The following is a 114,491-nucleotide window of genomic DNA, read 5'->3' as shown; positions in this document are numbered from 1 at the left end:
GATGCACGGGATCTCGATCATCGAGGCCCACCATTCGGCGAGCGCAAGGTTCTTGGGATGCGCCTCCGGCTTGATGTCGCCGCCGATCTTGCCGAAGAAGACGTAATCGGGCTGCACCTCGCCGACCTCCAGCGCCTTGTGGCGGTCGGTCGCGTTGCCGCCGCCGACGATGAGCTTGGGCGTGAACTTCTCCACCGCCTCGGCAAGCTCTTCCAGCCCGCCCGTCACATGGATGCCGTCGGCCTTGGCGCGGCCGGCAACGCGCGTGTCGCCGGCAACGAGCGCCGCCGCGCCCGCCTGCTGCACGATCGCCACTAGCGCCTCGGCATGTTTCTGGAACTGGCCGTCGTCGAGCCCGTATTGCGGCAGGATCACCGAGGCGACGTCCCCGCCCCTGAGCGCTCCTTCCAGCATCGCCGCGCGCGCGGCAAGGTCCTCGCCCTCGGGAAGGATCAGCACCAGGCGGCAGCGTTTCTCGGCATCGGACATGGATGGGTACTTCCCTCGGATTGCAAATGTTCAGGGCTCGTCATAACAGATCAAAGCGGATAGACGGAAGGACGAACAGGATCAACCGCCTTCCATGTCCATCGACCCCTCCGTCTACTATGCCGCCATCCCCGCCGTCCTCCTCGTCGGGCTGACGAAGGGCGGCATGGGGGAAGCCCTCGCCCTCATGGGCGTGCCGCTGCTGGCCATGGCCGTGCCGCCCGTGCAGGCGGCCGCCATCCTGCTGCCGATCCTCGTCGTGATGGACGGCGTCGCGCTCTGGACCTGGCGCCACCACAACGACCGCACGCTCCTGAAGATGCTGCTGCCCGGCGCCCTCGCCGGCATCGCCATCGGCTGGGCGACCTCGGCCTCCGTGCCGCGCGATGCGCTGCGGCTCATCATCGGCGTCATCACCGTGCTGTTCGCATTGCGCTATTTCTACATCGGCTGGCGGGCGCGCCACGGCCATGTGCTGCAGGCCAAGACCCACCGGCTGCTGCCGGCCGCCCTCTTCGGCACGCTTTCGGGCTACGGCAGCTTCGTCGCCCATGCCGGGGGCGCGCCCTTCCAGGTCTACGCCCTGCCGCTGGCGCTGCCGCCGCGCGAGTATACCGGCGCGGCCGTGCGCTTCTTCGCGATCCTCAATTTCATCAAGCTCGGCCCCTATTTCGCCCTCGGCCAGCTCGATACGGAAAACCTCGCGATCTCCGCCACGCTCATGCCGCTCGCCATTGCCGCCACGGCCTTCGGCGGCTTCGCCGTCAAGCGCATGAAGCCGGATGTCTTCTATCCCTTCATGTATGCCATGGCCTTCATCGCCGGCCTCAAGCTCGCCTGGGACGGCGCGCTCGCCTTCTTCTGACGGCCTCTTCGCACCCGCACAAAAGGCTTGCCGCAACCGCGGGTTTGTCCTAGCGTCCGGCCATGGCGCACCCGGACCCCTTCGCTGCGATTGCCGATCCCAACCGCAGGTTCCTGCTGGAGGAGCTGCGCCGCGCCCCGCGCACCGTGAACGAGCTTTCGCAGGGCCTGCCGATCAGCCGCCCGGCCGTCTCGCAGCACCTGAAGGCGCTGCTCGATTCCAATCTCGTGAGCGTGAAGGCGGAAGGCACGAAGCGCGTCTACGCGATCAACGCGCGCGGCTTCGACCGGCTCAATCTCTGGCTCGACCAGTTCTGGTCGTAGGCCCCGCCTGTCCCATCCTGAAACACAGCGCCCCGGCATGCTGATCGAGCAGGCCGGGGCGGACGGAAATTATGATTTCGTATCAAGGGGCGGTTTCGCCAGACGGGCTCCTAACCCTGCGCTCCCATACGGAGCTGCCATTCCTGCGACCGTCTTCCCTTTCGAAAATCCTTGGAAAAATCCCTGTCTTTTCAGTGAGCCGTCGAGCGAAGGCGCTCGATCTCATCCTTGATGCGCAGCTTGCGACGCTTGAGATCCGCAATCGACTGGTCCTCCGCGGAGGGGCGGTTCATTGCGGCATGCAGCTCTTCTTCCAGAGCGAAATGCTTCTTTTCGAGCGTTGCCAGATGGGCCTCAATCGACATGTGACAGTTCCTTCCTTTTGCTTGCACCCGGTCACTTGCGTGCCGGGTGGTCCAGGTTGCAACAGTACGAGTGTGCCATGTCATTTTTCATTTGTCGAAGGCGAAAACGTGGCGAGGGATAACTTCCCGTTACCGGGGCTTTCGTGGTAGGAGCAGCCTTCATGGAGGCTGCGGGGCGGCGAACCGGCCCGCAACCGGGAAGACGGGGAACGAATAGCATGGCAGACCAGGATCAGGCTGAATTGCGGCTTGCCGTTGCACGGCTGCGCCAGGAGCACGAAGACTACGACACCGCGATCAACGCCATGATCCAGACCGGCTGCGAAGCCCTCAGAATCCAGCGCATGAAGAAGAAGAAGCTGATCTTGAAGGACAAGATCTCCAAGCTGGAAGACCAGATCATTCCCGACATCATCGCCTGAAACGGACGAGACGCCTTGGACACGACAGAAACGCCCCCCGTCGCCATCATCATGGGAAGCCAGTCCGACTGGGAGACGATGAAGAACGCTGCCGATACGCTCGATGCGCTCGGCGTCGACTACGAGGCGCGCATCATCTCGGCCCACCGCACGCCGGACCGGCTCTACAGCTTCGCGCGCGGCGCCAAGGCGGAGGGCTTCAAGGTGATCGTCGCCGGCGCGGGCGGGGCGGCGCACCTTCCCGGCATGGCCGCGGCCATGACGCCGCTGCCGGTCTTCGGCGTTCCCGTCCAGTCCAAGGCGCTGTCCGGGCAGGACAGCCTGCTTTCCATCGTGCAGATGCCGGCCGGCATTCCCGTCGGCACGCTCGCCATCGGCCGGGCGGGCGCGGTCAACGCCGCGCTGCTTGCCGCCGCCGTCCTTGCCCTCGGCGATCCCGAGCTTGCCCACCGCCTCGACGAATGGCGCGAGCAGCAGTCGAATGCCGTCGCCGAATACCCCGTGGACGGCCCCCTATGAGCGCGAAGACGATCGGCATCATCGGCGGCGGCCAGCTCGGCCGCATGCTGGCCATGGCGGCCGCCCGGCTGAATTTCCGCACCGTCGTCCTGGAACCGCAGGCCGACTGCCCGGCCGCGCAGGTCGCCAACGCCCAGATCGTCGCGGCCTATGACGACGCCGAGGCGCTTGCCGAGCTTGCCCGCCTTTCGGACGTCGTGACCTACGAATTCGAGAACGTGCCCGTTTCCGCCGCCGCGATGCTGGCGCAGTCCGTTCCGGTCTATCCGCCGCCGCGCGCGCTGGAAGTCTCGCAGGACCGCCTCGTCGAAAAGAGCTTCATCCGCGACTGCGCCATCCCGACCGCCGATTTCGCCGCCGTGGACAGCCAGGCCGACCTCGAGGCCGCACTCGACCGCTTCGGCGGCGTCGGCGTCCTGAAGACCCGCCGGCTCGGCTATGACGGCAAGGGCCAGCGCCTGTTCCGCTCGCCGGCCGAAAGCCGCGAGGGCGCCTTCGAGGCACTCGGCGGCGTGCCGCTCATCCTGGAAAGCCTCGTGCCCTTCGAGCGGGAAATCTCCATCATCGCCGCGCGTGACGCGAACGGCACCATCGCCTGCTACGATCCCGCCGAGAACGTCCACCGCAACGGCATCCTGCACACCTCGACGCTCCCCGCCCGCATCGGCGAGGCGACGGCGGACCAGGCCCGCAGGGCGGCGCGCGCGATCCTCGACAGCCTTTCCTATGTCGGCGTCATCGGCGTCGAGTTCTTCGTGCTGCCGGACGGCGGGCTCGTCGCCAACGAGATCGCCCCGCGCGTGCACAATTCCGGCCACTGGACGGAGGCGGCCTGCATCGTCTCGCAGTTCGAGCAGCATATCCGCGCGGTTTCCGGCCACCCGCTCGGCGACCCGCGCCGCCATTCGGACTGCGTGATGCAGAACCTCATCGGCGACGACATCGACGACGTTCCCGCCTGGCTCGAAACGCCGGACGTGCTCGTCCATCTCTACGGCAAGACCGAGGCCCGCCCCGGCCGCAAGATGGGCCACGTCACGCGGCTCACCGGCTGAAACAGGCCGTGGAAGGCTGGAAAACCTGCCGCCCACGGTTGACAGCCCGGATATCACGCGGTACATGCCTGCCAACCTGAAAGCGCGCCCGAAACGGCGCGTTTTTGATTGAGGAAATCCGGCGAACTCGAGTCGCCCTGCAATACGCGGATCAGAAAAATGAAGATCAAGAATTCGCTCAAGTCGCTCAAGGCCCGCCACCGCGAGAACCGCCTTGTTCGCCGCAAGGGCCGTGTCTACATCATCAACAAGCAGAACCCGCGCTTCAAGGCTCGTCAGGGCTGATTGGGCGTAGGGGTCGCCTTTCCGCATGGGCGGGAAGTGATGATCGAAAATACCAGTTTGACGTTCGGCGCAGGCGCTCTACCATGAGCGCCATGCGTTTTTTCGTGTTTCTCACGCTCTGCCTTTGCCTTGCCGGCGCCCTGCCGGCCCCTGTCCTCGCGCAATCGGCGCAGACCGCTTCCGCCGAGGCCGGGGCCTTCCCCACGCAGGCCCAGCGTCTCGACTCGCTCTTCACCGAATTGAAGCACGAACGCGACACGGACGCCGCCAAGGGCATCGCGGACCGGATCCGCCGGGAATGGCAGGATTCCGGCAGCGCCACCGTCAACCTCCTCATCCAGTGGGCCGACAAGGCGATGAGCGAGGACAACAATGCCGCCGCGCTCGATTTCCTCGACGAGGCGATTCGCCTGAAGCCCGACTATGTCGAGGGCTGGAACCAGCGCGCCACGCTGCATTTCAAGATGGGCAACTACCGCAAGTCCATGTCGGACATCAACCAGGTGCTGCGGATCGAGCCCCGCCACTTCGGCGCGCTCGCGGGCGTCGCCGCCATCATGACCCAGACCGGCCGCGACGAGATGGCCCTGAAAGCCTGGGAACGCTTCCTCGACGTCTACCCCACCGAGCGGCAGGCGCAGAAGGAATACGGCGATCTCGCCGAGAAGCTGACCGGCCAGCGGACGTAGAGTCTCTCCCGCAAGGGCGGCATATGCAGTCTTGCCCCTCACCCTAACCCTCTCCCCGCAAGCGGGGAGAGGGGACGTGCCCCATGAACGGGCATTGCTTGAGGAAAACGGTGCGCCCTACCCCTTCGCCCCGCTTGCGGGGAGAAGGTGCCGGCAGGCGGATGAGGGGCATTCCCGATGCGCTGGAATCAAAAAGGCGGGCCGGAGCCCGCCTTCGATAGATTGCCGGAAATCGCCCGCTCAGACGCCGCTGACGCCGTCGGCGGCGATGTAGGCGATGCGCAGCATGTTCGTCGCGCCGGGCGTGCCGAGCGGAACGCCGGCCGAGATGATGATGCGGTCGCCGGGCTTGCCGAACTCCTCGCTGACGACGATGCGGCAGGCGCGGTTGACCATGTCGTCGAGATCCGTCGCATCGCCCGTGACGACGCAGTGCAGGCCCCAGACAACCGACAGGCGCCGCGCCGTCTCGATGACCGGCGAAAGCGCCAGCACCGGCACTTCCGGCCGCTCGCGCGCCGCGCGCAGGCCCGTCGTGCCCGAGGAGGTGTAACAGACGATGGCCGACAGCTTCAGCGTCTCGGCGATCTGCCGGGCAGCGAGCGAGATGGCGTCGGCGCCGGTCGCTTCGGGCGTCGAGCGCTGGGCATAGATGATACCCGGATAATGCGGGTCGCGCTCGACCTTGCTGGCGATGGAGGCCATGGTGGAGACGGCTTCGACCGGATAGTCGCCGGAGGCCGACTCGGCCGACAGCATGACGGCGTCCGCGCCTTCGAAGACAGCGGTCGCGACGTCGGAGACCTCGGCGCGGGTCGGCACCGGCGCGGAGATCATCGATTCCAGCATCTGGGTTGCGACGACGACCGGCTTGCCTTGGCGGCGGCAGGCGCGGATGAGCTGCTTCTGGATGCCCGGAACGGCTTCCAGCGGCATTTCCACGCCAAGGTCGCCACGCGCCACCATGAGAGCGTCGGAAAGCTCGATGATCTCCTCGATGCGCTCGACGGCCTGGGGCTTTTCGATCTTCGACATCAGGCCGACGCGGCCGCGCGCGATCTTGCGCACTTCGGCCAGGTCTTCGGGCCGCTGGACGAAGGAAAGGGCCACCCAGTCGACGCTGCCGGTCGCGAGCACCGCATCGAGGTCGACACGGTCCTTCTCGGTCAGCACGCCGACGCCGAGCAGCGTGTCGGGCAGGCTCACGCCCTTGCGGTCGGAGATCTTCGTGCCGGAAATGACGGTGCAGACGATGGACTTGCCGTCGGCGCTCTCGGCGCGAAGGTGCAGCTTGCCGTCGTCGATCAGGAGGCGATGGCCGGGCTTGACCGCTTCGAGGATTTCCGGATGGGGCAGGAAGACGCGGGTGTTGTCGCCGGGCACGTCCTTGTTGTCGAGCGTGAAGGTCTGGCCGGGCTTCAGCTCTTCCGAGCCGTTGGCGAACTTGCCGACGCGCAGCTTCGGGCCCTGGAGGTCGGCGAGGATGCCGATCGGCCGGCCGCAGCGGGCCTCGACGGCGCGGATGCGGCTGATCAGCGTGCGCATCACGTCGTGGCTGGCATGGCTCATGTTGATGCGGAACAGGTCTGCTCCCGCCTCATGCAGCTTCTGGATCATCTGCTCGTCAGACGATGCCGGTCCGAGCGTGGCGAGGATTTTGACTTTTCTGTTCCGTCTCATCAGTTCTGGCTTTCCTGCGTCCCTGGCGTGTCTGAAAGCTGTACCATCCAGCTTCCCTGCCGCCCCGTGTCATATTCCTTGAAGCCCATGCGCTGGAAACCGCGCGCGAAGCAGTCCTTCACGCCGGTGATCTTGAACTCGTTCTCGGCGACGCACATGTTGACGTCACCGGTCCAGCGGCCGCCGCGGGCGGCGTCCTCGGCATAGAGATAGTAGTAGCGCGACTGCAGCTCGCCCTCGATCAGGGTGGCGCAGGTCGTGGCGGGCACCTGCCACCAGCCTTCGGTGATCCAGCCTTCCTTGGCGCGGTAGCCGATGGCGACGCCGACGAGGTTCTGCGTGCCGTTGCAGACGCGGAATTCGGCCCTGGCCTCACCGGGCACGGAAAGGGCGAAGAAACCCGCAAGGAGGAAGAGGCCGGCCTGGAAAAGGCTGCCGGCTTTCGGGAAGAACGGGCTGGTGCTCTTGGTTCTCACGGCTTCCGATGGAACTCCGTTGATTTGAATATGCGCTTTCTTGCGACGGCGGGGCATGAATGTCAACGCAACACTAATCGATTACATTTTCACGACAACGAGGGGAATCAATCCTGCAACCGCAGGCCTTGCGCCTTGCAGGCAAGCTCGCCCCGTGCGATCACGGAAAGGACACGGGCGCACAATCGGCGAAAGCATGCAGGACCATTCCCCCTTCGAGATCATCGACGGCGACCTCACCCTCGGGCTCGTCATCCTGGCGGACCATGCCACCAATCTCCTCCCCGAACGCTACGGCCGCCTCGGCCTGCCGGAAAGCGCCTTCGGGCGCCACATCGCCTACGATATCGGCGTCGAGGGCGTGGTGCGCGGCCTCAATGCCCGGCTGAACGCGCCGGTGGTCATGAGCCGCTTTTCCCGCCTCCTGATCGACCCCAACCGCGGCGAGGACGACCCGACGCTCGTCATGCGCATTTCCGACGGCGCGATCGTTCCAGGCAATCATCCGATCACGCCCGAAGAATGGCAATACCGGCTCGATACCTTCCACCGCCCCTATCACGATGCTGTGTCCGCAACGATAAGCGCGGTCGCCGCGAAGACCGGCAAGGCGCCGCTCGTCCTCTCCATGCATTCCTTCACGCCGGCCTGGAAGGGCGTGCCGCGCCCCTGGCATGTGACGGTGCTGTGGGACAGCGATCCCCGCGCCGTCCGCCCGCTGCTCGCCGAACTGGAAGCGCCCGGCGACGTCGTGGTCGGCGACAACGAGCCCTATGACGGGGCGCTGCGCGGCGACACCATGTTCCGCCACTGCATGAAGCCCGGCATTGCCCACGCGCTCATCGAGATCCGCCAGGACGAGATCGGCGACGAAGCCGGCATCGCTCGCTGGGTCGATCGCCTCGCGCCGGTCTTCGCGCGGTTGAATGCGGACCCGGCCCTGCACACATACGAGATATTCCCCTCCCGCACCGGACCCTATTGAGACAGACGCGATGACCGAGCTTACCAAGGAACAGCAGACCGAATTCGAGGCCGCCGCCTTCCGCCGCCTCGTGCGGCACCTGCGCGAGCGCACGGACGTGCAGAACATCGACCTGATGAACCTTGCCGGCTTCTGCCGCAATTGCCTGTCCAACTGGTATCGCGAGGCTGCGAACGAGGCGGGCGTGCTGCTCGACAAGGAAGCCTCGCGCGACATCATCTACGGCATGCCCTACGAGGAGTGGCGCGCGCTGCACCAGCGCGAGGCGAGCGACGTGCAGAAGGCCGCCTTCGAGGTCAACCGCCCGAAGGAATGAGCCCCGCTCCCACGGGAAAATCCCGAAGCTACGCATGATAGGCCTTGATCTTGCCGGAAGTTCGCGGCAAGTCACGGCACCTTTCGAATTTCTAGCCCATCCAAGGAGAAGACCATGTCGGATGCCCACGGCGTCGCACGCGACCAGCTTCGCGCGTTCATCGAGCGGATCGAGCGTCTCGAGGAAGAAAAGAAAACCATCGCCGATGACATCAAGGACGTCTACGGCGAAGCCAAGGGAACCGGCTTCGACACCAAGATCCTGCGCAAGGTCATCCAGATCCGCAAGCAGGACAAGGACGAGCGCATGGAACAGGAAGCCATCCTCGACACCTACCTCCAGGCCCTCGGCATGATCGAGCTGCCGCCGGACGCCGAATAAGGGACTTTCCATACAAGGCGCCTGCGCGCCTCCCCTCCTCTCCACCGTCATCCTCGGCCTTGAGCCGAGGATCCACCGGCGCCCCGAAGCATGGATGCTCGGGTCAAGCCCGAGCATGACGACGGAGAGGATGGAGAGAGAGGCAACAATACCGATAAACGAAAACCCGCCGGATCGCTCCGGCGGGTTTTTTGTCTGGAGAAAACGGTGCGGCTCAGTTCTCGGCGCGCTCGAACTTGCGCACTTCCATGAAGTTCACGGCGGTGCCGCTGAAGCGGCCTGCGTCGATCGATTTCGTCTCGGGCTGGAAGCCGGCCATGTAGACCGTGGTGGGCGCAGCGCGCAGCGTGCGGCTGACGAAGCGCGGCGCCTTGACCGGCTTGGAGAGCGTCGCCATGCGGCCCTGGTCGAGCGCCCATTGCGAGAGGATCTTCTGCGTCAGCTTCGGCTCGGTGCGGATCGCGCCGCGGCTTGCGGCGTCGGCGTCCTTCTTCTTCGGGCGGCTGCCCTTGGCCGGCACCTCTTCCGCCGTCTTCGCCGAGAAGGCGTCCGTACCGCCGAGCGAGCGGGTGGCGCCGCCCTCCGGCTCGAGCGCGGCCATCTCGACCGGCACGCCTTCGTCGAGGTCCCTTGCCGGATCGGCGAGCGCGGCAAGGCCGGAACGGTCGGCTGACGCCGGCAGGGCCACGTCGGCCTCCGCCGCGGCCATCAGCGCCGTGCTCGAACCGCCAAGCTCGACCTGCGGACGCAGGCCCGGAACCGGAACGACGCCCAGCACCTCGCCGTCTTCCTCGACGGCGGCAGCGGCCATCACTGTCGGCTGGGCATCGCCCGCCTCGGTGCGCGCGCCGAGCATGACCGGCAGCGGGATCTTGTAGGCGGAAAGGTCCGCGAATTCAGGCTTGTCCTCGCCCGTCGTCGCCGCTTCCAGTGCCGCGGCCGCGCCGCTCGTCGCCGGGGCGACAAGCGCAAGCTCGGTCGTTTCCTCGGCCGCCTTGAAGGCCGGACGGCTGCCGGGCACGGGGGCGGTGAAGGCAAGCTCCGTCTCGGTTTCGGCGGCCGCGACGGGCGTGGTGTCCTGCGCCGCCTTCGCCTTGCCGCCGCCCGCGTCGAAATCGTCGGCGATGGCGACGTTGCTGGCGATCATTTCGGGCTCTTCATCCTCGTCGCCGCCTCCGCCGAAGAGACTGGCAAGGAAGCCCTTGCTGCGCTTGGATGCGGACGGGTTCGATCCGCCGCCGGCAACCTGGATGGCATCCGCACCGACGCGGCGCTTGTAGTCGGCGACGGCCTGCTGGTAGCCCGGCAGCGGCTTGCCGTCGGTCGGGACATGCATGGTCTTGCCGTCCGGGAAGAGGCTGACGAGCTCCTGCCGGCTCATGCGCGGCCAGGCGCGCACGCTGCCGACGTCGAGATGCACGAAGGGCGAGCCGGAGGTCGGGTAGAAACCGACGCCGCCCACCTGGAATTTCATGGCGGTGGCGCGCAGCGTCGCCAGCTTCACGCCGGGAATGAAGAAGTCCATCGCCTTGCCGAGCATGTGCTGGCTCTTCTTGGCGACACCCTTTGTGCGCGAGCGCAGCATGGAGTTCGTGGCCGGCGAGCGATAGGCGGAAACGACGTTGATGTAACCCGTAGCGCCGACCTTCTGGTAGACTTCCCAGACGAGGTCGAAGAGGCGCGGGTCCATCTTCGTCGGCTCGTTGCGGCGCCAGTCGCGCAGGAACTGGTTGAGCTGCTTGAGGCCGCGCGGATCATAGCGCCCGTTGCGCTTGAAGGTGATCTCGGCCTTTTCGCGCGTATGGAGGAAATAGAGCTTGAGCGTGCGGTTGCCGCTCTCGGCCTGGACGGTCGCGGGAATGGTTGCCGGCAGGATGAGGGCAGCAGAGAGCACAGCCGTGGTAAGAACCTTGGGCAGCTTGTGCAACACTGTCTTGCAGAGGCTGCCCAGGGAGGCTCCCGGGCGCTTCATCGATGCGAACAAATTTGCCAACTCTTTCCCCGTCCGGAGGACAACGAACGTCCGCTGTCCCAGATGACTGCCAATTGCGGTGAGAGCATGGCAAATCCGCCACACTTCCCGCCGCGAGCCCCTTATAGTGAACAATCCACTAACAGGGAATAAACGGCAATCGAGAAATCCCGGAAGACCGGGATTTACGGGGGTTTTACGCAGCTTCCTTCAACGGATCGTCCGGATCGATGCCGTAATCCTTCAGTTTGCGGTAGAGCGTCGAGCGGCCGATGCCCAGCTTGCGGGCCACCTGGCTCATCTGGCCGTGGTAGAATTTCAGCGCGAAGCGGATCAGCTCCTCCTCGACATCGGCGAGCTTGCGCACATGGCCGCCCTTGTCGACGCTGGAAATGGCGTTCTCCGGCCCGTGCGCTGCGTCGGCCGATTCGCTCGGCTTGAAATCGGGATAGACGCTCGGCAGGCGCGTCTCGGAGGCGGGCTCCGGGGTGTGCAGGCTGGCCGCCTCCCAGGTGACCGCGCCGTCCTCGGCAAGGCCGTAGCCCGGCACCTGCGCGGCGATCTGCGGGAAATCGGCCGCGCGCAGCTCGTCGCCTTCCGCCAGCACCACGGCGCGGAAGATGGCGTTCTCGAGCTGGCGGATGTTGCCCGGCCAGTCATAGGCCGTCAGCAGCGCCATGGCGCCGGCCGAGACGGCGAGCGGGCGGGCAAGCTTCTGCTCGCCGGCAAAGCGCTGCACGAAGGCGCGCACGAGGACGGGGATGTCCTCCTTGCGCTTGCGCAGCGCCGGGATGGTGATCGGGAAGACGTTGAGGCGGTAGTAGAGGTCCTCGCGGAAACGGCCCTCGCGCACCTCGTTGATGAGGTCGCGGTTGGTCGCCGAGATGAGGCGGACATTGACCTTCTGGGGAAAACGCGCGCCGATCGTCTCGATCTCGCCCTGCTGCACGGCGCGCAGGAGCTTCACCTGCACCTCGAGCGGCAGGTCGCCGATCTCGTCGAGGAACAGCGTGCCGCCGTCGGCCTCCATGAACTTGCCGGTATGGCGCTCGCTCGCCCCGGTGAAGGCGCCCTTCTCGTGGCCGAAGAGGATGCTTTCCACGAGATTGTGCGGGATCGCCCCGCAATTGACGGTCACGAAAGGCTTGCCGGCCCGCTCGCTTCCCGCCTGGATGGCGCGGGCGACCATTTCCTTGCCGACGCCGGATTCGCCCTCCAGCACGACGGGGATGTTCGACTGGGCGGCACGCCGGCCGAGCTCGATGACGCGCAGCATTTCCGGGCTCGCCGAAACGATGTCGTCGAAATGCACGGTCTCGGACCTGTTGCGGCGGCCGGTGCGGCTGCGGCCCTCCCGCTGGTCCATCTTCAGGGCGTTGCCGACCGCGACGTTGAGCCGCTCGGGCGAGACGGGCTTGACCACGAAATCGAAGGCGCCGGCGCGCATGGCCGAGACCACCGTCTCGATGCCGCCCTGCCCCGTCTGCACGATGACGGGAATGGTGTTCTCGCGCTCGGCGAGCGCTTCCAGGAAGGCCGAGCCGTTCATCTCCGGCATCATCAGGTCCAGCAGGATCACGTTGATGAGGCCTCCCTTGCGATCGAGCAGGTCGAGGCCCGCACGGCCGTTTTCCGCCATGTGGGCGACATGGCCGGAGCGCTCGATCATGTTCTTGAGAAGCCTGCGCTGGACAGGATCGTCGTCGATGACAAGAATATGGGCCGTCACTGGAACCTCCTTGCCTGAAGGCGCGCGTCATGCACGCCCAAGGGAACTGGACACTGGCGGACCATGGCAGAAAGGGTTGAACATGCCGTTTTGAGAAAGGCTTGCATTTTAACCATTGCCGACGCAAGCAAGGGGCCGTTCCGCCCGCCTGAAAGAGAGATGACGATGAACCGCATTTTCCCCGCCCCCTCGATCGCCCTCGCGCCGGCAGAGGCCGCAGCCAGCGCCGCGCTCGGCGACCTTCCCGGCTGGAACCTCGCCGATCTCTACCCCGCGCCCGATTCTGCCGAATTCAAGGCGGACATGAAGAAGGCCGAGGCCGACACGCTCACCTTCGAGGCGAAGTGGAAGGGCAAGCTGGACGCGGCGACCGAAAAGACGGGCGACGAGGGCATCGGCGCAGCCGTGAAGGAATTCGAGGCGCTGGAGGACGTGATGGGCCGCATCGTCTCCTATGCCGGCCTCACCTATTTCACCAACACGACCGATCCGGCGAACGGCAAGTTCTACGGCGACGTGCAGGCCAGCCTCACCGACCTCGGCGCGCATCTCCTGTTTTTCTCCCTTGAACTCAACAGGATAGCGGACGAGCGCATCGCGGCCGCCTTGAAGAGCGACGCGCTTGCAGCGCACTACGCCCCCTGGATCGAGGACCTGCGCAAGGACAAGCCCTACCAGCTCGACGACAGGACCGAGCAGCTCTTCCTTGAAAAATCGATGACCGGCGCGGCCGCCTGGAACCGCCTCTTCGACGAGACCATGGCCTCGCTCCGCTACACGATCGACGGCGAGGAGGTGCCGCTGGAGATCGCCCTCAACCAGCTCCAGTCGCCGGACGGCGAGGCCCGCCGCAAGGCCGCCGAGGCGCTGGCCGCGACCTTCCGGGAGAACATCCGCACCTTCACGCTGATCACCAACACGCTCGCCAAGGACAAGGAGATCTCCGACCGCTGGCGGGGCTTTGCCGACATCGCCGACAGCCGCCACCTTGCCAACCGCGTCGAGCCGGAAGTGGTCGCCGCGCTGGCGGAAGCCGTGCGCGAAGCCTATCCGCGCCTTTCCCACCGCTACTATGCGATGAAGGCGAAGTGGCTCGGAATGGAGCAGATGGACTATTGGGACCGCAATGCGCCCCTTCCCGAGACACCCGATGCGACGATCCCGTGGAGCGAGGCGCGCGACACCGTGCTTGCCGCCTACGGCGCCTTCGCCCCCGAAATGGCCGCCATCGCGAAGGACTTCTTCGACAAGGGCTGGATCGACGCGCCGGTGCGCCCCGGCAAGGCGCCGGGTGCCTTCGCCCATCCGACGGTGCCCTCGGCGCATCCCTACGTGCTCGTCAACTACATGGGCAAGCCGCGCGACGTGATGACGCTCGCCCATGAGCTCGGCCATGGTGTGCATCAGGTGCTGGCCGGCGGCCAGGGCGCGCTGATGGCTTCGACGCCGCTGACGCTCGCCGAGACCGCCTCCGTCTTCGGCGAGATGCTGACCTTCCGCAGCCTTCTCGACAAGACGAAGGACAAGCGCGAGCGCAAAGCCATGCTCGCCCAGAAGGTCGAGGACATGATCAACACGGTCGTGCGCCAGATCGCCTTCTACGAATTCGAGCGCAAGGTCCACACCGCGCGCAAGGAAGGCGAGCTCACCTCCGACCAGATCGGCGAGCTCTGGCTCTCCGTGCAGGAGGAAAGCCTCGGGCCGGCAATCCGCATTTCCGAGGGCTACGAAACCTACTGGGCCTATATCCCCCACTTCATCCATTCGCCCTTCTACGTCTATGCCTATGCCTTCGGCGATTGCCTGGTGAACTCGCTCTATGCCGTCTACCAACAGGCCGAGACCGGCTTCCAGGAGAAGTATTTCGACCTCCTCAAGGCCGGCGGCACCAAGCATCACACCGAGCTGCTGAAGCCCTTCGGCCTCGACGCCAGCGATCCGTCGTTCTGGAGCAAGGGACTGTCGATGATCGAGGGGCTGATCGACGAACTGGAAGCGCTTGATAAGGCCTGACCTCGAACGCCGGACACAAGCATGACCGACCGCGAACGCTTTGTGCTCCTCAGGGACGACCGCGAGGACCGGACGGTGGTTTTCGCCGATCCGGTCGCGGTCGTCACCGTGCGCGAGCGCGCCGGCTTCGAGCCGGCCTTCGCGGCCCTGCAGGCGGCGCATGAAAAGGGCCACTGGATCGCCGGCTTCATGAGCTACGAGGCCGGCCATCTCTTCGAAAGGAAGCTGGCGCCGCTCGCGGAGGAAAACCGCCCGACCCCGCTGATGAGCTTCGGCATCTTCGAGAAGCCGGCGGAAAATCATCCGCTCGCAAGGCCGCGTCACCGCGTCGAGAACGAACCCTTCCTCAGCGAGCCCAAGGCGCACTGGGATTTCGACACCTACCGCAGCCGCTTCGAGCGCCTGCACCGGCATCTGCGGCAGGGCGACTGCTACCAGGCGAACCTCACCATGCCGATCCGCGCCCGCTGGACCGGCGATCCGCTCGCCGCCTTCTGGTCGCTGATCGAGCGCCAGCCGGTTCGCTACGGCGCCTTCGTCTCGCTCGACGGGCCGCTTCTCCTCTCCCGCTCGCCGGAGCTCTTCTTCGACGTCGACAAGGACGGCTGGATCGAGACGCATCCGATGAAGGGCACCGCGGCACGGGGAAAAAATGCGGCGGAGGACGCGGAAATCGTCGCCGCGATGCAGGCGGACGTGAAGACGCAGGCGGAGAACCGCATGATCGTCGACCTCCTGCGCAACGACATCTCGCGCATCACCGAGGTCGGCACGCTCGACGTGCCGAAGCTCTTCGCCGTCGAGACCTACCCGACCGTGCACCAGATGGTGAGCCATGTGCGGGCGAAACTCCTGCCCGGCCTCGCGATCCGCGACATCTTCGCCGCCCTCTTCCCCTGCGGCTCGATCACCGGCGCGCCGAAGATGCGCGCCATGGAGATCCTGCACGACCTGGAGGACGGCCCGCGCGACGCCTATTGCGGCGCCATCGGCGTCATCGCCCCGGACGGCACCATGCGCTTCAACGTCGCCATCCGCACCATCTCGCTCTTCGAGGGCGGCAACGCCGTCTTCAACGTCGGCGGCGGCATCGTCTTCGATTCCACCGCCGAGGCCGAATACGAGGAATGCCTGCTGAAGGCGCGCTTCGCCGTGGGGGACCAATGGATTTCTCGCTGATCGAGACATTGCGGTGGGAGCGGGGCGGCGGCTTCGTGCGGCTGGAGCGGCATCTGGCGCGGCTGGCGCGCTCGGCCGCAGCGCTGGGGTTGGCGGGGGCGGAGAAAGCGGAAAGCGCATTATATGAGGCTCTACCCCCCTCTGCCCTGCCGGGCATCTCCCCCACAGGGGGGGAGATTGGCAAGAGGCAAGGTCATCTCTCAACCGCGGCCACTGAAATGGGCAAGGCGTCCCCCCACCCAATCTCCCCCCCTGTGGGGGAGATGCCCGGCAGGGCAGAGGGGGGTGTGCCACAACCGACACCTCTCCGCATCCGTCTCGAACTCTTCCCCGACGGCCGCATCGAGGTGCAGACGGCACCCTTCGCGCCCCTTGCCGAAAACACGGTCTGGCGCCTCCGGATCGCGACTACCCGCCTCTCCTCCACCGATCCGCTGCTGCGCCACAAGACCTCCCGCCGCACCCTCTACGCCGCCGCGCGCGCCGAGTTTCCCGCAACGGAGGCCGACGAGGTGCTGCTTCTCAACGAGCGCGGCGAGGTCTGCGAAGGCACCATCACCTCGCTCTTCCTCGACGACGGTTCCGGCATCCTCAAGACGCCACCGCTCGCTTCGGGCCTTCTGGCCGGCGTGCTGCGGGAAGAGCTGCTGGAAACCGGCCGGGCCGTCGAAGCGAGGCTGCTGCCGGAAGACCTTAAGAGCGGCACGATCTTTGCCGGCAATTCGCTGCGCGGACTGATCCGCTGCGTTCTCACGTAAGGCATCGAGGCCGGATTAAACATAATCCCCGGCCGCTCTTTATTGTGACAGAAATCTGTGCTCTAGCGCTGCCATACTATGCTAAGGGGCTCGGAAGGCCCTGATTTTCAGCGCAAAGCGGCCGTCCGCAGGAGAACCAAATGGCAGACAGCACCTATCCGGTATATGGCGAAATCACCGGCCCGATCGTGATGATCGGCTTCGGCTCCATCGGGCGCGGCACGCTGCCGCTGATCGAGCGTCATTTCAAGTACGACCGGAACCGGCTGATCGTCATCGAGCCGCGCGAGGATGCCGCCGACGCGGAGATCTACGCCCGCCACGGCGTGCGCCACGTCAAGGCCCATGTCACCAAGGACAACTACAAGGACCTCCTGAAGCCCCTTCTCAAGGAAGGCGAAGGTCAGGCCTTCTGCGTCAACCTTTCCGTCGACACCGGCTCGCTCGACCTCATCAAGTTCTGCCGCAAGCTGGACGTGCTCTATATCGATACGGTCGTCGAGCCCTGGCTCGGCTTCTATTTCGACAAGAACATGAAGAACGCCGACCGCACGAACTATGCGCTGCGCGAGACCGTGCGCCGCGAGAAGGAGAAGAATCCGGGCGGCACGACGGCCGTTTCCACCTGCGGCGCAAACCCCGGCATGGTCTCCTGGTTCGTCAAGCAGGCGCTGGTCAACCTTGCGAAGGACCTCGAGATCAAGTTCGAGGAACCCGATCAGCACGACCGCGAAGGCTGGGCGAAGCTGATGAAGAAGGTCGGCGTCAAGGGCGTGCACATCGCCGAGCGCGACACCCAGCGCACCAAGAACCCCAAGCCCTTCAACACCTTCTGGAACACCTGGTCCGTCGAGGGCTTCATCTCGGAAGGCCTGCAGCCGGCCGAGCTCGGCTGGGGCACCCATGAGAAGTGGATGCCGAAGAACGCCAGGAAGCAGAAGAAGGGTTGCAAGGCCGCCATCTACCTGGAGCAGCCCGGCGCCAACACGCGCGTCCGCTCCTGGTGCCCGACGCCCGGCCCGCAATACGGCTTCCTCGTCACCCACAACGAGTCCATCTCGATCGCCGACTATTTCACGGTGCGCGACAAGCACGGCGACGTCGACTACCGCCCGACCTGCCACTATGCCTACCACCCCTGCAACGACGCCGTGCTGTCGCTGCACGAGATGTTCGGCAACGGCGGCAATCAGCAGCCGGTGCTGCATGTCCTCGACGAGAACGAACTGGTGGACGGCGTCGACGAACTGGGCGTGCTGCTCTACGGCCACGACAAGAACGCCTACTGGTACGGCTCGCGCCTGTCGCTGGAGGAAACCCGCCGCATCGCTCCCTACCAGAACGCGACCGGCCTGCAGGTGACCTCGGCCGTTCTCGCCGGCATGGTCTGGGCGCTGGAGAACCCGAAAGCCGGCATCGTGGAGGCCGACGAGGTCGACTACAAGCGCTGCCTCGAAGTGCAGACGCCCTATCTCGGCCCGGTCGAAGGCCACTATACCGACTGGACCCCGCTCGAAGGCCGCCCGGGCCTCTTCCCGGAAGACCTCGACACGAAGGACCCGTGGCAGTTCAGGAACGTCCTCGTCCGCTGAGCGGACGGCGCAGACGCAAAACCGGAACGCCCGCGCGAAAGCCGCGGGCGTCTTCGCTTTCAATGGGATAATGCCCGCCGCGTCTTGCTTTCGACGATTCTTCACGGCATGTTCGCCGGACCTGCCGGGCGGTTCGCGCCGCCATGACCCTGGGAGACTTGAGATGAAGCCGATTGCAATCGTGAGCCTGCTCACCGCCGCCGTAGCGCTCTCCGCCTGCATGTCGGACCGTTCGCCGCGCGGCCTGCCGGTGGCCCAGGCCCCCGTGCCGCAGGGCGTGGAAGGCTCGTGGGTCGATCCGAACGGCATCGTCTCCAGCTTCACCGCCGGCACGTTCACGACGCGCACGACCGACACGAACCAGCTCCTGGCATCGGGCACCTACATCAACACCTCGCCGACGCTGGTGGAGATCAACATGACCTCGCTGGTGCGCAACACCCAGTCCAAGGTCAATTGCGCGCTGGTCAGCCAGAGCCAGCTCAACTGCACCACCGCAGAGGGTGCACAGTTCTCGCTCACCCGGCGCCTGTAAGCGCCGCCGATACCGGAACGGAGGGCCGCAAGGCCCTTTTTTCGTTTCGGGAGGCCGCCGTCTTTTCGCTTGAAGTTGCCCTGAAGCGGTGAAAACATCGCGCAGCCCCTCCCGCGCATCGCCGCGGGCAAACGAGGAGACGAGAACCATGACGTTTTTCCGATCCGGCCTCTTGGCCGCTTCCATCATCGTGCTCTCCAGCGGTTCGGCCTTCGCGGATTACGAACTGAACATCCTGCACATCAACGACCTGCATTCGCGCATCGAATCGATCAACAAGTTCGATTCGACCTGCTCGGCCGAGGAGGAGAGCAAGAACGAGTGCTTCGGCGGCGTCGCGCGGCTGAAGACCGCCATCGACGCCGAGCGCCAGAAGCTTGCCGGCAAGAACGTGCTGCTGCTCAATGCGGGCGACAATTTCCAGGGCTCGCTCTTCTACACGACCTACAAGGGCGCGGCGGAGGCCGAGTTCCTCAACCTCATGAAGTTCGACGCCATGACCGTCGGCAACCATGAATTCGACGACAGCGAGGACGGGCTCGCCACCTTCCTCGACAAGGTCCAGTTCCCGGTCGTCACCGCGAATGTCGCCGCCAGCGCAAGCTCGAAGATCGGCGACCGCATCAAGTCCTATATCGTCCTCGACAAGGGCGGCCAGAAGATCGGCATCGTCGGGGCCGTCGCCAACGACACGCCGGAGCTTTCCTCGCCCGGCCCGAACGTGCTGATCGGCAACGACGTCGCCGACATCACCGCCGCCGTCGCCGAATTGAAGAAACAGGGCGTCGACAAGATCATCGCCCTCACCCATGTCGGCTATCCGCGCGACCTTGCGGCCATCGCCAAGATCCCCGACGTCGACGTCGTGGTCGGCGGCCACAGTCACTCCTTCCTCTCCAGCACGGACCCCAAGGCGGAAGGCCCCTATCCGACGATGGTGGACAATCCCGGCGGCTACAAGGTGCCCGTCGTGCAGGCCGGCTCCTATTCGAAATATCTCGGCGACCTGAAGGTCGTCTTCGACGACGCGGGTATCGTCAAGGAAGCCTCCGGCGCGCCCATCGCCATCGATTCAACGATCAAGCCGGACGAGGCGGTGCTTGCCCGCATCAAGGAACTCGCCGCCCCCATCGAGGAGCTGAAGAGCAAGATCGTCGCCGAAAGCGCCGGGCCCATCGACGGCTCGCGCGAGACCTGCCGCTCGGCCGAATGCGAGATGGGCGACCTCGTCGCCGACGCGCTGCTCGACCGCACGAAGAGCCAGGGCATGACCATCGCCATCACCAATGGCGGGGGGCTGCGCTCCTCCATCGACGCCGGCCCGGTCTCCATGGGCGAGGTGCTGTCGGTCCTGCCCTTCCAGAACACGGTCGCCACCTTCCAGCTCAAGGGCTCCGACCTTCTCGCCGCGCTGGAAAACGGCCTCAGCCAGATCGAGGAAGGCGCCGGCCGCTTCCCGCAGGTCTCCGGCATGAAATATTCCTTCGACCGCTCGAAGCCGGCCGGCAGCCGCATCGTCTCGGTCGAGGTGAAGGAGGGCGACGCCTTCGTGCCGCTCGATCCGGAGAAGACCTACGGCATCGTCTCCAACAACTACATGCGCGCGGGCGGCGACGGCTATGCCGTCTTCGCGAAATCCGCCGTGAACCCCTACGACTTCGGCCCGAACCTCGAACTGGTTGTCGCCGACTACCTCGCCGCCCACCGGCCCTACAAGCCGGCGACGGACGGCCGCATCACCGAAGTTAAGGCCGCCGCCCCGGCAACGGCCGAAACCGCGACCGATACGAATGAAACGGCCGCGAAATCGACCGAGGGCGCCGCAACGACGGGCGAAACCGCGTCCGGCACGGCGGAAACCACCCCGGCAGCCGGTTCGGAAACGGCGACCGCCGCATCCGGATCCGCCGCGTCCGCCGGCGGCAAGCATGTGATCGCCCGCGGCGACACGCTCTGGGACATCGCCAAGGCCGCCTATGGCGACGGCACGCTGTGGCACAGGATCGCCGAAGCCAACGGCAATCCGCGCCCGCGCGCGCTGCATATCGGCACGGAGCTCTCGATCCCCGCGAAATAAGACAATTTGTCTCCGCTATTTCCGCCGGTCCGGGCTTTTCCGGGCCGGCATTTCTTTTTAGAACGATTCTGACGGCCGGCCTCCGCCGCGCAACAAGAAGAACCAGGGCACGACAGCCCGCCCGTTGAGGACCGCACCATGCAGGACATCGCCGAAAAACCCGCCGCCCATCCCCCCGCCAAGCACGGCAAGGTCGGCGTCCTGCTCGTCAATCTCGGCACGCCGGACGGCACGGACTATGCCTCCATGCGCCGCTACCTCAAGGAATTCCTCACCGACAAGCGCGTCATCGAGTGGCCGAAGATCGCCTGGTATCCGATCCTCTTCGGCATCGTGCTCAACACGCGCCCCGGCAAGGTCGGCAAGGCCTACGAGACGATCTGGAACAAGGAGCGCAACGAGAGCTTCCTGCGCACCTATACGCGCAGCCAGGCCGAGCTGATGGGCAAGGCTCTCACCGACCATCCGCATGTCGTCGTCGACTGGGCCATGCGCTACGGCCAGCCCTCCATCGCCTCGCGCATGGAATACCTCCAGAAAGAGGGCTGCGAACGCATCCTCGTCTTCCCGCTCTATCCGCAATATGCGGCGGCGACGACCGCGACGGTCAACGACAAGGCCTTCGAGACGCTGTTGAAGATGCGCTGGCAGCCGGCGCTGCGCACCGTGCCGCCCTATCACGACGACCCGGCCTATATCGACGCGCTCGCCGTCTCCATCGAAAAGCACCTCGCCACGCTCGACTGGGAGCCGGAACGGGTGCTCGCCTCCTTCCACGGCATTCCGAAGAGCTATTTCGAGAAGGGCGACCCCTATTATTGCCAGTGCCAGAAGACGGCACGCCTTCTGCGCGACCGGCTCGGCTGGGCGGACGGCAAGCTGATGGTCACCTTCCAGTCCCGCTTCGGGCCGGAGGAATGGCTGCAGCCCTATACGGACAAGACCGTGGAGAAGCTGGCGCAGGAGGGCGTGAAGCGCATCGCCGTCCTCAATCCCGGCTTCGTCTCCGACTGCCTTGAGACGCTGGAGGAGATCGCCGAACAGGCGGCAGAGAGCTTCGTGCACAATGGCGGCGAGAAGTTCGCGCACATTCCCTGTCTCAACGACACGCCCGAGGGCATGGCGGTCCTCGAAAAGGTCGTGCGCCGCGAGCTTTCCGGCTGGGTCTGAGCCCCACGATAAATCACGCGCCGGCCAAATAGACTGGCCTTGCGGCCCGTATTGCTTACAGTGGCGCCGCGCCGCAACGTCTGACGGAGAGAAGCATCATGGATTTGGCCGGACTGGATATCGTCGTCATCGCCCTCGTGGTCCTCGTCATCCTGATCCTCTTCGCCGGGATCAAGACCATTCCGCAGGGCTACCAGTACACGGTGGAGCGCTTCGGCCGCTACACGCGCACGCTGGAGCCCGGCCTCAACCTCATCATCCCCTTCATCGACCGCATCGGCTCGAAGATGAACGTGATGGAGCAGGTGCTGGACATCCCGACGCAGGAGGTCATCACCCGCGACAATGCCAGCGTGTCGGCCGACGCCGTCGCCTTCTACCAGGTGCTGAACACCGCGCAGGCCGCCTACCAGGTCGCCCATCTCGAACACGCCATCATCAACCTCACCATGACCAATATCCGCTCGGTCATGGGCTCGATGGACCTCGACGAACTGCTCTCCAACCGCGACAAGATCAACGACCAGCTCCTGCGCGTCGTCGACGAGGCGGCCAATCCCTGGGGCCTGAAGATCACCCGCATCGAGATCAAGGACATCGCGCCGCCGAAGGACCTCGTCGACGCCATGGCGCGACAGATGAAGGCCGAGCGCGAGAAGCGCGCGCAGGTGCTGGAGGCCGAGGGCTCGCGCAATGCGCAGATCCTGCGCGCCGAGGGCGCCAAGCAATCCGCCATCCTGGAGGCCGAGGGCCAGCGGGAAGCCGCCTTCCGTGACGCCGAGGCCCGCGAACGCCTTGCCGAGGCCGAGGCCAAGGCGACGAAGATGGTCTCCGAGGCCATCGCCGCCGGCAATGTGCAGGCGATCAACTACTTCGTCGCGCAGAGATATACGGAGGCCATGGCCGCGATCGGCAAGGCGCCGAACGCCAAGGTCGTGCTGATGCCGATGGAAGCCTCCTCGCTCATCGGCTCGCTCGGCGGCATCGGCGCCATCGCAAGGGAGGTCTTCGGCGACGGCTCGACGCCCGCCGGCGCCCCGCAGCGCACGCGCCAGTCGACGCCGTCGACCGCCTCGCGCAACCCCTTCGACACGCCGCCGCAGGGAACGGGCGCATGATCCAGCGCATCGTCACCGAGCTCGGCCCCTGGGCCTGGTGGGTCCTCGGCATCGTGCTCCTGATCCTCGAAGTGCTGCTGCCCGGCGTCTTCCTCGTCTGGATCGGCATCGCCGCCATCGTCACGGGCGTGCTGTCCCTTCTCCTGTGGCAGGAGGCCTACTGGGTCTGGCAGGCGCAATGGGTGGTCTTCGCCGTGCTGTCGCTCGCCTCCGCCCTCATCGGCCGGCGCCTTGTCTACAGCCACGGCCGCGGCAGCGACCAGCCGCATCTCAACCAGCGCGGCCAGAGCCTCATCGGCCGCACCGCCGTGCTGGAGCAGCCGATCGCCGAAGGGCGCGGGCGCATCCGCCTCGACGATACGATGTGGAGCGTACAGGGGCCGGACCTTCCGGTCGGCGCGCGCGTGCGCGTGACCTCCAGCAACGGCCGGGACCTCACGGTCGAGGAGGCGTAAACCCTCAGGCGACGCCGATCCGCAGGAGATCGTGGAAATGCACGATGCCGACGGGCCGGAAGGTCTCGTCGGTGACGATGAGCGCGGTGATGTTGTGCTGGTTGAGGAGGCCGAGCGCGGCGGTTGCCAGCGTCGTCGGCCGCACCGTCTTGGGCGTGCGCGTCATCACGTCGTCGACCGTCAGTTCGGCAAGATTGCGCGAAAGGTTGCGCGCGATGTCGCCGTCCGTGACGATGCCGACCAGAATGCCCTCGCCGTTGACGACGCCCACGCAGCCGTAGCGCTTCTGCGCCAGCATGTGCACGGCCTCCGGCATCGACGTGCCGAGCCCGACGAGCGGCATGTTCTCGCCGCTGTGCATGATGTCGCCGATATGGGAAAGGCTCGCGCCGAGCTTGCCGCCCGGATGGAAGGTCTTGAAATCCGTCGCCGTGAAGCCGCGCGCTTCCAGCAGCGCAACGGCGATCGCATCGCCGAGCGCAAGCTGCATCAGCGTCGAGGTGGTGGGGGCGAGCCCATGCGGGCAGGCTTCCTGAGCCTTCGGCAGCAGCAGCACGGCATCGGCCGCACGCGCCAGAGCCGAGCGCTCGCCCGAGGTCATGGCGATGAGCGGAATGGAAAAGCGGCGGGAATAGGAGACGATCCCCTGCAGTTCGGCCGTCTCCCCGCTCCAGGAAAGCGCGAGGATGACGTCGTCGCGGCCGATCATGCCGAGGTCGCCGTGGGTCGCCTCCACCGGATGGACGAAGAAGGAGGGCGTGCCGGTCGAAGCGAGCGTCGCGGCGATCTTCACGCCGATATGGCCCGACTTGCCGATGCCCGTCACGATGACGCGGCCGGCGCTGCCCCCCATGAGCTGCACGGCCTGGCAGAAGGCATCGTTGAGGTCGCCGGCAAGCGCCGCCGAGAGCGCAAGAAGCCCGGCCTTTTCCGTCTCGACGGTGCGGATTGCAGACGCAACGGCGTCGGCGCCGTCGACTTTGGCCTGTCGTGTGATCATGCGCCTCGTTACCGCTTTTGCCGGAACCTGTCCACGGGGAACCGCACCCGCCCCTCTGCAACCAAGCGTTAACCATGGCGGTTTACGTTCGCTTAGGAAATTCGCGAATCGCAGGCCGGAAGCATGGGCAAGGCAAAGGAAACGGACCGTAGGGCGCTTTCGCCTTGCCTCACACGGCGTCTGGCCGGGCTTCTGCTCGCCGGCACGGTCCTTGCCGCCCCGGCCGCCATGGCCCAGGAGAAAGCCTCCGTCACTCCCACCTTCCAGAATCCGCTGGCCGTCACCGGCACGGCGGCGGCGGACGGTGCCACGGATACGGCGGCGAGCGGCACGAAAGCCCTGCCGGACCCGACGACGACGGCCTCGACGCCGGGCGACCTCGCCATCGCGGCGGAAGACGAGACGGTGCCCGCCGAGATCGGCGAGGACGGCGCGTATCTGAGCACCAGCCGGCGCACCGAACGGCTGAACCCGCGCGAAACCAACCTCGACCATGTGAGCAGCAAGTTCGGCGATCCCTACGAGCCGACCGGCATCCGCCTCGGCACCTTCGTGCTCAAGCCCTCGATCTCGCAGGGCATCGGCTACGAGAAGACGAAGTCGGGGGATACCTCCTCCAGCCGCACCTTTTCCCAGACGGGGCTGAAGGGCACGCTCACCTCCGACTGGTCGCGCCATCAGCTTACCGTCGAAGGCGAGGGCATCTACCAGCGCAACATCAGCGGCACCGGCGAGACGGAACCCAAGGTCGACATCAACGCCGACCTCAGGCTCGACCTCAGCGACGACACGATCGCCGACATCACCGGCGGCTACAATTTCGAGCGCGAGAGCTCCAGCGATCCCAATGCCGTCAACGGCGCGTCGGTGCAGTCGGGCGTGCACACCTTCAGCGCGGGCGCGAAGGTCAAGCGCGACTTCGGCCTGATCCGCGGCACCCTCGGCGCCGCGCTGGAGCGCGAGGTCTACGGCTCGGCGGAACTCGGCAACGGCGCCGAGCTCGACCTTTCGGACCGCAACAACACGGAAGGCACCCTGACGGGCCGCGTCGGCTTCGAGCTTTCGCCGGCCCTCATCCCCTATCTCGAAGCCTCCGTCGGGCGCTCCTACTACGACAACAAGCAGGATTCGCTCGGCTACGAGCGCTCCGCCTCGACGCTCGGCGGACGGGCGGGCGTGGAAGTCGACCTCGGCGAGAAGCTGCGCGGCGACCTCGGCCTCGGCTACAAGCGGGCGACCTTCGACGACAGCCGCCTTGCCGCGCTGGAGGGCATCACCGTCGACGGCGCGGTCTTCTGGTCGCCGCAGCGCGGCACCGACCTCCGGCTCGGCCTCGTCACGAACCTCCAGCCCTCCACCGCGGCCGGCCAGAGCGGCTATCTCGAATATATCGCGACGGCGGACCTCACGCACGAGCTGCGCGACAATCTCGTCGCCCGGCTGAGCGGCGCCTATACCTGGCGTGACTTCTCCGCCTCCGCCGGCCTGCCCGACCAGGACGTCTATCTCGCCGGGGCCGGGCTGACGTGGAACATCACCCGCTGGCTGGCGATGACCGGCGACGTTTCCTACGAGCTGACGCGCCAGTCGGGCGCGTCCGATACCGGCGTCACGCGCGCCGGCATCGGCCTTGTCCTGCGCCGATGAGCCTTATTTCAGGCCGGCGACCAGCGCCCTGAGCGGCCCCTCGACCGAGGGGCGGATATCGCCGCGGGCAAGGGCGAAGGCGATGTTGGCGAGGATGAAGCCGTCTTTCGCGCCGCAGTCGTAGGTCTCGCCCTTGAAGTGGTAGGCGGCGAATTTCTGGCTGTCGGCGAGCTTCACCATGGCGTCCGTCAACTGGATCTCGTTGCCGGCGCCGCGCTCCTGCGTGGAGAGGATCGGGAAGATTTCCGGCTGGAGGATGTAGCGGCCGTTGATGAAGAAGTTGGAGGGCGCGGTGCCCGGCGCCGGCTTCTCGACCATCTTGGTGATGGCGAAGCCCTCGCCGATCGCCTCGCCGACGCCGACGATGCCGTATTTGTGCGCCTGGTCGGGCGCGCATTCCTCGACGGCGACGACATTGGCGCCGCTCTGCTCGAAGAGCTCCACCATGCCCTTCATGCAGCCCTTCTCGGCCTTCATGATCATGTCGGGCAGGAGCAGCGCGAAGGGCTCGGGGCCGACCAGCTCACGGGCGCACCAGACGGCATGGCCGAGGCCGAGCGGCTCCTGCTGGCGGGTGAAGCTCGTCGAGCCGGCGACCGGCAGGATGCTGTCGAGCAGCGTGAGTTCCGCCGTCTTGTTGCGCTGGCGCAGCGTCTGCTCCAGCTCGACCTGGATGTCGAAATAGTCCTCGATGACCGCCTTGGAGCGACCGGTGACGAAGATCAGGTGCTCGATGCCGGCATCCAGCGCTTCATCCACCACATACTGGATGACCGGCTTGTCCACGACGGTCAGCATTTCCTTCGGAACGGCCTTCGTGGCCGGAAGGAAGCGGGTGCCGAGACCGGCCACCGGGAAAACTGCTTTGCGAACCTTGCGTGTCTGCGACATTATTCACCTCGTTGCGCCCGCGCCTCATGGCGGACATAGGACTGCTCGAATAGATTCCAATTCCTATCTTTTTGCAAAGGAAGACGGGGCAAAAGTTTGATGGTAAAGAATTTGTTGACTTCGTTTTTATAAGTTTTGCGTTCAGCCGGTGGTTTGGCGCCATCGTACCGAAATTTTGGAAACGGACACGACAGCCGATGACACAGAATCTGAAAACCGTTCTGCGCCGATCTGCGCTCACCCTCTTCCTGTCGGCAGGCCTTCTCGCGCAGGCCTCCGCCGCCCGTGCGGATACGCGCTTCCAGAAATGGATCGCCGATTTCTACCAGACGGCGGCCGAGGCCGGCATCAGCAAGGCGACCTATCGAGCGGCGTTTTCCGGCGTCAAGACACCCGATCCGGAGGTCCTGGACAAGGCCGCCTACCAGCCGGAATTCACCCACAAGATCTGGGACTACCTCGATTCGCGCGTGAACCCCTACACGGTGCGCATCGGCCGCGAGATGGCCGCCAAGCATGCCCGCACGCTTACCGCGCTGGAGCGCCATTTCGGCGTCGACCGCAACGTGCTTCTCGCCATCTGGTCGATGGAATCCAACTACGGCGCCGTCCTGAAGAAGGACGAGCGGCTGCATTACGTGCCGCGCGCGCTCGCGACGCTCGCCTATGCCGACAAGAAGCGTGCGAAATATGCCCGCACGCAGCTCATCGCCGCCCTCAAGATCATCCAGCGCGGCGATATCGACGCCGGCGACATGACGGGCTCCTGGGCGGGCGCGATGGGCCATACCCAGTTCATTCCCTCCAGCTACCTCCTCTATGCGGTCGATGCGGACGGCAACGGCCACCGCGACATCTGGAACTCCGTGCCGGACGCGCTGGCGACGGCCGCCAACCTGCTCGCCAAGAACGGCTGGCAGGCGGGCAAGACCTGGGGTTACGAGATCGTCGTGCCCCGCGGTGGCGAGAAATATTCCGGCCAGACGAAGACGCTTGCCCAATGGGCCAAGCTCGGCTTCACGCGTCCGAGCGGCAACGGCTTCAAGAACGGCTCCGACCGCGCCGAACTGAAGCTGCCGGCCAACGGCGGCCCCGGCTTCCTGATGACGAAGAACTTCTTCGTCATCAAGCGCTACAACGCCTCCGATTCCTATGCGATGGGCGTCGGCATGCTGGCGGACCAGATCGCCGGCTACGGCGGCGTCAAGCAGCGCTGGCCGCGGCCCGACGGCGCGCTCGACATCACGGAGAAGTTCGAGCTGCAGACGCGCCTCAAGGAGCTCGGCTACTACGACGGCGAGGTCGACGGCAATTTCGGCTCCGGCTCCAAGGCCGCCATCCAGGCCTTCCAGAGCCGCATGGGCCTTTCGGCCGACGGCGAGCCGAGCCAGACGCTCCTCAAGGCGCTGCGCCGCTGACCGCGGCCGGGCGCGCATGACAGGGGCGCTCCGGCGCCCCTTTTTGCCGGCCGGCGCTTTCGCTTGCCGCCCGCATTTGCCATCATGCCGCCACCGAACGCCTGCAGGATGACGGGAAAGGCGGGGAGCCATCGCATGAGCATGAGTATCCGGACCTTCTGCCTGGGGCTTGCCCTTGCCGTCGCGGCAAGCCTTGCCGCCGCGCCGGCCGGCGCGCAGGAGCGCGTCCAGCGCAAGTCGATCCTCGAACTCCTCTTCGGCTCTCCCAAGCGCAAGGTCGAGGAGCCCCAGCCGACGATCCGCAAGCCGAGCGCGACCGTGCGCAAGAAGAAGCCGGCAAGGACGGTCGTGGCCGCGCCGGAGCCTGCCGCCGTCGAGAAATTGCCCGATGCGAAGGTGGTGCTCGTCGTCGGCGACTTCATCGGCGGCAGCCTCGGCGACGGCCTCATCACCGCCTTCGAGGCGACGCCCGGCATTCGCGTCGAGCGCCGCACCAACGGCTCCTCCGGCATCGTGCGCGACGACTACTACGACTGGCCCGCCGCCCTGCCCGGCCTGATCGCCGAGACCAGGCCCACCCTCGTCGTCGTCAGCATGGGCGCCAACGACCGCCAGCAGATGACCGTTGCGGGCAACAGCGAGAAATTCCGCTCCGAGGCCTGGACGAAGGAATACGAGGCGCGCGTCGCCCGCATCGCCGCGCTCGCCCGCGAAGGCGGCCGGCCGCTCTTGTGGATGGGCATGCCGCCCTTTCAGTCCTCCGCGCTGACGGCGGACATGACGACGCTCAACACGCTCTACCGCGCCGGCGTCGAGAAGGCGGGCGGCGAATTCGTCGACATCTGGGACGGGTTCGTCGACGAGGACGGCAAGTTCGTGATCTCCGGCTCGGATATCAACGGCCAGCAGGTGCGCTTGCGCGGCTCGGATGGCATCAACTTCACCAAGGCCGGCAAGCGCAAGCTCGCCTTCTACGTGGAAAAAGAAATCCGCCGCCTGCTCGGCGACGCCGCCGCCGGCCCGGGCCTGCAGAGCGACCTCAAGGACCTCGTCGTCACGGCGCCCCCGGCGGAAGACGCCGAGATCACCAAGACGCAGCCCATCAGCCTCGCCGACCCCGCGCTCGACGGCGGCACCGCCCTCCTCGGCGGCTCGGCCCTCAAGGGCAACGGCAAGAGCCTGCGCGACAAGCTGGTGGAAAAAGGCGAGACCGCCAACGCCCCGCTGGGGCGGGTGGACGATTTCCGGCTGGAGAAGACGGCAACGCCGTAAGCGGGAGCACCCGATAGGCTTCGCTCCCCGCCCTCTCACCTCTCCGCCGTCATCCTCGGGCCTGACCCGAGGATCCACCGCCATCTCCGCAAGCGCGGCATGGATGGTCGGGTCAAGCCCGACCATGACGATAGAGGCTTTGGTGAACAAAGCGCGCCGCAACCGGCGCGCTATTCCATTTTATCGCGGCAGCGTGGTCGAGCCCATCAGCGCCTCGTCGATCGCGCGGGCGGCCTGACGGCCTTCGCGGATCGCCCAGACGACGAGCGACTGGCCGCGGCGCACGTCCCCGGCCGTCCAGAGCTTGTCCACCGAGGTCTTGTAGTCGCGTTCGTTGGCGACGACGTTGGAGGAGCCGCGCTTGTCGGTGTTGATCGTCAGGCGCTCGCCGAGGTCCTTCAGGACGCCGTCGGTGAAGGGACCGCGGAAGCCGATGGCGATGAAGGCGAGATCCGCCTTGATGATGAACTCCGTGCCGGGGATCGGCTTGCGGCGGTCGTCCACCTGGCAGCACTTCACGCCCGTCAGGACGCCGTCCTCGTCGCCGACGAATTCGAGCGTGCCGACCTGGAACTCGCGCACGGCGCCTTCGGCCTGCGAGGAGGAGGTGCGCATCTTCGTCGCCCAGAAGGGCCAGACGGCGAGCTTGTCTTCCTTTTCGGGCGGCTGCGGGCGGATGTCGAGCTGGGTGACCTTCACCGCGCCCTGGCGGAAGGCGGTGCCGACGCAGTCCGACGCCGTATCGCCGCCGCCGACGACGACGATGTGCTTGCCGCCGGCAAGGATCGGCTCGGACGGCCAGCCGACGCTGTCGATGTTCTCGCGCCCGACGCGGCGGTTCTGCTGCACGAGATAGGGCATGGCATCGTGCACGCCGATGAAATCGCCGCCGGGGATGCCGGCATCGCGCGGGGTTTCCGAGCCGCCGCAGTAGAGCACGGCGTCATGCTCGGCGAGCATCTCGTCCATCGTCTTGTCGACACCGACATTGACGCCGTAGTGGAACGTCACGCCCTCGCCGCGCATCTGGTCGACGCGGCGGTCGATGAAGTTCTTCTCCAGCTTGAAGTCCGGGATGCCGTAGCGCAGCAGGCCGCCGGCCTTGGATTCGCGCTCGTAGACATGCACTTCATGGCCGGCGCGGGCGAGCTGCTGGGCGGCGGCCATGCCGGCGGGGCCGGAACCGATGACCGCGACCTTCTTGCACGTCTTCACCGTCGCCGGCTGCGGGACGATATAGCCCATCTCGTAGGCCTTGTCGGCAAGCGCCTGCTCGACGGTCTTGATGGCGACCGGCATGTCCTCGAGGTTCAGCGTGCAGGCCTCCTCGCAGGGCGCGGGGCAGATGCGGCCGGTGAATTCCGGGAAGTTGTTGGTCGAATGCAGGTTGCGGATCGCCTCTTCCCAGTTGCCGCTGTAGACGAGGTCGTTCCAGTCGGGGATCTGGTTGTGGACCGGACACCCGGTCGGCCCGTGGCAGTAGGGAACGCCGCAATCCATGCAGCGCGCCGCCTGCTTCTGGACCTCCTGGTCCGACATCGGGATGGTGAATTCACGGAAATGGCGGATGCGGTCGGATGCCGGCTGATACTTCATGACCTGCCGGTCGATCTCCAGAAAACCTGTAACCTTGCCCATCGTATTGTCCTGAAACCTTAAGTGTTTTCAACGAGCGCCTTTCGGACGCAAAGGATAGCCCCTCATCCCGCTGCCGCGACCTTCTCCCCGCAAGCGGGGAGAAGGAAGATGCCGCACCGCCTTGCCTCTTGTCCCTTCTCCCCGTTTACGGGGAGAAGGTGCCGGCAGGCGGATGAGGGGCCGTTGCAGCCTGTTACTCAGCCGCTTCCGCCATTTTCATGCGTTCCATGTCTTCCAGCGCACGGCGATACTCGACCGGCATGACCTTGCGGAACTTCGGGCGATAATCGGCCCAATGGTCGAGGATCTCCTTGGCCCGCGGCGAAGCCGTATAGTGCAGGTGGTTGGAGATGAGCTGATAGAGCCGCTCCTCGTCGTGGCGCGTCATGTCGCCGGAAACGTCCACCATGCCCTTGTGCATGATGTCGCCGCCGTGATGGTGCAGCTTCTCCAGCATGTCGTCCTCTTCCGGAACCGGCTGGAGCTCGACCATCGCCATGTTGCAGCGGCGGGCGAAATCGCCCACCTCGTCCAGCACATAGGCGACGCCCCCGGACATGCCGGCCGCGAAATTGCGGCCCGTCTGGCCGATGACGACGACGACGCCGCCCGTCATGTATTCGCAGCCATGGTCGCCCACGCCCTCGACCACGGCGATGGCGCCGGAGTTGCGCACGGCGAAACGCTCGCCGGCAACGCCGTTGAAGTAGCACTCGCCGGCAATCGCGCCATAGAGAACCGTGTTGCCGACGATGATCGATTCATGCGGCACCGCCCGGTTGCCCTCCGGCGGGCGCACGATGATGCGGCCGCCCGAAAGGCCCTTGCCGACATAGTCGTTGCCGGCGCCCACGAGGTCGAAGGTGACGCCGCGGGCGAGGAACGCGCCGAAGGACTGGCCGGCCGTGCCATTGAGCGTCACGGAGATCGTGTCGTCCTTGAGGCCCTTGAAGCCGTAGCGCTTGGCCACTTCCCCCGAGAGCATCGCGCCGGCCGAACGGTCGACGTTCTTGATGTCGACGGCGAAGGAGACGGGCGTCTTCGTTTCAAGCGCGGGCTTGGCCTGCTCGATCAGCTTGCGGTCGAGGATGTCGTGGATCGGGTGGTTCTGCCGCTCGGTCCAGTAGGTCGCCTCCTTCGGCGCATCGACCTTGTGGAAGATGCGGGAGAAGTCGAGGCCGTTGGCCTTCCAGTGCGAGATCATCCGCTCCTTCTCCAAAAGCTCCGAGGCGCCGATGATCTCGTTCAGCGAGCGAACGCCAAGCGAGGCCAGGATCTCGCGCACCTCCTCGGCGACGAAGAAGAAGTAGTTGATGACATGCTCGGGCGCGCCCTTGAAGCGCTTGCGCAGGACCGGGTCCTGCGTGGCGACCCCCACCGGACAGGTGTTGAGGTGGCACTTGCGCATCATGATGCAGCCGGCCGCAATCAGCGGCGCGGTGGCAAAGCCGAACTCGTCGGCACCGAGCAGCGCGCCGATGACGACGTCGCGGCCGGTCTTGAGGCCCCCGTCGACCTGGAGCGCGATGCGCGAGCGCAGCTTGTTGAGCACGAGCGTCTGGTGCGTCTCGGCAAGGCCGATCTCCCACGGGGAGCCGGCATGCTTCAGCGAGGTGAGCGGCGAGGCGCCCGTGCCGCCGTCGAAGCCGGCGATGGTGATGTGGTCCGCACGCGCCTTGGCGACACCGGCCGCGACCGTGCCGACGCCGACTTCCGAGACGAGCTTGACGGAGATGTCGGCCTCGGGGTTGACGTTCTTCAGGTCGTAGATGAGCTGCGCCAGGTCCTCGATGGAGTAGATGTCGTGGTGCGGCGGCGGCGAGATGAGGCCGACGCCCGGGGTCGAGTGACGGGTCTTGGCGACCGTCGCATCCACCTTGTGGCCGGGAAGCTGGCCGCCCTCGCCGGGCTTGGCACCCTGCGCGACCTTGATCTGCAGCACGTCCGCGTTGACGAGGTATTCGGTCGTCACGCCGAAGCGGCCGGAGGCGATCTGCTTGATCGCCGAGCGCTCGGGGTTCGTCGAGCCGTCCGGCAGCGGCATGTAGCGGTCGGCTTCCTCGCCGCCCTCGCCGGTGTTCGACTTGCCGCCGATCCGGTTCATGGCGACGGCGAGCGTCGTGTGCGCCTCGCGGGAGATCGAGCCGAAGGACATGGCGCCCGTCGAGAAGCGCTTGACGATGTCCGCCGCCGGCTCGACCTCGTCGATGGAGATCGGCTTGCGGCCGGCAGCTTCCGCCCGCTTGATCGAGAAGAGGCCGCGGATCGTGTTCATGCGCAGCGACGAGGCGTTCACCAGTTCGGCGAATTCCTTGTAGCGGTCCTCCGCATTGCCGCGCACCGCATGCTGGAGCGAGGCGACGACGTCCGGCGTCCAGGAATGCTCCTCGCCGCGCATGCGGTAGGCATATTCACCGCCGATATCGAGCGTGTTGGCGAGCAGCGGGTCACGGCCGAAGGCGGCCTTGTGGCGGGCGAAGGTCTCCTTGGCGATCTGGTCGAGGCCGATGCCCTCGATGGTCGTCGCCGTGCCGAAGAAATACTTGTCGACGAAGGCCGACGACAGGCCGATGGCGTCGAAGATCTGCGCGCCGCAATAAGACTGGTAGGTCGAGATGCCCATCTTGGACATGACCTTGAGGATGCCCTTGCCGATGGCCTTGATGTAGCGGTAGACGACCTCTTCCGCATCCACCTCCTTCGGGAACTCGCCGCGCTTGTGCATGTCGGTGAGCGTGTCGAAGGCGAGATAGGGGTTGATCGCTTCCGCGCCGTAGCCGGCCAGAAGGCAGAAGTGGTGCACTTCGCGCGGCTCGCCGGTTTCCACGACGAGGCCGACCGAGGTGCGAAGCCCCTTGCGGATCAGGTGATGGTGCACGGCGGCGGTCGCAAGCAGCGCCGGGATCGCCACGCGGTCCGGGCCGATCTGCCGGTCGGAGAGCACGATGATGTTGTAGCCGCTGGTGACGGCCTGCTCGGCGCGCTCGCACAGGCGGTCGAGCATTTCCAGCATGCTCTCGGCGCCGCGCGAGACGTCATAGGTGAAGTCCAGCGTCTTGGTGTCGAAGCGATCCTCGACATGACCGATGGAACGGATCTTCTCGAGGTCGCCGTTGGTGAGGATCGGCTGGCGCACTTCCATGCGCTTGGCCTTGGCCGCGCCGCCATGGTCGAGGATGTTCGGCCGCGGGCCGATGAAGGAGACGAGGCTCATGACCAGTTCCTCGCGGATCGGGTCGATGGGCGGGTTCGTCACCTGCGCGAAGTTCTGCTTGAAATAGGTGTAGAGCAGCTTGGTCTTGTCGGACATGGCCGAGATCGGCGTGTCCGTGCCCATGGAGCCGATGGCTTCCTGCCCCGTCGTCGCCATCGGCGACATCAGGAGCTTGGTGTCCTCCTGCGTATAGCCGAAGGCCTGCTGGCGGTCGCGCAGCGACACATCGCGGCGCAGCGCCCGCGGCTCGACCGGGCCGAGGTCTTCCAGGATGATCTGCGTGTTGTCGAGCCAGTCGCGGTAGGGATGCTTGGCGGCGAGCGTCGACTTCACCTCGTCGTCGGAGATGATGCGGCCCTCTTCCATGTCGATAAGCAGCATCTTGCCCGGCTGGAGGCGCCACTTCTTGACGATGCTCTCTTCCTTCACCGGCAGCGTGCCGGCTTCGGAGGCGAGGATGACGCGGTCGTCGTCGGTGACGAGGTAGCGGGCGGGGCGCAGGCCGTTGCGGTCGAGCGTCGCGCCGATCTGACGACCGTCGGTGAAGGCGACGGCGGCCGGGCCGTCCCACGGCTCCATGAGGGCGGCGTGGTACTCGTAGAAGGCCTTGCGCTCGGGGCTCATGAGCTGGTTGCCGGCCCAGGCCTCGGGGATCAGCATCATGACGGCATGCGCCATGGAGTAACCGCCGCGCACCAGGAATTCGAGCGCGTTGTCGAAACAGGCCGTGTCCGACTGGCCCTCGTAGGAGATCGGCCAGAGCTTGGTGATGTCGTCGCCGAAGAGCGGTGAGGAGACGGAGGCCTGACGGGCCGCCATCCAGTTGACGTTGCCGCGCAGCGTGTTGATCTCGCCGTTATGGGCGACCATGCGATAGGGATGCGCCAGCTTCCACGACGGGAAGGTGTTGGTGGAGAAGCGCTGGTGCACGAGGGCGACGGCCGATTCGAAGCGCGGATCGGCAAGGTCCTTGAAGTAGGCGCCAACCTGATAGGCGAGGAACATGCCCTTGTAGACGATGGTCTGCGAGGACAGGGAAGCGGGATAGAAATCGCTCTCCTCGCCTTCGTACTCGTCGTAGATGCGGTTGGAGATCACCTTGCGCAGGGTGAAGAGGCGGCGTTCGAACTCGGCGTTGGTGGCCGCGTCCCGGCCCGCGCCGATGAACACCTGCACATGGCGCGGCTCGGTGGCGGCGATTTCCGGCGCCTTGGAAAGGGAGGAATTGTCGACCGGCACGTCGCGGAAACCGAGAAGGACCTGCCCTTCCTCGGCAACGACATCGGCGATGACCTTCTTGAAATGCTCGACCAGCGTTTCGTCGCGGGGCATGAAGATATGGCCGACGGCGTATTCGCCTGCCTTGGGCAGGGTGACGCCCTGCTTTGCCATCTCCTCGCGGAAGAAGCGGTCGGGGATCTGCACGAGGATGCCCGCGCCGTCGCCCATCAGCGGGTCGGCACCGACAGCACCGCGGTGCGTCAGGTTTTCCAGCATGAACAGACCGTCCTTGACGATCTGGTGCGACTTCTGGCCCTTCAGATGCGCCACGAAGCCGACGCCGCAAGCGTCGTGTTCGTTGCGCGGATCGTAGAGACCCTGTTTTTTCGGCAGGCCCGGATTGGAAGCGCGCGTCTTGGCGCCCGTCGCAGTCGCCTGCGCCCGGGTCTGCCGCAAATCATGTGCTTGAGTCTTCTCCATCATGCTTCCCTCCTGTGGGCCCGGTCCGGCGGGCGCCGTCTTCGCCCGCGATCGTCCCCGCCAACCGGCTCGGGCCTGACCGCAAGCATCTGCTTCGTGAACCTTTCCGGCCGCGAAACGACGGCCGACCAGGATGTGATCATCGGACCGTCAGGGGCGTCGGGCCTTCCGCCCTTCGCCGTTTCAGGCACCGTGGACGGCGCCTTTTCGGTCTCTTGACCGAAATAGGACAGCAAACCTGTCCTATTTCATGGGCTCTATGCCAGAAAGCCCCCCACCCTGCAAGGCCATCATGCCAAATAATCACCACCTCATGAAGAAAAATTGCCCGCGCCACGAATGGCTTGAAATTAAATTACGAGCTTCCGGCACTTTGTTTCCGTTCCTTTCATTCCGACGTAAAACGGCCGGCAGGCCAAATCCGGCAATTGATCGTTCCCGTTTCTTCATTATGGTCCTGCCGGAGCCCTCATTCGCATTGGAAATCCCATGTTTTTCGCTTCCGACAACTGGGCAGGCGCCCATCCCGACATCGCAAGAAGCCTCGTCGAGGCCGCCGGCGGCTTCGCCTCGGCCTACGGCACGAGCGACCTCGACAAGCGTGTGGAAAACACCTTCTGCGAGATCTTCGAGCGCGACGTCGCCGTCTTCTTCGTCGGCACCGGCACGGCGGCCAATTCGCTGGCGCTTGCCAGCGTCAACCGTCCGGGCGGGCAGGTCTTCTGCCACCGCGAGGCGCATGTGAACGTCGACGAGTGCAATGCGCCGGAATTCTTCGCGGCCGGCGCAAAGCTCGTGCCGATCGACGGGCCCGCCGGCAAGCTGCAGCCCGATGCCCTTGCCGCCGCCATCGGCCGCTTCCCGCCGGATTTCGTGCATGGCGGCCAGCCGATGGCCGTCTCCATCACCCAGGCGACGGAAGCCGGCACCAGCTATACGGTCGAGGAGATCGCCGCCCTTTCCGCCGTCGCGAAGGAGGCGAGCCTGCCCCTGCACATGGACGGCGCCCGCTTTGCCAACGCGCTCGTCCATCTCGGCGCGACGCCCGCGGAAATGACGTGGAAGAGCGGCGTCGACCTCCTCTCCTTCGGCGGCACGAAGAACGGCTGCTGGTGTGCCGAGGCGCTGGTGCTCTTCGATCCCGGCAAGGCCGACCAGATGCGCTTCCTGCGCAAGCGCTCGGCGCAGCTCTTCTCCAAGTCACGCTTCATCTCCGCCCAGTTCGACGCCTATTTCCGGGATGGCCTCTGGCTCGACCTCGCCCGCCACTCCAACGCCATGGCCGCGCGGCTTGCGGCCGGCTTTGCCGCATCCGGCAAGGCGCGCCTTGCCTGGCCGACCGGCTCGAACGAGCTCTTCGCCATCATCGACAACGACGCGATGAAGGCCCTGAAGGAAAAGGGCGCCGTCTTCTACCCCTGGCCCGCCGGCCCGCAGGTGAAGGCGCGCATGGCCGAGAACGAAACGCTCGTTCGTCTCGTCACCAGCTTCGCGACGTCTGAAGCGGACGTGGACGCTTTCCTCACGGGGCTTTGAGAAAGAACGTCCTCTCCCCCGCAGCGGGCGGGTAAGGCTCACAATAAAAAAGGCGGTGCCCTGCGGCACCGCCCTCTTCATTCCGGTCGAAGCCGGGCTTATTCGCTCTGGGCTTCGATCTGCTTCGGCTCGGAGCCGATGGCGGCGATCTCGATGCGGCGCGGCTTCATGGCTTCCGGGATCTCGCGCAGGAGATCGATGTGGAGAAGGCCGTTCTTCAGCGAAGCGGCGCGCACTTCCACATGATCGGCGAGCTGGAAGCGGCGCTCGAAGGCGCGCTTGGCAATGCCGCGATAGAGATACTGGCCGTCCTCGGCCGTTTCGTCCTTCTTCTCGCCCTTGACCGTCAGCGCGTGTTCGCGCGCCTCGATCGACAGTTCGCTTTCGTCGAAGCCGGCCACCGCCATGGTGATGCGGTAGGTGTTTTCGCCGGTGCGCTCGATGTTGTAGGGCGGATAGGTCTGGGCCTGGTCAGGCTGGCCGAGGCTATCGAGCATGGTGAAGAGACGGTCGAAACCGACGGTGGAACGGTAGAGGGGGGAGAAATCGACGTGACGCATGGTGTCCTCCTTCAGAGCAACGGTTGCGATCTTTCATAAGGCCGCCCCGATTTCCGAAGGTGCGGCCCGGTTCATCCGGCCTCCGCCCCATATGGCGACGGCAGCCGACGGACCCTTTCGGCGCCCGTGACGATGAGATGGGAACGGTTTTGCGGCGATTCAAGAGGCTCCGGCCCGCGATTTTCCGACATGAACGGCGGATGAACATGCGCTTCGGATAGCGTTCAGCTTGGCCCTGCTAGAACGGCAGCATCGGAAGCGAAAACTTTCGACGACCGGGGTGCAACGTCCCTTCCGCTCCGGTCAAATTACGCCGGAATGCATGTGCCGCCACCCCCGTGCCACATGCATCCGGCTTTTTTCTTTGACGCCCCGCGGGCGGTCGCCTATCCATCGAAGGCATGTCGCCCGTTCGAGACCCGTCGATGGACCCCATCCTCTACGCCACCGCCGACAATCCCGTTCCAGAGAATCATCTTGCCGGCTTCTTCGAGGGCCGCGGCGGCGTGAAGATCCGCTATGCCGTCTTCCGCTCGAAGGCGCGCGAGGCCAAGGGCACGGTCGTGCTGCTGCAGGGCCGCAGCGAGTGCATCGAGAAATATTACGAGACGATCGGGGACCTGACGGCCCGGGGCCTCTGGGTCGCCACCTTCGACTGGCGCGGCCAGGCCGGCTCCGGCCGGTTCGTTTCCGGCAGCCGCGCCGGCCATGTCGACCGCTTCGCCGACTACGAGGCGGATCTTTCGCTGTTCCTCGAGCAGATCGTGCTGCCGGATGCCCGCCTGCCCTTCTTCATCGTCGCCCATTCGACCGGGGCGCTCGTCGCCCTCTCGCAGGCGCCTCAGCTCGAAAACCGCATCGAGCGCATGGTGCTCGCCTCGCCCTTCGTCGCGCTCGGCGGCCAATCGATGAGCCAGCGCCAGATCGGCATCATCGCCCACCTCGCCTCGCTGACGGGCTTCGGCAAGCGGACCTTCCGCAAGGGCGATCCGCCGCTCGGCTTTGCGGACAATGTCGTGACCTCGGATGCGCGGCGCTTTGCCCGCAACGCCGCCATCTATGCCGAGCACCCCGAGCTTTCTATCGGCTGGCCCACGGCCCGCTGGCTGAACGAGACGCTGCGGGCCATGGCGCGCGTCACGCACCAGGATCACCTGACGCGCATCCGCATCCCCACGCTGCTGCTCTGCCCGACGGCCGATCCCCTCGTGCCGCGCAAGGCGGTGGGCGACCTCGCGCGCATCTTCCGCGCCGCCCGCCTCATCGAGATCGACGGCGCGCGCCACGAGCTGTTCCAGGAGGCCGACCGCTTCCGCGCGCAGGCGCTCGCGGCCATCGACGCCTTCATTCCGGGCAGCGACGCCGACGACACCAGCCTCGGCGCCTGAAGGTAAGGATTGCCTTACGCGTTGAGGATCGCCATCGCCGCATCGTAGACCTTGCGGCTGCCGGCGGCGATGATCTCGCCGCCGTTTTCCGCCGGGCCGCCGTCCCAGGTGGTGATGATGCCGCCCGCCTGCTCGATGACCGGGATAAGCCCGCCCACGTCATAGGGTTTCAGGCCGCATTCGACGACGAGGTCGATATGGCCGGCGGCGAGCAGCGCATAGGCGTAGCAGTCGCAGCCGTAGCGGAAGAGCCGCACCTTCTCCTGCACCGCCTCGAAGCGCGCCTTGCGGCCGTCGACGAAGAGATGCGGCGAGGTGGTGAAGAGGATCGCGTCCGAAAGGCTTTCGCAGGGGCGCGCCGAAAGGACCTTGCTGCCGTCCGGGCCCGAATAGCGGGAGACCGTGCCGTCGGCGAAATAGCGCTCGCCCGTGAAGGGCTGGTCGATCAGGCCCATGACGGCCTCGCCGTTGCGGTAGAGCCCGATCAGCGTACCCCAGACCGGGACGCCGGAAATGAAGGCGCGCGTGCCGTCGATCGGGTCGATGACCCAGACATATTCGCGGTCGAGGCCGACCGAGCCGTGCTCCTCGCCGAGGATGCCGTGATCGGGGAAATGCTGCTCGATCACCGCGCGGATGGCGATCTCCGCCGCGCGGTCCCCCTCCGTCACCGGATCGAAGCCGCCCGCCTCCTTGTTGACGACGTCGGCGCCGACGCGAAAGCGCGGCAGGGTTTCCTTCCTCGCCGCATCGGCAAGGAGGTCGAAAAAGGCGCGATCAGGCTGCATGGAATCTCCCGGAGGGAATTGCGACCATTCTCCTTACTGCATCGCCGGGGAAAACGGAACCGGATTGACGCCATGGCCATCGCGTGGGGCACCCGCCCTCTTCGCACCTGCACTTGACATTTGTGCGCCGCAACATTACCGTCTTTATCGCAGTCCTTGGTGACTGTAATGCCCTCATTGGGTGTTTCCTCCCTAGACTTGACCGCGCCCCGTGCGCGGTTTTTTTTGACAGGGAGAAAGGGCTTATTCGGCGGCGAGCGCCCGATCGGCGGCATATTCCTCGACATGGTCGGAGAAGTTCTCGAGGAAGGCGGAGATCGCCGTCTGCAGCACCGCGAAGTCCGGTTTCTTGACCAGCGTCGCCTCGTCGACATAGAGGCCGCGGTTCACCTCGATCTGCAGGGCGTGCAGCCCCTTGGCCGGCCGGCCGTAATGCTCGGTGATGAAGCCGCCCGCGTAGGGCTTGTTGCGCACGACGGAAAAGCCCATGTCCTCCAGAAGCCGCATGGCAAGGCGCGAAAGCTCGCCGGATGCGCTCGTCCCGTAGCGGTCGCCGATGATGAAGTCGGGCCGCATCGCCGTTCCCGATACGCGGATATTGCCCGGCATGGAGTGGCAGTCGATGAGCACGGCGAAGCCGAAGGCGACGTGGGTGCGCACGATCAGCCGGCGTAGGCACGCGTGATAGGGCTTGTAGACCGTCTCCACCCGCTCCAGCGCCTCCTCCACCGGAAGCCGGTGGCGGTAGATCTCCATGTTCTCGGCAACGACGCGCGGCACCGTGCCGAGCCCGCCGGCGACGCGAATGGAGTTGATGTTGGCATAGGACGGCAGGGCGCCGTCGAACATGCGCGGATCGAGCTCGTAGGGCTCGCGGTTGACGTCGAGCCAGGCGCGCGGGAAATGCGCGATCAGCATCGGCGCGCCGAGCGCCGGGGCGACCGAGAAGAGCTCGTCGACATAGTGATCTTCCGAGCGGCGGATGCCGAGCGCGTCGAGGCGCGACCGCTCGAGGAAGCCCTGTGGATAAAGCCGCCCGCTATGGGGCGAATTGAAGACGAGGGGCACGCTCTGCGAAACCGGCTCCAGCACTTCGAAGTGGCTGTTTTCGCTGAAAGCCTCCGCCATCGCCGTCCTTTACCATGCCTGAATTTCCTTGCGCCGCCATGTTGCCAGCGCCCTTCCGGCATGTCCATACTGAGAAAGAGGGGATGAGGCTTCGCCCTGCCCCATTCACCGGATATTTACCGGCTTAGGCTCTTCATACCACAACCGCCCGTCCGCGGGCAGACAACTTCCAGAACGGTTTGCCAATTCCATGACTCCCAAGATTCTCCTCGCAGAAGACGACAACGACATGCGCCGCTTTCTGGTGAAGGCGCTCGAAAAGGCGGGCTACCAGGTGCTCTCCTACGACAACGGCGCCAGCGCATACGACCGTCTTCGCGAAGAACCCTTCTCCCTCCTCCTCACCGATATCGTCATGCCGGAGATGGACGGCATCGAACTGGCGCGCCGCGCCACCGAGCTCGACCCCGACCTCAAGGTCATGTTCATCACGGGTTTTGCGGCCGTCGCGCTCAACCCGGACTCCAAGGCTCCGAAGGATGCCAAGGTGCTTTCCAAGCCCTTCCACCTGCGCGACCTGGTGGAAGAGGTCAACAAGATGCTGGCCGCCTAAGGCATGGAAAAGACCGCAAAATCGGCGCGCGAAAAAAGGTTCGAAAACCCTATTGACGCCGCCTCCGGTTTTGTGGTCTATGCGCCGCATCGGATGGGCGTGTAGCTCAGCGGGAGAGCACTACGTTGACATCGTAGGGGTCACAGGTTCAATCCCTGTCACGCCCACCATTCGAATTCCAAAGGCCTTTCGGGAAACCGGAAGGCCTTTTGTTTTTGGGGCTTTCCCCCGCGGAAAAGGCTCCCCCGGGCCGGTGCCGGGAAATACACATATGCCGCCAAGGAAATAGTTGACGGCGGGGTGTGTTTTGCTGTCTGATGCGCATGGCTCCGAAGCGGGCCTCACGCCGGAAACCGGCGTCAAGCGGATGAAATTCCGTGTAAATCGGGCGGAAAGCGCCCGGCAGGCCGCAAACCCGGCGCCCGATTACCCCGCTAAACCGTAAAGTGTTTATCTTCAGGCTATACTTGCGGCCACACACCCCTCTACAAAAGATGGCGCACCCCGTTGGAGGACGGGTTGAAGCAGTCGTGCGATAGGAGGAGTATCCATGAGCGACGCATCCCTTATAAGCCCGGTGGACGAGAAACTGCCTGTCGGCAGGCTCGCGACGCTCGGGATACAACACGTACTCGTCATGTATGGCGGCGCGGTCGCCGTGCCGCTGATCGTCGGCCGGGCGCTGCAGCTCAGCCCCCAGGACGTGGCCTTCCTGATCTCCGCCGACCTTTTCGTCTGCGGCCTCGTGACCATCATCCAGTCGCTCGGCATCACCCGCCATATCGGCATCCGCATGCCCGTCATGATGGGCGTGACCTTCGCCTCGGTCGGCCCGATGGTTTCCATGGCGACGCTTTCGCCGGGACCGGAGGGCGCCCGCATGATCTTCGGCGCCATCATAGGCGCGGGCTTCGTCTCGCTGCTGCTCGCCCCCGTCATGGGGCGGCTCCTGCGGTTCTTCCCGCCGGTCGTGACAGGCACGATCATCCTCATCATCGGCGTGTCGCTGATGCGCGTGGGCATCAACTGGACCTTCGGCAACCCCTTCGGCCCGACGGCACCCAAGCTGATCGACCCCAGCCACATCGAATGGCTGAACCAGATCAAGAAGCTCGCCGAAACCGGCGGCCCGGCCGTTCCTGACGGCTTCGCCATCGCCCCGACGCTCTCCAACCCGATCTACGCCGAACCGAGCCACATCGCGCTCTCGGCCCTCGTCCTGATCTCGATCCTGCTGATCGCCCGCTTCGGCCGCGGCCTCATCGCCAACATCGCCGTGCTCAGCGGGGTCATCATCGGCTGCATCGTCGCGGCCGCCCTCGGCATGATGCATTTCGACCGCGTGGGCGATGCCGGCTGGTTCGCCGTCGTCACGCCGCTGCGCTTCGGCATGCCGATCTTCAACCCGGTCCTCATCGCCACGATGACGCTGGTGATGATCGTCGTCATGATCGAATCGACCGGCATGTTCCTGGCGCTGGGCGAGATCACCGGCAAGAAGATCGAGCAGCAGCACCTGACGGCGGGACTGCGCGTCGACGGCATCGGCACGATGATCGGCGGCCTCTTCAACACCTTCCCCTATACGAGCTTCTCGCAGAACGTCGGCCTCGTCGGCGTCACGGGGGTGAAGAGCCGTTACGTGTGCGTCGCCGCCGGCGTCATCATGATCGTCCTCGGCCTCATCCCCAAGATGGGCGCCCTGGTGGAAGCCGTGCCGACCTTCGTGCTCGGCGGCGCGGGCCTCGTCATGTTCGGCATGGTCGCCGCGACGGGCGTGCGCATCCTCACCACGGTGGATTTCAAGACCTCGCGCAACAACCTGTTCGTGGTCGCCGTCTCCGTCGGCTTCGGCCTCATCCCGCTGCTGGCGCCGAACTACCTGATGTGGATGCCCCACGCCATCCACCCGGTCATCGAATCGGGCATCGTGCTCACCTCGATCGCCGCGATCGTCCTCAATGCCTTCTTCAACGGCGCGAAGTTCGAACAGACGTCCGCCATCGAAGCGGCCCGCATGGCCGACAGCCACTAACGGCCTGACGCCAGAAAGACAAAAGCCGGCCCGTTCACCGCGGGCCGGCTTTCTGTTTGCGGGGAATAAACCCGTTAGTTCAGCGGAACCCGCATGCCGCCGTCGGAAACCGGCGGGCGGGCATAGGTCGTGTTGTCGGCAGCCGTGGTACTGCAACCGGCGAGCGCCAGAAGCGTGAGCGCAGCGACGATGAAACCGGAAATGGGGCGCATGGTCCTCTCCTTGTGGTGTGCTCGTAACACATAGGAAACGCCGCCATCCGCGTCCACTGGCAGCGGGCATGAAAAAGCCCGCCGCCTTTCAGGGACGGAGAGGATCACCACTCGGCGACGCTGCCGTCCTCATGGCGCCAGACGGGATTGCGCCAGCGATGGCCTTCCTTCGCCCGCTCGACGACATAGGCCTCGTCCACCTCCACGCCGAGGCCAGGCCCCTGCGGGATCGACACGAAGCCGTCCGCATAGTGGAACACTTCCTTGTTGGAGATGTAGTCGAGGATGTCGTTGCCCGTGTTGTAGTGGATGCCGAGGCTCTGCTCCTGGATGAAGGCATTGTAGGAGACGGCATCGACCTGCAGGCAGGCGGCAAGCGCGATGGGGCCGAGCGGGCAATGGGGCGCCAGCGCCACATCGTAGGCCTCGGCCATCGCCGCGATCTTGCGGCATTCCGTGATGCCGCCGGCATGGGAAAGGTCGGGCTGGAGGATATCGACATAGCCGTCCGCCAGCACGGACTTGAAGTCCCAGCGCGAATAGAGCCGCTCGCCGAGGGCGATCGGCGTCGAGCAATGGTTGGCGATCTCCTTCAGCGCCTCGCGGTTCTCCGAAAGCACCGGCTCCTCGATGAACATCAGCTTGAACTGTTCGAGTTCCTTGGCCAGCACCTTCGCCATCGGCCGGTGCACGCGGCCGTGGAAATCGACGCCGATGCCGATATGGGGGCCGACGGCCTCGCGGATCGTCGCGATGGTCGCGACCGCCTTGTCCACTTTCTCCCAGCTATCGACGATCTGCATTTCCTCGCAGCCGTTGAGCTTGATCGCCTTGAAGCCGCGGGCGACGACCTCGCGGGCATTGCTGGCGACGTCCGAGGGCCGGTCGCCGCCAATCCAGGAATAGACCTTGATCCGGTCGCGCACCTGGCCGCCGAGCAGCGCATGAATTGGCTGGCCGTAGGCCTTGCCCTTGATGTCCCAGAGCGCCTGGTCGATGCCGGCGAGCGCCGACATGTGGATCGCCCCGCCGCGATAGAAGCCGGCGCGGTACATGACCTGCCAATGGTCCTCGATCAGCAGCGGGTCCTTGCCGACGAGATAGTCGGCGAGTTCCTGCACCGCCGCTTCCACCGTCAGCGCGCGGCCTTCCACCACCGGCTCGCCCCAGCCGACGATACCCTCGTCCGTCTCGATCTTCAGGAACAGCCACCGCGGCGGCACGATATAGGTCGTCAGCTTCGTGATCTTCATGGAATTTCATCCCTCGGTTTGTCTTGGCTCGCGGGCCTTGCGCCCCGCGGAATCGGTCAGTCGGCCCTGCCCATCAGGCCGGAGAGGTCGCGCGCGGCAAGGTCGAGGATGCGGCGTGAGCAGGCCTCGGCCCGCGCGGCATCGCGCAGGCGCAGCGCATCGACCAGGTCCCGGTGCACGCCCAGCGCCTCCTCGCGCTTTTCCGACGCGCGGTTGGAGGCGTGCAGCGCATGGGAAAGGGCGGCGTGGATGATCGAGGAGAGCTGGTGGAAGACCTTGTTGTGGCTCGCCTTCAGCAAAGTCTCGTGGAAGCGCGTATCGGCGATGGTGAAGGCTTCGAGATCGCCTCCCGCCGCGCCCATCTCGTCGCAGGCCCGCTCGAGGTCGGCGATCTCCTGCGCGCTCGCGCGGGAGGCGGCAAGGAAGGCCGCGGCCGGCTCCACCGTGCGGCGCGCCTCGAGGATCGAGCCGAGCAGTTCGGCCGAGAGCACGTCCGGTCCCATCCATTCGAGGATCTGCGCGTCGAGCACGTTCCATTCCGAACGGTCGCAGACGAGCGTGCCGACCCGCGGCCGGCCGCGCACGAGGCCCTTGGTCTCCAGCACCTTCAGCGATTCGCGGATGACGGTGCGGCTGACACTGTAGGTCGCGCAGAGATCGCTTTCGCGCGGCAGCACGGCGCCCGGCGGAAAGCGCCCGCCGCAGATATCCGCACCGATGGCGGCCGTCACGTTGTGGCGCACGCGCGGACGGCGCGACGACGGCCGTTGCGCCTGCCTCTTCGCCTTTTCCGCCATGTCGCCTCCGCCGCTCAATTCATCATACAAAAGATATCGAATTATATGACAAATTGATGGCGAAGGCTATGCCCTGCCCTCTGCGGATGCACATAAATCCTTGCCGGAAAGCGCGGCCGGACCGAGGCGGTCAGCGTGTGTGCATGAGGATGTTGACGAGCGTGCCCGCCGGGTCGCGCACGAAAAAGCGCCGCACGCCCCAGGGCTCGTCCGCCGGCCCGTATTCGACCGGATAGCCGCCCTTGACGGCCGCCGCATGGACCGCCTCCACGTCGTCCACCTCGATGGAGAGCCCCGGCACCGGCGTGCCGGAACCGCCCTCGGAGGCGAAGCTCACCTGGAGCGGCATGGTGCCTTCGCTGCCATAGGTGGCGATCCAGCCGTGATCCATCAGCGAGGTCAGCCCCAGCACCTCCTCATAGAACCGGGCGACGGCGGCCGGATCGGCCGTTTCGATATTCGCGACGATGCGTCTGACCTTCATGCTAATCTCCTCAATGAGCGACCGGCACCGCATAGGCCGGCGTCTCCGGCCGGTGCGCCTGCCTGATTTCGCCGACACGCCCGATGATCTTGGGCAGGGATACAAGGATATGGTGGCGCAGCGTCTCGGCCGCCCGCCCGCTGTCGTCCACGTCCAGCGCCCGGAAGACCGCCAGATGCTCGGCGATGAAGGGCTCGTCGGACGGCAGGCGATGCGAGACGCCGATGACATGCTTGCTGACGTTCAGCATGAAGCGGGCGCGCCTCAGCGCGATCAGCAGCTCCCGGTTCGGGCAATAGCCGAGACAAGTGACGTGCAGGTCCGTCTCCAGCACGTCCATCGCCGCGACCGAGAGGTCGGGATAGAGGGCAAGCGCCTCCTCCAGCCGCTCCGTCATCGCCCGGCGCGCGGCGGGCGGGATGAAGGGTGCGGCCTGCACCAGCGCGACCGGCTCCAGCGCCACGCGGATATCGTGGAGGTGCCGCATGCGGGCCTCGTCGAGCGGAACGAGCATCCAGCGCATCCGCTCGTCCTTCTCGACGACGCCGAGGGCTTCGAGCCGCGTCAGCGCGTCGCGCGCGACCTGTCGGCCGACGCCGCGGGCGCGCGCCAGCTCCACCTCGTTGATGCGGTGACGGCCGAAGGCGGAAAGATGCACCATCTCCCGTTCCAGGCTCTCGTAGATCCCCTCCCAGGCGGGCGCCTTGCGCAAGGCCGGCGCCTCGTCGTCGAGGCCGAGCATCTCCGAAGTCAGCATCACGCGCTTCGGCCCGCTCCGCCCCTGCCCCACCAGGAAGCCGCGCCCGTCGAACCGCCGGATCGCCCCGGCCGCCTCCAGGAGCGCGAAGGCCTGCCGCACGGGGGTGCGCGTGGAGGCGAAAAGGGCCGCGACCGGCCCTTCGAGCAGCAGGGCGCCCCGCGGCAGGCGCCCGGCCGAGATCGACTCGGCCAGCACGTCGCGGATGCGCAGGTAGAGCGGGCTCTTGTCCGGCCCCGCGCCCACCTCTTCCTGAACCGGCTCCATATCCATCATGGCGCGGACCATGGCACGAATGCACCCTGCCGACAACGGTCATGTCCGCGGGCCGCGCCGGCAAGGAAATTGCGCCGCGGCGGCAAAAAATCTCCATTCCTTTCGTGACGCGCGGGGCGTTTTGCGTTAGGGAACCTCTGCTGAGGCTCGCAAGACGGCCACGAAGCGCCCATATGCAGCCGCGTCCACTCGAGGAATTGACCATGCCCGCATATCGCTCCCGAACCACCACCCACGGCCGCAACATGGCCGGTGCCCGCGGCCTGTGGCGCGCGACCGGCATGAAGGACACGGACTTCGGAAAGCCGATCATCGCCGTGGTGAACTCCTTCACCCAGTTCGTGCCCGGCCACGTCCACCTCAAGGACCTCGGCCAGCTCGTCGCGCGCGAGATCGAGGCTGCCGGCGGCGTCGCCAAGGAATTCAACACGATCGCCGTCGACGACGGCATCGCCATGGGCCATGACGGCATGCTCTATTCGCTGCCGAGCCGCGAGATCATCGCCGATTCGGTCGAGTACATGGTCAACGCGCACTGCGCCGACGCCATGGTCTGCATCTCCAACTGCGACAAGATCACGCCCGGCATGCTGAACGCCGCCATGCGCCTCAACATCCCCGCCGTCTTCGTCTCCGGCGGCCCGATGGAAGCCGGCAAGGTCGTCCTCCACGGCAAGACCCATGCGCTCGACCTCGTCGACGCCATGGTCGCCGCCGCCGACGACAAGATGTCCGACGACGACGTCAAGGCCATCGAGCGCTCCGCCTGCCCGACCTGCGGCTCGTGCTCGGGCATGTTCACCGCCAATTCGATGAACTGTCTGACCGAGGCCCTCGGCCTGTCGCTGCCCGGCAACGGCTCGACGCTTGCCACCCACGCCGACCGCAAGCGCCTCTTCGTCGAGGCCGGCCACCTCATCGTCGACCTCGCCCGCCGCTACTACGAGCAGAACGACGACAGCGTGCTGCCGCGCACCATCGCCAACAAGCGCGCCTTCGAAAACGCCATGTCGCTCGACATCGCCATGGGCGGCTCGACCAACACGGTGCTGCACATCCTGGCCGCCGCCTATGAAGGCGGCGTCGACTTCACCCTGGAGGACATCGACCGCCTGTCGCGCAAGGTGCCGTGCCTGTCCAAGGTGGCCCCCGCCAAGGCGGACGTTCACATGGAGGACGTCCACCGCGCCGGCGGCATCATGCGCATCCTCGGCGAGCTCGACCGCGGCGGCCTTCTCCACCGTGACACGCCGACCGTGCATGCCGAGACACTGGGCGATGCCATCGACCGCTGGGACATCTCCCGCACGAATTCGGAAACGGTGCGCACCTTCTTCCGCGCCGCGCCGGGCGGCATCCCCACCCAGGTCGCCTTCAGCCAGGAAGCGCGCTGGGACGACCTCGACATCGACGGCGAGAACGGCGTCATCCGCTCCGTCGAGCATCCCTTCTCCAAGGACGGCGGCCTTGCGGTCCTCTCCGGCAACGTCGCCCTCGACGGCTGCATCGTGAAGACGGCCGGCGTCGATGAATCGATCCTGAAGTTCTCCGGCCCCGCCGTCGTCTTCGAAAGCCAGGACGCAGCCGTCAAGGGTATCCTCGGCGGCGAGGTGAAGGCCGGCGACGTCGTCGTCATCCGCTACGAAGGCCCGAAGGGCGGCCCCGGCATGCAGGAAATGCTCTATCCGACGAGCTACCTGAAGTCGAAGGGCCTCGGCAAGGCCTGCGCGCTCATCACCGACGGCCGCTTCTCCGGCGGCACGTCCGGCCTTTCCATCGGCCACGCCTCGCCGGAAGCCGCGCAGGGCGGCGCCATCGGCCTCGTGCGCCAGGGCGACATCATCGAGATCGACATCCCGAACCGCACGATCAACCTTGCGGTCTCCGACGCCGAGCTCGCCGCCCGCCGCGCCGAGCAGGACAAGCTCGGCTGGAAGCCGGCCGCCCCGCGCAAGCGCAACGTCACGACGGCGCTGAAGGCCTACGCCGCCTTCGCCGCCAGCGCCGACAAGGGCGCCGTGCGCATCCTGCCGGAATAAGGGCAGCGACCGGCACGGTGCACCAATCCCTCCAAGTGCAGGGTATTGCTATGAAGACCCTCTCTGCCTGCCGGCATCTCCCCCACAAGGGCGGAGAAAGGCTGGCAGCACCCTTTTCCCTCGATTTTTGAACGCCGAGTGTGCCGCGGGTTAAGTCCCTCCCCCTTGTGGGGAGGGGTTGGAGAGGGGTCTTCACGAGAAACCCTTCCCCAACCCGCTTTGACATCAATCATAAATGTTGATATCAACCCATACGTCGAAAGCCCGCGAAAGAGGAGTTCCGAGCATGAGACCGGACCACGAGATCGTATCCCGCAAGGAATGGCTGGCGGCGCGCAAGGCGCTGCTGACGCTGGAGAAGGAGGAGACGAAGCTGCGCGACAAGGTGCGCGCCGAACGCCTCGCCCTGCCCTGGGTCAAGGTCGACAAGGCCTACACCTTCAACACGCCCGAGGGGCAAAAGAGCCTTGCGGACCTTTTCGACGGCCGCAGCCAGCTTGTCGTCTATCACTTCATGTACGGCCCCGACTGGGAGGCCGGCTGCCCGGGCTGCTCGTTCCTGGCCGACCATATCGACGGCATGCTGCCGCATCTCAACCATCACGACGTGACGATGATCGCCGTTTCCCGCGCACCGCTGGAAAAGCTCATGGCCTATCGCAGGCGCATGGGCTGGAAATTCCCCTGGGTCTCCTCCCACGGCAGCGATTTCAATTTCGACTACCATGTCTCCTTCACGAAGGAGGAGCTGGCGAGCGGCAAGGTCCTGTATAATTACCGCGAGACGCCCTCGGCCGAAGCGCATGACGAGCTGCCGGGCCTCAGCGCCTTCTTCAAGGACGAGGACGGCACCGTCTACCATACCTATTCCGACTATGCCCGCGGCGGCGAGGAGCTTCTCGGAACCCTGATGGTCCTCGACCGCGCGCCGAAGGGCCGCAACGAGACCGGCACGCTCAGCTTCGTCAAGCGCAAGGACGAATACGAGGACGCACCGAAGACGCATTCCTGCTGCGACTGACCCACTCTCCCGGAAGAAGGAACGACCGCATGCACAAGGACTACGGAAAATTCTGCTGGTACGAGCTGATGACGACGGACGTGCCGGCCGCCGAACGCTTCTACGCCTCCGTCATCGGCTGGACGACGCGCGATTCCGGCATGGAGGGCATGAACTACACCCTCGCCTATGCCGCAGACATGCAGGTCGCCGGCATGATGGGCATGCCGGAGGAAGCCGAGGGCATGCCGCCGATGTGGTTCGGCTATGTCTTCACCGACGATATCGAGAAGACGGCGAAGGAGATCGCCGCCAATGGCGGAAAGGTGCATCGCCCGCCGCAGGACATTCCCGGCATCGGCCGCTTCGCCGTCGTCGCCGATCCGCACGGGGCGGTCTTCTCGCTCTTTACCACCGACAGCGAAGGCGCCCCCTTGCCGGAGATGATGACGCCCGGCCATGTCGGCTGGAACGAACTGATGGCCGGCGACCTCGACACCGACTGGGCCTTCTACGAGAAGACCTTCGGCTGGACGAAGGACAAGGCCGTCGACATGTCGGAAGGCGGCATGGGCATCTACCAGACCTTCGGCGCAAGCGGCGGGCTTGCCTTCGGCGGCATGATGACGAAGCCGGCCAGCATCCCCGCCCCGCCCTTCTGGGGTTACTACTTCGTCGTGAACGGCCTCGATGCGGCGACGGCGCGCGTCACGGACGGCGGCGGGAGGGTCCTGATGGGGCCGATGGAGGTGCCCGGCGGCGCCTGGATCGTCAATTGCCTCGATCCGCAGGGCGCGCATTTCTCCCTCGTCTCGATGACCCGCTAACGGCGGGCCATTGCCGCTTGCAATCTTTCTTTGCATTGCACAAACTCTCCCGATGACGGCGCCAGACCGTCACCGGGGGACACAGCACGCATGTCGATCAAAGCCGGCATCCATCACCTTACCCACTACAAATACGACAACCCGGTCCGCCTTGGACCCCAGATCATCCGGCTGAAGCCGGCGGCCCATTCGAGGACCAGGGTCATCAGCCACTCGCTGAAGGTCTCACCCGAAAACCATTTCGTGAACCTCCAGCAGGACCCCTACGGCAACTACCTCGCCCGCTACGTCTTTCCCGATCCGGTCACGGAACTGAAGATCGAGGTCGACCTCGTCGCCGACATGACGGTCTACAACCCCTTCGACTTCTTCGTGGAGGAAGAGGCCGAGCACTGGCCCTTCGACTATCCGGCCGATCTCGTCGAGGACCTTGCGATCTATCGCACGCCCGAGCCGCTGACGCCGGCCCTTGCCGCGTTCATGCAGACGGTCGACCGCTCCCGCCAGCGCACGGTCGACATGGTCGTCGGCCTCAACGCGCGCCTGCAGCGGGAGATCGGCTACGTCATCCGCATGGAGCCCGGCGTGCAGGCGCCGGAGGAGACGCTGACCGCCGCGCGGGGCTCCTGCCGCGATTCGAGCTGGCTGCTCGTGCAGATCCTGCGCAATCTCGGGCTCGCCGCCCGCTTCGTCTCCGGCTACCTCATCCAGCTCACGCCCGACCTGAAGGCGCTCGACGGCCCCTCCGGCACCGAGGTCGACTTCACGGACCTCCATGCCTGGTGCGAGGTCTATATTCCCGGCGCCGGCTGGATCGGCCTCGACCCGACCTCGGGCCTCCTGACGGGCGAGAGCCACATCCCGCTCGCCGCCACGCCGCACTATCGCAACGCCGCCCCCATCTCCGGCGGCTATTTCGGCAGCGCCAACACGGAATTCGATTTCGCGATGACCGTCACGCGCGTCGCCGAGCATCCGCGCATCACGAAACCTTTTTCCGAGGAGAGCTGGCAGGCGCTGAACGCGCTCGGCCGAAAAGTCGATGACGTGCTCGCTACGCAGGACGTGCGCCTCACCATGGGCGGCGAGCCGACTTTCGTTTCCATCGACGATTTCGAATCCGCCGAATGGAACACCGCCGCCGTCGGCCCCACCAAGCGCGAGAAGGCCGACATCCTCATCCGGCGCCTGCGCGAAAGATTCGCGCCCGGCGGCTTCCTGCATTACGGGCAGGGCAAGTGGTATCCCGGCGAGAGCCTGCCGCGCTGGACCTTCTCGCTCTACTGGCGGCGCGACGGCAAGCCGATCTGGCAGGATCCGGCCCTCATCGCCGAGGAAGGCGCCGACCGCCCCGTCACCGAGGAGGACGCCGCCCGGCTCCTCACCGCCATCGCCGGCGAACTCGATATTTCCCCGGAAATGGTGGTTCCCGCCTTCGAGGACCCGGCCGAATGGCTGGTGAAGGAGGCGAAGCTCCCCGACAATGTCGATCCGGCCAATTCGAAGCTGGAGGACCCGGAGGAGCGCAGCCGCATCGCCCGCGTCTTCGACCGCGGCCTGACGCGGCCGACCGGCTATGTCCTGCCGGTGCAGGCATGGAATGCGCAGGCCGGCGGCCGGCGCTGGACGAGCGAGAAGTGGCACACGCGCCGCGGCCGCCTGTTCCTCGTGCCCGGCGACAGCCCGGTCGGCTACCGCCTGCCGCTGAATTCGCTGCCCTGGCTTTCGCCCGCCGCCTATCCCTACATCAACCCGATGGACCCGAGCATCGCGCGCGCCGACCTGCCGGACTTTGCCGCCGAGACCGGCCGGCCGCAGCAGGCCGCGCATTTCCAGCCCGCTGCCGGCGGCCGGCAGCAGCAGACCGAACAATCCACCGACATAAGCGGCCATGTGCGCACCGCCATCTCCGTCGAGCCGCGCGACGGCAGGCTCTGCGTCTTCATGCCGCCAACGGTCGACATCGAGGACTATCTCAACCTCGTCGCCTCGGCCGAGCGCGCCGCGGCAAGCCTCGGCCTACCCGTCCATATCGAGGGCTATGCCCCGCCGCAGGACGAGCGCATCAACGTCATCCGCGTCGCGCCCGATCCCGGCGTCATCGAGGTCAACATCCACCCGGCCGCAAGCTGGCAGGAATGCGTCGACATCACCACGGCGGTCTACGAGGAGGCGCGCCAGTCGCGCCTCGGCGCCGACAAGTTCATGATCGACGGCCGCCACACCGGCACCGGCGGCGGCAACCATGTGGTCGTCGGCGGCCGCAATCCGGGCGACAGCCCCTTCCTGCGCCGCCCGGACCTTTTGAAGAGCCTCGTCCTCCACTGGCAGCGGCACCCTTCGCTCTCCTACCTCTTCTCCGGCCTCTTCATGGGCCCGACGAGCCAGGCCCCGCGCATCGACGAAGCGCGGCACGATACGCTCTACGAGCTGGAGATCGCGCTTTCGCAGGTGCCCGCGCCAGCGGATGGCGTGCCGCCGCTGCCCTGGCTCGTCGACCGGCTGTTCCGCAACCTCCTCACCGACGTCACCGGCAACACGCACCGCTCGGAAATCTGCATCGACAAGCTCTTCTCGCCGGACGGGCCGACCGGGCGGCTCGGGCTCGTGGAATTCCGCGGCTTCGAGATGCCGCCGAACGCCCGCATGAGCCTTGCCCAGCAGCTCCTCATCCGCGCGCTCATCGCCCGCTTCTGGCAGAACCCGGCGGACGGCGGCTTTACGCGCTGGGGCACGACGCTGCACGACCGTTTCATGCTGCCGCATTACGTCTGGCAGGATTTCCTCGACGTCCTTGCCGATCTGCGCGCCAACGGCTTCGATCTTCGCCCGGAATGGTTTGCCGCCCAGCTCGAATTCCGCTTCCCCTTCTGCGGCGAAGTGGAATACGAGGGCGCCAACCTGGAGGTCCGGCAGGCGCTGGAGCCCTGGCACGTCATGGGCGAGGAAGGCGCGATCGGCGGCACGGTGCGCTATGTCGACAGCTCCGTCGAGCGCCTTCAGGTGAAACTGGAGACGGCGAACCCGGAGCGCTACACCGTCGCCTGCAACGGCCGGCCCGTGCCGCTGAAGGCGACGGGCATCAAGGGCGTCTCGGTCGCCGGCGTGCGCTACAAGGCCTGGCAGCCCGCCTCAGGCCTTCATCCTGTGCTGCCCGTCAACACACCGCTTACCTTCGACATTTATGATACATGGTCGCGGCGGGCGATCGGGGGCTGCATTTACCACGTTGCTCATCCGGGCGGACGCAACTATGACACCTTCCCGGTAAACGGCAACGAGGCCGAGGCGCGCCGGCTGGCGCGGTTCGAGCCGTGGGGGCATACGGCGGGCAGCTACGGATTGCAGGCGGAAACGCCGTCGGCGGATTTCCCGCTGACGCTGGACCTGCGCCGGCCGCCCGGCCTCTAGCCCCTCTGGAGAGATTGATTGAAGACCACGGGTGCGGAAGCGGAACGCAGGCAGGCCGATGCGGGGCAAGCGCCCGCGCGCGCCTATGCGCCCCTCCCGGGGGTCGCCGATGAAATGGTCGACACCCACGGCGCGGTCCGCCCCGTCTGGCGGCCGTTCCTGAAGGCCCTTTCCCGCATGGACGGGCCGGACCTTGCCGCCCGCTTCGCCCGCGCCGACCGATATCTGCGCGATGCCGGCGTCTTCTACCGCGACTACGGCACGGAGGCCGGCGCCGAGCGCGCCTGGCCGCTCTCCCATATCCCGGTGCTGATCGACGGCGCCGAATGGGAGCATCTGTCGCGCGGCCTCGTCCAGCGCGCCGAGCTGCTCGAGGCGGTGGTCGCCGACATCTACGGCCGGAACGAGCTGGTGGCGAACGGCCTCCTTCCCCCGGCCCTCGTCGCCTCCAACGACGAATTCCTACGCCCCCTCGTCGGCGTGCAGCCGGCGGGCGGGCATTTCCTGCACTTCGTCTCCTTCGAGATCGGCCGTGGGCCGGACGGCAACTGGTGGGTGCTCTCCGACCGCACGCAGGCCCCGTCCGGCGCGGGCTTCGCGCTGGAGAACCGCGTGGCGACGACGCGCGCCTTCTCCGACGTCTATGCGGAAACCCACGCCCACCGCCTTGCCGGCTTCTTCGGTGCCTTCCGCAACGCGCTGCAGGCCGGCAAATCCGCCGAGGACCGCATCGCGGTCCTGACCCCCGGCCTTGCCAACGAGACCTATTTCGAGCACGCCTATATCGCCCGCTATCTCGGCTTCATGCTGCTGGAGGGCGAGGACCTGACGGTGGTGGACGGCAAGGTCATGGTGCGCACCGTCGCCGGCCTGAAACCCATCGGCGTGCTCTGGCGCCGGCTGGATGCCGCCTTCGCCGACCCGCTGGAGCTCAACCAGAATTCCCATATCGGCACGCCCGGCATGGTGGAGGCGCTGCGCGCCGGCTCCGTCACCTTCGTCAACGCGCTCGGCGCCGGCATCGTCGAGACGCGCGCCTTCCTCGCCTTCCTGCCGAACATCTGTCGCCATCTCTTCGGCGAGGAGCAGCGCCTTCCCTCCATCGCCACCTGGTGGTGCGGCCAGGAGGGCGAGCGCGCCCATGTCGCGGCCAATATCGAGCGCATGGTCATCGGCCCGGCCTATTCGACGCGTCCCTTCTTCGACGACAACGCCCGGTCCGTGCTCGGCTCGACGCTCCGCGAGACGGCGCGGCAGTCCATCGCCGAATGGCTGGCGAGCGACGGCGCCAAGCTCGTCGGGCAGGAAGCCGTGACGCTCTCCACCACGCCGGCCTTCGTCGACGGCCGGCTGACCCCGCGGCCGATGTCGCTGCGCGTCTTCGCCGCCCGCACGCGGGACGGCTGGCAGATCATGCCCGGCGGCTTTGCCCGCATCGGCGCCGGCGACAACGTCGCGGCCATCGCCATGCAGGCGGGTGGCTCGGCGGCGGACGTGTGGATCGTCAGCGGCAAGCCGGTCGAGAAGACCTCGCTGCTGCCGGGCGAGGAGGCCTTCACCCGCAACCTGCCGACCAGCCTGCCGAGCCGGGCTGCCGACAACCTCTTCTGGCTCGGCCGCTATATCGAGCGGGCGGAAGGGGCGCTGCGCATCCTGCGCGCCTGGCACGCCCGCTACGCCGAATATGCCGACCCGGACCAACCGCTCCTCAAGGACGTCAGCGCCTATCTCGCCGCCCTCGACATCGACACGGCCGAGGCCGTGCCGACGAGCCTCATCCGCAACATCGACAGCGCCGTCTTCTCCGCGAGTGCCATCCGCGACCGCTTTTCGCCGGACGGCTGGCTGGCGCTCACCGACCTTTCCAAGACCGCCCGCCGCTTCCATGTCAGCATCCAGCCCGGCGACGACGCGGCCCGCGCCATGACCGTTCTGCTGCGCAAGCTCGCGGGCTTCGCCGGCCTCGTGCACGAGAACATGTACCGCTTCACCGGCTGGCGCTTCCTCACCATCGGCCGCTATCTGGAGCGGGGCCTGCACATGACGCGCCTGCTCGGCCACATGTCCGGCGAGGACGCGCCGGACGGCGCGCTCGACATGCTGCTGGAGATCGGCGACAACGTGATGACCCACCGCCGCCGCTACAACGTGGCGACCGCGCGCCTCACCGTCACCGACCTCCTGGCGCTCGACCCGCTCAACCCGCGCTCGATCCTCTACCAGCTCGACGAGATCAAGGACGAGGTCGAGCAGCTTCCGCACGCCTACGACAACGGCCAGATGTCACCCTTCTACCGCGAGGCCATGCGGCTTCACGCGGGGCTTGCCGTGCTGACGCCGGAAGCGATGACGGATACGGTCTACCAGCGCCTCGAGGCGGACCTGGAGCACCTCTCCGACATCCTCGCCCAGACCTATCTGAGCTGACCGGAGGACGGCGGGACCCATGCTCTACGACGTCAACCTCCATATAGGCTACCGGTACGACACGCCCGTCTCCGGCGGACGGCACATCCTGCGCGTGCTGCCGCTGTCCATCCCCGGCCGCCAGCGCCTCGTCGCCGGCACGGTCGGCGTCACGCCGGAGCCCGGCGAGCGCGTCGACCACCGCGATTTCTTCGGCAACCCGATGAGCGCCATCCTCTTCCGCAGCGCGCATGAGGAACTCGACATCCGCATGCAGGCGCGCGTGCAGGTCGATGCACCGGAGCCGGCGGCCGATTTCTCGCCGCGCGTCGCCGATCTTGCCGCGGAGATCGCCGGCTGCTGGTCGCTCGATCCCGCCTCGCCCCACCATTACACCGGCCCGAGCCCGCGGCTGAAGGATTGCCCGGAGATCGCCAACTACGCCCGCACCGTCGCCCGGCCGGACATGACGGTGCGCGCCATCGCGGCGGCGCTCTCGGCACGCATCCACAAGGACTTCACCTACGACCCCAAGGCGACGGGCGTCGACACGACCCCGCGCGAGGCCTTCAAGCTGAAGCGCGGCGTCTGCCAGGACTTTTCCCATGTGATGATCGTGGCGCTGAGGAGCCTCGGCATCCCCGCCGGCTATGTCAGCGGCTTCCTGCGCACCATTCCCCCGCCGGGACAGGAGCGGCTGGAAGGCGCGGACGCCATGCATGCCTGGGTGCGCTGCTGGTGCGGGCGCATGAACGGCTGGGTGGAGCTCGACCCCACCAACGACATTCCCGCCGGCACCGACCACATCGTCGTCGCCTACGGCCGCGACTATGCCGACGTCGCGCCCGTCATCGGCGTTCTCAAGGGCTACGGCCAGCACCGCACCAGCCAGGCGGTCGACGTCGTGCCGCTGCGCCAGCCCGCCTGAAATCCCGTTTGGAAACAACGGCAAAGACCGGAATTTCGGGATCGCGGCAATTTTACGAAAACTATACCACGCCGCCGAACCGTTAAATAACACTTCGCTGCTAGCTTTCACCCACATTATGACGATGGCGGGTGGATTCTCATGACGAAGAAGACCGGAAAACGAAGCCTGATCTCACGGATCATGGGGGATCGCGGAGGCAATTTCGGCCTGATGACGGCCTTTGCCCTGCCGGTCATCCTCGCCGCAGGGGGCGTCGCCATGGACCTCACCAACATGGTGCTGACCCGCGCCGAACTGCAGGACGCCGCCGACTCCGCGGCGCTCGCGGCTTCGTCCGCCCTCTCCAACGACAAGAAGACCGTCGCCCAGGCGAAGGAAATCGCCGAGAACTTCTTCAAGACGCAGATGGCCACCAGCCAGATCGACAGCGACGGCTCCGCAGCCACCGCCGCGATCGACATCGAGGAAACGCCGATCGCCGGTGGCGGCAAGGCGTTCAAGGTCAATGTGGCCACCTCCTATACGGTCCAGTTCAACCCGCTCACCCGACTGCTTGGCCAGACGTCCTCGGTCGTTGCGGCCAGCAGCACGTCCGAAAGCGCGACGGGATCGAAGAATGCGCTGTCCATGTTCCTCGTGCTGGACCGGTCCGGATCGATGTCCTTCGTGACGGACGAGATCGACACGGTAAACTCGTCCTGCCAGAATTTCACGGAAGACAACTGGGGTAAGAATCCCAAGTGGTCGAGCCCTTGCTACATCCGCAAGATACAGGCCCTCAAGACCGCAGTGGCCGGCTTCGTGAAGGTGCTCGATACGGTCGACCCGACCAAACAGTATGTGCGCACCGGCGCCATTTCATACAACGACCAGACGCAGGCCGAAACGAAGCTCGCCTGGGGAACGAAGGGCATCCTCAACTACGTCAACGCGCTGCCCAATCCCACCAGCGGCGGCACGGATTCGCACACCGCCTTCGCGCAGGCGCTCGAAAAGCTCGCTCCGACGGATACGTCCAAGGAAACGGAAATCCCGGCTCACGCGAAAAAGAGCGGCCTTACGCCGGTCAAGTACATCCTCTTCATGACGGACGGCGAGAACACGAGCTACGACCAGTGGACGAACGACGCCATGGCGAACAAGTCCGATACCGACACGCTCGCGTCCTGCACCGCGGCCCGCAAGGCCGGCGTCAGGGTCTATACGGTCGCATTCATGGCCCCAAAGCGCGGCCAGACGCTTCTGAAGAGCTGCGCGACGACCACCGAGGACTATTATGAGGCGAAGAACATGGCCGGCCTCATCGCCGCTTTTGAGGAAATCGGCAAAAGTGCAGCCTCCGCCATGTCCCGCCTGACCCAATAGGCCGGAAACGCTTCTCCATACCGGCCCGCTGCGCTCCGCGCGGCGGGCTTTTGCGTGTTTCAGGCATATCGGAAATACCTGCGGCCTTTCTTGAGAAGGCATATTGCAAGCGCTTCGGATAGATGCATAAATTGATTTAAACGCCGCTTCCGCGTCGGCGGAGGCCCGAAATGCGAAGGGGTAATGTTCGCCGATGATGAACCGGGTTACCAACAACGATCTAGCCCCCGCCCCCCGCTCATCTGACCGTGAACAGCTCGCGACAGAGCTTCTGGAACGTCTGAAATACCGTATCGGCAAGGACCCGAAGGTCGCCAAGCCGCATGACTGGCTGACCGCCGCCATCCTCGTCGCGCGCGACCGCATCACCGACAAGTGGATGGATTCGACCCGCCGCACCTATTCGACCGGTGCCAAGCGCGTCTATTACCTCTCGCTCGAATTCCTCATCGGCCGCCTGATGCGCGACGCCATGACGAATATCGGCATCATGGACGAAATGCGCCACGCGCTCGCCTCGCTCGGCGTCGACCTCGACGTCATCGCGGAGATCGAGCCGGACGCCGCGCTCGGCAACGGCGGCCTCGGCCGCCTCGCCGCCTGCTTCATGGAGAGCATGGCGACGGTCGACGTGCCGGCCTACGGCTACGGCATCCGCTACGTGCACGGCCTCTTCCGCCAGCAGATGGCGGACGGCTGGCAGGTGGAACTGCCGGAAACCTGGCTCGCCCACGGCAATCCGTGGGAATTCGAGCGCCGCGAAAGCTCCTACGAGATCGGCTTCGGCGGCGCGGTCGAGACCATCAACATCGGCGAGGACAAGCAGCGCTTCGTCTGGAAGCCGGCCGAGCGGGTCATCGCCACGGCCTACGACACGCCGGCCGTCGGCTGGCGGGCAAAGCGCGTCAACACGCTGCGCCTGTGGGCGGCGAACCCCATCGACCCGATCCTGCTCGACGCCTTCAACGCCGGCGACCATATCGGGGCGCTGCGCGAGAGCAACAAGGCGGAGAGCCTGACGCGCGTGCTCTATCCGGCCGACGCCACGCCCGCCGGGCAGGAATTGCGCCTGCGGCAGGAATTCTTCTTCTGTTCGGCCTCGCTGCAGGACATCCTGCGCCGCCACCTCCAGCAATATCCCGATTTCAGCTCGCTGCCGGATGCCGTCGCCATCCAGCTCAACGACACGCACCCCGCCGTCTCCGTCGCCGAGCTCGTGCGTCTCCTCACCGACGTGCACGGCCTCGATTTCGATATCGCCTGGGACCTGTCGCGCCGCACCTTCGCCTACACCAACCACACGCTCCTGCCGGAAGCGCTGGAAAGCTGGCCGGTGCCGCTCTTCGAGCGCCTGCTGCCGCGCCACATGCAGATCGTCTATGCGATCAATGCCAAGATCCTCGTCGAGGCCCGCAAGGACAAGGGCTTCGAGGACCAGCGCATCCGCAACATCTCGCTGATCGAGGAATCGGGCGAGCGCCGCGTGCGCATGGGCAACCTCGCCTTCGTCGGCTCCCATTCGATCAACGGCGTGTCGGCGCTGCACACGGACCTGATGAAGGAAACGGTCTTCGCGGACCTGCACAAGCTCTATCCCGACCGCATCAACAACAAGACGAACGGCATCACGCCGCGCCGCTGGCTGATGCAGTGCAATCCCGGCCTCTTCAACCTGATCCGCGAATCGATCGGCGACGGCTTCATGGACGATGCCGAGGCGCTGAAGGCGCTCGATCCCTTCGCCGACGACAAGGATTTCCAGGAGAAGTTCGCGCAGATCAAGCGGGAGAACAAGAACCGCCTCGCCAATCTCGTCGGCAGCCGCATGGGCGTGCGCATCGATCCGGCCGCCATGTTCGACATCCAGATCAAGCGCATCCACGAATACAAGCGCCAGCTCCTCAACATCATCGAGGCCGTGGCGCTCTACGACCAGATCCGCTCGCATCCCGAACTCGACTGGGTGCCGCGCGTAAAGCTCTTCGCGGGCAAGGCGGCGCCGAGCTACCACAACGCCAAGCTGATCATCAAGCTCGCCAACGACGTAGCCAAGGTGATCAACAACGACCCAGCCGTGCGCGGCCTCCTCAAGGTCGTCTTCGTGCCGAACTACAACGTCTCGCTCGCCGAGATCATGGTTCCCGCCGCCGACCTTTCCGAGCAGATTTCGACAGCCGGCATGGAAGCCTCCGGCACCGGCAACATGAAGTTCGCGCTCAACGGCGCGCTGACCATCGGCACGCTCGACGGCGCCAATGTCGAGATGCGCGACCATGTCGGCGCGGAAAACATCGTCATCTTCGGCATGACCGCCGAGGAAGTGGCGAAGGTGCGCGCCGAGGGCCACAATCCCCGCGCCATCATCGAGCAGTCGAGGGAATTGTCGCAGGCGCTCGCGGCCATTTCCTCCGGCGTCTTCTCGCCGGACGACCGCGGCCGCTTCACGGGTCTCGTCGACGGTATCTACAATCACGACTGGTTCATGGTGGCGGCCGATTTCGACGCCTATTCCAAGGCCCAGCGCGAGGTGGATGCCCTGTGGAGCGACAAGCCCACCTGGTATTCCAAGACGATACGGAACACAGCCCGCATGGGATGGTTCTCCTCAGACCGTACAATTCGCCAATACGCCAAGGAAATCTGGGGAGCCTGATGACCGCACCGCCGAAAAAAGGCACGACGGAAACACCGTCAGAGCTTCTGGCGAAGACGGACATCGACGCAATCCTGGAAGGACGGCACTGGGACCCCTTCGCCGTCCTCGGCCCCCATGCCGAGGGCGACAGGTACGTCACCCGCTGCTTCCTGCCCGGCGCCGTGGAGGTAACCGCCGAAACGCTTTCCGGCCGGCAGATCGGCACGCTGACGCAGGTCCATCCGGCGGGCATCTTCGCCGGCGAGGTTTCCCTGCGCAAGCTCCAGCCGGTCCGCTACCGCGCCCGCAACGAGGGCGGCGAATGGGTGGTGACCGACCCCTACAGCTTCGGCCCGGTCCTCGGCCCGATGGACGACTACTATATCCGCGAGGGCTCGCACCTTCGCCTCTTCGACAAGATGGGCGCCCATCCGATGACGCTCGAAGGCGTCGACGGCTTCCATTTCGCCGTCTGGGCGCCGAACGCCCGGCGCGTCTCCGTCGTCGGCAATTTCAACGAATGGGACGGGCGGCGCAATCCGATGCGCCTTCGCCGGGATACCGGCATCTGGGAAATCTTCCTGCCCGGCATCGCCGAGGGCCATGCCTACAAGTTCGAGATCGTCGGCGCGCAGGGCGAGGTGCTGCCGCTGAAGGCGGACCCCTTCGCCCGCCGCTCGGAACTGCGCCCTGCCAACGCCTCCATGACGACCGGCCCGATCGAGCAGGTCTGGGAGGACGAGGCGCATCTTGCGCACTGGGCCGCCGCCGACGCGCGCCGCCAGCCGATCTCGATCTATGAGGTCCATGCCGGCTCCTGGCAGCGGCACGACGACGGCAGCTTCCTCACCTGGGACGAGCTTGCCGACCGGCTGATCCCCTACTGTGTCGACATGGGCTTCACCCATATCGAGTTCCTGCCGATCTCCGAATATCCCTTCGACCCGTCTTGGGGCTACCAGACGACGGGCCTCTATTCGCCCACGGCCCGCTTCGGCGAGCCGGAAGGCTTCGCCCGCTTCGTCAACGGCTGCCACAAGGTCGGCATCGGCGTCATCCTCGACTGGGTGCCGGCGCATTTCCCGACGGATGCCCATGGCCTCGGCCACTTCGACGGCACCGCGCTCTACGAGCACGCCGACCCGCGGCAGGGCTTCCACCCCGACTGGAACACGGCGATCTACAATTTCGGCCGCGCCGAGGTGCTCTCCTACCTCATCAACAACGCGCTCTACTGGGCCGAGAAGTTCCATCTCGACGGCCTGCGCGTCGATGCGGTCGCCTCCATGCTCTACCTCGACTATTCGCGAAAGCACGGCGAATGGGTGCCGAACGAGTACGGCGGCAACGAGAACCTGGAGGCCGTCCGCTTCCTCCAGTCCATGAACGCCCACGTCTATGCCGGCCATCCCGGCATCCTGACGATCGCCGAGGAATCCACCTCCTGGCCGAAGGTGTCCGCGCCCGTCCATGACGGCGGCCTCGGCTTCGGCTTCAAGTGGAACATGGGCTTCATGCACGACACGCTGCAATATCTCTCGCGCGAGCCGGTGCACCGCAAGTTCCACCACAACGACATGACCTTCGGCCTGCTCTATGCCTTCACGGAGAACTTCGTGCTGCCGCTCTCCCATGACGAGGTGGTGCACGGCAAGGGCTCGCTGATCGCCAAGATGACCGGCGACGACTGGCAGAAATTCGCCAACCTCCGCGCCTATTACGGCTTCATGTGGGGTTATCCCGGCAAGAAGCTCCTCTTCATGGGCCAGGAATTCGCCCAGTGGCAGGAATGGAGCGAAGCGCGCTCGCTCGACTGGAATCTCCTCGAATACCCGCTGCACGAGGGCATGCGCCGCCTCGTGCGCGACCTCAACGGCACCTATCGCCGCAAGGCAGCGCTGCACGCCCGCGACTGCGAGGGCGACGGCTTCGAATGGCTGATCGCCGACGACCGCGACAACTCGGTCTTCGCCTGGCTGCGCAAGGCGCCGGGCGAAAAGCCCATCGCCGTCGTCACCAATTTCACCCCCGTCTACCGCGAGAACTACGCCGTGCCGCTGCCGGCGGAGGGCCGGTGGCGGGAAATCCTCAACACGGACGCCGAGATCTACGGCGGCAGCGGCAAGGGGAACGGCGGCGCCGTCGAGGCGAGAAGACAGGCAACAGGAAGGATAGCGGCCACGATCACGCTGCCGCCGCTGGCGACGCTGATGCTCGAGCTGGACGCTTGAACAAGAGGGAATTTGACGCAGCTCCGGACAGAAACATTTGCCGGACCTGCTCTCGTCGGGAGGAGACACCATGGAGCAAAAGCGCATTCAACCCCTCGCCCGTGATGCGATGGCCTATGTGCTGGCGGGCGGGCGCGGCAGCCGCCTGAAGGAACTGACCGACCGGCGTGCAAAGCCCGCCGTCCATTTCGGCGGCAAGGCCCGCATCATCGATTTCGCGCTTTCCAATGCGCTGAATTCCGGTATCCGCCGCATCGGGGTGGCGACCCAGTACAAGGCCCATTCGCTGATCCGCCACATGCAGCGCGGCTGGAACTTCTTCCGCCCGGAACGAAACGAGAGCTTCGACATCCTGCCGGCCAGCCAGCGCGTCTCTGAGACGCAATGGTACGAAGGCACCGCCGACGCCGTCTACCAGAACATCGACATCATCGAGGACTACGGCGTCGAGTACATGGTGATCCTCGCCGGCGACCATATCTACAAGATGGACTACGAGCTGATGCTCCAGCAGCACGTCGATTCCGGCGCGCAGGTCACCATCGGCTGCCTGGAAGTGCCGCGCATGGAAGCGACCGGCTTCGGCGTCATGCATGTCGACGAGAAGGACGAGATCATCGCCTTCGTGGAAAAGCCGGCCGATCCGCCGGGCATTCCCGGCAATCCCGACATGGCGCTCGCCTCCATGGGCATCTACGTCTTCCACACGAAGTTCCTGATGGACCTCCTGCGGCGCGACGCGGCCGACCCGACCTCCAGCCGCGACTTCGGCAAGGACATCATCCCCTATATCGTCGAGCACGGCAAAGCCGTCGCCCACCGCTTCACCGCCTCCTGCGTGCGCTCGGATTTCGAGCGCGAGGCCTACTGGCGCGACGTCGGCACCATCGACGCCTACTGGCAGGCCAATATCGACCTCACCGACATCACGCCGGAACTCGACATCTACGACAGCTCCTGGCCGATCTGGACCTATGCGGAGATCACGCCGCCGGCGAAGTTCGTGCACGACGACGAGAACCGCCGCGGCTCGGCGATCTCCTCGCTGGTCTCGGGCGATTGCATCATCTCCGGCTCGACGCTGCACCGCAGCCTTCTCTTCACCGGGGTGCGCGCCAATTCCTACTCGCGCCTCGAAGGGGCGGTGGTGCTTCCCAACGTGATGATCGGCCGCCACGCGCAGCTCAGGAACGTCGTCATCGACAGCCGCGTCGTCATCCCGGAAGGCCTCATCGTCGGCGAGGACCCGGAACTCGACGCCCGGCGCTTCCGCCGCTCGGAGAACGGCATCTGCCTCATCACCCAGACCATGATCGACAAGCTGGAGCTATAGCCCGGAAATGAACATCCTTTCGGTGGCATCCGAAGTATTCCCGCTCATCAAGACGGGAGGCCTCGCCGACGTCGCCGGCGCATTGCCGATCGCGCTTGCCGGGCATGGGGTGCACATGCGCACCCTCATGCCCGGCTATCCCGCGGTCATGCAGCGGCTGGACAAGGTCGAGGCGGTCGCCACCTTCGACAACCTCCTCGGCGTGCCGGCCCGCATCCTCGCGGCCCGGCACGAGGGCCTCGACATCCTCGTCCTCGACGCGCCCGATTTCTTCGACCGCCCGGGCGGGCCCTATACGGATGCCACCGGCAAGGACTTCGTCGACAACTGGCAGCGCTTCGCCGCCCTTTCCTTCGCGGGCGCCGAGATCGCCCGCGGCCTCCTGCCCGGCTGGCAGCCCCATGTCGTGCACGCCCACGACTGGCAGGCGGCGATGACCGCCGTCTACATGCGCTATACCGGCCTCCAGCACATTCCGACCGTCGTGACGGTGCACAACCTCGCCTTCCAGGGCCAGTTCGGCGCGGACATCTTCCCCGAGCTCGGCCTGCCGCCTGAGGCCTTCACGGTCGACGGGCTCGAATATTACGGCGATGTCGGCTTCCTCAAGGGCGGCCTTCGCACCGCCTGGTCGATCACCACCGTCAGCCCCACCTACGCCCACGAGATCATGACGCCGGAATACGGCATGGGCCTCGAAGGCCTGATCAATGCCCGCGCGAGCGACCTCGTCGGCATCGTCAACGGCATCGACACCGATGTGTGGAACCCGGAGACCGACCCGCATGTCGCCCGCACCTATGCCGCCGGCTCGCTGAAGCAGCGGGCGGCCAACCGGCGGGCGCTCGCCGAGCGGTTCAGCCTCGAACAGGACGACGGGCCGATCTTCTGCATCATCAGCCGCCTCACCTGGCAGAAGGGCATCGACCTCATCGCCGAGGCCGCCGACTGGATCGTCAGCCAGGGCGGCAAGCTCGCCGTGCTCGGCTCGGGCGACCAGGGACTGGAAGGCGCGCTGCTCGCCGCCGCCTCGCGCCACCGCGGGCGCATCGGCATCGTCATCGGCTACAACGAGCCGCTGTCGCACCTCATGCAGGCCGGCGCCGACGCGATCCTCATCCCCTCGCGCTTCGAACCCTGCGGCCTCACCCAGCTCTATGGCCTGCGCTACGGCTGCATTCCCGTCGTCGCGCGCACCGGCGGGCTGGCCGACACTGTCATCGACGCCAACGAGGCCGCCCTTTCCGCCCGCGTCGCCACGGGCTTCCAGTTCACGCCGATCAATGCCGAGGGCCTGCGCCAGGCGCTGCGCCGCGTCTTCAAGGCCTGGCGCGAGCCGAAAGTCTGGGCCCGCATCCAGAACCAGGGCATGAAGTCCGATGTCTCCTGGGAAAACAGCGCCGTGCGCTATGCCGACCTTTATTCCAGCCTTCTTTCGCGAGTATGAGCCGATGACCATAAAGACCGTATCGACCACGCCCTATACCGACCAGAAGCCCGGCACCTCGGGCCTGCGCAAGAAGGTCCCCGTCTTCCAGCAGAAGAACTATGCGGAGAACTTCATCCAGTCGATCTTCGATTCGCTCGAAGGTTTCGCGGGGCAGACGCTGGTGATCGGCGGCGACGGCCGCTTCTACAACCGCGAGGTCATCCAGCTCGCCATCAAGATGGCCGCCGCCAACGGCTTCGGCCGCGTGCTGGTCGGCCGCGGCGGCATCCTGTCCACCCCCGCCGCCTCCAACGTCATCCGCAAGAACAAGGCCTTCGGCGGCATCGTGCTCTCGGCCAGCCACAATCCGGGCGGCCCGACCGAGGACTTCGGCATCAAGTACAATATCGGCAACGGCGGCCCGGCGCCGGAAAAGATCACCGACGCCATCTTCGCCCGCACCAAGGCGATCGACAGCTACAGGATCGCCGACGTGCCGGACGTCAACCTCGACCTCGAAGGCACCCACGAGATCGAGGGCATGACGGTGACGGTCATCGACCCGGTCGCCGACTACGCCGAGCTGATGGAAAGCCTCTTCGACTTCAAGGCGATCCGCGCGCTGCTTGCCGGCGGCTTCCGCATCGTCTTCGACGCCATGAGCGCCGTCACCGGCCCCTATGCCAAGGAGATTCTCGAAAACCGCCTCGGCGCGGCCAAGGGCTCGGTGCTGAATTTCGTGCCGCTGCCCGATTTCGGCGGCCACCATCCGGACCCGAACCTCGTCCACGCCCGCGCCCTCTACGAGACGATGATGGCCGACGACGCCCCGGATTTCGGCGCCGCCTCGGATGGCGACGGCGACCGCAACCTCATCATCGGCCGGGGCATCTTCGTCACCCCCTCCGACAGCCTCGCCATGCTCGCCGCCAACGCGCATCTCGCCCCCGGCTACGCCAGGGGCCTTGCCGGCATCGCCCGCTCCATGCCGACCTCCGGCGCGGCCGACAGGGTGGCGGAAAAGCTCGGCATCGGCATCTACGAGACGCCGACCGGCTGGAAGTTCTTCGGCAACCTGCTCGACGCCGGCCTTGCCACGATCTGCGGCGAGGAGAGCGCCGGCACCGGCTCCAACCATGTGCGCGAGAAGGACGGGCTCTGGGCGGTGCTCCTCTGGCTCAATATCCTCGCCGTGCGCAGGGAAAGCGTCATCGACATCGTCCGCAAGCACTGGGCGACCTACGGGCGCAACTACTATTCCCGCCACGACTACGAGGAGGTCGACAGCAATGCCGCGAACGGCCTGATCGACAACCTGCGCAACCAGCTCGCCGTCCTTCCCGGCAAGTCGTTCGGCGCCCTCAAGGTCGAGACCGCGGACGACTTCGCCTATCATGACCCGGTCGACCAGTCCGTCAGCAGGAACCAGGGCATCCGCATCCTCTTCGAAGGCGGCTCGCGCGTCGTCTTCCGTCTTTCCGGCACCGGCACGTCCGGCGCCACGCTGCGCGTCTATATCGAGCGCTTCGAGCCGGATGCCGCCCGCCACGACATCGACACCCAGGAGGCTCTCGCCGACCTCATCGCGGTCGCCGACGAGATCGCCGGCATCAAGTCCCGCACCGGCCGCAACGAACCCAGCGTGATCACCTGACCATGATCCTCACCGCCCCTTCCTTCGCGCCGGGCGCCACGCTCTCCGGGGACGGGGTGGAATTCGCGGTCTATTCGCGCGATGCGGCGAGCGTCGCGCTCTGCCTGTTCGACAACGACGGCGACAAGGAACTCGCCCGCCTCGCCATGGGCCGCGACGAGACCGGCTTCCACCGCGTCTTCGTGGAAGGCGCGGCGGAGGGCACGCGCTACGGCTTTCGCGCCGACGGCATCCATTCGCCGGACCATGGCCTCTGGTTCGACCCGGCGAAGCTCCTCGTCGATCCCTATGCCAAGGAGCTCGACCGCCCCTTCGTTCATGACGGGCGGCTGACGGTCTTCGGCGCGGAGACGGCGGACATCGTGCCGAAGGCCGTCGTCACCCGCGACCGGCCGGTGGCGCTCCATGCGCCGCTCTTCCGCCCCGGCGGCTTCGTCTACGAGATCGCCGTGCGGTCCTTCACCATGCTGCACCCGCAGGTGCCCGAGGCGATGCGCGGCACCATCGGCGCGCTCGCCCACCCTGCCGTCCTCGCGCATCTGAAACGCCTCGGCGTCGATGCCGTCGAGCTGATGCCGGTCACCGCCTGGATCGACGAGCGCCACCTGCCGCCGCTCGGCCTTTCCAACAGCTGGGGCTACAACCCCATCGCCCTGATGGCGCTCGACCCGCGCCTTGCGCCCGGCGGCATGAAGGAACTCGCCGATACGGTCGCCGCGCTCCGGGCCGAAGGCATCGGCGTGATCCTCGACCTCGTCTTCAACCATTCCGGCGAGAGCGACCGGCACGGCGCGACGCTCTCCATGCGCGGCCTCGACAACCTGACCTATTACCGCCATGTGCCGGACCGCCCCGGCGAGCTGATCAACGACACGGGCTGCGGCAACACGATCGCCGGCGAGAACCCGGTGGTCCGCCAGCTCGTGCTCGACAGCCTCCGCCATTTCGTGCGCCATGCCGGCGTCGACGGCTTCCGTTTCGACCTTGCCACCATTCTCGGCCGCGGGGCGGACGGCTTTTCCGCCCGCGCGGCGCTCCTGACCGAGATCTGCGCCGATCCGCTCTTGAAGGACCGCATCCTCATCGCCGAGCCCTGGGACATCGGCCCGGGCGGCTACCAGCTCGGCAATTTCCCGGCCCCCTTCCTCGAATGGAACGACCACTACCGCGACGACATGCGTATGTTCTGGCGCGGTGACAGCCACATGCTCGGCGCCTTCGCCACCGCCTTCGCCGGCTCCTCCGACATCTTCTCCCGCCACGGCCACGAGGAGACGCGCACCGTCAATTTCCTCGCCGCCCATGACGGCTTCACGCTGATGGACCTCATCTCGCACACGGCAAAGCACAACGAGGCGAACGGCGAGGACAACCGCGACGGCCACAACGAGAACCATTCCTGGAACAACGGTGCGGAGGGCGCAACGACGGACGGCGCCGTGCTTTCCGCCCGCCGGGCGGATGTGAAGGCCCTGCTGTCGACCCTTTTCCTCTCGCACGGCACGATCATGCTGACGGCGGGCGACGAGGGCGGGCGCAGCCAGGGCGGCAACAACAACGCCTATTGCCAGGACAACGCCATCACCTGGATGCACTGGGACCGGCTGGACGACGGCCTCGTCGAGCATGCCGCCATGCTCTCGGCGATCCGCCGGCGCTTCCCGGCGCTCGGTAAGACGGCGTTCTTCACCGGCGCGGGCGATATCGAATGGCTGACGCCTGCCGGCACGCCGATGAGCGTCGCGGACTGGGAGGCGCCGCTTGCCGGCACCCTCCTCCTGCTCCTCGAAACGATGGACACCGAGCAGAAGCGCAGCGTGCATCTCGCCATCGCCGTCAACCGCACCCATGCCGGACAGCCCTTCACGCTGCCTCCCTCGAAGGGCCGGGACTGGGTGAGCCTGCTCTCCGCAAGCCTTCCCGAAACGGGCCTTCTTTCCGCAAGGGCGGTGGAAATTTTTGTCGAAAGATACTGAAATTCGTTGCCCCGATGGAACGTCCCTCTAGAAGGGACGCAGATCGACCAGTGGAAAGCCAGATGCCAGCCAGTATCCATTTGAAAGATGTTGCAGCGCTCGTGGGGACGGAACTCGGCGTGTCGCGCTGGTTCACCGTGGACCAGACGATGATCGACCGCTTCGCCGGTGCGACGGAAGACCACCAGTTCATCCATACCGATCCGGTGCGCGCGGCGGCGGAAACGCCCTTCGGCGGCACCATCGCCCACGGCTTCCTGACGCTCTCGCTGCTTTCGGCGATGAACTTCGACTGCGTGCCGCGCATCATAGAGCAGACGATGGGCATTAACTACGGTTTCGAGAAGGTCCGCTTCATCACGCCGGTGAAGAGCGGCGCACGCGTTCGCGGCCGCTTCTCCCTCGACGAGGCCCGCTTCCGCGGCGCCGGCATGGTAACGATCCGCTACAACGTCTCGGTCGAGATCGAGGACGAGCGCAAGCCGGCGCTGACGGCCGAATGGATCACCATCGTGCAGTTCGACCCGAAGGACCGGCCGGAGGACGTATAAAAGCGCCCCTCATCCGGCTGCCGCCACCTTCTCCCCGCAAGCGGGGCGAAGGGATATGCTGCACCGTATTCCTCAAACAATGCCGGTTCGCGGGGCAAGTCCCCTCTCCCCGCTTGCGGGGAGAGGGTTAGGGTTAGGGGCATGCCCCCACCCAAACGCCGGAATATCAGAGCCCCGCGTCTTCCGCGCCTTCCGACAGAAGGCCGAAGGCGTAGGGGGAGAACGAACGCCAGCACTCGACGCGGTAGTCCTCTTCGCCGGGGCGGAACGCCACCACCTCGATCTTGCCGAGCACCGTGCGCGCCGCGGCCCCTACCGGGAAGATCGCGTTGCCGAGATCGAGCGGGCAGCCGCTGGCGATGGCCCCGGCCGCATGCGGGCCGGAAACGAGGATCGCCGTGTTGCGGTGGGAGACGTCCACGGCCGAATGCAGGACGCCCGCGCCCGCGGCAAGCGCCATCAGGTCCGCCTCGTTCTCGTCGATCAGCAGCCATTCGTCCGGGCCGAGCCAGAGCGCGTGGCGGCCGCCCGCCGAAGCCGAGGTCTTCGGCCGCGTCGGCAGCGTCAGGCCGAAGGCGGCCGACAGGGCACCGAGCGCATCGGCGCCGGCCCGCAGCGAGAGGCGGGTTGCGGGGGCGGCGGGCGTGACGCGCGCGCCGGCGGAGCCGCCATGGCGGCCGGCCAGCGGCGCCTTGCGGAGAGCGTGATCAGCCATTGAGGCGTCCTCCTTCCTTGTCGACAAAGACCATGTCGCTGACCTCGACCGCGATGGTGCGGTCGGGCATCGGCACGTAGAGCGTCTGGCCCATGCGGGCCTGGCCGCCGGCGACGAGCGCCATGGCGATCGACCGGCCGCAGTTCTCCGACCAGTAGGACGAGGTGACGTGGCCGAGCATGGTCATCGGCTTCGGCTCGTTCGGATCAGCGACGATCTGCGCGCCCTCCTCCAGCACCACCTTCGGGTCCTTCGTCAGGAGGCCGACGAGCTGCTTGCGGCCCTCCTTGACGAGGTCCGGCCGCTTGAGGCCGCGGATGCCGACGAAGTCCGTCTTCTTCTTCGAGACGGCCCAGGCGAGGCTGGCGTCATAGGGCGTGACCGTGCCGTCCGTATCCTGGCCGACGATGATGTAGCCTTTCTCGGCGCGAAGAACGTGCATCGTCTCCGTGCCGTAGGCGCAGGCGCCGAGCGGTTCGGCACGCGCCCAGATGGCTTCCCAGACGGCCTCGCCGTAGTCGGCCGGCACGTTGACTTCGTAGCCGGCTTCCCCGGTGAAGGACATGCGGAAGAGCCGGGTCGGCACGCCGCAGAACTTGCCCTCGCGCACGCTCATGTGCGGGAAGGCCTCGTTCGACATGTCGATGCCCTCGACGAGCGGCTCGAGGATCTCGCGCGCCTTCGGGCCCTGCACGGCGATGACCGCCCACTGTTCGGTGGTGGACGTCAGCCAGACCTTGAGGTGCGGGAACTCCGTCTGGAGATAGTCTTCCATGTGGTGCATGACGCGCGGCGCGCCGCCCGTCGTGGTGGTGACGTGGAAGCGGTCCTCCGAAAGGCGGCCGACGACGCCGTCGTCATAGATGAAGCCGTCCTCGCGCAGCATGATGCCGTAGCGGCAGCGGCCGGGCTTCAGCGTGTCCCAGCCATTGGTGTACATGAGGTTCATGAACTCGGCCGCATCCGGGCCGACGACCTCGATCTTGCCGAGCGTCGAGGCGTCGAAGACCCCGGCGGCGCTGCGCACCGTGCGGCACTCGCGGTTGACCGCGTCGTGCATGGTCTCGCCCGAGCGCGGATAGTACCAGGCGCGCTTCCAGTTGCCGACATCCTCGAAGACGGCGCCGTGCGCCTCCTCCCAGGCATGCATCGGCGTCTTGCGGGCCGGATCGAACAGGTCGCCGCGCGAATGGCTGATCAGCGCGCCGAAGGTGACGGGCGTATAGGGCGCGCGGAAGGTGGTGAGGCCGATCTTCGGGATCTCGCGGTTCAGCACCTCGGACGCGATGGCAAGGCCGTGGATGTTGGAGAGCTTGCCCTGGTCCGTCGCCATGCCGTTGGTGGTGAAGCGCTTGATGTGCTCGATCGAGTGCATGCCCTCGCGCACGGCAAGGCGGATATCCTTGGCGCAGACGTCGTTCTGGAAGTCGACGAAGGCCTTGACGGTCGTGTCGACCCCGGCGCCCTCGCCGCTGCCTGCCATCCCGCCGGTCCATTCGAAGGCGTTCTCGCCGGAAAGCTCGACCTTGCCGCCGCCCTCGTGGCCGGTGGCGCGGGCCATCAGCTCGCCCGCGGCAAGCCCCTCCTCGATGGTCGCCTGCAGGCCGTCCGTGCCGTTGCACGAGCCGACCGAGAGGCAATCCTGCGCATAGGTGCCCGGCAGGAAGCGGCCGGTGGCCGCGTCATAGGCGACCTTGCCGCGCGACTGCGAGAAGAGGTGGACGGAGGGCGTCCAGCCGGCCGACATCAGGAGTGCATCGATCGGGATCGAGCGCGCCGAGCCGCCGCCGTTGCGCGCGACCGACATGGAGGAGACGCGGAGCTTGCCCTTGGTGTCGACGACCGAATGGCCTGCCAGCACCTCGATGCCGAGCTTGCGGGCTTCGGCAAGCACGCCCTCGCCGGGCTTTTCGCGGTTGTCGACGATGGCGGCGACGGTGACGCCAGCGCGCTTCAGGTCGAAGGCGGCCTCATAGGCCGAATCGTTCGCCGTATAGACGCCGACCTTGCGGCCGACGGCAACGCCGAAATGGTTGAGATATGTGCGCGCCGCCGAGGCGAGCATGATGCCCGGCCGGTCGTTGTTGGCGAACACCATGTGCCGCTCGATGGAGCCGGTGGCAAGGATGACGCGCTTGGCACGCACCTGCCACAGCCGCTCGCGCGGCAGCTTCCGGTCGGGGCGCGCAAGATGATCCGTGACGCGCTCGACGAGGCCGACGAAGTTGTGGTTGTAGTAGCCGAAGGCCGTCGTGCGGGTGAGGACGGTGACGTTCTCCATCGCCTTGAGCTTGGCAGCCGTCGCCTGCGCCCAGTCGTAGCCGTTCTGGCCGTCGATCTTCACCGACAGGTCGTAGTGCAGCGCACCGCCGACTTCCGGCTGCTCGTCGACGAGGATCACGCGGGCGCCCGCTTCGGCGGCGGCAAGGGCTGCCGAAAGGCCAGCGACGCCGGCGCCGGCGACAAGCACGTCGCAATAGGCATAGCGGCTGGCATAGTGGTCCGGGTCCTCCTCCGTCGGCGCGACGCCGAGGCCGGCGGCCTTACGGATGAAGGGCTCGTAGAGCTTCTCCCAGGCCGCCTTCGGCCACATGAAGGTCTTGTAGTAGAAGCCGGCCGCGAAGAACGGCGACATCAGGTTGTTGATGCCGCCGATATCGAAGGCGAGCGAGGGGAAACGGTTCTGCGATTCCACCTTCATGCCGTCGAAGACTTCCTGCACCGGCGCGCGCACGTTCGGCTGGCGGCGGGCGGCGTCCCGCGAGACGTCGACGAGCGCGTTCGGCTCTTCCGGCCCGGCCGAAAGGATGCCGCGCGGGCGGTGGTACTTGAACGAGCGGCCGACGAGGTGCACGCCGTTGGCAAGCAGCGCGGAGGCGACGGTATCGCCTTCGAGCGCATCGAACGTCTTTCCGTCGAAGGTGAAACGCGCCGTCCTGGCGGGCGTCAGGCGGCCCTGACCGGCAATGCGATTAGCGCCGCTCATTTCGCGGTTCCTTCCGTGGCTTCATAGGTTTCGCCCACATTTTCAGACAGGGGCTTTTCGCTGGCGGGCGAAACGCCGGGGATGTACGGCTTCGGCTCGCCTGCCTTGTAGCTCATGTAGAACTTGTCGCTCACCGTATCGCGCGCCGCGTTGAAGAAGCGCCCGCAGCCATGGATATGGCGCCAGCGCTCGAAGATCAGCCCTTTCGGGTTGTCGCGCAGGAAGAAGTAATCCTCGAATTCCGCGTCGCTGATATCGGCGATGTTGGTCGGGCGGGCGATATGCGCATCGCCGCCGTGGCGGAATTCGAGCTCGGAGCGCTCTTCCTCGCAGTAGGGGCAGTAGATGAGAAGCATCGGGTTTCTCCTGTCCCGCGCCGGCCGGCCTTCGGCCGCCGGACGCGCGGGTGAAATGAAATCAGTGAGCCACGGCCGCGGCCGCGGCCTCGTCGATGAGGCGGCCGGTGCGGAAGCGGTCGAGCGTCAGGCCGGACGCCAGCTTGTGCGGCTCGCCCTTCGCGATGAGGTGGGCGAAGAGGTGCGCCGAGCCCGGCGTCGCCTTGAAGCCGCCGGTGCCCCAGCCGCAATTGACGAAGAGGTTTTGAACCGGCGTCACGCCCTGGATCGCCGAGCGGTCCGGCGTGTTGTCGGTGATGCCGCCCCACTGGCGCATCATCTTGACGCGGCGGAACATCGGGAAGAGCTCGCAGATCGCGTCCAGCGTATGTGTGATGATCTGGAGGCCGCCGGTCTGCGAATAGGAATTGTACTGGTCCGTGCCCGCGCCGATGACGAGCTCGCCCTTGTCCGACTGCGAGATATAGGCATGCACCGAGTTGGACATGACGACGCACGGGAAGATCGGCTTCATCGGCTCGGAGACGAGCGCCTGCAGCGGCACGGAGTGCAGCGGCAGCTTGACGTCGGCCATCGCCATGATGACCGAGTTGTGGCCGGAGGCCGAAACGGCGATCTTCCTGGCGCCGATGAAGCCCTTCGAGGTCTCCACGCCCGTCACCGCGCCGTCCGGCCCGCGGCGGATGCCCTTGACCTCGCAGTTCTGGATGATGTGCACGCCGCGATCGGAAGCGGCGCGGGCATAGCCCCAGGCGACGGCGTCGTGGCGGGCCGTGCCGCCGCGCCGCTGGAGGGCCGCGCCGTTGATCGGGTAGCGGGCGGTCGCGGAGATGTCGAGCGGCGGGCAATAGTCCTTCGCCTGCTGCGGCGTCAGCCATTCGTTGTCGATGCCGTGCAGGCGATTGGCGTGGACATGGCGCTGGAAGGACTGCTTGTCGTGGACGTTATGCGACAGCATCATCACGCCGCGCGGCGAGTACATGACATTGTAGTTGAGGTCCTGGCTGAGGCCCTCCCAGAGCTTCAGCGAGTGCTCGTAGATGTCCATGCTCTCGTCATAGAGATAGTTCGAGCGGATGATGGTCGTGTTGCGGCCGGTATTGCCGCCGCCGAGCCAGCCCTTCTCGATCACGGCGACATTGGTGATGCCGTGCTCCTTGGCAAGGTAATAGGCAGCGCCGAGGCCGTGTCCGCCGCCGCCGACGATGATCACGTCGTATTCCTTGCGCGGTTCGGGCGAGGCCCATTGCGGCTCCCAACCCTTGTGGCCGCGCATCGCCTCGCGGGCGACGGCGAAAACCGAATATTTGCGCATTACCCAAGTCCTCAAATCTCGCCGGCCCCGCCGGCTGTTTCCTGCCCCGATAGAAAGCAAATCCTGATGGCGGACGCCGTATTCTTTGCGACGCATTCAGGCGTCCCTTGTACCACATGCGACATGAGCCGCGTCGATGGTTTTACGACGGTTTTCCCGGCCTTGTCCGCAAATATCCCGAGCATCTTTCCGCAAGAGACTGGACTTCTGCGCGTCCATCTGGTATCCGACGCCTCAATCGTCAGCCTTCCGGGCTGCGCGAACGTCACCTATTTGCCTGACGACCTTAAGGAATCGCCGGGCTGGCAACAATTAAAGGAACGGGATTCTCGTGCAGGTACTTGTCCGCGACAACAATGTTGATCAGGCTCTCCGCGCTCTCAAGAAGAAGATGCAGCGCGAAGGTATTTTCCGTGAAATGAAGATGCGCGACTATTACGAAAAGCCGTCGCAGAAGCGTGCGCGTGAAAAGGCCGAAGCCGTCCGTCGCGTCCGCAAGCTGGCCCGCAAGCGCGCCCAGCGCGAAGGCCTCATCGGCGGTCGTCCTGGCGCCCGTTGATCGGTCGTTTTTTCGACGTTTTCGAATGCAAGACCGGGCGGGGGCGAAGATTTCGCCGCCGCCTTTTTTCATGTGACCGGGACCCGTTCACCCTTGTGAAAGGCATCCCGTGCAATTCCAGGCCGGCGGCTGCGCCCATTTCCGGAATTGCCCTGAAGGCCGCAGCACTTTCTGCCCGCATGAGGCGCGACAGAAGCCCATTTTGAGGATTCGCACTTGGACATGACTGCATCCACCGGGTTCCCGACCGATCGTCTTTCTTCCTCCAATATGCGCATCTGCCGTCCCCTGATGGCCGCCGTCGCCGCCACGTCCCTCGCCCTCCTGCTTGCCGGCTGCCAGTCGACCACCTCGACGGATGTGCTGAAGGTCGAGCGCGTGCAGGGCTCGCAGGAGAACATCGCCTCGCTCTCGGCCGTCATCGCCGCCAACCCGCAGGATCCGGAAGGCTACAACGTGCGCGGCTCGGCCTATGGCCGCGCCGGCGAATATCGCCGCGCCCTCGACGACTTCAACCGCGCCATCGAGCTGAACCCGCGCTACTACCAGGCCTATGCCAACCGCGCGCTCGTCGAGCGCAGCATGGGCGACCAGGCGCAGGCCGCCGCCGACTACAACACGGCGCTCCAGCTCAACGCGAACTACGACGTCGCCTATATCGGCCGCGGCAACCTCTATCGCCAGGCCGGCCGCCTCGACGACGCCTTCCGCGACTTCAACCGCGCCATCCAGCTCGATACGACCGATCCGCGCGCCTATCACAACCGCGGCCTGATCTACCAGGCCCGCCGCCAGCACGACAAGGCGATCGAGGACTTCTCGAAGGCCATCTCGCTCTCGCCGAACTCGGCCGAGCCCTATAACGGCCGCGGCATCTCCTATGCGGCGCTCGGCGACGACGACAACGCGTTCTCGGATTTCAACACGGCCATCAACCTCGACGGCAAGCTGGCCGAATCCTGGTCGAACCAGGCGCTGATCTACGAGCGCCGCGGCGAGATGGCCAAGGCCGCCCGCTCCTATTCGCAGGCCCTGCGGCTCGATCCGAACTACAAGCCCGCCAAGGACGGCCTCGCCCGCACCAAGGGCGTCGCCGACACCGCAAAGCCCGCCTGACCGGCTGCGAAGCCTCAAATGCAAAAGCCCGCGACATGGTCGCGGGCTTTTTCGTCGTGGAAGGCGGCGGCCGCCGCCGGACCTCAGTGGTTCATCGCCTTGACGATGTCTTCCGTCATCTTCTTGGCGTCGCCGAGCAGCATCATCGTGCCGTCCTTGTAGAACAGCGTGTTGTCGATGCCGGCATAGCCGGAGCCCAGCGAACGCTTGACGAAGAGGCAGGTCTTGGCCTTGTCGACGTCGAGGATCGGCATGCCGTAGATCGGCGAGGACTTGTCGTCGCGCGCGGCCGGGTTCGTCACGTCGTTGGCGCCGATGACATAGGCGACGTCGGCCTGTGCGAATTCCGAGTTGATATCTTCCAGCTCGAAGACCTCGTCATAGGGCACGTTGGCTTCAGCGAGCAGCACGTTCATGTGGCCGGGCATGCGGCCGGCGACGGGGTGGATCGCGTATTTCACCTCGACGCCCTGCTCCTTCAGCTTGTCGGCAAGCTCGCGCAGCGCATGCTGGGCCTGCGCCACCGCCATGCCGTAGCCCGGCACGATGATGACCTTGGAGGCATTCGACATGAGGAAGGCCGCGTCGTCGGCAGAACCCTGCTTGACCGTGCGCTGGATGCCGTCGTCGGCTGCCGCCGCCGTCTCGCCGCCGAAACCGCCGAGGATGACCGAGACGAACGAGCGGTTCATGCCCTTGCACATGATGTAGGAGAGGATCGCGCCCGAGGAGCCGACCAGCGCGCCGGTGATGATGAGCGCAAGGTTGCCAAGCGTGAAGCCGATGCCGGCCGCCGCCCAACCCGAATAGGAGTTGAGCATGGAGACGACGACGGGCATGTCCGCCCCGCCGATCGGCACGATGATCAGCACGCCGAGGACGAGCGCCAGCGCGACGATCAGCCAGAAGGCCGTGTGGCTCTCGGTTGCCGCAAGGACGACGATGAGGACGACCACGGCGGCAAGCAGCGCCGCGTTGACGGCGTGGCGCATCGGCAGCAGGATCGGCTTGCCGGACATGCGCCCGTCGAGCTTGAGGAAGGCGATGATCGAGCCGGTGAAGGTGATCGCGCCGATGGCGACGCCGAGCGCCATCTCGACGAGCGCCTGGCCGTGGATCTCGCCGACCGCGCCGATGCCGAAGGAGACCGGCGAATAGAGCGCGGCCGCGGCCACCAGCACGGCGGCAAGGCCGACGAGCGAGTGGAAGCCGGCGACGAGCTGCGGCATCGAGGTCATCGGGATGGAGCGGGCGATCCAGGCGCCGGCGCCCCCGCCGATGGCAAGGCCGAGCACGATGAGCACGAGGCCGCCGAAGGAGGGCGTCGCCAGCAGCAAGGTCGTGCCGATGGCGATGCCCATGCCGACCATGCCGAGCGTGTTGCCGCGCCGGCTGGTCGTCGGGTGCGAAAGGCCCCTCAGCGCCATGATGAAGAGCACGCCGGAGACGAGATAGAGGAAGGCTGCGAAGTTTGCGTTCATCGGGCCGGCCTCACTTGTCTTTTTTCTTGTACATCGCCAGCATGCGCTGGGTGACGAGGAAGCCGCCGAAGATGTTGACGGAGGCAAGGATCAGCGCGACGAAGCCGAAGCCGGTCGCAACGCCCGAAAGCGAGATGCCGACGGCAAGCAGCGCGCCGACGACGATGACCGACGAGATCGCGTTGGTGACGGCCATCAGCGGCGTGTGCAATGCCGGCGTCACCGACCAGACGACGTAGTAGCCGACGAAGATCGACAGTACGAAGATCGCCAGGCGGAACACGAAGGGATCGATCGCCCCGCCGGAAACGCCGTGCGCCACGGCGCCCGCCGCATCCGGCACATATTCGGAAGCGGCGCGGACGGCCTCCACGGCCCGGTCGAGATCGGTGAGCGCCTTGTCCAGAAGTTCGTTCGCCATCACTTGCCCTCCCCTTCATGAACCGCGGCGCCGCCGAAGTTCGGATGGACGACCGACCCGCCATGGGTCAGCATCGTCGCCTTGACCAGCTCGTCCTCGGCATTGACCGAGACCGACTTCGTCTCCTTGTCGACCATGGTCTCCAGGAACGTGAAGAGGTTCTTGGCGTAGAGCGCCGAGGCGGAGGCTGCGATGCGGCCCGGCACGTTGAGGTAGCCGATGACCTTGACGCCCTCGACCTCGACGACCTTTCCGGCCTCCGAGCCCTCGATATTGCCGCCGCGCTCGACGGCGAGGTCGACGGCGACGGAGCCGGTCTTCATGGCGGAGAGCATCTGCCGCGTCACGAGGCGCGGGGCCGGGCGGCCGGGGATCAGCGCGGTGGTGATGACGATGTCCTGCTTGGCGATGTGGTCGGCGACGAGCGCCGCCTGTTTCGCCTGGTATTCCTTGGACATTTCCTTGGCATAGCCGCCGGCGGTCTCGGCCGCCTTGAACTCGTCGTCCTCGACGGCGATGAATTTTGCGCCGAGCGAGGCGACCTGCTCCTTGGCGGCGGGGCGCACGTCCGTCGCCGAGACGGCGGCGCCGAGGCGCCGCGCGGTGGCGATGGCCTGAAGGCCCGCGACGCCCGCCCCCATGACGAAGACCTTGGCGGCCGGCACGGTGCCGGCGGCGGTCATCATCATCGGCATGGCGCGGTCGAACTCGTAGGCCGCGTCGATGACGGCCTGGTAGCCGGCAAGGTTGGCCTGCGAGGACAGGATGTCCATCGACTGGGCGCGCGTGATGCGCGGCATCAGCTCCATGGCGAAGGCGGTGAGCCCGGCCTTCGCCATCTCGGCGATGGCGGCCTCGTTGCCGTAGGGATCCATGGTGGCGATGACGATGGCGCCGGGCTTGTAGGTGGAAATCTCCGCCGTCGTCGGGCGGCGCACCTTGAGCACGACGTCGGCAGCTTTCGCCTCCTCCGGCCCGACGATTCGGGCGCCGGCGGCCTCGTAGTCGGCATCGAGGATGCGCGAGGCAAGACCCGCGCCGGCCTCGACCAGAACATCGAGCCCGAGGGCCTTCATTTTCTTGACTGTTTCGACGGAACCGGCGACGCGGCCTTCAGCCGGATCGCTTTCCCGCGCGACAAAAACACACTGACTCAAACCGTGGTCCTCCCCCCGAGACTGGCCGTGTTGGATCACGGCGCCGGATGGCGCCGCGGCACATCATGGATGCGGCTTTTCAGATCAACGCAGGGCGAAGAAGCCGACGACGTTGAGGATGACGAAGAGCACGAAGGCGCTGAAGAAGCCGGCGCTGGTGAAGAAACCGGCCGCCATGGCGATGAGCAGCGTCACGCAGAACATCGTGCCGAACTTGGCGGCGTTGACGAAGAAGCCGTAGGTCTTCTCGTGCTCGGGATAATCCATCGCCGCGCCCAGCTCGACGGGTCCGTTGTGATGTTCAGCCATAGTCACCTTCTCCTAAGCAGCCGCACCCGCCAGCCGGAAAACTCCACCCGATGAGCGCCGATATAGGCCGGAACCGGAACGGTCCGGCGATTCCCTCAAGCGCGAAAGCGCGCGTCTTTCAGGCCATACACAATGGACAGGCAAAGCGCAACGGCAGGAGGGGACGAGGTTCGGACCCGGCAACGTTTCCGAAACGGAACGGGCCGGTTTCCTGCAAAACCGGCCCGGCATGCGACATCTGGGCGCAAGCCCTATCCGGCGTAGGCGCTGCCGGAAAGCGCGATCCGGCCATGGCCGGAATGGGCGCGCCGGGCGCTCGGGCGCACGGTGAGCGGGCTGAAAGGCATCTCCTCGCCGCGGGCGAACAGCATGCGCCGCTCGTAGGGCTCCGACATGAAGAAGGGGAAGCGCGCATAGAGCGAGGAGCGCACGTCCTTGCAGCGCGTCGCCATCAGCATCAGGTCGATGATGAACTTGCCCTGCCGGCTCTTCGGCGAGGCGACGAAATCGCCGTCGAAGACGCGCCGGTAGAAGGCCGCATGCGCCGGCTTGACCATCTGGAGGACGCGGTCGGCATCGAAATAATCCGCCGCCATCGTCGCAAGGCGCAGCGTCAGATACGGGATCGCCGGCATCTCGCTCCAGATTTCCGGATCGGCGGCAAGGCGGACCGGATCGATCAGCGACATGCCCGCATCGAGGAACGCCGTGATCTCGTCCGGAAAGACCTTGCCCGAGGAGGTGACGCGATGGTCCGGCGTCACATGGTGCAGGCGCACGGTCGAGATCAGCCGCTCCTCGTGATAGACGCCGAAGACATAGGCGTTGCTGTCGAAATCGACCTCGTCGATGAGCAGGTGCGAATCTTCCGCAAGATGCATGACGCTGCCGGCCTTGTAGGCCTTGTAGCGCACGCGCGCGACGTCTTCCATGTCCTCGCTCGTTTCCACCCGCCGGTATTCCACCTTGTCGAGCAGTCCGAGAAGCTTCTCGGAAAAGCGATTGTTCGCCATTTCCCCGTTGTCCATTGCCCCGCATCCCCGATTGAAAGCCGGCCGCATCCTGCCGCTGGCTTCATATTCTTCGATATAGGACAATTTGTGTAAAATACTATTCATTAACCTTAATATATGGTTAACGCTAATTTTGAAGAAACTGATAAATCAGATGGATTTATACAGCCGTTCAACAGGGGAAGGGATAATCAGGCGACGCGGGCGCCGCGGCGGCGGGTTTCGCCGGCCTTGCGGGCGGCAAGGCTCTCAAAGCGGTCACGCAGCGCATCGGGAGACATGGGCGCGGCGAAGACATAGCCCTGCACGAGATCGGCGCACTGGTACTTCCTGATGAGCGCGAGCTGCTCCTGCGTCTCCACGCCCTCGATGACGATCCGCAGCCCCAGTTCCCGCGACAGGTTGACCGTGCCGCGCAGGAGCTTGAAGCGGCGCGCGTCCTCGCCGATGTTGCGCACGAAGGACCGGTCGATCTTGATGACGTCGAGCGGAAGCTGGTCGAGATAGCTGAGGCTGGAATAGCCCGTGCCGAAATCGTCGATGGCGATGGTGATGCCGCGTGCGCGCAGTTCCTGGAGCACCGCCTGCACTTTCACCGGCTCCTCCATCAGGCAGCTCTCGGTGACTTCCAGATGCAGCCGGTGCGGCGCGAGCCCTGCCGTCTCCAGCGCCTCGGAGACGAGGGCGACGATGCCGGTGCCGCGCAGGTCCTGCACCGAAAGGTTGACGGAGACCCCCATATGATCCGGCCAGGTCGCGCAGTCCGCGCAGGCCCGCAGGATCATGAAGCGCGTGATCTCGGAGACGATGCCCATCTCCTCGGCGATCTGGATGAAGACGTTCGGCGCCACCGGCCCGCGCTCGGGATGCGTCCAGCGCGACAGGGCCTCGCAGCACTCGATGCGCGAGCCGTCCGGCACGAACATCGGCTGGTAGGCGACCGACAGCGCATTATCCTCGATGGCCTGCCGCAGGTCGTCCTTCAGCTTCTGGCGGTCCATGTAGCGCGCGTCCATCTCCTGTTCGAAGACGGTGACGCTGCCCTTGGCACGCGACTTGGTCTCGAACAGCGCGAGGTCGGCGCGGATCTGCATCTCCTCCAGGCGGAACGCATCGCTCGCCACCGTCACGCAGCCGGCGCTGAAGGAAACGATGACCGTCACGCCGTCGAAATCGTAGCTGCCGCGCAACTGCTCGTGGAAGCGGCGCATCCGCGCCTCGAGATCGCGCCGGTTCGTCTCGTTCGGGAAGAACAGGATGAACTCGTCGCCCATCAGGCGCCCGACGATGACCTTGTCGCCGGCGAGCCGCCGCAGGCGCTCGGCGATGGCGCAGAGCAGCCGGTCGCCCGTCACATGCCCCTTCATGTCGTTGACATGCTTGAAGTCGTCGACGTCGACCACCATGAAGCCCACGAGGCCCGGCTTCCTGCGCTCGGCAAGCGCCTCCTGCAGGAGATCGGCGAAATAGGTGCGGTTCGGCAGGCCCGTGAGGGTGTCGTAGCGCACCATGTGCAGGATCTTCTTTTCCGCCCTGACGCGTGCCGTCACGTCCTCGAAGATGAGGACGGCGCCGCCGTTTTCACGCGGGGCGGCGGTGAATTCGAGATAGAGGCCGTCCGTCACCTGCACGAGCGCGCGCGAGCGCTCGCCCCTCAGCAGCTCGCCGAGCTGGCGCAGGATCGCCTTGCTCTGCTCGGCGTTGAAGAAGGTGTTGCGCACGCCGTAGCGCAGCACGACGTCGAGGTGGCAATCCTTCAGGCGCTCCTGGCTGCCGAGATGCAGGAGCTCGCAGGCCCGCCGGTTGGCGACGAGGATGCGCTGGTCCGCATCCAGCATGAAAAGGCCGTGCGGCATGTTGTTGAGCGCGGTGTCGAAGCGGTCGGCGATGGTCGCGAGTTCCCGGGCGGCCAGCACGTTCTCGTAGAGGAAGGTCCGCACGCCGTTCGCCATGGTGCGCGTCGTCATCGCGAAGGGCAGGACCAGCGAGGCGAGTACCGCATGGTAGAAATCCTGCAGGCCCAGGAAGCCGATCACGATGGGAAAGCAGGCGGCGAAGACCATGTAGTTGACGGCACGCGGCGAGCCGTAGTTGCGGCCGACGACGGAGACCATGGTGGCGAGCGTCACGGAGATGCAGGCGATCTCCGCGAAGCTGTCGCGGCTGACGATAAGGCTGTAGCAGCACGCCGTGCCGAGCGTCAGCGTCGTGCTGACGGCCCCGACATTGTACCAGTTCTCCCAGTAGCGGATGCCGGCCATGCCGAGCGCGGCCTTGTCCGCGCGGTCGAAGCGGCGCATGGCCTGGGCGCGCAGCGACCAGATGAGGACGATGAGCGCACTCCAGGCGAGGAAGAACGGATCGGCGGTCTTGGCGAAGACGAACGAGAACGTCACGACATGCGAAATCATGCCGACGAAAAGGGTCTGGCGGTTCCCGTACAGCGAGCTGACGAACGACAAATAGACATCGGCCGGCAGCGTGTTCTGACCCTTATCCTTCATGGACTCGGCACTCCTATGGCGAGTGAGGGTTACCGGCCAAAATTTAATGAATGATTTCGGGAGATTACCCAATAAGAAGGGGTATTCGGGGGATTATTGCACGCGCGTTCAACTAAAAGGGGATACATTCAACCAGGTCTTGTAGGAATGGCATAATTTTTGACTATACTCAACTTAACATGGAAGAAGGACGCAATTTTATGTCTTCGAAGCGTCATAGTCTTGCTTTCCATCAAATGCGCGAAGCCTTCTCTGCAATCGGTGTTTGCAATCGCGTGGTTAATGCTTCCGGTCCTTCCCCATCCCCAGATCTGGCCATATCCGGCATCCTGTCGTCATTTCGCCGGAAAGAGGGAATTGACTGCCGCCGGATTTGATATCAAATCCTTGTTTGGTATTTCTTTCCCGGAGCCCATTATGTCCAAACCCGTCGTCGCCATTCCCGCCGATATCCGGGAGATCGAAGGCAACGTCTGGCAGGCCACGCCCAACCAGTACGTGCGCGCCGCGGTCAAGGGCGCGGACGTTACCGTCTTCCTCGTTCCGGCGCTCGAAACCGACAACGATTTCGACGGCATCCTCGACCGGGTGGACGGGCTCCTCGTCAGCGGCTCGCGCACCAACGTGCACCCCTCGCTCTACGGCAAGGAGGCGACGGACGCGGAAGGCCCCTACGACATGGCGCGCGATGCGACCAGCCTGCCGCTCATCAAGCGCGCGCTCGAGCGCGGCATTCCGCTGCTCGCCATCTGCCGCGGCATCCAGGAGCTGAACGTCGCGCTCGGCGGCACGCTCGCCAACGAGATCCAGGAACAGCCTGGCGTATGGGACCACCGCAAGCCCGACACGCCCGTGCTCGACGTCGCCTACGGCATCCGCCAGAAGATCACGGTCAAGGAGGGAAGCTGTCTTGCGGCCGTGATCGGCGCAGGCGAGGTGCAGGTCAATTCGCTGCACCGGCAGGCGATCTCCGAAATGGCGCCGCGCCTTGCCGTGGAAGCGGTCGCGGACGACGGCACGATCGAGGCCGTCTCCGTCATCGGCGCGAAGGCCTTCGCCGTCGGCGTCCAGTGGCACCCGGAATACTGGGTCGGCTCCGACCAGCCGTCCAACAGGCTCTTCGCCGCGTTCGGCGAGGCCGTGCGCGACTATGCCGCCGCGAAAGCCGGCATCCTGCACCGGACGGCGGCCGAGTAGGAATTCTAGTCGGCGGCCACCATCGTCACCATCGCATCGGCGGGCTCCACCGCCTCATAGGCCAGCCCGTCGCCGTCGACGACGGTAAGGATCGCCTCGCCCTGCGCATCCGTGACGACGATCGTGCCGTCGCCATTGTTCGTCCAGGTGCGGGCGGCCGAAAGGCCGGGCCAGACGCTGTCGCAATCCTTGTCCGCGGTGAAAAGCGCGCTGCGGCTGGAAATGGCCTTGCCGCGCTCGGCAAGGCAGGCCGTCTTGGCCACCACGTTGGAGATCGTATAGCTGTGGGCGCTGCCGGCCGCCGGAATGGAGCCGGAGACCATGGGGTCGATCCCCTCGCCGCGAAGGCTCGCAAATCCCAGGCCGCCCAGCGCCGCGGCGCCCGCAAGGACGGCGATCGTCAAGGTCTTCATGGGGCGCTCCTTCATCCACTGCTCGATGCGCGAAGGATGCGCCCGCAAGATTGCGGAATGGTTAACGAAGGCTTTCCAGCCCCTACCCTGCTTTTCGCGTAAAAGGTGTCTCCGGCACCGGCGTCAACGCAGCGCCGTGCCCGAACCAGGCGACAAGGTTGTCCGCCACCAGGTCGGCCATGGCGTTGCGCGTTGCGACCGAGGCGGAAGCCACATGCGGCAGTAGGGAGACGTTCGGCAGGTCGAGCAGCGCATCGGGGACGTTCGGCTCGTCGTAGAACACATCGAGCCCCGCCCCGGCGATCACGCCCTCACGGAGCGCCGAAACCAGTGCATCCTCGTCCACCGTCCAGCCACGACCGACATTGATCAACACGCCGTCCGGCCCGAGCGCCTTGAGCACGCCCGCGTCGATCGTCTTGTGCGTCTCCGCCGTCTTCGGCACGATGGCGATCAGCGTATCGACCGCCCCGGCGAGCGCCTCCAGGGAGGGATAATAGGCATAGGGCGCATCCGCGCGCGGACGGCGGGTGTGGTAGGCGATGGAGACGCCGAAACCCTTCAGACGCTCGGCAATGGCAAGGCCGATGCGCCCGAGCCCGTAGATGCCGACGCTGCGGCCGCGCAGGGTGAGCGGCGTCAGCGGAAAGGCGCCGTCGCGCTTCCAGCGCCCTGACCGCAGCCAGGCCTCGGCCTGCGGCAGCAGCCGCAGCGTGTTGAGGAGAAGGCCGATGGTCGTGTCGGCCACCTCGTCGTTCAGCACGTCCGGCGTGTTGGTGACGGCAATGCCGCGCGCCGCGGCCGCGCCGACGTCCACCCCGTCATAGCCGACCCCGAAGCTTGCGATGATCTCCAGCGCCGGCAGGTGCTCGATCAGCGCCGCCCCGAAGGCACCGGAGACGGCGGCGCCGGCGATGCTGGCGGCTTCCGAGCGGGCGAGAAGCGCCGGATCCGGCCGCTCGATGCGCACCACCTCGAAGGTCTCGCGCAAGCGTTCGAGCACCCGTTCGCGGATCGCGCCGGGCACGAGGATGCGGGTCTTGTCTGGCATGATGAAACGTTCCCTGCCTGAATGCCTCAGCCGTCGGAATGCGGCTTCAGCGGTCCGGTGGATTGCCGGATGCGCATTTCCGGCTTGATGAGATGGATGCCGTCCGGCTCGTGGCTGCCCGAGAGCTTGTCGAGCAATGCCCTTGCGGCGCTGCGGCCGACCTCGGACTGGCCGTTCCAGACGGTGGTAAGGGCGGGCGTGGCGATCGCCGCCTCCTCCAGGTCGTCGTAGCCGGTGACGGAGACGTCGCGGCCCGGCACGAGCCCGGCGCGGGCGATGCCGTTCATCAGGCCGATGGCGACGAGGTCGTTCCAGCAGACGGCGGCCGTCGGCTTCTGCGGCAGCGAGAGGAAATGCACCGCAGCCTCGAAGCCGCCCTGCTTGGTGCGGGGCCCGGGGATGCGCAAGCCGGGATCGACCTCGATATTGGCCTTGCGCAGCGCGTTGACATAGCCCTGGTAGCGGTCGCGGCCGGTCGAGGTCTGGTCCGTGCCGCCCACCATGGCGATCGTCCGGTGGCCGAGGCCGATCAGGTGGTTAGTGGCGAGCGAGATGCCGTAGCTGTCGTCGCCGCGGAAGATCGGCACGTCGAGCCCGTCGATGGAGCGGGCGATCAGGATCGCCGGCATGCCGTTGTCCTCGGCAAGGCGGATATCCTCCGGCGGCGTGCCGATGGCCGGCGACATGATCACCCCGTCGCCGCCGAGCTGCAGCAGCGTCTCGACGAAATTGCGCTGCTTCTCCACCGAATCGTAGTGGTTGGAAAGGATGAAAGTCTGCCGGTCGCGGTCGAGCTCGCTTTCGATGGCTTTCAGGATTTCCGCGTAGAACGGGTTCATGATGTCGTGCACGACGACGCCGATGATGCCCGAGCGCGACGTGCGAAGGCTCGCGGCACGGCGATTGTAGATATAACCGAGCGCGCGCGCCTGTTCCTTGATCCGCTCGCGCGTGAAGGCGGCCACCAGCGGGCTGTCCCTGAGCGCGAGCGACACCGTCGCCGTGGAAACGCCGAGCGTTTCCGCGATGGTGGATAGCTTTACCTTCTGTGCCACGATTCCTCCCGGTGAACGCGCAGCCTTTAAAACCGTTTATTTAAACAGTTTAAATTCCATCGGCAACCGCCTTTTCACCGGTTTCGGGCGTTGCGCCGTGCAGGTTCTCGTCCATGGCGCGCAGCAGCTTGAGGAGGTTGCGCACCTCCTTCTCGCTGAGGCCTTCGGCGGCCTGCCGCTCGCTGAGGCGTCCGGCTTCGGCGATGCGGTCGATGGAGGCGCGCCCGGCCTCGGTGAGGTGGACGACCGTCAGCCGGCCGTCGGTCTCGTCCGGCCGGCGCTCGACGAAGCCCTGCGCCTCCAGCCGACCGATGGTGCGCGTCATGGTCGGCGCCTTGACGCCGAGGCGGGCGGCGAGCGCCCCTGCGGTCATCCCGCCTTCCTCGGCAAGCGTGAGGATGACGCCGTCCTGGCCGGCATAAAGACCGGTGGCGATGAGGTTGCGCGAGAGCACCGTGCGCATGGAGCGCGCCGCGTTGACGACGGCGGCGGCAAGGCCCGCGCCCGAGACGGCCTCGTGCGCCTTTTTCTTCTTGGCCTTCTTCCCGTCCTTGCCGTCCTTGTGCTTCTTTCCCATCGATCGCCTCGCTAGAACGCGCTGCCCTTGCATCACGGGCCCGGCCCTGTATGACAGAGGACCAAGGCGGGCGGCAAGTCGGGATCGGAGAGAGCATGGCACATCCCAACCTGCGATGGACCGAAAACGACCTCACCCTGCCGACGGCCGAACGGGCCGACTGGATCGCCGTCCTGCCGCTCGGCGCTCATGAGGGCCACGGCCCCCACCTGCCGCTGGAGACGGACACGCTGATCGCGAACGGCATCGCCGAGCGGCTGATGGCCGTGCTGCCGCCGCACCTTCCCGTCACCTTTCTTCCGGCCGAGCCGGTCGGCTATTCGCCGGAGCATCTCGATGTGCCCGGCACGCGCTCGCTCGGCTATGCGGAGGCGATCGAGCGCTGGCTTGCCATCGCCGAAGACCTCCACCGCTTCGGCATCCGCAAGCTCGTGCTGCTCAACGCCCATGGCGGCAATTCGCCGCTGATGACCATCCTCGCCACCGAGGCGCGGGTGCGGCTGGACATGCTCGTCGTCGCCACCGCCTGGACCCGCTTCGGCCAGCCCGAAGGCTGGATCGCGCCGGAAGACAAGGCCATCGACATCCACGGCGGCGATATCGAGACTTCGGTGATGCTCGCCCTCCATCCCGATCTTGTGCGGATGGACAAGGCCGAGCGCTTCGGCTCGCGGCAGGCGGAGTTCGCGGCGCGCTTCGCTTATCTGCGCGCCTACGGCCCGCATGCCTTCGGCTGGAAGATGGCGGACCTCAACCCGAAGGGCGTTGCGGGCGATGCGAGCGCGGCGACGGCCGAAAAGGGCGAGCAACTGATCGCCCATGCGCTCCGCGGCCTCGTCGCCCTTCTCGAGGATGTCGCGGCCTTCGACGTCGAAACGCTTTGCTGACGGCATTTGCGCTGGCCCGTCCGATCTCCTATATCAGTCGCCAACCGGACGCCTTTACCGTCCCTGTTATCCGCTCGAGGTTCCCATGACCGAAACAGCCCTTCCCAAGCCCATTCCCGTCACCGTGCTCACCGGCTATCTCGGCGCCGGCAAGACGACGCTGCTCAACCGCATCCTCACCGGCAACCACGGCAAGAAATACGCCGTCATCGTCAACGAGTTCGGCGAGATCGGCATCGACAACGACCTCATCGTCGAGTCGGACGAGGAAATCTACGAGATGAACAACGGCTGCATCTGCTGCACCGTGCGCGGCGACCTCATCCGCGTGGTGGAGGGCCTGATGCGCCGCCCCGGCCGCTTCGACGCCATCGTCGTGGAGACCACCGGCCTTGCCGATCCGGTGCCGGTCGCCCAGACCTTCTTCATGGACGACGACGTGCGCCAGAAGACCGAGCTCGACGCCGTCGTCGCGCTGGTCGATGCCAAGCACCTGCCGCTGCGCCTGAAGGACAGCCGCGAGGCCGAGGACCAGATCGCCTTCGCCGACGTCGTGCTCGTCAACAAGACCGACCTCGTCACCCCCGAGGAACTGGCCAAGGTCGAGGCGACGGTGCGGGCCATCAACCCCTCCGCGCGCATCCACCGCACGACCCGCTCGGACATAGACCTCACCAAGGTCCTCGACCAGGGCGCCTTCAACCTGGAGCGGGCACTGGAAAACGATCCGCATTTCCTCGATCACGACCACCCGGACCATGTCTGCGGCCCCGATTGCGGCCACGACCATCATCATCACGATCATGACCACCATCACCACCATGATCATGATCACGACCATCACCACGACCACGATCATCATCACCACGACGCCTCGCCGATCCATGACGTGGCGGTGCAGTCGATCTCGCTGCGCGGCGGCGAGATGAACCCCGACCGCTTCTTCCCGTGGATCCAGAAGATCACCCAGACGGACGGCCCGAACATCCTGCGCCTCAAGGGCATCATCGCCTTTGCCGGCGACGACGAGCGCTATGTCGTGCAGGGCGTCCACATGATCGTCGAAGGCGACCACCAGCGCGCCTGGAAGGACGGCGAGAAGCGCGAAAGCCGCCTCGTCTTCATCGGCCGCGACCTCGACCGCGAGAAGATCGAACGCACCTTCAAGGCCTGCGAGGCACAGAAGGCATGAAGCCGGACGACACTCTGCGCATGAAAGACGAAGCCTGATGCCGACAGTCGCCCCTCTCGATCTCGACGGCCACGTCGTCGCGGCCGCCTTCCTCGGCGACGTGCCCTTCTTCGCCACCGCCTCCGGCGCCATCCACCGTCTCGATCACGGCCAGAAGGTCACCGAGGCGCATGACGGGCTGCTTGCCTGCGTGCGCGACGAGGCGAACGACACGCTGATCACCGGCGGCGAGGACGGCAAGGTGATGCGCATTGCCGCCGACGGCACCGCGACGCTGCTTGCCGAGGTGCCGCGCAAATGGATCTCCGTCGTCGCCGCCGGCCCGCAGGGCGCGGTCGGCTTCGCCGAGGGCCGCACGGCGCGCGTGCGCCTTGCCGACGGCACGATCAGGGAGTTTGCGGAAAGCCGCTCGGTGGAGGGCATCGCCTTCGCGCCGAAGGGCCTTCGCATCGGTGTCGCACGCTACAACGGCGTCTCGCTGCACTGGGTGGCGATGGCCGGCCAGCCCGTCGATCTCGAATGGAAGGGCGCCCATACCGGCGTCACCTTCTCGCCGGACGGCCGCTTCGTCGTCACCAGCATGCAGGAGAACGCCCTGCACGGCTGGAAGCTCGACAGCAAGCCCGGCGCCGACACGCGCCACATGCGCATGACCGGCTATCCGGCCAAGGTGAAGTCGCTCTCCTGGTCGGCCAAGGGCAAGTGGCTCGCCTCCTCCGGCGCGCCGGCCGCCATCGTCTGGCCCTTCGCGGCCAAGGACGGCCCGATGGGCAAGCCGCCGCTCGAACTCGGCACGCGCGCCGACGTCATGGTGACGGCCGTCGCCTGCCATCCGGCCGAGGACGTCGTCGCCATCGGCTATTCGGACGGCATGGTGCTTGCCGCGCGCTTCTCCGACAGCCGCGAGGTGCTGCTGCGCCGCCCCGGCAAGGGCGCCGTCACCTCCATGGCCTGGAGCCGCAACGGCAAGCTCCTCGCCTTCGCCAGCGAGGCGGGCGATTGCGGCGTGGTCGACCTCACCGGATAATCCCTCCATCATGCGAAAAACCCGGGAGAGCCAAGCTCTCCCGGGCCACTGACCGCGCGGGGCGGGGAAGGCGCGATCAGTGACGGCGATGCTTGCAGCCGCAATCGCTGCCGCCGGCACCGCCGAGGATACCCAGCACCGAGCCGTTGAGGACGCCCGACAGCGTGCCGTTGAGGTTGTTCGCGAGCACGCCGTTCAGCACCTTGTTGCCGTTGTTGTCGCTGAGGATGTTGCCGACGCCGAGGCCGACGCTCGGGGCGACGACGATGCTGCCCGTGCGGGTCTTGTTGCCGAGGATGCCGATCCCGAGCAGGCCGCCGGCCGACGCCTGGCTGGCGCCGGCAAAGGCGATGACGGTTGCGAGGGCGATGATGCGGGTCTTGTTCATGGTCTCTCTCCTTTGGTTGTGCACCTCATCGGTACGCAATCAAAGGTAATATAAGACCTGCTTTACTCAACCGGATTTCCCAGTCATAGCAAACAGTTAACCATAACAGTTACAAGTTTAACGATTCCCTACCGGATACAACTTTTAATACTATAAATTTCCGATCTAGATTGAAAATCAACCTATGGACGAATTTTTAACCATGCAACCCTAGGATTCCGTTTCGAAACCGGACAGGGGCAGAATCCGATGCGCTCTCTTCATGGCCTGCTTTTTGCGGCGCTGGCATGGGGCCAATGCAACCCGGCAATGGCCGATTCAACCGTGAACTACAGCTTCGGTGGCGGCCGGACATCGAACGTTTTCAAGGATACCACAGCGCTGCCGGCCTCCTTCGGCGAGGGAAAGGTCGCGCTGCGCGGCAGCTTCGACCTTGAGGACAGCCAATTCGCCTATGCGCTTACAGCGAGCGTGCGGCGCCTCGCCCGCTACCGTTTCGCCGACGAGCGGACGGTCGGGCTCGAAACCGGCTTCACCCGTGAGCTTGCCGAAGGCGTCCGCCTCACGCTGAAAGGCAGCATCGAGCAGCGGCGCGACGGCGACATCTTTCTTGCCCTGCCCGGCCTCCTGATCGGCTACCGCAAGGCCGATGTCGTCGCTTCCGCAAGCGCCGACCTGACGGTCGATCACGCTGGCGGCAAGAGCCACGTCACCGCCGCCCTCTCCAATCTCAACCGGGGCCTTGCGGAATTCACGCTTCCGGGCCTGCCCCGCACGCAGCTCGAAGCGGGCTATCGCCTCGCCACGCTCACGGCCGGCCATATCCTGCCTCTCTTCGGCGGCGAACTGGGCGCCACGGTGGAAGCCCGCACCAATAACATCCCCTCGAACGAGCAGCAGGTCTTCGAACGCTTCCCGGCAACGACGCTGCGCGGCTCGCTCGCCTACGGCCACGCCTTCGGTCCCGTCACGCTGATGGCGGAAGCCGGCCTCATGCGCGTTGCAAGCGACGCGCTCGGAACATCCGTCGAGCCCACCCGCCCCTACCTGAAGGCGGAACTTGCCGTCCGGCTCCCGCGGGAAACCGTGCTGAAGGCGACCTTCCTGCGCGATATCCAGCTTGCCGATATCGACGACCCGCTCGGCGAGGACGTGCGCACCATCGGCCTTTCGCTGGAAACGGCGCTGACGGAGAAGCTGAAGCTCGCCCTCGGCTACGAGGAGGCCCGCAGCGACTGGCTCTATTACGACTATCGCACCCGCACGCGCTCGGCGAAAGCGGCCTTCACCTATACCTTCGCCAAGAGCACCGCTGTGACTCTGGAATATAGCCGCCTCCTGCGCCACGAGACCGACCCGGCCGCCGACTTCACGGTCGACGGCCTTGCGGCCCGGCTTTCCGGCACGTTCTGAGGCTCACCACTCCAGCTCGAGATGCGGCCGGCCGTTGGAGGTCTTCTCCACCGTCCGCCCCGTCTCGTCCACGGTGCAGCTCACGCGCTGGCGGAAGACGGAGAAGCTGTCGAAGGTCGACACGTTCACCGGGGTGTCGAAATGCAGCGTCATGCGGTAGCGGCCGGGCTGGCTCGACATCGCCTGCACGCCGAGCACCTCGGCATCGAAGGGCTGGCCGAGATAGTGCCCGCGCACGCGCGCGCCGAGCATCCACGGATTGAACGGCGGCCGGTTGCCGACAGCCGCGTGCAGCGTGTTCCAGTCGCGATAGCCGTATTGCGCGGCGATGAGCTCCAGCGCACGGGAATGGGAAATACCCTGTCCTTCGCCGGAAAAGCGCGCGCGCAGCCGCTTTGCCTGGTCTTTCAGGGCGTCGAGGGATGGTAGTGGCGTCGAGGATGGACGCATGGCGGTTCTCCAGTCGGGCATGCGTCGTTTCGGAGGGGGCCCGCATTGCCGCCGGTTCGCATGCTGGATGCTGGAAGACCGATCGTATCGAAGAGAGACTTCACCAAAGCCGGAGGCTTGCGGACGGCAGGGGCTCTCACCCTGCCGGCCTGATAGCGCAAGCGCGCCGGCAAGTCAAACCGTCACGCCGCCCTGCGCTGCTCGCCCGCCAGCCGGGTGCCGCTTGCCACGAGAATGCCCGCCGCGCCGTCGAGCCAGCCGTCCTTCAGCTCCAGCGCCAGGAAGCGGCGGCGCTCGAAGGGGCCGGGCATGACGAGATGCCGCGCCTTGCCGGCGAAAAAGCCGAAGCGCTCGTAATATTCCGGATCGCCGACGAGCAGCACCGCGCCATGGCCGCGGCCCCGCGCCTCGGTGATCGCCGCGCGCATCAGCGCCCCGCCGATGCCCTTGCCCTCGTGCGCGCAATCGACGGCGAGGGGCCCGAGCAGCAGCGCCGGAACGGGATTGCCGTCCGCGTCGACGCCCGCCTCGACATTCCACAGCCGCACCGTGCCGATGACATGGCCGTCCGCATCGCGCGCGACGAGGGCAAGGCCTTCGGCCGGCAGGCGGCCGCGGCGCAGCTTTTCCGAGGACTTGCGGAAGCGCGCCTCGCCCATCACGCGGTCGAGCAGACGCTCGCGCGCGACGACGTCGCCGGCGTTCTCCCGGTCGATGGTGAAGGCGGCATGCGCGAAGAACGCGCGGACAGAATCAAGAACAGCGGCCATCTCCGGGCCTCCCGCACTCAAAACCGATTCAAACGGTATCTGGGACTGATTGTGAAGGACCGGCGCTCCCGCAGGGACGGGAGCGCCGGGTGGTCAGATGACGTAGGCCTTCAGCGGCTCGAAGCCGTTGAAGGCGACGGCCGAATAGGTCGTCGTATAGGCGCCGGTGCCCTCGATCAGGACCTCGTCGCCGATCGTCAGGGAGACCGGCAGCGGGTACATGTTCTTCTCGTACATCACGTCGGCCGAATCGCAGGTCGGGCCGGCGAGCACGCAGGGCTCCATCGCGTCCCGGTCGCGCTGCGTGCGGATCGGGTAGCGGATCGCCTCGTCCATCGTCTCGGCAAGGCCGCCGAACTTGCCGATGTCGAGGAAGACCCAGCGGTGGTTGTCGTTGTCCGACTTCTTCGAGACGAGGACGACTTCCGCCTTGATCACGCCCGCATTGCCGACCATGCCGCGGCCCGGCTCGATGATGGTTTCCGGGATCTGGTTGCCGAAGTGCTTCTTCAGCGCGCCGAAGATCGCCTGGCCATAGGCTTCCGCCGACGGCACGTCGCGCAGGTACTTCGTCGGGAAGCCGCCGCCCATGTTGACCATCTTCAGTTCGATGCCCTGCTTGGCAAGCTGCACGAAGACGCGCTTGGCATCGGCGAGCGCCGAATCCCAGGCGTCGAGCTTCGTCATCTGCGAGCCGACATGGAACGAGACGCCGTAGGAGGCAAGGCCGAGCTGGTGGGCGTAGACGAGCACGTCGACGGCCATCTGCGGCACGCAGCCGAACTTGCGCGAGAGCGGCCATTCGGCGCCCTCGCCGTCCGTCAGGACGCGGCAGAACACGCGGGCGCCGGGGGCGGCCCGGGCGATCTTCTCGACTTCCTCGTGGCTGTCGACGGCAAAGAGCGAGACGCCGAGCGCATGGGCCTTGGCGACGTCGCGTTCCTTCTTGATCGTGTTGCCGAAGGAGATGCGCGAGGCGGTCGCGCCGGCGTCGAGCGCCATTTCGATCTCGGCGACGGACGCGCAATCGAAATTGGAGCCCATGCTGGCGAGAAGGCGCAGGATTTCCGGCGCCGGGTTGGCCTTCACGGCATAGTAGATCGCGCTGTCCGGCAGCGCGTGGCGGAAGGCCTTGAAATTGTCGCGCACGACATCGAGGTCGACCACAAGGCAGGGACCGTCGGGACGTCGGGTGTTCAGGAAGTCGATAATACGTGCAGAAGCCATCTCGGTATTCCCCATATCCAGCTTTCTCCGGGAAAACCCGGAGGACAAAGGGCAGATGCGGCAACGCGTTGGAACCAGCCGGTGGAGACCCCGGAACCAAGCATGCGCATATGCGCGAACGGTGAACCGAAGCCCGCCTAGGCTTCAATTCGCTTTGTCTGCCATGGATTGGTGGGAGAACCCGACCGCACGTCCGGCAATGAAGGTGTGCCTCTTCAGTAACCCCGGCTGATGGAAAGCCGGCAGACACCAGAAAGGCCCGCACCGTCGTTGCTTCAAGATGTCCTCGCATGTCCGGTTGGCCGGAAGTGCGACTGGAGCGGTTAGGTCCAGGTACCTTACCGATGATCCTCACCAAATCGAGGGTCGGCGGACACCCACAGGCACGTGCGACTTTGGGCAAGCGCGGAGATAAGGAGAATCGCTGTCGTAATCAAGAGGTTTTTTGAACTTGCCTATTGAAAATATTCCCCGAGCCACGACATTCGCGAAACTGGTTTTTTGACACATTTCTTATGCACCGGGGCCGTGCCTGACGCAGGCCGGAACGCAAGACACCCGGCGCACCATTCAAGTGGGGACACATGGATACATTGACCCGGATCCGGGCCTTCATCGACGTGGTCGATGCCGAGGGCTTTTCCGCCGCCTCGCGCAAGACCGGCCGCTCCAAGGCGCTGCTTTCCAAATATGTGCGCGAGCTGGAGGACGAACTCGGCACGCTGCTGCTCAACCGCACCACCCGCCAGTTCTCGATGACCGAGGCCGGCCACACCTATTACCGCACCGCCTCCGACATCCTGAAGGAGATCGACAACCTCGCCGATCTGGTGCGCGAGAAGAACACGGACCTGCGCGGCAAGCTGAAGGTTTCGGCGCCCCGCACCTTCGTCGATGCCGATATCGGCCAGTCGCTGATCGATTTCGGCCGGGAGCATCCCGAGCTTTCGCTGGAGATCGTCTCCGACGACCGCTTCGTCGACCTGGTGGAAGAGGGCTTCGACGTCGCCATCCGCATCACGCGGTTGGAGGATTCGGCCCTCATCGCCCGCAAGCTCGGCGATTTCTACCTGAAGATCTGCGTCAGCGAGGAATTCCTGGAGCGGGTCGGTCCCATCGAGCATCCGGGCGACCTTGCCCGCCTTCCCTGCATCATCGACACGAACGGCAAGTCGCACAGCAACTGGCGCTTCGTCGATGAGAAGGGCGCGGGCTTTTCCGTTCCGGTAAGCGGCCATATCGAGGTGAACAGCCCGACGGCCGCCGTGCGCGCGGCGGCAAGCGGCCTCGGCGTCGCGCAGGTGCCGGCCTTCATCGCCCGCTCCTGCCTCGAATCGGGCCGCATCGTCTCCGTCCTCGAAGACTATCTTCCGACCGACCGCGGCATCTACGCGATCTACCCGCACCGCCGCTACCTGCCGGCAAAGGTGCGCACCTTCGTGGATTTCCTGCACGGCTGGTTCCGCCGCAATCCGGGCATCGAATCCTAGGGGTCCCAATTCCGACCCATTTCCGCTTCAATGAACCGGACGATTCTCCATTTCGCAAAGCATGCGCGAGAGGCCCGAGACCCGATGCGATTCCTCCCCCTTCTCATCGCCGGTGCGGCCCTTGCCGCGCCTGCCGCGGCGCTCGCCCATCCGCACATCTTCGCCGAGGCGCGGCTGGAGGTGGTGGCGGGCGAGGACGGGACAATCGAAGAGCTGCGCAACGTCTGGCGCTTCGACGAGATGTTCTCGGCCAGCGTCGTCATGGATTTCGACAAGAACAGCAATGCCGAGCTCGACCCGGACGAGCTTGCCGAGGTCGGCAAGACCGTCCTCGATTCGCTGGAGGAGTTCAGCTACTACACGACCATCACCGAGGACGGCCGGACGGTGAAGGTCAGGAAACCCGACGTCATCAACGTCGACTACAAGGACGGCCAGCTCCTGATGTTCTTCGCCGTCAAGCCGGACGAGGTCATGCCGCTCAAGGGCAAGCTCACCTTCGGCGTCTACGACCCCACCATGTACGCCTCGATGGATTTCCCTTCGGACGGCGACCTCGTGACCGTCGGCGACAAGTTCGCCGCCTGCAAGAGCGCCGTCGTGCGGCCGGACCCCGACGAGGTGCTTTCGGAAAACCAGTCGAGCCTCACCGACGCCTTCTTCAACGACCCCACCGGCACCGACATGTCGAAACTCTTCGCCACCCGGCTGGAGGTCACATGCTGAGCGGCGGGCGTAGCGCTACCCCCCTCTGCCCTGCCGGGCATCTCCCCCTCAAGGGGGGAGATCGGCAAGACGCATGCCCTTTGCTCAAACTGCTACGTCAACGATGGGCGAAACGCCGCTCCATCCAATCTCCCCCCTTGAGGGGGAGATGTCCGGCAGGGCAGAGGGGGGTGAGTCACACCCGCCACCTCGCCCTCCTCCTCCTTTTCGCCCTCACCCTCTTCGCTCCCCTCGCCCACGCCGCATCTCCGCTCGGCATCGGCTCGGCCGAGCCGGGGTTCAACACGACGGGCGTCTTCGGCGGCCTCTTCGCCTGGATCAACACGCAGCAGGTGGGCTTCTACCGGCTGATGACGGGCGCATTGAAGGAGATGCGGGAAACGCCGTGGGCAGCCGTAACGCTCGTCGGCCTTTCCTTCGCCTACGGCATCTTCCATGCCGCCGGCCCCGGCCACGGCAAGGCGGTCATCTCGTCCTACATGCTGGCGAACGAGGTGGAGCTGAAGCGCGGCGTCCTCCTCTCCTTCCTCTCGGCGATCCTGCAGGGCATCGTCGCAATCCTCCTCGTCGGCGCGGCCTATCTGTTCCTGCGCGGCACGACCGTCTCCATGACCGACGCCACCCGGGCGCTCGAAACGGGAAGCTACGCCCTCATCGCCCTCTTCGGCGCCTGGCTGCTCTTGCGCAAGCTCGCGCCCGCCCGCCGCGTCCCGGCAATCGGCGCGCAGGCGGTCGAGGTTCACGGCACGCACGACCACGGGCATCACCACCATCATCATCATCATGCCGGAGAGGTCTGCTCGACCTGCGGCCACGCCCATGCGCCGGACCCGTCGCTCCTGAAGGGCGAGCGCTTCGCGCTGCGCGAGGCATGGTCGGCCATTATCGCCGTGGGGCTTCGGCCCTGCTCGGGCGCACTGATCGTCCTCAGCTTCGCCCTGCTCAACGGCCTCTATCTCGGCGGAGTCATCGCCGTCCTTGCCATGTCGATCGGCACGGCCATCACCGTCTCGATCCTCGCCACCCTCGCCGTCACGGCCAAGGGCGCGGCCATGCGCTTTGCCGGCAACGGCTCGCTTGGCGCGCGCATCGGCACCGCCATCGAGATCGGCGGCGCGCTCCTGGTCATGGTGATGGGCCTGCTGTTGCTCGGCGCTTCGCTACAGGCCTAGTTTCCGCGCCGCCGCTGGTAGCGCGCCCGCAGCCAGAAGATGAGGAAGAAGCCGGCGACGAGGAGCGCGCCGAACGCGCCTGCCAGCCAGGGCGAGACGGCGCCGAGCGCGATCATGATCTTCGGCAGGAAATAGAACGCGAGCCCCGTGCCGAAGAGGATGAGCAGCGCGGCCAGCGCCTGCGCCTTGCGCTCCGGTGCCCCGCTCACGCCACGCCCGCCTTGGCGATATCGGCGCGGATATCTTCCAGCTTCCGCTTCTGCCGGCCGTCCGCGCCGAAATTCTCCGGCGACAGCCAGGCGTCGAAAGCTTTCGCCAGCACCGGCCATTCGCCGTCGATGATGGAGAACCATGCCGTATCCCGGTTCTCACCCTTGGACAGCATGTGCTGGCGGAAGACGCCCTCGAAGGTAAAGCCGAGCCGGGCGGCGGTGCGCTTGCTGGCCGCGTTGTCGTTGTGGCACTTCCACTCGTAGCGGCGGTAGCCGAGGTCCTCGAAGGCGTGCCTTGCGAGAAGATAGTGCGCCTCGGTGGACATCGGCGAGCGTGCCATGCCGGCGCCATGGGCGACGCCGCCGATCTCGACCACGCCGTTCGCCGGGTCGGGGCGCATGTAATGCGCCATGCCGACCGGCTTGCCGCTCGCCTTGTCGATAATGACCTCGCGCACCCAGCCGCCCTTGATGGCCTTTTCGGACCAGGCGTCGAAATCCTCGATGCCGGCGAAATCGGCCTGCGTGAAATAGAGGAGCAGCGGATTGATCCCCATGCCGCCGAAGGCCTCCCAGAGGGCTTCGAGATGGCGCGCGCGATCATAGGGCTCGAGGCGCACGGTGCGCCCTTCGAGCGTCACGGGCGCCGGCGGCGGGCAGCCCTTCCAATCCTTGAGATCGCGCATGAAAAATCCTCCTTCGGTCTGGCGAAGGGATAGAACAGCCGGACGGCCGGCGCAATGCGGAAAGCGGGGATCAGGCCTTGGCGGCCGAAACCGTCGCCTCGATATGGTCGACCAGCGCATCGGCAAGGCCGAGGCGGCCGGCAAGGAGGTCGAGATAGCCGCGCTCGGCCCGCGTCTCCGGCTCGATGGCAAGGCGCGAGGCGGTATAGAGCTCGACGCACTGCTCTTCCGTCGCCGCCGCGACGACGATGGCGTCGAGGTCGACCGGGTTGGCAAGCTCGTTTTCGAGGAACTGCGCGGCGTCCGCGCCGAGGCCGGAGACCTTCAGCTTGTCCATGATGCGGGCGCGCTCGGCATCGTCGATATGGCCGTCGGCGCGCGAGGCGGCGATCATGGCGCGCACGAGGATGAGGGCGAAATCCGTGCTGACGGCTTCGGGATGGAAGCCGGAATCGGCCGGCGGCGGCAGAAGCTCGGGCGTGCCGGCGTCAGCGGTCGCGGCCGGGCTCTGGCCGGCGCGGTAGTTCTTGTAGGCCTGGTAGCCGAGGCCGGCGATGGCGGCGAGGCTGCCGAGCTTCAGCGCCGAGCCCGCGACCTTGCGCCCGCCATCCGTGCCGAGCAGCACGCCGGCAATGGCGATGGTGGCCAGCGGATTGTCCTTGGCGAGCTGGGTGACCTGGCCGGCGCGCTCGCGCACCGTGCCGCCCGCGCCGGGCACCTGCGAACCGAGGAACTGGTCAAGCAACGTCTTGGCGTCAAACATGGGCGTCTCCGTTTCTCCCGTCTCGGCAAGGGCCGACTGCAAGGCAAGATAGGAAGGCGCGCCGCCAATTACAAACACGAATGGGCGGCCGGAAGCCGCCCATCCGCAAATCCTTCGAACCTGCCTCAGGCCTTGAGCGCGGCCGCCTCGGCGGCAAGCTTCTCGATGCCCGCCCAGTCGCCCTTTGCAACAAGTTCCTTCGGCGCGACCCACGAGCCGCCGACGCACACGACGTTGGGCAGCGAGAGGTAGTCGTTGGCGTTCTTGAGCGAGATGCCGCCCGTCGGGCAAAACAGCGTGCCGGCAAGCGGCGAGGAGAGCGACTTGAGATAGGCCGCACCACCGGCCTGCTCGGCCGGGAAGAACTTCAGCACCTCGTAGCCTTCCTCGCGAAGGCCCATGACCTCGCTGGCCGTCGCCGCACCCGGCAGGAGCGGGATTTCGGAACCGGCGGCGGCATCGATCAGCTCCTGCGTCGTGCCGGGGCTGACGATGAACTGCGAACCGGCCTCCACGGCCGCCTCGAACTGCGCGGCGTTGAGGATCGTGCCGGCACCGGCGACGGCGCCCTCGACCTCGTTGGCAACGGCGCGGATCGCCTCCAGCGCCGCGGTCGTGCGCAGCGTGATCTCGATGGCCTTGAGGCCGCCGGCCACCAGCGCGCGCGCCAGCGGCACGGCCGTCTTGACGTCGTCGATGACCAGCACCGGCACCACCGGCTGCAGCTTCAGGACGGAAAGGAGCTTGGCGTTTTTCTCGCGCATGGCACCACCTTTTAAAACGATTGAATTGAGCCCGGCATAGCGTGTCCGCCGCGCCCTGTCGAGCCTAAAGCACGATTTGCGGCCTTGTCATGACACACTTATCGTGTAGTCTTCCCCCGCCCAAGCCCCTCTCCAACCGCGAAAGCGAGCCTATGGCGAAAGAGATCGAGCGGAAGTTCCTGGTGTCGGGCCAGCGCTGGCGCACCTTCGCAGACGAAGGCATCGCCATAAGACAGGCTTACATCGTCGCCCAGGACGACCGTTCCCTCCGGGTCCGCCTCTACGGCGACGGGCGCGCGCGCCTCACCCTCAAGGTCGGCCATACCATGCTCGTGCGCGACGAATACGAATTCGACGTCGACCGCGACGAGGCGGAAGACATGCTGCGCCACGCCATCGGCAACGTCATCGAGAAGGTGCGCTACCGGGTGCCCTATGAGGGGCATGTCTGGGAGGTCGACGTCTATGGCGGCGTGCACCGGGGCCTGGTGATCGCCGAGGTGGAGCTTTCCTCCATCCACGACGAGCCGGCGCTGCCGAACTGGGTGGGCCGGGAGGTGACGGGCGAAAGCCGCTACTCCAACCAGTCGATGGCGCTCGGCGCCAGCACCGGCGAAAGCCTGCACCAGCTCACCTGAGGCGCTACGCCGCGCCGCATTGCCTGAAAAGCGGCGAGGCTGTATGGGACGGCCATGACAAACGAGATCCTTTCGCATGCCGGGGACGGCGGCTTCCTCGTCGCCGCGCTCTATCATTTCGTCCCGGTTCCGCATTTCGCGGCGCTGCGCGCGCCCTTGCAGGCGCTCTGCGAGGAGAACGACGTGCGCGGCACGCTGCTGCTTGCCCACGAGGGCATCAACGGCACCGTCGCCGGCCCGCCGGAGGGCGTTCGCGCCGTACTTTCCTTCCTGCGCCGCCAGCCGGAATTTTCCGCGCTGGAGCACAAGGAGAGCCATGCCGCCGAAATGCCCTTCCTGCGCATGAAGGTGCGGCTGAAGAAGGAGATCGTCACCATGGGCGTCGAGGACATCGACCCCAACCGCTCCGTCGGCACCTATGTGGCGCCGCAGGACTGGAACGCGCTGATCTCCGACCCCGACACCATCGTCATCGACACGCGCAACGACTACGAGACGGCGATCGGCATGTTCAAGGGCGCGGTCGACCCGAACACCAAGACCTTCCGCGAGTTTCCCGACTGGGTGCGGAACAATGCGGGCCTGCACAACAAGCCGAAGATCGCCATGTACTGCACCGGCGGCATCCGCTGCGAGAAGGCCACCGCCTTCATGAAGGAAGAGGGCTTCGAGGAGGTCTACCACCTCAAGGGCGGCATCCTGAAATATCTGGAGGAAGTGCCGGCGGAAGAGAGCCTGTGGGAGGGCGCCTGCTTCGTCTTCGACGAGCGCGTCTCCGTCACCCACGGCCTTGCCGAAGGCGAGCACGAACTCTGCCGTGCCTGCCGCCATCCACTGACGGCCGAAGAGATCGCCTCCCCCCTCTTCGAAGCCGGCGTCTCCTGCCCCCACTGCCACGCCACCCGCAGCGAGGAAGACCGCCTGCGCTTCCGCCAGCGGCAAAAGCAGATGGACCTTGCGAGGAAGCGCGGCGAGCGGCATCTGGGGAAGTAGCTGCGAAAAGCCCCTCATCCGCCTACCGGCACCTTCTCCCCGCAAGCGGGGCGAAGGGAATATGCCGCGCCGTTTTCCTCGATCGACAACCGTTTGCAGGGCACGTCCCCTCTCCCCGTTTACGGGGAGAGGGTTAGGGTGAGGGGCAAGCGCTCACCGCTTCCGGTGGTTCCCCTTGGGAAACTCCCCCGCGAGCGCCGCATACCATTTCCCGCTCTTCTTCACCGTGCGCACCTGCGTGTCGTAGTCCACATGCACGATGCCGAAGCGCATGCGGTAGCCTTCCGCCCATTCGAAATTGTCCATCAGGCTCCAGGCGAAGTAGCCGCGCATCGGGTAGCCCTCGGCGATGAGGTCGGCGGTGACGGCAAGGTGCTCGGCGATGTAGTCGAGGCGGGGCTGGTCGTCGACCGTGCCGTTCTCCACGCCCATATTGTAGCAGGCGCCGTTCTCCGTGATGTAGCAATCGGGCAGCCGGTAATCCGCGTTGAGCTTGCGGATGAGATCGCCGAGGGCCGGCGCGAAGACTTCCCAGCCGATATCCGTCTTGATATCTACAACGGGCGGGGCGGGAACGGTCGCCGGGAACGCCGCCCCTTCGGCCGGATCGTTCGCGACGCGCATCGGCGTATAGTAGTTGAGGCCCCACCAGTCGAGCGGCTGGGAAATCGTCTCCATGTCGCCGGGCTCGATTTCCGGCATACGGTCGCCGAGGGCGGCGAGGAAGCGTTCCGGATATTCGCCCTTGAAGACCGGGCCGAAGAAGACGCCGTTGTGGAAATCGAAGGCGCGGTCGGCGGCATCCCGGTCGGCCGCACTGTCGCTGCCCGGATAGATCGAATGGGCGTTCAGCACGAGGCCGACGGGAAGCTCCGGCCGCTCGGCGCGGATGGCCGCAACGCCGAGGCCATGGGCGAGATTGGTGACGTGGAGCGCATGGAGCGCGGCATCCATGTTGCGCTCGCCCGGCGCGTGGATGCCGTAGAGATGGCTGAGCCAGACGGAGCACCACGGCTCGTTGAGGGTCGCCACCGCATCCAGCCGGTCGCCGAGCCGGGCGATGACCGTGCGGGCATAGCGCTGGAAGGCATAGGCCGTCTGGCGCGCCGTCCAGCCGCCGTCGCCCGCCAGCATCAGCGGCAGGTCCCAATGGTAGAGCGTGGCGAAGGCCTTGATGCCGCGCGCCTTCAGGCCGTCGACGAGCCGGTCGTAGAAATCCAGCCCCTTCTCGTTCACCGGCCCCGTGCCCTCCGGAACGATGCGCGGCCAGGCGATGGAGAAGCGGTAGGCTTCGACGCCGAGCGAGGCGATGAGGTCGAGATCCTCCTCCAGCCGGTTGTAATGATCGCAGGCGATATCGCCGTTTTGCCGGCCGAAGACCCGGCCCGGCATGTTGGAAAAGGCATCCCAGATCGACGGCTTGCGCCCGTCCATCTTCGCAGCCCCCTCGATCTGGAAGGCGGCGGTCGCCACGCCGAACACGAAGTCGCCGGGAAAGCGGTCGGCAAGGGTCTTGGGGTCGATCATCGGTCGTCTCTATGCTGGGAGGAATTTTCCGCCGCGCGAGCGGCACCTGCAACGTTGCAGTAAAGCGATTTCGCAAAAAGTCAATCGTGAAGCATGCCAAATCCATCCCGCACACCGAAGCGTCGGAGCCGTGCCGTGAGATGTGGATCCTCGGGTCAAGCCCGAGGATGACGAAGAGAGAGAGAGAGAGAGAGAGAGGGGCAGCGGCAAAAGCGACAGTGGCGCGTGCCGCCTCGGTTAATAGGACGCAATTGTTTCCGCTCCGTTGCCCGGACGTGATCCGGGATGACGAAAGCAGGAGGGGCGGTGCGTCATGCCGCGGCATCCACCGGATGGAGCGCCCCTCGCCTCCCCCGCCGTCATCCTCGGGCTTGACCCGAGGATCCACATCTCACGGCACGCCTTACCGGCCTGCCCTCAGACCTTCACCCACGCCCCGTTGCGCTTCGAGGACTGCACGCAGGCATCCACGAAGAGCATGCCCTTGAGGCCGTCGTCCACCGTCGGATAGGTGACGGCAGGGTCGACCGCCGTGCCGCTTCGCCTGGCGTAGATGGCGCGGGCGGCTTCGGAATAGATGTTGGCGAAGCCTTCGAGATAGCCTTCCGGATGGCCCGACGGCACGCGGCTGACGCGGGCGGCGGCGGGGCCGGAGCCGGCGCCGTTTCGCGTGATGAGGCGCTTCGGCTCGCCGAAGGGCGTGTACCAGAGATAGTTCGGATCGGCCTGCACCCATTCGAGGCCGCCCTTCGTGCCGTAAACGCGGACCTTGAGGCCGTTCTCATGGCCGGGCGCGACCTGGCTGCACCAGAGCGTGCCCTTGGCGCGCACGCCGTCCTTCTCACGGAAGCGCATCATGACATGGGCGTTGTCGTCGAGCCGGCGGCCCGGCACGAAGCTGTCGAGATCGGCGGAAAGCTCCTCCAGCTCGAGGCCGGAGACGAAGCAGCCGAGATTGTAGGCATGGGTGCCGATATCGCCCGTCGAGCCGCCCGCGCCGGATTTCGTGGGGTCGGTGCGCCAGGCGGCCTGCTTCTGGCCGCTGCTCTCGATATCCTCCGTCAGCCAGTCCTGCGGATATTCCATCTGCACGAGGCGGATGGCGCCGAGCTCGCCACTCGCGACCATCTCGCGGGCCTGCCGGACCATCGGATAGCCGGTGTAATTGTGGGTGAGGACGAAGAGGGCGTCGCTCTCCTCGGCGAGCTTCTTCAATTTGCGCGCGTCGGCGAGCGTCGAGGTCAGCGGCTTGTCGCAGATGACGTGGATGCCGCGCTTCAAAAATTCCCTGGCGGCCTCGTAGTGGACGTGGTTCGGCGTGACGATCGCCACGGCCTCGATGCCGTTCTTCAGCTTCGCCTCGCGGATCGCCATCTCCTTGAAGCTGCCGTAGCTGCGCGAGGGGTCGAGCCCGAGTTCGCGCGCCGACTGCTCGGCCTTTTCCGGCGAGGACGAGAGCGCGCCGGCGACGAGCTCATAGTGATCGTCGAGCCTTGCGGCGATGCGGTGCACCGCGCCGATGAAGGCGCCCGACCCGCCGCCGACCATGCCGAGCCGGATGCGGGGTTGGCGCGACTCGCTTGCGCTTCCTTCGATTGCCATCTGTGTTCCTCCTGAAAGTTGTGCGGGAGGCTCACCCCCCTCTGTCACTTCGTGACATCTCCCCCACAAGGGGGGAGATCAAATCGCAGCACCACCTTGCTCCAAACCAATCTCCCCCCTTGTGGGGGAGATGCCCGGCAGGGCAGAGGGGGGTATTCCCGCTCTAGCCTCTCACAGCCCCAGCATGCGCCGGTTCGCGGCCTCGTCCGTGCCCGCGTCGGCAAAATCGTCGAAGGCCTTTTCCGTGACGCGGATGATGTGCGCCTTGACGAATTCGGCCCCTTCGCGCGCGCCGTCCTCGGGGTGCTTGAGCGCGCATTCCCACTCGACCACGGCCCAGCCGGCAAAGTCGTTGGCGGCCATCTTGGAGAAGACGGCGCCGAAATCGACCTGGCCGTCGCCGAGCGAGCGGAAGCGGCCGGCGCGGTTCACCCAGCCCTGGTAGCCGCCGTAGACGCCCTGCCGGCCCGTCGGGTTGAACTCGGCATCCTTCACATGGAACATGCGGATGCGGTCCTTGTAGATGTCGATATTGTCGAGATAGTCGAGGCATTGAAGCACATAGTGCGAGGGGTCGTAGAGCATGCAGGCGCGGGCATGGTTGCCGGTGCGCTCCAGGAACATCTCGTAGGTGATGCCGTCGTGCAGGTCCTCGCCCGGATGGATCTCGTAGCAGACGTCGACGCCGCAGTCCTCGGCATGGTCGAGGATCGGCTTCCAGCGTTTCGCGAGTTCGTCGAAGGCCGTCTCGACGAGGCCGGCCGGGCGCTGCGGCCAGGGATAGACGAAGGGCCAGGCGAGCGCGCCGGAAAAGCTCGCCATCGCATTAAGGCCGAGGTTCTTCGAGGCGGTGAGCGCGAGCTTCACCTGCTCGACGGCCCAGGCCTGCCGCGCCTTCGGGTTGCCGCGCACTTCTGGCGCCGCAAAACCGTCGAAGGCCTCGTCATAGGCGGGATGCACGGCGACGAGCTGGCCCTGCAGATGAGTGGAGAGCTCGGTGACCTCGACGCCGTTCTCGCGCGCCTTGCCGGCGAACTCCTCGCAATAGGCCTTGGATTCGGCCGCCTTCTTCAGGTCGATGAGGCGCGCGTCCCAGGTCGGGACCTGCACGCCCCTGTAGCCGATATCGGCGGCCCATTTGGTGATGGCGTCCCAGGAATTGAACGGGGCGGCGTCGCCCGCGAACTGGGCGAGAAACAGGCCGGGGCCCTTGATCGTCTTCATATTCGGCGTCCTCCCATGGAGACCCGGCCATCCGCGCGGCCGGTCTGAGATGTTCTTGCGGTACGTACCGCAGCGCGTGGCAGGCTACCGGCCTTTGGCCGGTCGGGCAATGTGGAAATTCGGTGTCGGCACATCGGCGGAGCGGCGGGCGTACTGCCCTTTCGCTGGCACCCACTCCCTCTCTTTCGTCATCCTCGGGCTTGACCCGAGGATCCACCGCCTCACCCGCGGCATGGAAGGTCGGGTCGAGCCCGACCATGACGGAGGAGAGGGAAGCGGGCTTGCCGGCGGTGTGTCGGCATTGTCGGCAGGCCGCCCGGGTCGTCATGTCCCGGGCGGCCCGCTTCGTCTTCAGATCAGAACGGGGAGTCCGGGAAGTAGAAGTCCTTCGCGTTGTCCTTCGTCACCAGCGTGGCGTCGATGGTGTAGACGCCGCGGACCGGGACCTGGCCGTAGAAGTTGGCGGCGGTCATTTCGAGCGCGGTGCCCACCATTGCCGGCGGATAGAGCACGTCGACCGGGATCATCTTGTCGCCGTCCATGACCTTCTTGATCATGTCCTTCGAGCCGGCGCCGGCAATGACATACTGGATGTCCGTGCGGCCGGCCTGCTCGATGGCCTGGAGGACGCCGACGGCCATGTCGTCGTCCTGGCACCATACGACGTCGATCTTCTGGTACTTGGTCAGGTAGTCCTGCATGACCTTGAAGGCGTCGTCGCGGTTCCAGTTGCCGTACTGGCGGTCGAGGATCTTGACGTTCGAGCCTTCGATGCCCTTGTCGAAGCCGTCCTGGCGCTGCTGGTCGATCGGGATCGCCATGCCGCGGATGACGACGACTTCGGCGTCCGGCGTCGTGGTCTTGATGTATTCGCCGGCCGTCTGGCCGAGGGCGAAGTTGTTGCCGGCGACGTAGAGGTCACGCACCGAATTGTCGTTGGTGCTCGGCGCACGGTCGACGAGCGCGACGAACGTGCCCTTGTCCTTGACTTCCTTGATGGCGTTGACGAGCGGATCCGGGTCGGTCGGCAGGATGACGAGCGCGTCGATGCCCTGCGTCTCGAGGTCCTGCACGGCGTTCGCCTGGCTCGCCGGATCGGGCGAGGTCTTGACGATGACGTTGAGGCCCGGATTGCTGTCCATCAGGATCTTGGCGACGCGTTCGGCATGGTAGACGACGCCGGCCGTCCAGCCGTGGTCGGCGGCCGGGATCGACACGCCGATCGTCACCTTCTTGTCTTCCGCATGGACGGCGCCGGCGACGAGCGCCATGGCCGCGACCGTCAGGCCCAGTAGTTTCTTGCGCATGAGTTTCCTCCCAATATCAGGTCCGGTTCGAATGCCGGGCGACCCGTTACCCGGTTTTACGACTTGCGCACCAGCGAGCGCTGGACGAGCATCGCAATGATGATGATCGCGCCCTGGATGGCACCGATCAGGTATTCGCTGATGAAGTTGGAGAGCAGCATGATGTTGCCGACCAGCTCCAGGATGAAGGCGCCGCAGATGGTGCCCCAGACGCGTCCTGCCCCGCCCTTTAGCGCCGTGCCGCCGACGACGACCGCGGTGATCGCCTGCAGTTCCCAAAGGATGCCGGTGGTGGCGGAGGTGGAGCCGAGGCGCGGCACGTAGAGCAGCACGGCGATGGCCACGCACAGGCCCTGGATGACGAAGGCAATGGTGCGCACGCGGTTGACCGGGATGCCGGAATAGCGCGCGACGTCGCTGTTCGAGCCGACGGCGACGACATGGCGGCCGTAGCGCATGCGGTAGAGGATGAAGGCGGCAACGGCGGTGACGGCGAAGATGACGACGATCGGCACCGGAACGCCGAAGATGTAGCCGAAATAGGCCGGGCGGTAGAGCGCCTGCAATTCCGGCTCGCGCAGCGTGATCGCGCCGCCCTGCGAGAGCCAGGTGGTCAGCCCGCGATAGATGCCCATCGTGCCGAGCGTGGCGATGAAGGGCTCGATCTTGCCGACCGTGGTGATGAGGCCGTTGGCAAGGCCGCAGGCCGCGCCGATGACGACCGTCAGCACGACGGCCGCCGCCAGCATCAGCGCCGGATCGGCGATCACGCCTGAATTCATGAAGAGGATCATGATCGAGGCGACGAAGGCGACCATGGAGCCGACCGACAGGTCGAGGTCGCCGGCCGAGATGACGAAGGTGGCGCCGACCGCGATGATGGCGATGAAGGCGCTGCGCGTCGCGACGTTCGCAAGGTTGTTGAGGCCGATGAAGTTGGGGTTCACCAGCGCGCCGACGATGAGCAGCAGCGCAAGCGCGGCGAAGGGCGCGACGGCCCTCAGGTCCACGTCCCGCCAGCTCCGGCCCCGCGGCTTCGTTTCGACTGCGTCTTCCGTCATCTTCGTCCCCGACATGATTTCGTTGTTGTGGCGCCCGGCGAACCGCTCAGGCCGCGCTCTTCTTCTTCAGGCCCGCCGAATAGCGCATGATCTCCTGCTCGGAGATTTCCTCGCCTTCAAGGATGCCGACGATCCGCCCTTCCCGCATGACGGCAACGCGCGTGCACAGGCCGATGATCTCCGGCATCTCCGAGGAGACGACGACGATCGACTTGCCGTCGCGGGCGAGCGCCGAGATGAAATGGTAGATCTGCTGCTTGGTGCCGACGTCGATGCCGCGCGTCGGCTCGTCGATGATGATGACGTCGGGCTCGGTCTCCATGACCTTGGCAAGCAGCAGCTTCTGCTGGTTGCCGCCCGACATGCGGCCGGCGACGACCCGCCCGTCGCGCACGCGGATGTCGAAGCGCCGGCGCGCCCGCTCCAGCGCGCCCGCCTCGCTCTTCGGGCTGAGGTAGCCGTATTGCCCGTGCTTATCCAGCGATTGCAGCGTGAGGTTGGCCGTCATGCGCGAGTTCAGCAGCAGGCCCTTGTGCTTGCGGTCCTTCGTCATATAGGCGATGCCGACGCGGTTGGCGGCATGGACGTCGCCGGAGGGCACGCTCTCGCCGCGCACGCAAACCTCGCCGGAAAGACGCGGGCGCAGCCCTGCCACCGCTTCCATCAGCTCCGTGCGGCCCGAGCCGATGAGGCCGGAAAAGCCGAGGATCTCGCCCTTGCGCACCTCGAAACTCGCATCCTTGACATAGTTCGTCGAAAGCCCCTCGACCGAAAGCGCCACCTCCTCGTCGACGCTCGGCTCCTGCTTGGCGGGATAGAGGCTGGAAAGCTCGCGGCCGACCATGAGCTGGGCGATGGACTCGCCGTCGAGAATGCTCGTCGGCGCGGTCTTCACCCATTGCCCGTCGCGCAGCACGGTCACGCGGTCGGTCAGTTCCATCACTTCGTCCAGCTTGTGCGAGACGAAGACGAACGACGTTCCCTGCTCCCTGAGCTTGCGCACCTGGCGGAAGAGGAAATTGGTCTCCTCGCGGGAGAGGACGGCGGTGGGCTCGTCCATGAAGATGATGCGCGCATCGCGGCTGATGGCCTTGGCGATCTCCACCATCTGCTTGTCGGCGATGGAGAGCGAGCTGATCTGCGCCATCTCGTCGACATGGGAGCCGAGCTGGTCGAGCACGCGGCGCGTCTCGGCACGCATGAACTTGCGGTCGAGCACGCCGTAGCGCGTGACCTCGCGGCCGAGGAACAGGCTCTCGGTCACGGTGAGGTGTTCGGCGAGGTTGAATTCCTGGTGGATGATGACGATGCCGAGCGCCTCGGCCTGGCCGTTCGGCGGCAGCTTCACCGGCTGGCCGTCGAGCAGGATCTCGCCGGAGGTCGGCTGCTCGAAGCCGGAGAGGATCTTTACCAGCGTCGACTTGCCGGCGCCGTTCTCGCCCATGAGCGCATGGATTTCGCCGGCGCGCAGCTCGAAATTGACGCTGAACAGCACCTGCACGCCGCTGAACGACTTGGAGATGCGGCGTGCGGCGAGAACGACGGGAGCCCCGTCGGCAGCCTGCGGATTCATGGATTTCCTCCCTGCGGCTCCTCGACCGCTTGGAGATGATGTAAACCTTTACACAGATCATGTAAAGGTTTACATCATGGGATATCAGGAATTTTCACCAAGCGCCGTTTGACCCGCGGGCCAGTCTGTGTAGTGTCCCCGCACATCCGTTCCTTCCGCGCGACTGGCGAGGCTGCCCGCTTCGTTTCTTGCCGGAATCCACCGCCGAGTGAGAGCCCATTTGTCGACGTCCAGCCCCGCCACGATCGAGGATGTTGCGCGCATCGCGCAGGTCTCGATCGCGACCGTCTCGCGGGCGATCCACACGCCGGAGAAGGTGGCCAACTCGACGCGGCTGAAGGTCAACCAGGCGATCGCCATCACCGGCTACACGACCAATGCGATGGCGCGGAGCCTCCGCCTCGGCCGGTCGAACATGATCCTCGTCGTCGCGCCCGATATCGGCGACCCGAACTTCTCCAACATCCTCGTGGGGCTGGAGAACGAGGCACGCTCGCACGGCTACGGCATCCTCATCGGCCATACGCAGAACGACCCGCAGCGCGGGCTCGAATACCTGAAGTTCCTCAATTCCAACCAGGCGGCGGGGCTCATCCTCTTCACCGGCATCCTGCCCTTCGGCCACCAGTCGATGACGGCGCGCCTGCCGCCGAGCGTCGGCGTCTTCGAGCCGGTCTATAACGGCGGCATTCCCTATGTCGGCGTCGACGACATAGAGGGGGCGAGGAAAGCCGTCGACCTTCTCGTCGCCGAGGGCCACCGCAAGATCGCCTTCATCGGCGATTCGCGCACGCGCCTTGCCTACAGCCGCCGCCGTCAGGGCTATGACGCGGGGCTGGACGCGGCCGGCGTGCCGGCGCACGAGCGCATCATCCTCGAAGGCGACGGGACGATCGAGAGCGGGCGGCTGGCACTGGAACAGCTCTTCATGCGCGACACGCTGCCGAGCGCCTTCATGTGCGTCAACGACCAGACGGCCATCGGCGTGATGATCGGCCTTCGCGCGCGCGGCTACGACATCCCCGCCGACTTTTCCGTGACCGGCTTCGACGATGTGCCGCAGGCGACCTTCATGACGCCCTCGCTGACGACGATCCGCCAGCCCCGCACCGCCATCGGCAAGGCCGCCATGGCGCTGCTGCTGGAACTCCTCTCCGGCGCCGAGCCGCCGGACGACGAGATCCTGCTGACGCCGGACCTCATCGTGCGCAATTCGGTAAGCGGCCCGGCGCGGCGGTTTTTGAAGCGGTAGTCGCCGTTCGAATAAGACGGAACGCCCCTCATCCGGCCTGCCGGCCACCTTTGTAACTTCCCTTTGCCCGGGATTGGCGCTGTATTGCCGATTGCGGTGGCGGATGAGAGACCGCAGCACCTTTGGGACACCAAGCCC

The 114,491-nt window shown here is 66.0% G+C and carries 99 protein-coding genes and 1 tRNA gene (1 of these 100 running past the window's edge); 54 read left to right on the top strand and 46 right to left on the bottom strand.

The window, feature by feature from the left end:
* Positions 1-489: the 5' portion of a thiamine phosphate synthase gene (locus HNQ66_RS10975; protein WP_184144038.1), read on the bottom strand. Its footprint begins 165 nt before the window's first position; 489 of the gene's 654 nt are visible here — the first part of the coding sequence; the start codon lies at positions 487-489; its stop codon lies beyond the left edge, outside the window.
* A gap of 94 nt (positions 490-583) precedes the next feature.
* On the opposite strand from HNQ66_RS10975, the gene HNQ66_RS10970 reads away from it, so the two are divergent.
* Together HNQ66_RS10970 and HNQ66_RS10965 are read left to right on the top strand one after the other, a co-directional pair.
* Positions 584-1,354 (top strand): sulfite exporter TauE/SafE family protein, encoded by a 771-nt coding sequence (locus HNQ66_RS10970; protein ID WP_184144036.1) that lies wholly within the window; start codon positions 584-586, stop codon positions 1,352-1,354.
* A 62-nt stretch (positions 1,355-1,416) separates the two neighbouring features.
* Positions 1,417-1,677, top strand: a complete 261-nt coding sequence (locus HNQ66_RS10965; RefSeq protein ID WP_184144034.1) for an ArsR/SmtB family transcription factor — start codon at positions 1,417-1,419, stop codon at positions 1,675-1,677.
* 191 nt (positions 1,678-1,868) lie between these two features.
* Here the strand turns inward: HNQ66_RS10965 and HNQ66_RS10960 are convergent, their stop codons facing one another.
* Positions 1,869-2,042 (bottom strand): YdcH family protein, encoded by a 174-nt coding sequence (locus HNQ66_RS10960; RefSeq protein WP_184144032.1) that lies wholly within the window; start codon positions 2,040-2,042, stop codon positions 1,869-1,871.
* Positions 2,043-2,260: 218 nt separating this feature from the next.
* Here HNQ66_RS10960 and HNQ66_RS10955 point away from each other — a divergent pair, with 218 nt between their 5' ends.
* The 5 genes from HNQ66_RS10955 (at position 2,261) to HNQ66_RS10935 (ending at position 5,012) form a co-directional block, all read left to right on the top strand.
* The gene (locus HNQ66_RS10955; protein WP_184144031.1) at positions 2,261-2,464 is read left to right on the top strand and encodes a YdcH family protein; all 204 of its coding nucleotides are present in this window, start codon (positions 2,261-2,263) and stop codon (positions 2,462-2,464) included.
* Positions 2,465-2,515: 51 nt separating this feature from the next.
* Positions 2,516-2,983 carry a 5-(carboxyamino)imidazole ribonucleotide mutase gene (gene purE, locus HNQ66_RS10950; RefSeq protein ID WP_184144268.1) on the top strand — a complete coding sequence of 156 codons (468 nt, stop codon included), beginning with the start codon at positions 2,516-2,518 and terminating at the stop codon, positions 2,981-2,983.
* Positions 2,980-4,038, top strand: coding sequence for a 5-(carboxyamino)imidazole ribonucleotide synthase (locus tag HNQ66_RS10945; protein ID WP_184144029.1), 1,059 nt, complete (start codon positions 2,980-2,982; stop codon positions 4,036-4,038). Before purE ends, HNQ66_RS10945 begins: the two co-directional genes overlap by 4 nt.
* Before the next feature lie 159 nt (positions 4,039-4,197).
* Positions 4,198-4,323: a type B 50S ribosomal protein L36 gene (gene ykgO / locus HNQ66_RS10940; RefSeq protein ID WP_119256688.1), complete on the top strand. Its 126-nt coding sequence runs from the start codon at positions 4,198-4,200 to the stop codon at positions 4,321-4,323.
* 83 nt (positions 4,324-4,406) lie between these two features.
* Positions 4,407-5,012 (top strand): tetratricopeptide repeat protein, encoded by a 606-nt coding sequence (locus HNQ66_RS10935; RefSeq protein ID WP_184144027.1) that lies wholly within the window; start codon positions 4,407-4,409, stop codon positions 5,010-5,012.
* Between the two features lie 240 nt (positions 5,013-5,252).
* Here the strand turns inward: HNQ66_RS10935 and pyk are convergent, their stop codons facing one another.
* A complete protein-coding gene (pyk, locus tag HNQ66_RS10930; protein WP_184144025.1) occupies positions 5,253-6,692 on the bottom strand; it encodes a pyruvate kinase in 1,440 nt (479 codons plus the stop codon).
* Positions 6,692-7,168 carry a DUF1036 domain-containing protein gene (locus tag HNQ66_RS10925; protein ID WP_343059476.1) on the bottom strand — a complete coding sequence of 159 codons (477 nt, stop codon included), beginning with the start codon at positions 7,166-7,168 and terminating at the stop codon, positions 6,692-6,694. Before HNQ66_RS10925 ends, pyk begins: the two co-directional genes overlap by 1 nt.
* Positions 7,169-7,364: 196 nt before the next feature.
* Between HNQ66_RS10925 and HNQ66_RS10920 the strand changes: the two genes are divergently transcribed.
* The 3 genes from HNQ66_RS10920 (at position 7,365) to HNQ66_RS10910 (ending at position 8,850) form a co-directional block, all read left to right on the top strand.
* Positions 7,365-8,153, top strand: coding sequence for an N-formylglutamate amidohydrolase (locus HNQ66_RS10920; RefSeq protein WP_184144023.1), 789 nt, complete (start codon positions 7,365-7,367; stop codon positions 8,151-8,153).
* A gap of 10 nt (positions 8,154-8,163) precedes the next feature.
* The gene (locus HNQ66_RS10915; protein WP_184144021.1) at positions 8,164-8,469 is read left to right on the top strand and encodes a DUF1244 domain-containing protein; all 306 of its coding nucleotides are present in this window, start codon (positions 8,164-8,166) and stop codon (positions 8,467-8,469) included.
* A 114-nt stretch (positions 8,470-8,583) separates the two neighbouring features.
* Positions 8,584-8,850, top strand: coding sequence for a DUF2312 domain-containing protein (locus HNQ66_RS10910; protein ID WP_160785259.1), 267 nt, complete (start codon positions 8,584-8,586; stop codon positions 8,848-8,850).
* Between the two features lie 214 nt (positions 8,851-9,064).
* On the opposite strand, the gene HNQ66_RS10905 is transcribed toward HNQ66_RS10910, so the two are convergent.
* Both HNQ66_RS10905 and HNQ66_RS10900 read right to left on the bottom strand, forming a co-directional pair.
* On the bottom strand, positions 9,065-10,843 hold the full coding sequence (locus HNQ66_RS10905; RefSeq protein WP_380779033.1) for a peptidoglycan L,D-endopeptidase MepK: 1,779 nt from the start codon (positions 10,841-10,843) through the stop codon (positions 9,065-9,067).
* A gap of 175 nt (positions 10,844-11,018) precedes the next feature.
* The gene (locus tag HNQ66_RS10900) at positions 11,019-12,551 is read right to left on the bottom strand and encodes a sigma 54-interacting transcriptional regulator (protein ID WP_184144019.1); all 1,533 of its coding nucleotides are present in this window, start codon (positions 12,549-12,551) and stop codon (positions 11,019-11,021) included.
* A gap of 165 nt (positions 12,552-12,716) precedes the next feature.
* Between HNQ66_RS10900 and HNQ66_RS10895 the strand changes: the two genes are divergently transcribed.
* The 9 genes from HNQ66_RS10895 (at position 12,717) to HNQ66_RS10855 (ending at position 23,448) form a co-directional block, all read left to right on the top strand.
* Positions 12,717-14,564 carry a M3 family oligoendopeptidase gene (locus HNQ66_RS10895; RefSeq protein WP_184144017.1) on the top strand — a complete coding sequence of 616 codons (1,848 nt, stop codon included), beginning with the start codon at positions 12,717-12,719 and terminating at the stop codon, positions 14,562-14,564.
* A gap of 21 nt (positions 14,565-14,585) precedes the next feature.
* A complete protein-coding gene (locus HNQ66_RS10890) occupies positions 14,586-15,743 on the top strand; it encodes an aminodeoxychorismate synthase component I (protein ID WP_184144015.1) in 1,158 nt (385 codons plus the stop codon).
* The gene (locus tag HNQ66_RS23825; RefSeq protein WP_380779039.1) at positions 15,692-16,501 is read left to right on the top strand and encodes an aminotransferase class IV family protein; all 810 of its coding nucleotides are present in this window, start codon (positions 15,692-15,694) and stop codon (positions 16,499-16,501) included. The genes HNQ66_RS10890 and HNQ66_RS23825 overlap by 52 nt, the downstream gene beginning before the upstream one ends.
* A 140-nt stretch (positions 16,502-16,641) precedes the next feature.
* Positions 16,642-18,093 (top strand): homospermidine synthase, encoded by a 1,452-nt coding sequence (locus tag HNQ66_RS10880; RefSeq protein ID WP_184144013.1) that lies wholly within the window; start codon positions 16,642-16,644, stop codon positions 18,091-18,093.
* Between the two features lie 163 nt (positions 18,094-18,256).
* Positions 18,257-18,628, top strand: a complete 372-nt coding sequence (gene omp10 / locus HNQ66_RS10875) for an outer membrane lipoprotein Omp10 (RefSeq protein WP_184144011.1) — start codon at positions 18,257-18,259, stop codon at positions 18,626-18,628.
* A gap of 148 nt (positions 18,629-18,776) precedes the next feature.
* Entirely contained in the window at positions 18,777-20,705 is a 1,929-nt protein-coding gene (locus HNQ66_RS10870) for a 5'-nucleotidase C-terminal domain-containing protein (protein ID WP_184144009.1), read from the top strand.
* 138 nt (positions 20,706-20,843) lie between these two features.
* Complete coding sequence (gene hemH / locus HNQ66_RS10865; protein ID WP_184144007.1) at positions 20,844-21,875, top strand: ferrochelatase; 1,032 nt, start codon at positions 20,844-20,846, stop codon at positions 21,873-21,875.
* 104 nt (positions 21,876-21,979) lie between these two features.
* Complete coding sequence (locus HNQ66_RS10860) at positions 21,980-22,993, top strand: SPFH domain-containing protein (protein WP_184144260.1); 1,014 nt, start codon at positions 21,980-21,982, stop codon at positions 22,991-22,993.
* On the top strand, positions 22,990-23,448 hold the full coding sequence (locus HNQ66_RS10855; protein ID WP_184144005.1) for an NfeD family protein: 459 nt from the start codon (positions 22,990-22,992) through the stop codon (positions 23,446-23,448). Before HNQ66_RS10860 ends, HNQ66_RS10855 begins: the two co-directional genes overlap by 4 nt.
* Positions 23,449-23,452: 4 nt before the next feature.
* On the opposite strand, the gene HNQ66_RS10850 is transcribed toward HNQ66_RS10855, so the two are convergent.
* Positions 23,453-24,448 carry a KpsF/GutQ family sugar-phosphate isomerase gene (locus HNQ66_RS10850; RefSeq protein ID WP_184144003.1) on the bottom strand — a complete coding sequence of 332 codons (996 nt, stop codon included), beginning with the start codon at positions 24,446-24,448 and terminating at the stop codon, positions 23,453-23,455.
* A 123-nt stretch (positions 24,449-24,571) separates the two neighbouring features.
* On the opposite strand from HNQ66_RS10850, the gene HNQ66_RS10845 reads away from it, so the two are divergent.
* The gene (locus tag HNQ66_RS10845) at positions 24,572-26,095 is read left to right on the top strand and encodes an outer membrane beta-barrel protein (RefSeq protein WP_184144001.1); all 1,524 of its coding nucleotides are present in this window, start codon (positions 24,572-24,574) and stop codon (positions 26,093-26,095) included.
* 3 nt (positions 26,096-26,098) lie between these two features.
* Here the strand turns inward: HNQ66_RS10845 and galU are convergent, their stop codons facing one another.
* The gene (gene galU, locus HNQ66_RS10840; RefSeq protein ID WP_184143999.1) at positions 26,099-26,986 is read right to left on the bottom strand and encodes a UTP--glucose-1-phosphate uridylyltransferase GalU; all 888 of its coding nucleotides are present in this window, start codon (positions 26,984-26,986) and stop codon (positions 26,099-26,101) included.
* A 197-nt stretch (positions 26,987-27,183) separates the two neighbouring features.
* Between galU and HNQ66_RS10835 the strand changes: the two genes are divergently transcribed.
* Both HNQ66_RS10835 and HNQ66_RS10830 read left to right on the top strand, forming a co-directional pair.
* Complete coding sequence (locus HNQ66_RS10835; RefSeq protein WP_184143997.1) at positions 27,184-28,404, top strand: lytic murein transglycosylase; 1,221 nt, start codon at positions 27,184-27,186, stop codon at positions 28,402-28,404.
* Positions 28,405-28,539: 135 nt separating this feature from the next.
* Positions 28,540-29,676, top strand: a complete 1,137-nt coding sequence (locus tag HNQ66_RS10830; RefSeq protein ID WP_380779048.1) for an SGNH/GDSL hydrolase family protein — start codon at positions 28,540-28,542, stop codon at positions 29,674-29,676.
* A gap of 180 nt (positions 29,677-29,856) precedes the next feature.
* Here HNQ66_RS10830 and HNQ66_RS10825 read toward each other — a convergent pair whose 3' ends face one another.
* Together HNQ66_RS10825 and gltB are read right to left on the bottom strand one after the other, a co-directional pair.
* Positions 29,857-31,314, bottom strand: a complete 1,458-nt coding sequence (locus HNQ66_RS10825) for a glutamate synthase subunit beta (RefSeq protein WP_184143993.1) — start codon at positions 31,312-31,314, stop codon at positions 29,857-29,859.
* A gap of 193 nt (positions 31,315-31,507) precedes the next feature.
* A complete protein-coding gene (gltB, locus tag HNQ66_RS10820; RefSeq protein ID WP_380779103.1) occupies positions 31,508-36,229 on the bottom strand; it encodes a glutamate synthase large subunit in 4,722 nt (1,573 codons plus the stop codon).
* 489 nt (positions 36,230-36,718) lie between these two features.
* On the opposite strand from gltB, the gene HNQ66_RS10815 reads away from it, so the two are divergent.
* Complete coding sequence (locus tag HNQ66_RS10815; protein ID WP_184143991.1) at positions 36,719-37,765, top strand: threonine aldolase family protein; 1,047 nt, start codon at positions 36,719-36,721, stop codon at positions 37,763-37,765.
* A 98-nt stretch (positions 37,766-37,863) separates the two neighbouring features.
* On the opposite strand, the gene HNQ66_RS10810 is transcribed toward HNQ66_RS10815, so the two are convergent.
* Positions 37,864-38,325: an Hsp20 family protein gene (locus HNQ66_RS10810; RefSeq protein ID WP_184143989.1), complete on the bottom strand. Its 462-nt coding sequence runs from the start codon at positions 38,323-38,325 to the stop codon at positions 37,864-37,866.
* A gap of 425 nt (positions 38,326-38,750) precedes the next feature.
* Between HNQ66_RS10810 and HNQ66_RS10805 the strand changes: the two genes are divergently transcribed.
* A complete protein-coding gene (locus tag HNQ66_RS10805; RefSeq protein WP_184143987.1) occupies positions 38,751-39,713 on the top strand; it encodes an alpha/beta fold hydrolase in 963 nt (320 codons plus the stop codon).
* 14 nt (positions 39,714-39,727) lie between these two features.
* On the opposite strand, the gene hisN is transcribed toward HNQ66_RS10805, so the two are convergent.
* Together hisN and HNQ66_RS10795 are read right to left on the bottom strand one after the other, a co-directional pair.
* The gene (gene hisN, locus HNQ66_RS10800) at positions 39,728-40,501 is read right to left on the bottom strand and encodes a histidinol-phosphatase (protein WP_184143985.1); all 774 of its coding nucleotides are present in this window, start codon (positions 40,499-40,501) and stop codon (positions 39,728-39,730) included.
* A 243-nt stretch (positions 40,502-40,744) separates the two neighbouring features.
* On the bottom strand, positions 40,745-41,629 hold the full coding sequence (locus tag HNQ66_RS10795; RefSeq protein ID WP_184143983.1) for an N-formylglutamate amidohydrolase: 885 nt from the start codon (positions 41,627-41,629) through the stop codon (positions 40,745-40,747).
* A 190-nt stretch (positions 41,630-41,819) separates the two neighbouring features.
* Between HNQ66_RS10795 and cpdR1 the strand changes: the two genes are divergently transcribed.
* The 3 genes from cpdR1 (at position 41,820) to HNQ66_RS10780 (ending at position 44,217) form a co-directional block, all read left to right on the top strand.
* A complete protein-coding gene (gene cpdR1, locus HNQ66_RS10790; RefSeq protein ID WP_023512679.1) occupies positions 41,820-42,182 on the top strand; it encodes a response regulator CpdR1 in 363 nt (120 codons plus the stop codon).
* 95 nt (positions 42,183-42,277) lie between these two features.
* Positions 42,278-42,352: transfer RNA gene (locus tag HNQ66_RS10785), tRNA-Val, on the top strand.
* 380 nt (positions 42,353-42,732) lie between these two features.
* Entirely contained in the window at positions 42,733-44,217 is a 1,485-nt protein-coding gene (locus tag HNQ66_RS10780; RefSeq protein ID WP_184143980.1) for a nucleobase:cation symporter-2 family protein, read from the top strand.
* 74 nt (positions 44,218-44,291) lie between these two features.
* Here HNQ66_RS10780 and HNQ66_RS10775 read toward each other — a convergent pair whose 3' ends face one another.
* The 5 genes from HNQ66_RS10775 to HNQ66_RS10755 form a co-directional block, all read right to left on the bottom strand.
* The gene (locus tag HNQ66_RS10775) at positions 44,292-44,429 is read right to left on the bottom strand and encodes a hypothetical protein (RefSeq protein ID WP_184143978.1); all 138 of its coding nucleotides are present in this window, start codon (positions 44,427-44,429) and stop codon (positions 44,292-44,294) included.
* 104 nt (positions 44,430-44,533) lie between these two features.
* On the bottom strand, positions 44,534-45,682 hold the full coding sequence (gene dgoD / locus HNQ66_RS10770) for a galactonate dehydratase (RefSeq protein WP_184143976.1): 1,149 nt from the start codon (positions 45,680-45,682) through the stop codon (positions 44,534-44,536).
* Positions 45,683-45,738: 56 nt separating this feature from the next.
* Complete coding sequence (locus HNQ66_RS10765) at positions 45,739-46,479, bottom strand: FadR/GntR family transcriptional regulator (protein ID WP_184143974.1); 741 nt, start codon at positions 46,477-46,479, stop codon at positions 45,739-45,741.
* Positions 46,480-46,609: 130 nt separating this feature from the next.
* Positions 46,610-46,963, bottom strand: coding sequence for a VOC family protein (locus HNQ66_RS10760; RefSeq protein WP_184143972.1), 354 nt, complete (start codon positions 46,961-46,963; stop codon positions 46,610-46,612).
* Positions 46,964-46,973: 10 nt separating this feature from the next.
* Complete coding sequence (locus HNQ66_RS10755; RefSeq protein WP_184143970.1) at positions 46,974-48,008, bottom strand: GntR family transcriptional regulator; 1,035 nt, start codon at positions 48,006-48,008, stop codon at positions 46,974-46,976.
* A gap of 191 nt (positions 48,009-48,199) precedes the next feature.
* Here HNQ66_RS10755 and ilvD point away from each other — a divergent pair, with 191 nt between their 5' ends.
* From ilvD to HNQ66_RS10685, 14 genes are all read left to right on the top strand, one after another.
* Positions 48,200-50,035 (top strand): dihydroxy-acid dehydratase, encoded by a 1,836-nt coding sequence (gene ilvD, locus HNQ66_RS10750; RefSeq protein ID WP_184143968.1) that lies wholly within the window; start codon positions 48,200-48,202, stop codon positions 50,033-50,035.
* Positions 50,036-50,321: 286 nt separating this feature from the next.
* Positions 50,322-51,056 carry a DUF899 domain-containing protein gene (locus HNQ66_RS10745; protein ID WP_184143966.1) on the top strand — a complete coding sequence of 245 codons (735 nt, stop codon included), beginning with the start codon at positions 50,322-50,324 and terminating at the stop codon, positions 51,054-51,056.
* Positions 51,057-51,085: 29 nt separating this feature from the next.
* Positions 51,086-51,862 carry a VOC family protein gene (locus HNQ66_RS10740; protein WP_184143964.1) on the top strand — a complete coding sequence of 259 codons (777 nt, stop codon included), beginning with the start codon at positions 51,086-51,088 and terminating at the stop codon, positions 51,860-51,862.
* A 90-nt stretch (positions 51,863-51,952) separates the two neighbouring features.
* On the top strand, positions 51,953-55,273 hold the full coding sequence (locus HNQ66_RS10735) for a transglutaminase family protein (protein WP_184143962.1): 3,321 nt from the start codon (positions 51,953-51,955) through the stop codon (positions 55,271-55,273).
* An 18-nt stretch (positions 55,274-55,291) separates the two neighbouring features.
* Positions 55,292-57,700, top strand: a complete 2,409-nt coding sequence (locus HNQ66_RS10730; RefSeq protein WP_246434277.1) for a circularly permuted type 2 ATP-grasp protein — start codon at positions 55,292-55,294, stop codon at positions 57,698-57,700.
* A gap of 19 nt (positions 57,701-57,719) precedes the next feature.
* On the top strand, positions 57,720-58,607 hold the full coding sequence (locus HNQ66_RS10725) for a transglutaminase family protein (RefSeq protein WP_184143960.1): 888 nt from the start codon (positions 57,720-57,722) through the stop codon (positions 58,605-58,607).
* 141 nt (positions 58,608-58,748) lie between these two features.
* The gene (locus HNQ66_RS10720; protein WP_184143958.1) at positions 58,749-59,975 is read left to right on the top strand and encodes a vWA domain-containing protein; all 1,227 of its coding nucleotides are present in this window, start codon (positions 58,749-58,751) and stop codon (positions 59,973-59,975) included.
* Between the two features lie 193 nt (positions 59,976-60,168).
* A complete protein-coding gene (locus tag HNQ66_RS10715) occupies positions 60,169-62,628 on the top strand; it encodes a glycogen/starch/alpha-glucan phosphorylase (RefSeq protein WP_343059475.1) in 2,460 nt (819 codons plus the stop codon).
* Entirely contained in the window at positions 62,628-64,841 is a 2,214-nt protein-coding gene (glgB, locus tag HNQ66_RS10710; protein ID WP_184143956.1) for a 1,4-alpha-glucan branching protein GlgB, read from the top strand. Before HNQ66_RS10715 ends, glgB begins: the two co-directional genes overlap by 1 nt.
* Positions 64,842-64,911: 70 nt before the next feature.
* Entirely contained in the window at positions 64,912-66,174 is a 1,263-nt protein-coding gene (glgC, locus tag HNQ66_RS10705) for a glucose-1-phosphate adenylyltransferase (protein WP_184143955.1), read from the top strand.
* A gap of 7 nt (positions 66,175-66,181) precedes the next feature.
* Positions 66,182-67,621: a glycogen synthase GlgA gene (glgA, locus tag HNQ66_RS10700; RefSeq protein ID WP_184143952.1), complete on the top strand. Its 1,440-nt coding sequence runs from the start codon at positions 66,182-66,184 to the stop codon at positions 67,619-67,621.
* 4 nt (positions 67,622-67,625) lie between these two features.
* Positions 67,626-69,257 (top strand): alpha-D-glucose phosphate-specific phosphoglucomutase, encoded by a 1,632-nt coding sequence (locus HNQ66_RS10695; protein WP_184143950.1) that lies wholly within the window; start codon positions 67,626-67,628, stop codon positions 69,255-69,257.
* Between the two features lie 2 nt (positions 69,258-69,259).
* Positions 69,260-71,233 (top strand): glycogen debranching protein GlgX, encoded by a 1,974-nt coding sequence (gene glgX / locus HNQ66_RS10690; protein ID WP_184143948.1) that lies wholly within the window; start codon positions 69,260-69,262, stop codon positions 71,231-71,233.
* A 62-nt stretch (positions 71,234-71,295) separates the two neighbouring features.
* A complete protein-coding gene (locus tag HNQ66_RS10685; RefSeq protein WP_184143946.1) occupies positions 71,296-71,784 on the top strand; it encodes a MaoC family dehydratase in 489 nt (162 codons plus the stop codon).
* Positions 71,785-71,950: 166 nt separating this feature from the next.
* Here the strand turns inward: HNQ66_RS10685 and HNQ66_RS10680 are convergent, their stop codons facing one another.
* From HNQ66_RS10680 to HNQ66_RS10665, 4 genes are all read right to left on the bottom strand, one after another.
* Positions 71,951-72,499, bottom strand: coding sequence for a sarcosine oxidase subunit gamma (locus HNQ66_RS10680; RefSeq protein WP_184143944.1), 549 nt, complete (start codon positions 72,497-72,499; stop codon positions 71,951-71,953).
* Positions 72,492-75,485, bottom strand: coding sequence for a sarcosine oxidase subunit alpha (locus tag HNQ66_RS10675; RefSeq protein ID WP_184143942.1), 2,994 nt, complete (start codon positions 75,483-75,485; stop codon positions 72,492-72,494). The genes HNQ66_RS10680 and HNQ66_RS10675 overlap by 8 nt, the downstream gene beginning before the upstream one ends.
* Entirely contained in the window at positions 75,482-75,841 is a 360-nt protein-coding gene (locus HNQ66_RS10670) for a sarcosine oxidase subunit delta (protein WP_184143940.1), read from the bottom strand. The genes HNQ66_RS10675 and HNQ66_RS10670 overlap by 4 nt, the downstream gene beginning before the upstream one ends.
* Positions 75,842-75,902: 61 nt before the next feature.
* Complete coding sequence (locus HNQ66_RS10665; protein WP_184143938.1) at positions 75,903-77,156, bottom strand: sarcosine oxidase subunit beta family protein; 1,254 nt, start codon at positions 77,154-77,156, stop codon at positions 75,903-75,905.
* A 331-nt stretch (positions 77,157-77,487) separates the two neighbouring features.
* Between HNQ66_RS10665 and rpsU the strand changes: the two genes are divergently transcribed.
* Both rpsU and HNQ66_RS10655 read left to right on the top strand, forming a co-directional pair.
* A complete protein-coding gene (rpsU, locus tag HNQ66_RS10660; RefSeq protein ID WP_119256642.1) occupies positions 77,488-77,715 on the top strand; it encodes a 30S ribosomal protein S21 in 228 nt (75 codons plus the stop codon).
* A 222-nt stretch (positions 77,716-77,937) separates the two neighbouring features.
* A complete protein-coding gene (locus tag HNQ66_RS10655; RefSeq protein WP_184143936.1) occupies positions 77,938-78,831 on the top strand; it encodes a tetratricopeptide repeat protein in 894 nt (297 codons plus the stop codon).
* Positions 78,832-78,914: 83 nt separating this feature from the next.
* On the opposite strand, the gene HNQ66_RS10650 is transcribed toward HNQ66_RS10655, so the two are convergent.
* From HNQ66_RS10650 to HNQ66_RS10625, 6 genes are all read right to left on the bottom strand, one after another.
* Complete coding sequence (locus HNQ66_RS10650; protein WP_184143934.1) at positions 78,915-80,312, bottom strand: NAD(P)(+) transhydrogenase (Re/Si-specific) subunit beta; 1,398 nt, start codon at positions 80,310-80,312, stop codon at positions 78,915-78,917.
* Positions 80,313-80,322: 10 nt separating this feature from the next.
* Positions 80,323-80,733 (bottom strand): NAD(P) transhydrogenase subunit alpha part 2, encoded by a 411-nt coding sequence (locus tag HNQ66_RS10645; protein WP_184143932.1) that lies wholly within the window; start codon positions 80,731-80,733, stop codon positions 80,323-80,325.
* On the bottom strand, positions 80,733-81,890 hold the full coding sequence (locus HNQ66_RS10640) for a Re/Si-specific NAD(P)(+) transhydrogenase subunit alpha (protein ID WP_184143930.1): 1,158 nt from the start codon (positions 81,888-81,890) through the stop codon (positions 80,733-80,735). Before HNQ66_RS10640 ends, HNQ66_RS10645 begins: the two co-directional genes overlap by 1 nt.
* Positions 81,891-81,974: 84 nt before the next feature.
* On the bottom strand, positions 81,975-82,199 hold the full coding sequence (locus HNQ66_RS10635) for an aa3-type cytochrome c oxidase subunit IV (RefSeq protein WP_184143928.1): 225 nt from the start codon (positions 82,197-82,199) through the stop codon (positions 81,975-81,977).
* A 251-nt stretch (positions 82,200-82,450) separates the two neighbouring features.
* Positions 82,451-83,227, bottom strand: coding sequence for an N-acyl amino acid synthase FeeM domain-containing protein (locus HNQ66_RS10630; RefSeq protein ID WP_184143926.1), 777 nt, complete (start codon positions 83,225-83,227; stop codon positions 82,451-82,453).
* A 176-nt stretch (positions 83,228-83,403) separates the two neighbouring features.
* On the bottom strand, positions 83,404-85,716 hold the full coding sequence (locus tag HNQ66_RS10625) for a putative bifunctional diguanylate cyclase/phosphodiesterase (protein ID WP_184143924.1): 2,313 nt from the start codon (positions 85,714-85,716) through the stop codon (positions 83,404-83,406).
* A 417-nt stretch (positions 85,717-86,133) separates the two neighbouring features.
* Here HNQ66_RS10625 and HNQ66_RS10620 point away from each other — a divergent pair, with 417 nt between their 5' ends.
* Positions 86,134-86,913, top strand: a complete 780-nt coding sequence (locus HNQ66_RS10620; protein ID WP_184143922.1) for a gamma-glutamyl-gamma-aminobutyrate hydrolase family protein — start codon at positions 86,134-86,136, stop codon at positions 86,911-86,913.
* Between the two features lie 5 nt (positions 86,914-86,918).
* Here HNQ66_RS10620 and HNQ66_RS10615 read toward each other — a convergent pair whose 3' ends face one another.
* The 4 genes from HNQ66_RS10615 to HNQ66_RS10600 form a co-directional block, all read right to left on the bottom strand.
* Positions 86,919-87,326 (bottom strand): hypothetical protein, encoded by a 408-nt coding sequence (locus HNQ66_RS10615; protein WP_184143920.1) that lies wholly within the window; start codon positions 87,324-87,326, stop codon positions 86,919-86,921.
* Between the two features lie 82 nt (positions 87,327-87,408).
* Entirely contained in the window at positions 87,409-88,377 is a 969-nt protein-coding gene (locus HNQ66_RS10610; protein WP_184143918.1) for a 2-hydroxyacid dehydrogenase, read from the bottom strand.
* A 26-nt stretch (positions 88,378-88,403) separates the two neighbouring features.
* Entirely contained in the window at positions 88,404-89,432 is a 1,029-nt protein-coding gene (locus HNQ66_RS10605; RefSeq protein WP_184143916.1) for a substrate-binding domain-containing protein, read from the bottom strand.
* Between the two features lie 49 nt (positions 89,433-89,481).
* Complete coding sequence (locus tag HNQ66_RS10600) at positions 89,482-90,009, bottom strand: MarR family winged helix-turn-helix transcriptional regulator (protein ID WP_184143913.1); 528 nt, start codon at positions 90,007-90,009, stop codon at positions 89,482-89,484.
* A 95-nt stretch (positions 90,010-90,104) separates the two neighbouring features.
* Between HNQ66_RS10600 and HNQ66_RS10595 the strand changes: the two genes are divergently transcribed.
* The 3 genes from HNQ66_RS10595 to HNQ66_RS10585 all read left to right on the top strand — a co-directional run bounded on the left by HNQ66_RS10595 (position 90,105) and on the right by HNQ66_RS10585 (position 93,115).
* A complete protein-coding gene (locus tag HNQ66_RS10595) occupies positions 90,105-90,896 on the top strand; it encodes a creatininase family protein (protein WP_184143911.1) in 792 nt (263 codons plus the stop codon).
* 85 nt (positions 90,897-90,981) lie between these two features.
* Entirely contained in the window at positions 90,982-92,088 is a 1,107-nt protein-coding gene (locus tag HNQ66_RS10590; protein ID WP_184143909.1) for a CobW family GTP-binding protein, read from the top strand.
* 37 nt (positions 92,089-92,125) lie between these two features.
* On the top strand, positions 92,126-93,115 hold the full coding sequence (locus HNQ66_RS10585) for a WD40 repeat domain-containing protein (protein ID WP_184143907.1): 990 nt from the start codon (positions 92,126-92,128) through the stop codon (positions 93,113-93,115).
* 76 nt (positions 93,116-93,191) lie between these two features.
* Here HNQ66_RS10585 and HNQ66_RS10580 read toward each other — a convergent pair whose 3' ends face one another.
* Positions 93,192-93,503 (bottom strand): hypothetical protein, encoded by a 312-nt coding sequence (locus HNQ66_RS10580; protein ID WP_246434276.1) that lies wholly within the window; start codon positions 93,501-93,503, stop codon positions 93,192-93,194.
* Positions 93,504-93,812: 309 nt separating this feature from the next.
* Between HNQ66_RS10580 and HNQ66_RS10575 the strand changes: the two genes are divergently transcribed.
* Positions 93,813-94,916 carry a porin family protein gene (locus HNQ66_RS10575; protein ID WP_184143905.1) on the top strand — a complete coding sequence of 368 codons (1,104 nt, stop codon included), beginning with the start codon at positions 93,813-93,815 and terminating at the stop codon, positions 94,914-94,916.
* A 3-nt stretch (positions 94,917-94,919) separates the two neighbouring features.
* Here HNQ66_RS10575 and HNQ66_RS10570 read toward each other — a convergent pair whose 3' ends face one another.
* The 3 genes from HNQ66_RS10570 to odc2 all read right to left on the bottom strand — a co-directional run bounded on the left by HNQ66_RS10570 (position 94,920) and on the right by odc2 (position 97,363).
* Positions 94,920-95,366 carry a glyoxalase superfamily protein gene (locus HNQ66_RS10570; protein WP_184143903.1) on the bottom strand — a complete coding sequence of 149 codons (447 nt, stop codon included), beginning with the start codon at positions 95,364-95,366 and terminating at the stop codon, positions 94,920-94,922.
* Positions 95,367-95,548: 182 nt separating this feature from the next.
* Positions 95,549-96,136, bottom strand: a complete 588-nt coding sequence (locus HNQ66_RS10565) for a GNAT family N-acetyltransferase (protein WP_184143901.1) — start codon at positions 96,134-96,136, stop codon at positions 95,549-95,551.
* Between the two features lie 93 nt (positions 96,137-96,229).
* Complete coding sequence (gene odc2 / locus HNQ66_RS10560; RefSeq protein ID WP_184143899.1) at positions 96,230-97,363, bottom strand: ornithine/lysine decarboxylase; 1,134 nt, start codon at positions 97,361-97,363, stop codon at positions 96,230-96,232.
* A gap of 584 nt (positions 97,364-97,947) precedes the next feature.
* On the opposite strand from odc2, the gene HNQ66_RS10555 reads away from it, so the two are divergent.
* The 3 genes from HNQ66_RS10555 to HNQ66_RS10545 all read left to right on the top strand — a co-directional run bounded on the left by HNQ66_RS10555 (position 97,948) and on the right by HNQ66_RS10545 (position 100,751).
* Positions 97,948-98,853, top strand: coding sequence for a LysR family transcriptional regulator (locus HNQ66_RS10555; protein ID WP_184143897.1), 906 nt, complete (start codon positions 97,948-97,950; stop codon positions 98,851-98,853).
* A gap of 84 nt (positions 98,854-98,937) precedes the next feature.
* Positions 98,938-99,579: a DUF1007 family protein gene (locus tag HNQ66_RS10550; RefSeq protein WP_184143895.1), complete on the top strand. Its 642-nt coding sequence runs from the start codon at positions 98,938-98,940 to the stop codon at positions 99,577-99,579.
* A gap of 170 nt (positions 99,580-99,749) precedes the next feature.
* Positions 99,750-100,751 (top strand): nickel/cobalt transporter, encoded by a 1,002-nt coding sequence (locus tag HNQ66_RS10545; protein WP_343059472.1) that lies wholly within the window; start codon positions 99,750-99,752, stop codon positions 100,749-100,751.
* Here HNQ66_RS10545 and HNQ66_RS10540 read toward each other — a convergent pair.
* From HNQ66_RS10540 to HNQ66_RS10525, 4 genes are all read right to left on the bottom strand, one after another.
* Positions 100,748-100,960, bottom strand: a complete 213-nt coding sequence (locus HNQ66_RS10540; protein ID WP_184143891.1) for a hypothetical protein — start codon at positions 100,958-100,960, stop codon at positions 100,748-100,750. The two genes, HNQ66_RS10545 and HNQ66_RS10540, sit on opposite strands and share 4 nt — an antisense overlap.
* On the bottom strand, positions 100,957-101,649 hold the full coding sequence (locus HNQ66_RS10535; protein ID WP_184143889.1) for a GNAT family N-acetyltransferase: 693 nt from the start codon (positions 101,647-101,649) through the stop codon (positions 100,957-100,959). The genes HNQ66_RS10540 and HNQ66_RS10535 overlap by 4 nt, the downstream gene beginning before the upstream one ends.
* Positions 101,650-101,719: 70 nt before the next feature.
* Entirely contained in the window at positions 101,720-102,412 is a 693-nt protein-coding gene (locus HNQ66_RS10530; RefSeq protein ID WP_184143887.1) for a tellurite resistance TerB family protein, read from the bottom strand.
* 125 nt (positions 102,413-102,537) lie between these two features.
* Positions 102,538-103,176, bottom strand: a complete 639-nt coding sequence (locus HNQ66_RS10525; protein WP_184143886.1) for a 2-dehydro-3-deoxy-phosphogluconate aldolase — start codon at positions 103,174-103,176, stop codon at positions 102,538-102,540.
* 152 nt (positions 103,177-103,328) lie between these two features.
* On the opposite strand from HNQ66_RS10525, the gene HNQ66_RS10520 reads away from it, so the two are divergent.
* Both HNQ66_RS10520 and trhO read left to right on the top strand, forming a co-directional pair.
* Positions 103,329-103,814, top strand: coding sequence for a CYTH domain-containing protein (locus HNQ66_RS10520; protein WP_184143884.1), 486 nt, complete (start codon positions 103,329-103,331; stop codon positions 103,812-103,814).
* Between the two features lie 54 nt (positions 103,815-103,868).
* Positions 103,869-104,807 (top strand): oxygen-dependent tRNA uridine(34) hydroxylase TrhO, encoded by a 939-nt coding sequence (gene trhO / locus HNQ66_RS10515; RefSeq protein ID WP_184143882.1) that lies wholly within the window; start codon positions 103,869-103,871, stop codon positions 104,805-104,807.
* 153 nt (positions 104,808-104,960) lie between these two features.
* Here trhO and HNQ66_RS10510 read toward each other — a convergent pair whose 3' ends face one another.
* The 6 genes from HNQ66_RS10510 to HNQ66_RS10485 all read right to left on the bottom strand — a co-directional run bounded on the left by HNQ66_RS10510 (position 104,961) and on the right by HNQ66_RS10485 (position 113,101).
* On the bottom strand, positions 104,961-106,334 hold the full coding sequence (locus HNQ66_RS10510) for a GH1 family beta-glucosidase (protein WP_184143880.1): 1,374 nt from the start codon (positions 106,332-106,334) through the stop codon (positions 104,961-104,963).
* 417 nt (positions 106,335-106,751) lie between these two features.
* The gene (locus HNQ66_RS10505; protein ID WP_184143878.1) at positions 106,752-107,936 is read right to left on the bottom strand and encodes a Gfo/Idh/MocA family protein; all 1,185 of its coding nucleotides are present in this window, start codon (positions 107,934-107,936) and stop codon (positions 106,752-106,754) included.
* Between the two features lie 171 nt (positions 107,937-108,107).
* The gene (locus tag HNQ66_RS10500; protein ID WP_184143876.1) at positions 108,108-109,160 is read right to left on the bottom strand and encodes a sugar phosphate isomerase/epimerase family protein; all 1,053 of its coding nucleotides are present in this window, start codon (positions 109,158-109,160) and stop codon (positions 108,108-108,110) included.
* Between the two features lie 356 nt (positions 109,161-109,516).
* The gene (locus tag HNQ66_RS10495) at positions 109,517-110,467 is read right to left on the bottom strand and encodes a substrate-binding domain-containing protein (RefSeq protein ID WP_184143875.1); all 951 of its coding nucleotides are present in this window, start codon (positions 110,465-110,467) and stop codon (positions 109,517-109,519) included.
* A gap of 56 nt (positions 110,468-110,523) precedes the next feature.
* Positions 110,524-111,528, bottom strand: coding sequence for an ABC transporter permease (locus tag HNQ66_RS10490; RefSeq protein ID WP_184143873.1), 1,005 nt, complete (start codon positions 111,526-111,528; stop codon positions 110,524-110,526).
* Between the two features lie 46 nt (positions 111,529-111,574).
* On the bottom strand, positions 111,575-113,101 hold the full coding sequence (locus HNQ66_RS10485) for a sugar ABC transporter ATP-binding protein (protein WP_184143871.1): 1,527 nt from the start codon (positions 113,099-113,101) through the stop codon (positions 111,575-111,577).
* A 220-nt stretch (positions 113,102-113,321) separates the two neighbouring features.
* On the opposite strand from HNQ66_RS10485, the gene HNQ66_RS10480 reads away from it, so the two are divergent.
* Complete coding sequence (locus tag HNQ66_RS10480) at positions 113,322-114,353, top strand: LacI family DNA-binding transcriptional regulator (RefSeq protein WP_184143869.1); 1,032 nt, start codon at positions 113,322-113,324, stop codon at positions 114,351-114,353.
* The last annotated feature ends 138 nt before the right edge of the window (positions 114,354-114,491 follow it).

The sequence above is a fragment of the Shinella fusca genome, assembly GCF_014203155.1.
GTDB lineage: Bacteria > Pseudomonadota > Alphaproteobacteria > Rhizobiales > Rhizobiaceae > Shinella > Shinella fusca.
The sequence above is the reverse complement of the archived record's forward strand: the minus strand, read 5'-3'. Positions and strand labels throughout refer to the sequence as shown.

Coding starts and splice junctions, on each gene's coding strand:
- HNQ66_RS10795 (WP_184143983.1), bottom strand. CDS start 41,629: ATGGCGGAGGCTTTCAGCGAAAACAGCCACTTCGAAGTGCTGGAGCCG.
- HNQ66_RS10725 (WP_184143960.1), top strand. CDS start 57,720: ATGCTCTACGACGTCAACCTCCATATAGGCTACCGGTACGACACGCCC.
- HNQ66_RS10625 (WP_184143924.1), bottom strand. CDS start 85,716: ATGAAGGATAAGGGTCAGAACACGCTGCCGGCCGATGTCTATTTGTCG.
- omp10 (WP_184144011.1), top strand. CDS start 18,257: ATGAAGCCGATTGCAATCGTGAGCCTGCTCACCGCCGCCGTAGCGCTC.
- HNQ66_RS10965 (WP_184144034.1), top strand. CDS start 1,417: ATGGCGCACCCGGACCCCTTCGCTGCGATTGCCGATCCCAACCGCAGG.
- cpdR1 (WP_023512679.1), top strand. CDS start 41,820: ATGACTCCCAAGATTCTCCTCGCAGAAGACGACAACGACATGCGCCGC.
- glgB (WP_184143956.1), top strand. CDS start 62,628: ATGACCGCACCGCCGAAAAAAGGCACGACGGAAACACCGTCAGAGCTT.
- HNQ66_RS10490 (WP_184143873.1), bottom strand. CDS start 111,528: ATGACGGAAGACGCAGTCGAAACGAAGCCGCGGGGCCGGAGCTGGCGG.
- HNQ66_RS10585 (WP_184143907.1), top strand. CDS start 92,126: ATGCCGACAGTCGCCCCTCTCGATCTCGACGGCCACGTCGTCGCGGCC.
- HNQ66_RS10645 (WP_184143932.1), bottom strand. CDS start 80,733: ATGGCGAACGAACTTCTGGACAAGGCGCTCACCGATCTCGACCGGGCC.
- HNQ66_RS10555 (WP_184143897.1), top strand. CDS start 97,948: ATGGATACATTGACCCGGATCCGGGCCTTCATCGACGTGGTCGATGCC.
- glgX (WP_184143948.1), top strand. CDS start 69,260: ATGATCCTCACCGCCCCTTCCTTCGCGCCGGGCGCCACGCTCTCCGGG.
- HNQ66_RS10520 (WP_184143884.1), top strand. CDS start 103,329: ATGGCGAAAGAGATCGAGCGGAAGTTCCTGGTGTCGGGCCAGCGCTGG.
- HNQ66_RS10765 (WP_184143974.1), bottom strand. CDS start 46,479: ATGGCGGAAAAGGCGAAGAGGCAGGCGCAACGGCCGTCGTCGCGCCGT.
- HNQ66_RS10575 (WP_184143905.1), top strand. CDS start 93,813: ATGGCCGATTCAACCGTGAACTACAGCTTCGGTGGCGGCCGGACATCG.
- odc2 (WP_184143899.1), bottom strand. CDS start 97,363: ATGGCTTCTGCACGTATTATCGACTTCCTGAACACCCGACGTCCCGAC.
- HNQ66_RS10680 (WP_184143944.1), bottom strand. CDS start 72,499: ATGGCTGATCACGCTCTCCGCAAGGCGCCGCTGGCCGGCCGCCATGGC.
- HNQ66_RS10780 (WP_184143980.1), top strand. CDS start 42,733: ATGAGCGACGCATCCCTTATAAGCCCGGTGGACGAGAAACTGCCTGTC.
- glgC (WP_184143955.1), top strand. CDS start 64,912: ATGGAGCAAAAGCGCATTCAACCCCTCGCCCGTGATGCGATGGCCTAT.
- HNQ66_RS10505 (WP_184143878.1), bottom strand. CDS start 107,936: ATGGCAATCGAAGGAAGCGCAAGCGAGTCGCGCCAACCCCGCATCCGG.
- HNQ66_RS23825 (WP_380779039.1), top strand. CDS start 15,692: ATGCCTGCTGAAGGCGCGCTTCGCCGTGGGGGACCAATGGATTTCTCG.
- HNQ66_RS10760 (WP_184143972.1), bottom strand. CDS start 46,963: ATGAAGGTCAGACGCATCGTCGCGAATATCGAAACGGCCGATCCGGCC.
- HNQ66_RS10510 (WP_184143880.1), bottom strand. CDS start 106,334: ATGATCGACCCCAAGACCCTTGCCGACCGCTTTCCCGGCGACTTCGTG.
- HNQ66_RS10565 (WP_184143901.1), bottom strand. CDS start 96,136: ATGGCCGCTGTTCTTGATTCTGTCCGCGCGTTCTTCGCGCATGCCGCC.
- HNQ66_RS10775 (WP_184143978.1), bottom strand. CDS start 44,429: ATGCGCCCCATTTCCGGTTTCATCGTCGCTGCGCTCACGCTTCTGGCG.
- HNQ66_RS10650 (WP_184143934.1), bottom strand. CDS start 80,312: ATGAACGCAAACTTCGCAGCCTTCCTCTATCTCGTCTCCGGCGTGCTC.
- HNQ66_RS10500 (WP_184143876.1), bottom strand. CDS start 109,160: ATGAAGACGATCAAGGGCCCCGGCCTGTTTCTCGCCCAGTTCGCGGGC.
- pyk (WP_184144025.1), bottom strand. CDS start 6,692: ATGAGACGGAACAGAAAAGTCAAAATCCTCGCCACGCTCGGACCGGCA.
- HNQ66_RS10685 (WP_184143946.1), top strand. CDS start 71,296: ATGCCAGCCAGTATCCATTTGAAAGATGTTGCAGCGCTCGTGGGGACG.
- HNQ66_RS10695 (WP_184143950.1), top strand. CDS start 67,626: ATGACCATAAAGACCGTATCGACCACGCCCTATACCGACCAGAAGCCC.
- HNQ66_RS10850 (WP_184144003.1), bottom strand. CDS start 24,448: ATGATCACACGACAGGCCAAAGTCGACGGCGCCGACGCCGTTGCGTCT.
- HNQ66_RS10845 (WP_184144001.1), top strand. CDS start 24,572: ATGGGCAAGGCAAAGGAAACGGACCGTAGGGCGCTTTCGCCTTGCCTC.
- HNQ66_RS10675 (WP_184143942.1), bottom strand. CDS start 75,485: ATGAGCGGCGCTAATCGCATTGCCGGTCAGGGCCGCCTGACGCCCGCC.
- HNQ66_RS10570 (WP_184143903.1), bottom strand. CDS start 95,366: ATGCGTCCATCCTCGACGCCACTACCATCCCTCGACGCCCTGAAAGAC.
- HNQ66_RS10815 (WP_184143991.1), top strand. CDS start 36,719: ATGTTTTTCGCTTCCGACAACTGGGCAGGCGCCCATCCCGACATCGCA.
- HNQ66_RS10670 (WP_184143940.1), bottom strand. CDS start 75,841: ATGCTTCTCATCTACTGCCCCTACTGCGAGGAAGAGCGCTCCGAGCTC.
- HNQ66_RS10960 (WP_184144032.1), bottom strand. CDS start 2,042: ATGTCGATTGAGGCCCATCTGGCAACGCTCGAAAAGAAGCATTTCGCT.
- HNQ66_RS10920 (WP_184144023.1), top strand. CDS start 7,365: ATGCAGGACCATTCCCCCTTCGAGATCATCGACGGCGACCTCACCCTC.
- HNQ66_RS10825 (WP_184143993.1), bottom strand. CDS start 31,314: ATGGGCAAGGTTACAGGTTTTCTGGAGATCGACCGGCAGGTCATGAAG.
- dgoD (WP_184143976.1), bottom strand. CDS start 45,682: ATGAAGATCACGAAGCTGACGACCTATATCGTGCCGCCGCGGTGGCTG.
- glgA (WP_184143952.1), top strand. CDS start 66,182: ATGAACATCCTTTCGGTGGCATCCGAAGTATTCCCGCTCATCAAGACG.
- HNQ66_RS10810 (WP_184143989.1), bottom strand. CDS start 38,325: ATGCGTCACGTCGATTTCTCCCCCCTCTACCGTTCCACCGTCGGTTTC.
- HNQ66_RS10550 (WP_184143895.1), top strand. CDS start 98,938: ATGCGATTCCTCCCCCTTCTCATCGCCGGTGCGGCCCTTGCCGCGCCT.
- HNQ66_RS10530 (WP_184143887.1), bottom strand. CDS start 102,412: ATGTTTGACGCCAAGACGTTGCTTGACCAGTTCCTCGGTTCGCAGGTG.
- HNQ66_RS10630 (WP_184143926.1), bottom strand. CDS start 83,227: ATGGACAACGGGGAAATGGCGAACAATCGCTTTTCCGAGAAGCTTCTC.
- HNQ66_RS10665 (WP_184143938.1), bottom strand. CDS start 77,156: ATGCGCAAATATTCGGTTTTCGCCGTCGCCCGCGAGGCGATGCGCGGC.
- HNQ66_RS10595 (WP_184143911.1), top strand. CDS start 90,105: ATGGCACATCCCAACCTGCGATGGACCGAAAACGACCTCACCCTGCCG.
- HNQ66_RS10890 (WP_184144015.1), top strand. CDS start 14,586: ATGACCGACCGCGAACGCTTTGTGCTCCTCAGGGACGACCGCGAGGAC.
- HNQ66_RS10485 (WP_184143871.1), bottom strand. CDS start 113,101: ATGAATCCGCAGGCTGCCGACGGGGCTCCCGTCGTTCTCGCCGCACGC.
- HNQ66_RS10735 (WP_184143962.1), top strand. CDS start 51,953: ATGTCGATCAAAGCCGGCATCCATCACCTTACCCACTACAAATACGAC.
- HNQ66_RS10945 (WP_184144029.1), top strand. CDS start 2,980: ATGAGCGCGAAGACGATCGGCATCATCGGCGGCGGCCAGCTCGGCCGC.
- HNQ66_RS10970 (WP_184144036.1), top strand. CDS start 584: ATGTCCATCGACCCCTCCGTCTACTATGCCGCCATCCCCGCCGTCCTC.
- HNQ66_RS10745 (WP_184143966.1), top strand. CDS start 50,322: ATGAGACCGGACCACGAGATCGTATCCCGCAAGGAATGGCTGGCGGCG.
- HNQ66_RS10830 (WP_380779048.1), top strand. CDS start 28,540: ATGAGCATGAGTATCCGGACCTTCTGCCTGGGGCTTGCCCTTGCCGTC.
- HNQ66_RS10835 (WP_184143997.1), top strand. CDS start 27,184: ATGACACAGAATCTGAAAACCGTTCTGCGCCGATCTGCGCTCACCCTC.
- HNQ66_RS10910 (WP_160785259.1), top strand. CDS start 8,584: ATGTCGGATGCCCACGGCGTCGCACGCGACCAGCTTCGCGCGTTCATC.
- HNQ66_RS10590 (WP_184143909.1), top strand. CDS start 90,982: ATGACCGAAACAGCCCTTCCCAAGCCCATTCCCGTCACCGTGCTCACC.
- HNQ66_RS10740 (WP_184143964.1), top strand. CDS start 51,086: ATGCACAAGGACTACGGAAAATTCTGCTGGTACGAGCTGATGACGACG.
- HNQ66_RS10535 (WP_184143889.1), bottom strand. CDS start 101,649: ATGCGCGATCTCAAGGATTGGAAGGGCTGCCCGCCGCCGGCGCCCGTG.
- hemH (WP_184144007.1), top strand. CDS start 20,844: ATGCAGGACATCGCCGAAAAACCCGCCGCCCATCCCCCCGCCAAGCAC.
- HNQ66_RS10615 (WP_184143920.1), bottom strand. CDS start 87,326: ATGAAGACCTTGACGATCGCCGTCCTTGCGGGCGCCGCGGCGCTGGGC.
- HNQ66_RS10915 (WP_184144021.1), top strand. CDS start 8,164: ATGACCGAGCTTACCAAGGAACAGCAGACCGAATTCGAGGCCGCCGCC.
- HNQ66_RS10635 (WP_184143928.1), bottom strand. CDS start 82,199: ATGGCTGAACATCACAACGGACCCGTCGAGCTGGGCGCGGCGATGGAT.
- HNQ66_RS10870 (WP_184144009.1), top strand. CDS start 18,777: ATGACGTTTTTCCGATCCGGCCTCTTGGCCGCTTCCATCATCGTGCTC.
- HNQ66_RS10715 (WP_343059475.1), top strand. CDS start 60,169: ATGATGAACCGGGTTACCAACAACGATCTAGCCCCCGCCCCCCGCTCA.
- HNQ66_RS10620 (WP_184143922.1), top strand. CDS start 86,134: ATGTCCAAACCCGTCGTCGCCATTCCCGCCGATATCCGGGAGATCGAA.
- ilvD (WP_184143968.1), top strand. CDS start 48,200: ATGCCCGCATATCGCTCCCGAACCACCACCCACGGCCGCAACATGGCC.
- galU (WP_184143999.1), bottom strand. CDS start 26,986: ATGTCGCAGACACGCAAGGTTCGCAAAGCAGTTTTCCCGGTGGCCGGT.
- gltB (WP_380779103.1), bottom strand. CDS start 36,229: ATGGAGAAGACTCAAGCACATGATTTGCGGCAGACCCGGGCGCAGGCG.
- HNQ66_RS10610 (WP_184143918.1), bottom strand. CDS start 88,377: ATGCCAGACAAGACCCGCATCCTCGTGCCCGGCGCGATCCGCGAACGG.
- ykgO (WP_119256688.1), top strand. CDS start 4,198: ATGAAGATCAAGAATTCGCTCAAGTCGCTCAAGGCCCGCCACCGCGAG.
- HNQ66_RS10935 (WP_184144027.1), top strand. CDS start 4,407: ATGAGCGCCATGCGTTTTTTCGTGTTTCTCACGCTCTGCCTTTGCCTT.
- HNQ66_RS10525 (WP_184143886.1), bottom strand. CDS start 103,176: ATGCGCGAGAAAAACGCCAAGCTCCTTTCCGTCCTGAAGCTGCAGCCG.
- HNQ66_RS10895 (WP_184144017.1), top strand. CDS start 12,717: ATGAACCGCATTTTCCCCGCCCCCTCGATCGCCCTCGCGCCGGCAGAG.
- HNQ66_RS10805 (WP_184143987.1), top strand. CDS start 38,751: ATGGACCCCATCCTCTACGCCACCGCCGACAATCCCGTTCCAGAGAAT.
- HNQ66_RS10880 (WP_184144013.1), top strand. CDS start 16,642: ATGGCAGACAGCACCTATCCGGTATATGGCGAAATCACCGGCCCGATC.
- HNQ66_RS10655 (WP_184143936.1), top strand. CDS start 77,938: ATGACTGCATCCACCGGGTTCCCGACCGATCGTCTTTCTTCCTCCAAT.
- HNQ66_RS10580 (WP_246434276.1), bottom strand. CDS start 93,503: ATGAACAAGACCCGCATCATCGCCCTCGCAACCGTCATCGCCTTTGCC.
- HNQ66_RS10855 (WP_184144005.1), top strand. CDS start 22,990: ATGATCCAGCGCATCGTCACCGAGCTCGGCCCCTGGGCCTGGTGGGTC.
- purE (WP_184144268.1), top strand. CDS start 2,516: ATGGGAAGCCAGTCCGACTGGGAGACGATGAAGAACGCTGCCGATACG.
- HNQ66_RS10955 (WP_184144031.1), top strand. CDS start 2,261: ATGGCAGACCAGGATCAGGCTGAATTGCGGCTTGCCGTTGCACGGCTG.
- HNQ66_RS10720 (WP_184143958.1), top strand. CDS start 58,749: ATGACGAAGAAGACCGGAAAACGAAGCCTGATCTCACGGATCATGGGG.
- hisN (WP_184143985.1), bottom strand. CDS start 40,501: ATGCAGCCTGATCGCGCCTTTTTCGACCTCCTTGCCGATGCGGCGAGG.
- HNQ66_RS10495 (WP_184143875.1), bottom strand. CDS start 110,467: ATGCGCAAGAAACTACTGGGCCTGACGGTCGCGGCCATGGCGCTCGTC.
- HNQ66_RS10600 (WP_184143913.1), bottom strand. CDS start 90,009: ATGGGAAAGAAGCACAAGGACGGCAAGGACGGGAAGAAGGCCAAGAAG.
- HNQ66_RS10755 (WP_184143970.1), bottom strand. CDS start 48,008: ATGGTCCGCGCCATGATGGATATGGAGCCGGTTCAGGAAGAGGTGGGC.
- trhO (WP_184143882.1), top strand. CDS start 103,869: ATGACAAACGAGATCCTTTCGCATGCCGGGGACGGCGGCTTCCTCGTC.